Genomic DNA, 112,501 nt, shown 5'->3' with positions numbered 1-112,501 from the left:
TCGTGCATGGCCAGCAGCGCGTCGGCCAGCCCCGAGGCCAGGGGGCCCAGCTCGGCGACGGGCACCGGCACGGCGCTGAGCGGGCGGCCCTGGACGTAACGGGTCACCAGGTACGGTCTGGGGCCCTCCAGCGAGGCGTCGAGCACCTCGGCGACGTGCGGCCCGCCGACCCGGCGCATCGTCTCCACCTCGCGGTCGAGCCTGCCCAGCGCGAGGGCGTCGGCCGCGACGTGCGGATGCAGCACCTTGACCGCGACCGTGCGCCCCTGGACGTCGAGCGCCAGATGGACCTCGCCGAAGCCGCCCGCGCCGAGCCTGGAGAGAAGCTCATAAGGGCCGAGGCGCTCGCTCATACCTCATCTCTCCCCCGCCGGGCCGAGGGGGACACTCACGACCACGGAGTCAGGAAGCCCAACCCCAGCCCGTCGAGCAGACTTTCGATCAGGCCGGTGATCAGCCCGATGGTGCTCTGCCTGGCGTCGCTCGCCAGGTCGTCGATCACGCTCTGCGGGGCCCGCCAGGGCGTCCAGACCGGGTCCTGGCCGAGCGCGAACATCGCCGCGAACAGCGCCGCCGTGCCCACCGCGACGACCGCGACCAGCGCGGCTCCGGGGCTGCGCAGCACGCCGGTGAGCGTCCGGGTCACGGCCTTGCGCGGCGCGCCGCCGCCCGGCAGCACGAACAGGCCCCCGGCGAACGCGCCGGCCGCGAAGGCGGCGGCCTGGTTGGTGCCCATGCCGCCGGCCCAGTGGAGCGCCCCCCACACGCACGCGCCGAACAGCAGCGCGAGCGGCACGTGCACCAGCGTCACCAGCGCGGCCTTGACCAGCGCCCACGGCGTGCCGACCAGCGCGAGCAGCGGGTCGGCCGAGCTGCTGCCGCGGATCTGGCGCCGCTTGACCATGTCGCCGAAGAGGTACTCGCCCACGCGCAGCACCACCGCGAGCGCGACGGCCACCGCCCCCATGACGACGGGCATCATGACGGTCAGCGCCACCAGCGTGACCAGCAGCAGCAACCCGGTCACCTGGGCGCCGAACAGGTACCTCTTCCGCTCCGCCGGCGGCACGTGGCCGCGCGGCTGGGGCGGCGGCGTGTAGGGGCGCGGTTGCGGCGGCGGCGCCGGGTAGCCGGCCACCCGCTGGTCGGTGCGCGGCACCGGGCGCGCCGAGGTCGGCGCGGGCACGTAGGGCGGCGGCCGCTCCTCCCGCCGCGCGGGCGGCGGCGGGGGCGGCGGCGCGGCCTTGCGGTACTCGACCGGCGGCAGCAGGTCGGAGAACGTGTCCATGGCGCGCGTGCCGCTGCCGATGCGCTTGGTGCCGGTCGGGCCCTCGATCTCGTTGAACGTCGTCACCGACGGGTCGAGCTCCCTGGCCATCCGCAGCAGCTCCTGCGCGCCCGGCCGGGCGGCGGGATCGACCCGCAGCGCGCGCGACAACCAGCCGCGCAGCCACGCGGGCGCCCGGTCGAGCTGGGCCCGCCCCTCCATGATGTTGAAGCAGACCGCCTCGAACGTCCCGGTGCCGAACGGCGGCGCGCCCGTGGCGGCGAAGAACACCGTCGAGGCCAGCGCGTGCACGTCGGCCGCCTGGGTGATGTCGGAGTCGCGGATGATCTCGGGCGCCAGGTAGCCGGGCGTGCCGACGAACATGCCGGTCTGGGTCAGCCGGGTCGCGTTCACCAGGTGGGCGATGCCGAAGTCGATGACCAGCGGCTCGCCGTCGACCAGCATGACGTTGGACGGCTTGAAGTCGCGGTGGATCACGTCGGCCGCGTGGATGGCGACCAGCGCCTGGCACAGCCCCTGGGCCAGCCTGATGACCTGCCGCGCCTCCAGGGCGCCCTCGGTCAGCACGGTCTCCTCCAGCGTGCGTCCCGGGGCGAAGCGGGTCACGACGTAGGGCTGGCCCCCCACCAGCTCGGCGTCGATGACCTCGGCGACGTACGGGCTGCGCACCCGGCGCATGGTCTCGACCTCGCGGGTGAGCCGGTCGCGGGCCTTGAGGTCGGCGGCCACGTGCGGGTGGAGCACCTTGATGGCGACCTCGCGGCCCTCGCCGTCGAGACCCAGGTGGACGACCCCCATGCCGCCCTCGCCGATCTTCCTGACGATGCGGTAGGGGCCGAGGCGTTCCGGCGCTTGGATGCTCATCGCCACCTTCCTCGGCTCAGCCGCCGCCCTTCAGGCTGCTGAGTTGCTCTGTCACGGGTGTGACGTCCAGTGGACTCCATACACTCCCCCTTGGCGTGTCCCCGAACGTGCCGTAGGCGAGGATCAGCGAGAGCGCGGCGCCCGCCGCCAGGACTCCCGCCATCGCCATGGCCGCTGTTCTAGAGGGTACGAGCGATGAGAGCGTTCTGCGCATCTGCCGCCCCGGGCCCTCGACGCCCGGCCCCGCGCAGAGGGTCCAGAGCGCGACCGCGGCCCCCCACGCGAGGGCGTTGGCCGAGTTCATCCTGACCACCACGCTGAGCAGCAGCGTCACCGGCAGGCCGAGGATCAGGGCGTACAGGACGAGCGCGACCGTGATGCCCACGGACTTGGCCAGCGCCTGCGGCTGGGCGAAGACCCTGAGCACGTCGAGGGCGGCGGACCCGGCGGGCCTGCGCCCGCTGAGCGCCGGCTGGGCGAGGTCGGCGGCGCGCAGCAGCACGGCGATCGGGATCGCCACCACCGCCACCAGGACGGGGGCCGTCACCGCCGCCACGATCATGAGGATGAGCAGCATGGCGCTCGCCACCCCGTACGCCTTCGAGCGCTGCAGCGGCTGCGCCGGACGCCCGCCCTGGTGGTACGGCTCGCGAGCGGCCTGCGGGTCTTGCGGCGGGTACTGCTGCTGCGCCGGGATGTAGGGCGGCGGCTGCACGGGCACCGGGCCGTAGTTGGCCGCTTCCTGGCCGGAGGCGAACCGGCCGTGGTCGACCGGCTGCGCGCCGGACCCGAGCCGGCCGTGGTCGACCGGCTGGGGGCCGGAGCTGAGCCGGCCGAACTCCGCCGAGTCCGGGCGCACCCGCCGGGTGGGCACGTCGGCCTCGTGCGGGTTGACCTGCGGCAGCGACTGCGACTGGGGCAGCGGCTGGGGCTGTGACTGCGGCTGGGGGTGGAGCGGGGGCTGCTGCTGCGGCCAGGGCTGGCTGGGCCCGGCCTCCCGCTGGATCTGGCGCAGCTCCTCCGGCGAGACCCGGCGGGTCGGCCACGGGTCGCCCGCGCCCTGGTCCGCCGGCGCCGCGCCCTGGTCGGGCAGCACGGCGCCAGGCAGCCCGGCGCCGGGCAGCGGAGCCGCCTGGTTGGGCAGCCCGGCCGCCTGGTTGGGCAGCAGCGAGACGAAGTGCGGGTCGGCGGGCGGCGCGACCGGCTGCTCCTGGCCGTCGATCAGCCGGCGCGGCGTCATCGGCGGCGTGGAGACGTCGTAGGACGGCTTCTCCCCCACGAACGGCGGCCGCCTGGTCGGGTAGTCGTCGGGCGCGTCGGGCCGGGGGACGGTGGAGATCTCGTCGGGCACGCCGTGCGGCGGCCTCGGCAACATCCGGGCCGTCTGCTCGGCCAGGTCGGCGGCCTTGGGACGCTTGGCCGGGTTGCGCTGGAAGCCCGCCTTGAGCAGCGGCTGCAGCTCGGCCGGCACGCCGCTGATGTCGGCCTTGCCGGCGGTGATGTTGTAGAAGATCATCTCCAGCGTGCCCTTGCCGAAGGGCGGCTGGCCGGTGGCGGCGTAGAGCAGCGTGCCCGCCCAGGCGTGGATGTCGACCTCGGGGCCGGCCTCCTGGCCCTCGATGATCTCGGGCGCGAGGTAGCCGGGCGTGCCGATGAACATGCCGGTCTGGGTCAGCCTGGTCGCGTCGACCGCCTGGGCGATGCCGAAGTCGATCAGGACGGGCTCGCCGTCGAGGATCAGCACGTTGCCCGGCTTGAGGTCGCGGTGGATCACGCCGACGGAGTGGACGACGGCCAGCGCGGAGGCCACCCCATGGGCGAGCCGGACCAGCGCGGGCAGGTCGAGCGGCCCGTCGTCCTTGACGATCTCGTCGAGAGGACGGCCGGGCACGTAACGCGTGACGATGTAGGGACGATGACCGGTTACATCCGCATCGACCACTTCTGCGATGAATTTGCTGCGGACCCGGCGCATGGTCTCGACCTCACGCGAAAGCCGTCGCCTGGCGACCTCGTCACCGGCGACCTCTCCGCGCAGGACCTTGACCGCCACCTGTCGCCCCTGGGGGTCGACAGCGAGGTGGACAACGCCCATCCCGCCTTCACCGAGCCGCCTGAGCAGCCGGTAAGGGCCTAGTCGGTCATCGTTCATGGCATGAAGCACCATACCGGCTTAATCCCCGCCCACGAGATGAACCATGAGGCCACATTCCCACTCGTACAACGTCCGATACGGCCTCATCGGTTTCCCATCCAACGGTCTCGAATTGGCTTCAGTTCGGCTTCGGGGCCTTCAGGTCGTCAGGGACAGGACCTCGGCGCCCTTCAGCCCGGCCAGCGCGGCGCCCGGCACGGCGAGCTTCGACCTGCGCAGGCCGCTGCCGATCACCACTCTGGGATGTTCGGCGACGTGCATGTCGACCAGGACGGGCCAGTCGCCGGGCAGCCCGAGCGGGGTGATGCCGCCGTACTCCATGCCGGTCAGCTCGACCGCGTCGGCCATCGGCGCGAAGCTCGCCTTGCGGGCGTCGAGGTGTCTGCGCACCACGCCGTTGACGTCGACGCGCATCGTCGCGAGCACCATGCAGGCGGCGTAACGCGTCTCGCCGCCGCGCCTGGCGGCCACGACCACGCAGTTGGCCGACTCGTCGAGCCGTACGCCGTAGCGCTCGCAGAACGCGGCCGTGTCGGCCAGGTCGGGGTCGATCTCCGCCACCTCGGCGCCCTCGACGCCCGGCACGGCGAACGCCACCGGATCGGCCAGCAGGTCGGCGCGGCCGGTCGCGGGCACCCAGTGCAACGTCATCCTCGTCTCCTCGATCGCTCTTCCTTGACCGACCCTATGCCGGTCGAGGAAGTGGCGTGCGACGTCACGTGGACTGCAGCACCCGCCGGTGCAGCAGGGTGACGGCGCTGCGGGCCGACTCCATGGCGCCTGCCTGCCAGGCGATCAAGTGGGTGAGCCAGTCACCCGCGAAGTAGACCCTTCCGGCGGGGCGTTGCAGAAGAGTGAAGGACGAATCAAAGGACGGCCAGTACATCCAGCCTCCCTGGATGTGCTCCTGGCGGTGCCAGGCGATCGAGACGCTGGACAGCAGGTTCTGGCGGTACTTGTCGCCGTGGATCTTCCTGCCCTGGGTGAGGGCCTTCCGCCTTCTGTCCTCGGGGGTCAGGGAGCCGTACAGCTCGGCGTTCTGCTCGGTGTTGTAGTAGCCGACGATCAGGCCGCGTTCGGAGTGGTAGCCGTGGGAGGGGTACCAGATGTGGGTGATGTCCAGGTCGGTCTCGGTGACGCCGCCGTAGATGCGGTCCTCCAGCTCCCACCAGCGCCTGCCGTACTCCAGGCCGATCTTGCCGGCGGCGACCGGGATGGGGGTGGCCAGGGCGCTGGTGACCTGCGCTCCGAGGTTGTGCGGGATCTTGGCGAGGAGGTGCGGGGGGAGGGTGGCGATGCAGTAGTCGGCCTTGACGCTGCCGCCGTCGTACGCCACCTCGACGCCGTCGTCCAGGGTGGTGATCCTGGTGACCTTGGCGCCGGTCCTGATCCGGTCGGCCCCTACGGCCTCGGTCAGCTTGGTGACGATCGCGTCCATGCCGCCGACCGGCTGGAACATGGGGGTGGCCATGTCGTAGCCGAAGTCGTTGGTGATGGCGCGGCCGGTGGCGGCGGCCAGCACGTCGTGCAGGGTGCCGGGGGGCGGGACGGGGGTGCCGCCGTCGAGCGCCGGGTACTTGGTGAAGCCGCGCCGGGGGGAGCCCTCGTAGTCGAGCTTGGGGCCCAGGTCGCCGAACCGGCGGAGGAACTCCAGCAGGCGCTGCCGGTCGTCGGCGGTGATCGCCTTGTCGAGCGCGCCGATATTTGTGGCCTTGGCCAGCAATTCCGCGACATATCCGTACATGTCGGCTCGGGCGGTGCGGGCCCGCACGGTCTTACCGTTGGTGTGGACGTACGCCGCGGCGTTGTTGTTGACGAACGTCTCGATCGGGACGCCCAGCTCCCTGCAGTAGTCGAGGGTGACCATCCAGGGGGCGATGCGGCCGGGCCCGGCGTTGAAGTAGACGCCCTCGCCCAGCCTGACGTCCTGGGCCGGGCCGTTCAGCTCGGTCAGGCGGTCGCCGCCGCGCAGCGTCAGGTTCCGGCCGCCGGCCCTGCCCCTGGCTTCGAGCAGGGTGCAGTCGTAGCCGGCCTTGCCCAGCTCGTACGCGGCGGTCAGCCCCGCCACGCCCGCGCCGAGGATCACCACCTTGGCCGCGCCCTTGCCGCGCAGGGAGAAGTCGCCGGGGCGCGGCGCGGCGAACTCCTTGTCCTGCTCCGAGGGGGCGAGCCCGAGCGCGCCCATGGCGGCGTACATGGCGCCCGCGCCACCCACCGCTCCGATCCCGACGAGCAGCCCCCGCCGGGTCAGCGCCGCGCCTTCCACCGTCACCCGCTCCCTGAGTCAGCAGTTACCGACATCTCAGCCGTACGGCCCGCTGCCGCAGGCCACCTGGCCGCCGATGGTGGCGAAGATTCCGAGCAGCGCCATGATCTGGCGGAAGTCGTCGGTGGTGAACTCGGTGTGCCGCGAGCCGGCCGTCTTCACGCCGGGCACCAGCGCCACCGCCGCCGCGATGGCGGTCGAGTTCCACTCCACCCCCAGCGTGTACGGCGCCTCCACCTGATAAGGCGTGAAGTCGCTCAACCGGGACAGCGCGCGAGCGGCGGCCTCACGGATCTTCGCCTGGGCGACGCTCGGCGGCAGCAACTCGGCCGAGAACTTGTCGATGCCCTTCTTCACCGCGACCGTCTCGACGTCGCCGAGCAGCTCGCGCGCCTCCTCGCCGACGGCCTCGTCCCCGGTCACCAGCACGACCGGCACGCCGTGGAAGCCCGCGCACGCCGCGACCAGCCGGGTCTCGCCGCACAGCTCGCCGTTGAGGTAGACGTTCTGGATCTCCTTGCCCATCCACGTGTGGTTGAGCACGCCGTGCTGGACGCCGGCCCTCGCGTGGTAACCCACGAAGCACGCGGCCTGGAACGTGCCGTCGAGCCCCTGGGCCATGCGCTGGGCCTTGCCCGGCCCCCGGATCAGGGTCGCCCGCGGGTCCAGGAGGTCGATCCGCAGGTTCTTGGTAGACCCGTGGGCGTCGTTGACCAGCACCGAGCCGGCCCCCGCGGCGAACGCGCCCTCGACGGCGGCGTTGGCGTCGGCGGTCATCAGCTCGCAGCCGCGGTCGTAGCCGCGTTTGCCGGCGTGCATCTCCTCGGGGTCGGTCAGCCCCGTCACGCCCTCCATGTCCACCGACAGGTAAACCTTCACGCAGTCAACTCCTCGCACTTCGCCGGATCCGTCCCGCGGACGGTCACGTGCCCCACGTCTCCACCCGCCGTACCTCGGCCTCGGTCATGAGGCCGACCTGGGAGGTCAGGAAGGCGGCCGCCTCCGCCCGCCACGGCTGGGGGATCTCCTCGATCGCCGGCGGGTAGCAGTGGTCGAGCCAGCTCGTGGACTCCTCGGTGGCCTCGAAGTGGTCGAGGGCCTTGGCGAACAGGGACCGTTCGACGCCGGGGATCCGGGCGAGGCCGTACTCGATCATCTCCTGGCCCCCGAAGGGGGGCGGCCGCAGCCACTTGCGGGCCACGGGACGGTCGGCGGTGAGGGGCGTGTCCAGGGGACGGCGCTCGACGGCGGCCTGGATGAGCTCCTTGTACAGGCACTTGCCGCAGGTCCGGCAGGGGCCGTCGGTGCCGCGCAGGCACCAGCGCACCTGGTCCTTGAGCTCGGAGTTCAGGGCCAGCCGCATGGTGACGGCCTCGCTCACCCCGCCGACCGGGAGCACGATGTGCACGCCCGCGGCGGCGAACAACCGGCCCCACGCGCCGTGCGGCGCCCACATGGGGTTGTCAGGCGTGAACCGCAACAAGTAACGGTCACCGCCGAGCCAGCGTGAACCGAGTTCATAGCCGAAGCCCAGGCCACCGAGGTTCATCCGGTCGGCCAGCAGGAGCGCCCCCACCGCGACGGCGTGGTGCTCCGGATAACCGGGACGCGGCTCGGCGAGCGTGAACTCCAGGTCGGAGGTGACGGTGGTGAGCTCGCGGCCGGTCCGCTCGGCCAGCTTGGCCAGCACGTCGGAGCGGTAGTGCGGCCACCGGTTGGGCACCCGCGGATGCGGCACCCGCCGGAAGTGCACGAACGGCGCCGACGGATGGATGGCCGCTGCGGCCACGGAGTCCGCGCCGCCGCTGTAGGAGAGGGCGAGCCGGTCCCCGGCCCGGCGCGGCTCGGCCCCGACCGGCCCGGCCTCGATGCCCCACCCGTCGTGCAGGGCCGCGGCCACCTCGGCGGAGACGGCCCGGTCGAACGTGATCCGCCGCCTGGTCCAGGGCGCCACGATCGTCCAGGCGGCCACGGCGAACAGGTCGGGGTGGGCGTCGGCGGGCACGCCGCCGATCGAGCAGGAGTTGGTGGCCAGCTTGACGGGATGGTCGTCGGCCGCCCTGCCGGTGATCTCGTCCTCGGGGTCGAGACGGAAGGTCAGCTCGGTGCCGGACCAGGTCACGCGCACGGCCGGCCCCCCTCGGGGACGCGGGCCCGCAGGTCGTCGATGGCCTGCCAGACGAGCACCTCGTTCTGGAGCACGCCGTCGAGGGCCTGCGCGGTCTCCTGCGCCAGCCGGTACGTGTCGTCGACCCTGGCCTTGTCGATCACCGGCCCGGCCGGCGGGCGGGCGTTCCGCAGCCGCTCGACCTCGCCCTGCAAAGTGGCCATCTCCCTGCGCAGGGTCTGGACCTCCCAGAGCGCGTCCCGGATGTCCTGACGGTGGTCGGCGACGGAGATGTAACGGGAGTCGAACCACGTACGCACGGCTTTACGCAGCCGGGCGGGGACCGGGACGCGCATCATGAAACGCCACCATACTGGCAAACCCGCTTCCCCTTGGACGGCCTACTCCAAAGGGTCGCATTCGTATGGCGGCCGGGCGGTCACCGTCCGGTGAACTTGGCCTTGGCCTTCTCCGCGAAGGCCCGCATGCCGATCCTGGCGTCGTCGGTGGCGAACAGGCCGGAGAAGTGCAGGCGCTCGATCTCCAGGCCGGAGTCGAGGTCGACCTCGGCGCCCTGGTCGACGGCCTGCTTGGCGGCGCGCAGCGCCACGGCCGGGCCGCCGACGAACGTGGCCGCCCACTCCAGGGCCGCCGTGTAGACCTGCTCGTCCGGCACCACCCGGTCGACCAGCCCGATGGCCAGGGCCTCGGCGGCGGGGACGTGCCGGCCGGTGAAGATCAGATCCTTGGCGCGGGACGGGCCGACGAGCCGGGGCAGGCGCTGCGTGCCGCCCGCGCCCGGGATGAGCCCGAGCAGGATCTCCGGCTGGCCGAGCCGGGCCGACTCGCCGGCCACCCGGAAGTCGGCGCACAGGGCCAGCTCGCAGCCGCCGCCCAGGGCGTAGCCGGTGACGGCGGCGATGACCGGCTTGCCGATGCGGGCCACCGTGGTGAAGCACGCCTGGAGCGTGCGGGAGTGGGTGGACATGTCGGCATAGGACATGTCGGCCATCTCCTTGACGTCCACGCCGGCGGCGAAGACCCGCTCGCCGCCGTAGAGGATCACCGCCTGCACCTGGTCGTCGGCATCGACCTGAAGCGCCGCCTCGACGAGCTCCCGCTGCGTCTGAACGTCGATCGCGTTCATCTTCGGACGGTCAAGACGGATCGTGGCGATCTGGTCGGCCACCTCGACGCTTACAAACTCACCCATGAGCCGAACCTAACAGAGCGTCCCCGCTCACCCCGCTGCGGCCGACCTCACCTCGTCGGCGGCCTTCTTGCTGGTCGACACGCGGACCAGCGCCGCCGACAGGCGGGCCAGCTCGTCGCCGGAGCCGGCCAGGCGGGCCAGGCCGCGTTCCTGGCGGGGCAGGCCGAGCCGGGCCGCGCCGTCCAGGACCCGTCCGTCCAGGTGCGGCGCGACCTGCGGCCACACGCCCTGGACCTCGCGCAGGAAGATGTCGGCGCCGGTCGGGCCGATGCCGGGGAACTCCCGCAACAGCTCGCCGATGCGCCCGGGGTCGCCCCCGGCCTCGTCGCGCAACCTGCGCAGGTCGCCCTTCCAGCGGTCGAGCAGCAGCTCGGCGCCCCTGCCGAGCATGGTCGAGGTGCGTTCGTCGTAACGCCGGTAGTGGCCGCGGCCGAGGGCGTCCACGCGGTCCTGCCAGCTCGCCCGCGCCATGTCCCGCGGCGTGCGGTACCCGGCGGCGAACAGCTCGCGCGCCGCCGCCACCGCCACCCCGGACGAGATGCGCGCGCTGAGCAGCGTGGCCAGCACGAGGAGCTGGTACAGCGGCCGCGGCCGGTCGGCGAGCCGGATGCCCGCCTCCGCGGCGAACGTCTGGCCGCACTGTTCGAGCAGGGCGTCCAGCACGCCCTTGTCCTTGTCGGCGTCCTTGTCGGCGTCCTTGTCAGCCATGACGCTCCGCTACCCCCATGGCGGGCGCTCATCCCGGCCCGGCGCGTTTGCCGCCCTGGTCGCGGGGGAGGCGGGGGGTCTCCAGCGAGAAGGAGCGCATCGTGCTGACTTTGACTGACAACGCCGTGGTCGCGATCCGTGACCTGATGGTCGGCGAGGACGTGCCCGCGCACGCCGGCCTGCGGATCGCCGCCAAGCCGGACGAGGCGGGCGCCTTGGAGGTGTCGCTGGCGAGCACGCCGTACGCCGGGGACCAGGTCATCGAGCAGGGGGACGTGCGCGTCTTCGTGGCCGAGGACGCCGCGCCCATCCTCGACGACAAGTCGCTGGACGCCCAGCCGGGCACGCCGGGGCATCCGACGTTCCGGCTGGACCGCCGCACCTGACCGGCCCTGCCGGGCCCCCGGCGGCCCGCCCGTCACCTCGGGGCCGCCGGGAGGCCGTCAGCCGGCGGCGCGGCCGGCGCGCACGGCGTCGGCCAGCTCGGCCAGCAGGCGCTCGGTCTCCTCCCAGCCCACGCAGGCGTCGGTGATGCTCTGCCCGTACGTCAGGCCCTCGGCCGGGCCGGGCTCCTGCCGTCCCGGCACCAGGAAGCTCTCCACCATCAGCCCCGCGATGCCCTTCTCGCCCGCCGCCAGGCGTCCGGCCACCTCGCGCACCACGGCCGCCTGCCGTACGTGGTCCTTGCCGCTGTTGCCGTGGCTGGCGTCGATGATCAGCCGCTCCGGCAGCCCGGCCTTGGCCAGCAGCGCGAGCGCGTCGCCGATGGACTGGGGGTCGTAGTTGGGGCCGGTGCGCCCGCCGCGCAGGATGACGTGGCAGTCGGGGTTGCCGGTGGTCGAGACGACCGCGGCCCGGCCCTCGTCGTCGATGCCGAAGAACACCTGCGGGTGCGCGGCGGCCTTCACGCCGTCGATGGCCACCTGCACGTCGCCGTCGGTGGCGTTCTTGAAGCCGACCGGCATGGACAGGCCGGAGGTGAGCTGGCGGTGCACCTGGCTCTCGGGCGTGCGGGCGCCGATCGCGCCCCAGGTGACGGCGTCGGCGATGTACTGCGGGCTGGTGGGCTCAAGGAACTCGCAGCCCACCGGCAGCCCGGTGTCGAGCACGTCGAGCAGCACCGTCCTGGCCAGGCGCAGCCCGCGCTGGACGTCGTGGCCGCCGTCGATGTCCGGGTCGTTGATCAGGCCCTTCCAGCCGATGGTGGTACGCGGCTTCTCGAAGTACACCCGCATGACCACGCACAGGGCGTCGCCGAGGTCGCGGGTGGCGGCGGCCAGGCGGCGGGCGTAGTCGAGCGCGGCCTCCGGGTCGTGCACCGAGCACGGGCCGACGATGAGCAGCAGGCGGTCGTCGTCGCCGGCGAGCACGTCGCGCACGGCGTTCCTGCTCGCCGCCACCAGCGCCTCGCGCTCCGGGCCGAGCGGCTGTTCACCGATGAGCTCGCGGGGCGTGGGCAGGGGTTCGAACGAGGTGATGCGCAGGTCGCTGGTCGTGGTCATGGGCTGGTCCTCCGCTTTCGATGGAAGTTCGAAGGCGGTACGGCCCACATCCGTGGCCCCCGGAGCCGTCCGCCTGAACGACGAAAGGCAGAGACGAGACGTCTCTGCCTTTGGGCTCCGGGTGATCAGTAAGTCAGCGCATGTGACCTTCGGCTCCACCCGGAGCCGCCACATAGCGCCAAAATCGGCTGATCACTGACATGCTGTTGACGCTAGCAGACGCCGGGTGACCGCTCCAAATCCCGTCCGCTATCCGAGATCGGATTCCCAGCCGGGTTCGCGCAGGTCGCCGAGCCCGTAGAGGCCGACCAGGGTGCCGTCGGCACGGGTGACGACGACGTGGTCGACGTTCGCGCCCTCCATGCGGGTGGCCAGGGCGTCGAGCTGCTCGCTGGGCCGTACGGTGGTGACGCCGGTGTTCATGGCGGCCTCGGCGGTGCCGGTCAGGTCGGCGCCCTTGAGCTCGCGCGACCCGATGACGCCCTGCACCACCTCGTCCCGGTCCACCACGACCGCGAGCCCGGCCGGGTCGGCGACGATGCGCTCGCTGAGCTCCTCCAGCGGGTCCTCCAGGTCGGCCGTGACCGGGTCGCGCCGGGCGCCGGAGCCCACCAGGACGGCCTCCCCCTCGTACGGCAGGTCGGCCGACAACCAGTCCATCTTGCCCAGGCCGTAGTCGTGCACGTCGGCGAAGCCCAGCCGGGCCAGCCGGTGGGCGGCGCGCGGGCTCAGGTCGCAGAGCCAGTCGTGGCAGTAGACGACGACCGGACGCGACCGGTCCAGCAGGTCGTCGGCCAGCCGGTCGAGCGAGCCGAGCGGCAGGTGCGCGGCGCCGGGCAGGTGCGCCCAGGCGTACTCGCGCTCGGGCAGCACCTCGGCGAGCTGGGCGTCGCGCGTCGCGAGCAGGTCCTGGACGCCGACGCGGTCGATGATGCCGATCATCAGGGCCTCAGCGCTCCCCCCGGCGAGGCCGTTCGGACTTGGGTCCTTCGGCGCGGTCGCCGCCCACCTTGCGCGGGCTCTTGTCCGGGTCCGACTGGAGTTTCCTGGCCACGCGCTTCTTGAGCTCCTGCTCGCTCATCCCCTGCCGGTCCAGTTGCTTGCGCAGCCGGCGGCGCTCGTTGTCGTAGGAGTGACTTCCGGGTCGAGGCATGACAACTCCCCCTCTCCTCCGAGGCCCGCCTACCCAGCCCGTCACCTGCTAGTCCTCGGGAACGGGCCGCCGGAGCCGGCCCGGCGGTCCGTTAAGGGATGAAAAATATCTTCGCAAAGTTCTCGCCAGAGAAGGAAAATGTTGAGACGCTGAACGCGCACCACGCCCCCCAGTCAAGGAGCGGTTCATGCGCAGAGCGCTGGCGATCGCCGTCGTCGCCTTGTTGCCCTTAACCCAAGTGCCCTCGGCCAACGCCGAAGAGCCCGCCGACCGGCAGCAGGCGTTCGCCGCGGCGGCCGACGAGTTCAAGGTCCCCCAGAGCGTGCTGCTCGGCGTCTCGTACCTGGAGTCGCGCTGGGACGCCCACGCGGGCCAGCCGTCGAGCGACGCCGGGTTCGGCCCGATGCACCTGACCGACGCGGCCGCGTACACCGGCTCGAACCACCACGGAGAAGGCGAGGAGGACGCCCGCGGCGACGAGAGCAGGCCGCTCGCGCCCACGGCGACGCCCGCCCCGGCGGAGATCCCCGCCTCGCTGCGCACGATGGAACGCGCCGCGCAGCTCACCGGCGAGAGCCACGAGCGGCTGCGCACCGACGACGCGGCCAACATCCGCGGCGGCGCGGCGCTGCTCGCCGACTACCAGAAGAGCCTCGGCGCACCCCTGAGCGCCAACCCCGGCGAATGGTACGGCGCCGTCGCCAAGTACTCCGGCGCCGACGAGGCCGACGCGGCCAAGTTCTTCGCCGACGAGGTCTACGCCACCATCCAGGAGGGCGCCGAGCGCACCACGGACGACGGGCAGAAGGTCACCCTGCCCAAGGTCCCGGACCTGGAGAAGATCGAGAAGTGGCTGGAGAAGCTCGGCCTGCGGCCCGCGCGGCGCGACGGCGTCGAGTGCCCGGCCTCGATCTCCTGCGAGTGGATCCCCTCGGCCTACCAGGAGCTCCCGCCGGACGACTACGGCCACTACGACCTGGCCAACCGGCCGGTCAGCCAGAAGGTCGACTACATCATCATCCACGACATGGAGGGCTACTTCCTCCCGTCGATCAAGCTCAACCAGGACCCGAACTACGGCGCGAGCTGGCACTACTCGGTCCGTTCCAGTGACGGGCACATCGCCCAGCACATCAAGACCAAGGACGTCGGCTGGCAGGCCGGCAACTGGTACATCAACGCCAAGTCCATCGGCATCGAGCACGAAGGCTTCCTGGCCGAGGGCAGCACCTGGTACACCGAGGCGATGTACCGCTCGTCGGCCCGGCTCGTCCGCTACCTGGCGCTCAAGCACGGCGTGCCGCTCGACCGCGCCCACATCCTGGGCCACGACAACGTCCCGGGCACGATCCCGAGCACGGTCCGCGGCATGCACGAGGACCCGGGGCCGTTCTGGGACTGGGCGCACTACTTCCAGCTCATGGGCGCGCCGCTGCACCAGTTCGGCGGGCCGCAGGCCGGCTCGGTCATGATCAAGCCGGACTTCGCCACCAACAAGCCCTACTTCTACGGCTGCGACCGCAAGAACCCCGAGGCGGCCTGCCCGCCGCTCAGCGCCGGCACCGTGTGGCTGCGCACCGAGCCGCGCGACGACGCCCCGCTGATCAAGGACATCGGCAAGCACCCGACCGGCGGCTCGCTCTACAGCGTGTACGACCACAGCGCCAGGGCCAGCACCGGCCAGCGCTTCGCCGTCGCCGACCGCCAGGGCGACTGGACGGCGATCTGGTACCTCGGCCAGAAGGCGTGGTTCCACAACCCGGCGAGCGCCCCGACCGCGATCCCGTCGATGGGGCTCGTCGTCACGCCGAAGCCGGGCAGGGCGACCGTGCCGGTGTTCGGGCGGGCGTACCCGGAGCAGGAGGCGTACCCGGCCGGCATTCCGTACCAGGCGGTGACGCCGCTGCAGTACACGTTCTCGGCGGGCGAGAAGTACACGCTGGCCGGGCCGGCCGCCGCCGAGTACTACCGGGCGGTCACGTTCGACCTGGCCGACCACACGGTGGTCAAGGGCAAGACGAAGTACCTGGAGATCCAGTTCGGGCACCGCGTGATGTACGTCAAGGCTGACGACGTGCAGGTGTCGTTCTCCGGGTGAACTCCTTGACGGCGCGCCTGGTGCTCGCGAGCGCCTCCTGAGAGGAGTCGAACGTGCGCTGGGCGACGCCGACGAACACGCAGTCGACGACGAGGAGCTGGCTGATCCTGCTGGCCAGGGCGCCGGGACGGAACTCCGTCTCGCGCCCGGCCGAGATCAGCACGTGCTCGGCCAGCTCCGCGATCGTCGAGCGCGGGTTGTTGGTGACGGCCACCGTGGTGGCCCCCGCCTCGCCCGCCCGGCGCAGCGGCTCGATCACGTCGGGGGTCTCCCCCGAGGTGCTGATGCCGATCGCCACGTCGCCCGCCTTCAGCAGGACGGCGCTGGTCAGGGCCAGGTGGGCGTCCTGGAAGGCGTGGCTGGACAGGCCGATGCGCAGCAGCTTCTGGGCGACGTCCTCGGCGACTAATCCCGAGGCGCCCACGCCGTAGGCGTCGATGCGCCTGGCCCCCACGATCGCGTCGACGACCAGGCCCAGGCGCTCGCTGGTGAGCTGGGCGACGGTGTCGTTGATGGCCTCCGACTCGGCCCTGGCCACCTTCTGGATGACCTCCGACAGCGGGTCGTCGGGCGCCAGGTCGCCGGGCACGAGCCGGTCGGGCTGCGCGGCCGCCGCCGCCAGAGCCAGCCTGAGCTGGGGGTATCCGGCGAAGCCGAGCAGCCGCGCGGTGCGCACGATGGTGGCCTCGCTGGTGCCGGAGGCAGCCGACAGCTCCGTGATGGTGCTGCGCGCGACCGTCGCCGGATCCTCCAGGATGAGCCGGGCGACGGTCTGCGCGGCAGGCGTCAGGGACGGCAGGACACCGCGGACCGTGGCCACCAGATTGTCGGCCCGCAGGCCGTTCCCGCTGTCGTCCACGGTCCTGATTATGCACCGCCCGACCACCGGGCCGACCTCGTCCGGATATATCAGCGCAAGGTACCGTTCGTCATTCCCACCGGCTCCTCCGGGACGGCGATCAGCCCCAGTTCCGCCGGAGTGGCAGCGAACGGGTGATGCGGGACAACCCGGACGGTGTATCCGAAGGCCCCCGTACGGTCGAGCGGCACCCGGCCCGTGAAGTGGGCGTGGCCGTCGTCCTCCAGCGACTCCAGGGCCAGCCGCGCGTACCGCGGCCGGACCAGCTCGTCGTGCGGCCCGACCTTGCCGTACGCGGCCTCGACCAGCACGTCCCCCGGCTCCAGGTCGCCGAGCGCGATCGTGGCCCGCAGCTCGACCGAGGCGCCCACCTCCGGGGCGTCGCCCACGCCGGACGCCTCGACGTGCTCGACCCGCACGCCCGGCCAGGCCCGCGTGACGCGCACCCGCCAGGCCGCGAACGCCCTGGCCGCGGCGTAGGAGTCGGCCGACAGCGCGCGGGCCGACTTGGCGGCCGGGGTGTAGAGGTCGACGACGTAGTCGCGGAGCATGCGTCCGGCCAGCACCTTGGGCCCGAGCGAGGCCAGGGTGTGCTTGACCATCTCCATCCACCTGCGCGGCAGCTCGTCGAACGGCCGGTCGTAGAAGCGGTCGGACACCTCGTGCTCGATCAGGTCGTACAGGGCGCCGGCCTCCAGCTCGTCGCGCCGGTCGGGGTCGCTGACGCCGTCGGCGGTGGGGATGGCCCAGCCGTTGGTGCCGTCGTACCACTCGTCCCACCAGCCGTCGCGGATCGACAGGTTGAGCCCGCCGTTCAGCGCCGACTTCATGCCCGAGGTGCCGGACGCCTCCAGCGGCCGCAGCGGGTTGTTCAGCCACACGTCGCAGCCCTGGACCATGAGCTGGCCGAGCGTCATGTCGTAGTCGGGCAGGAAGACGATGCGGTGGCGCACGTTGTGCTGGTCGGCGAACTTGACGATCTGCTGGATCAGCTTCTTGCCGCCCTCGTCGGCTGGATGCGCCTTGCCGGCGATCACGATCTGCACCGGCTTGTCCGGGTCGAGCAGCAACCGGGCCAGCCGCCTGGGATCGCGCAGCATGAGCGTGAGCCGCTTGTACGACGGCACCCGCCGGGCGAAGCCGATCGTCAGCACGTCGGGGTCGAGCGCCTCGTCGATCCAGCCCAGCTCGGCGACCGAGGCGCCGCGCTCGCGCCACGACCTGCGCAGCCGCTCGCGCGCGCCCTCGACCAGCCGCCTGCGCAGCTTGCCGCGGATCTCCCAGATCTCCCGGTCGGAGATCTTCTGGATGCCCTCCCAGCCGCGGGCTCGCTCGATCAGCGAGGGCAGCTCGCGGCCCGCCAGCTCCATGAACTCGCGCCCGACCCACGTGGGCGCGTGCACGCCGTTGGTGATCGAGCCGATCGGCACCTCGTCGAGGTCGAAGCCGGGCCACAGGTCCTTGAACATCTCCCGGCTGACCGCGCCGTGCAGCTCGGAGACGCCGTTGACGCGCTGGGCCAGGCGCATGCCCATGACGGCCATGTTGAAGCGGCCGGGCTCGGCCTCGGCGCCCAGGGCCAGGATGCGCTCGACGGGCACGGTCGGCCAGGCGGAGTCGCCGCCGAAGTGGCGTTCGATCAGGTCGCAGGGGAACCGGTCGATGCCGGCGGGCACCGGCGTGTGCGTGGTGAACACCGTGCCGGCGCGGACGGCCTCCAGGGCCTCGTCGAACGACATGCGCGACTCGGTCAGCTCGCGGATGCGCTCCAGGCCGAGGAAGCCGGCGTGGCCCTCGTTGGTGTGGAAGACCTCGGGCTCGGCGTGGCCGGTGATGCGGCAGTAGGCCCTGATGGCGCGTACGCCGCCCACGCCCAGCAGCAGCTCCTGCATGAGCCGGTGGTCGGTGCCGCCGCCGTAGAGGCGGTCGGTGACGTCGCGGGCGGCGGTGTCGTTGTCGGCCACGTCGGAGTCGAGCAGCAGCAGCGGCACCCGGCCCACCTGCGCCACCCAGACCTGGGCGTGCAGGACGCGGCCCTCGGGCAGGCCGAGACGGATCTTGACGGGTTCGTCGCCGTCCTTCAGCAGGGTCAGCGGCAGCCCGCCGGCGTCGAGCGCCGGATAGTGCTCAAGCTGCCAGCCCTCGGGCGACAGGGACTGGGTGAAGTAGCCGTGGCGATAGAGCAGGCCGACCGCGAGGATCGGCACGCCCAGGTCGCTGGCCGCCTTGAGGTGGTCGCCGGCGAGGATGCCGAGACCGCCCGAGTACTGGGGCATCGCGGCGGCGATGCCGTACTCGGGGGAGAAGTAGGCGATGGCGCGTGCGACGTCGGGCAGCGTCTGGTACCAGCGCGGCGACGTCATGTATTCGCGCAGGTCGTCAGCTGCGTCGGCGAGGCGGCGGAGGAAACGGCGGTCGGCGGCCAGCTCGTTGAGCCGGGCCGGTGTGACGGCGCCGAGCAGGGCCACGGGATCGTGCCCGACCTGTTCCCACAGGGCCGCGTCGACCTCGGCGAAGAGGTCGAGCGTCTCCGGGTGCCAGGACCAGCGGAGATTGTGCACGAGCTCGCCCAGGGCGACCAGCTCCGTGGGCAGGACGGTGCGGACGGTAAACCGGCGGATAGCTCTCACGTTTCTGCACCCTACGGGCTAGGAGGGACCTCTCAGTCCTTCACCCCCAAGAAGCCCCTTCAAACCCCAGCCCGGAACAAGCATGAAGCCGGACGATTGGGGCAACTTTCCTCTTTGTTGGCTCTCCCGGGAACACACTCGGGAGGTCTATCCGCTGCTGTCCAGTATTTACGTGCAAGGATCGTTACTGCCGGGGTAGGCCGTATCCAGCGGTCCCACGCGGTTGCGGAATCTTGCACATACGGAAAGCCTCCGGCGGCGCCGAGCGCGCCGTCGCAAACCCTGCGAATGCGATGATCGGACGAATTCCCATCACGGACATCTCCCCCGTCGTCGACTGCGGGCAGTGGCCCGCCAAGGCGGTCGCCGGCGAGACCTTCCAGGTCTCGGCGACCGTCTTCCGAGAGGGCCACGACGCCGTGGCCGCGGGCGTGGTGCTCACCTCGCCCGACGGACAGCGTGGCCGCCTGAAACCCATGCGCGAGCTGGCCCCCGGCACCGACCGCTGGGGCGTCGACGTGTGCCTGCCGGCCGAGGGCGACTGGATGTTCCGCGTGGAGGCGTGGAGCGATCCGATCGCGACCTGGCTGCACGACGCCGAGATCAAGATCCCGCGTGGGCTCGACACCGACCTCATGTGCGAGGAGGGGGCCCGGCTGTTCGAGCGGGCCGCCAAGGCCGTCCGCACGGCCGAGTGCCCCGCGCCCGGCGGCCAGGGCGGCCCCGGCAACGGGCACTCCAGGAACGGCATGGGCAACAGCAAGGGCAACGGCAACGGCGACAGCGCGTGCGGGCACCGGGCGGCGCTGCTGTCGGTGTCGGCCACGCTGCGGGACGAGGATCTCGACCCGCGCGCCCGGCTGTCCATCGCCCAGCTCCCCGAGACGGCCGCGCTGCTGGCGGCGCATCCGTTCCGCGAGCTGGTGACCAGGGCCAAGCCGTACAAGGTCAGGGTCGACCGGCGCAGGGCGCTCTACGGCTCCTGGTACGAGTTCTTCCCCAGGTCCGAGGGCGCGGTCGTCACCGAGTCCGGCGTCTCCAGGTCGGGCACCTTCGAGACCGCGGCCAAGCGGCTGCCCGCCATCGCCAAGATGGGCTTCGACGTCGTCTACCTGCCGCCGATCCATCCCATCGGCCAGACCTTCCGCAAGGGCCGCAACAACACGCTGAGCCCCGAACCCGACGAGCCCGGCTCGCCGTGGGCCATCGGCTCGGAGGACGGCGGCCACGACGCCGTCCATCCCGATCTGGGCACCCTTGAGGACTTCGACGAGTTCGTCAGCCGCACCCGCGCCCTGGGCATGGAGGTCGCGCTCGACTTCGCCCTGCAGTGCTCCCCCGACCACCCGTGGGTCAAGGAGCACCCGGAGTGGTTCACCATCCGGGCGGACGGCACGATCGCCTACGCCGAGAACCCGCCGAAGAAGTACCAGGACATCTATCCGATCAACTTCGACAGGGACCCCGAGGGCATCTTCGCCGAGGTCCGGCGGGTGCTGCGGCACTGGATGGACCACGGTGTGCGGATCTTCCGGGTGGACAACCCGCACACCAAGCCGGTGGCGTTCTGGGAGCGCCTGCTGGCCGACATCCACGCGACCGACCCGGACGTGGTGTTCCTGGCCGAGGCGTTCACCCGGCCCGCGATGCTCCAGACGCTCGCCAAGGCCGGGTTCCACCAGTCGTACACGTATTACACGTGGAAGAACTCCAAGTTCGACGTGGAGACCTACCTCTCCGAGCTCGCGCACGAGACGTCCGCGTTCCTGCGGCCGAACCTGTTCGTCAACACCCCGGACATCCTGCACGAGTACCTGCAGCACGGCGGCGTGCCGGCGTTCCGGATCAGGGCCGTGCTGGCCGCTCTCACGTCGCCGACCTGGGGGGTGTACTCCGGGTACGAGCTCGCCGAGAACGTTCCGGTGCGCCCAGGTAGTGAGGAATACCTTGATAGTGAGAAATATCAGTACAAGCCACGCGACTGGGCGGCAGCCGAACGCGAAGGAAGGACCCTCGCCCCGCTCATCACCCATCTGAATTTGTTCCGAAGAGCGCATCCGGCGCTGCAGGAATTGCGTAACCTACGGTTCCACAGGGTCGACCATCCGGACATCGTCTGCTTCTCCAAACGGCTTCCGGGCGCCTATGACACGGCCACACGAAGGCACGGGCTGGGCGACGTCGTTCTGGCGGTTGTCAATCTGGATCCTCACCACACCCACGAGGCGACGGTAGATCTCGACCTGCCCGCCATCGGTCTCGACTGGAACGCCGAGTTCGTCGTGGACGACGAGCTGTCGGGCGAGTCCTACCGCTGGAGGCAGAGCAACTATGTGCGTCTCGACCCTCACATCCAGCCTGCCCACATTCTCACCGTACGAGCCGCGCCACGGTAGAACAGAATTCAGCGGGGAGTCTTCAACGTGTGTGAAAGCGCCCTCCTCATGAGCCCCCTCTGGGGGAGTCCATGAGCTCCACACCCATTCCCAACACCTTCGACGAGGAGAAGCCGCGCGATCCTTACTGGTACAAGCGCGCCGTCTTCTACGAGGTTCTGATCAGGGGATTCGCCGACTCCAACGGCGACGGGACCGGGGACATCAAAGGCCTGATCAGCAAGCTCGACTACCTGCAGTGGCTGGGCGTCGACTGCCTCTGGCTGCTGCCCCTGTACGAGTCGCCGCTGCGTGACGGCGGCTACGACATCGCCGACTTCATGAAGATCCTGCCCGAGTTCGGGGATCTGGGAGACTTCGTGAAGCTGGTCGACGAGGCGCACAAACGCGGCATGCGGGTGATCGCCGACCTCGTCATGAACCACACCAGCGACGCCCATCCCTGGTTCCAGGCCTCCAGGCACGACCCGGAAGGCCCGTTCGGCGACTTCTACGTCTGGTCGGACACCGATGAGAAGTACCAGGACGCCCGGATCATCTTCATCGACACCGAGACGTCCAACTGGACCTACGACCCGGTGCGTGGCCAGTACTACTGGCACCGCTTCTTCCACCACCAGCCCGACCTCAACTACGAGAACCCGGACGTGCAGGAGGCCATGCTGGAGGTGCTGCGGTTCTGGCTGGACCTCGGCATCGACGGCTTCCGCCTGGACGCGGTGCCCTACCTCTTCGAGGAGGAGGGCACGAACTGCGAGAACCTGCCCAGGACGCACGAATACCTCAAGAGCATCAGGCGCGAGGTCGACCGGCTCTTCCCGGACCGGGTGCTGCTCGCCGAGGCGAATCAGTGGCCTTCGGACGTGGTGGAATATTTCGGCGATCCGGTAGGCGGCGGGGACGAATGCCACATGGCCTTCCATTTCCCGCTCATGCCCCGCATTTTCATGGCGGTCCGCCGAGAGTCCCGCTACCCAATTTCCGAAATTTTGGCACAAACGCCGAAAATTCCGGAACATTGCCAATGGGGGATTTTCCTGCGGAACCATGATGAGCTGACGCTCGAAATGGTGACCGACGAAGAACGCGACTACATGTACACGGAGTACGCCAAAGATCCGCGTATGCGGGCGAATGTCGGCATCCGCCGGCGGCTGGCTCCCCTGCTGGAGAACGACCGCAACCAGATCGAGCTGTTCACCGCGCTGCTCCTGTCGCTGCCGGGCTCTCCCGTGCTCTACTACGGCGACGAGATCGGCATGGGCGACAACATCTGGCTCGGCGACCGCGACGGCGTCCGTACCCCGATGCAGTGGGACCCCGACCGCAACGCCGGGTTCTCCGACTGCGACCCCGGGCGGCTCTACCTGCCCGTGATCATGGACCCGATCTACGGCTACCAGGCGATCAACGTCGAGGCCCACCAGAAGAACGCGGGCTCGCTGCTCCACTGGACCAAGCGGATGATCGAGATCCGCAAACGTCACCCCGTCTTCGGGCTCGGCGAGTTCGCCGAGCTCAACTCCTCCAACCCCAGCGTGCTCGCGTTCGTCCGGGAGCTGGGCGACGACCGGATGTTGTGCGTCAACAACCTGTCGCGCTTCCCGCAACCGGTCGAGCTTGACCTGCGCAGATTCGTCGGCGTCTCCCCCGTGGAAACCATGGGAGGGGTCCCATTCCCGGCAATTGGCGAACTACCGTATCTTTTGACGCTTCCCGGGCATGGGTTCTATTGGTTCACACTCCCACCGGCACACACCCAGGAGGAGTAGGGCGTGATAGAGGAGCTCCTTGCCGCATGGATCGGCCGCCAACGATGGTTCGGCGGCAAGGGGCGCCCGATCGACGATCTGTCGATCGAGTCGGACGTCCTGCTGAGGCCAGGGCTCCGGCACGTGATCGTGGCCGTCTGGCAGGAGGGCGCGCGGGACCGGTACCAGATCTTCCTGGGCGAGCGGCACGACCTGCCCGACCGGCTCAACCACGCCCTCGTCGGCAGCCTCGGCGACGCCTACTTCTATGACGCCGTCCATGACGCCGACGCCATGAGCTGGCTGCTGGAGGGCATGGCGGGCGACGAGACCCGCAGCGGGCTGCGCATGCGGCACGCGCCCGGCGTCGTCATCGACACCTCCCAGCGCAGCCTGGTGCTGGGGGCCGAGCAGTCGAACACCTCGCTCGTGTACGGCGACTCCTACATCTGCAAGCTGTTCCGCCGGCTCGTCCCTGGCGTCAATCCGGAGCTGGAGATCATCAGCGCCCTGGCCGTCCGGAGCGCGCCGAACATCGCCCAGCCGTACGGCTGGATCGAGGCCGACGTGGACGGCACGGACACCACGCTCGCCTTCATGCAGGAGTACCTGTCCAACGCCAACGACGGCTGGGACCTCGCGCTGACCAGCGTCCGCGACCTGTACGCCTCGCTGCCGGGGGTCACCGCCGCCGAGGCGGGCGGCGACTTCGCCGCCGAGTCCGTACGGCTGGGCATCGCCACCGCCCGCGTCCACCACGAGCTGGCCGCGGCGTTCCCCACGGACCTGGTCGAGATTCCCGAGGTCAAACGCATGGCCGAGGGGTTCCGGCGACAGCTCGGGCGGGCCATGGCCGAGGTGCCCGAGCTGCGGCGGCACATGGCGGCCCTGGAGGACGCCTACCACCAGGTGGAACTGCTCACCAGAGAAGTGCCCGTGCAGCGTGTTCACGGGGATTACCACCTGGGCCAGGTGATGCGCACGCCCACCGACTGGGTGGTGCTCGACTTCGAGGGCGAGCCGGGGCAACCGCTGGCCGAGCGCCGGGCGTTGTCGTCGCCGCTGCGCGACGTGGCCGGGATGCTGCGCTCGTTCGACTACGCGGCCAGGCACCTGCTGGCCGACCACCCGCAGGCCGCCGAACTCCAGCCCCGGGCCGAGGCCTGGGCCGACCGCAACCGCACCGCCTTCCTGGACGGCTACCGCGAGGGCGGCGGCATGATCACGGTCGGGGACGCGGCGCTGCTGCGGGCGTTCGAGCTGTCCAAGGCGGTGTACGAGGTGGTCTACGAGGCCCGCAACCGCCCGTCGTGGGTCTCCATCCCGCTGGCCGCCTTCCACCCCCGCCCCGCCTGACCGGCGGACCCCGCCGCGGGCGGCCCGGGGGTCAGCGCAGCTCTTCGACCAGGCCGGGCAGGCCCTCGGCGCCGTGGCCGCGGGCGGTGCGCTGGTCGATGATCGCCTTCAGCGGCAGCAGGAGGTCGGGCTTGACCTGCTGCTCACGGAAGGCGCGCACCAGGTTCTCCAGGCCGGACCTGTTGATCTCCAGGTTCGACACCGAGGTCGTGTAGTCGCGCGACTCGACGGACTTTACCCACTCCGGTTGCAGGGCGGCCATCGCGTTGAGCCACGGGACCAGGAGGGTGCTGGTGAAGTCGGTCAACGGGTAGCCGGCCGAGTCGACGAGCGCGGCCGCCTCCAGGAAGCCGGCGATCTGGCCGTACATGCCGGTGAGCATGGCCAGGTCGAGGAGCGGGGCCATCCCGGGGTCGGAGCCGACGAAACGCGGCTCGGCCATCGCGCGGAACGCGTCCTCGAAGCGGTCGAAGGCCGGCTGCGAACCGCTGTAGAGCACGAGCGCGCCGGGCCGGCCGATCATCTGGGGCACGGCCATGATGCCGCCGTCCACGTAGTCGCCGCCGCGTGCGGCCACCCATTCGGCCGCCTGCCTGGCCTCGACGGGCCGGCCGGTGGTCAGGTTCGCCACGACGCGGCCCGTCAGCGGGACGTCGGCCAGCAGCTCGTACACGGCCGGGTAGTCGAGCACGCAGACGATCACCAGCGGGCTGGCCGCGACCGCCTCCGCCACCGTCCCGGCGCGGGTGGCGCCCCTGGCGACCAATGGCTCGGCCTTGTCCGCCGAACGGTTCCACACGGTGACGCGGTGACCGGCGTCCAGCAGGCTGCCGGCGAGCGCCGCGCCCATGAGGCCGAGACCGATGATGGAAATTTCTTCTGACATTTCGGGATTCCTTAGGTTCTGACGGATGTCTTCACCCTGCCCGCAGGGGGTTATGGTCTGATTCGGAGTTGCTTATGGGGGGTGGAGTGCGGTTCGGGGTGCTGGGGGCGCTCGCCGTGTGGGGGCCCGGCGGCGAGCCCGTCCAGGTGCTGGAGGTCAAGGTCCGGGCGCTGCTGGCCGACCTGCTGATCCACGCCGGGCGGCCGGTCTCCGCCGACCGGCTGATCGAGGACCTGTGGGGCGGCAGGCCGCCGGCGAACGCCCTGGCCGCGCTCCGGGTGAAGGTGTCGCAGCTGCGCCGGGTGCTGGGCGACCGCGAGCTGGTGGCGTACCGGGCGCCCGGGTACGTGCTGCGGGTCGAGCCCGAGGACGTGGACGCCGGACGGTTCGCCGCCCTCGTCGGGCAGGCGCAGCGCAGCGCCGACCCGCGGACCCGCGCGGGGCTGCTGCGGCAGGCCCTCGACCTGTGGCGGGGGGCCGCCTTCGCGGAGTTCGCCGACGAGGAGTTCGCCAGGGCGGCCGTGGCCAGGCTCGACGAGCAGCGGCTGGTGGCCGTGGAGGAGCTGGCCGAGGCGCGGCTCGGGCTGGGCGAGCACGGGCTGCTGGCGGCCGAGCTGGCCGACCTGGTGGCCGAGCATCCGTTCCGCGAGCGGCTGCGGGCCGCGCACGTACGGGCCCTGTACCGGGCCGGACGGCAGGGCGAGGCGCTGGCCAGCTACGCCGACCTGCGGACGCGGCTGGCCGACGAGCTCGGGCTCGACCCCGGTCCCGAGCTGGTCGCGCTGCACCAGGCGATCCTTGAGCAGGACCCGGCGCTCGACGGACCGGAGCGACGGCGAACGAACCTGCCGGCGCCGCTCACCGGGCTCGTGGGCCGGGAGGAGGCGGTGGCGGAGGTGCGCGCCCTGCTGCGCGCGAACCGGCTGGTCACGCTGACGGGCCCTGGCGGCGTCGGCAAGACCCGCCTCGCGCTCGCCGCGGCCGACTCCCCCGGCCCGCCCGGCTTCGGCGGCGGGGTGTGGCTGGTGGAGCTGGCGGGACTGCGCGCCGGGGCGCCGGCGGTCGAGGTGGCCGAGGCGGTCGCGGCGGTGCTCGGCCTGCGCGACGACGTGGGCGGCGCGGCGCAGGACCTGACCGCCCGGCTGGCCGACGTTCTGGAAGGCACCCGGACGCTGCTCGTCCTGGACAACTGCGAACACGTCGTCGAGCAGGTCGCCGCGCTGGCCGGACGGCTGCTGCGGGCCGCTCCCGGGCTGCGCGTCCTGGCCACCAGCCAGGAGTCGCTGCGCGTCGAGGGCGAGGCGCTGTGGAGCGTGCCGCCGCTGGGACCGCAGGCGGCGGCGGAGCTGTTCGCCGCGCGCGCGGGCATCGAGCCGGACGCCGACGTCGCCGAGATCTGCGCCCGCCTGGACGGCATCCCGCTGGCCCTGGAGCTGGCCGCGACGCGGATGCGCACGCTCACCCCGCGCCAGCTCGCCGAACGGCTGGACGACCGGTTCCGGGTGCTCGCCTCCGGCCGCCGCGGCGCGCCCGCCCGGCAGCAGACGTTGCGCGCGGTGATCGACTGGAGCTGGGAGCTGCTGGGCGAGGACGAGCGCGTCGTGCTGCGGCGGCTGGCCGTGCACGCCGACGGATGCACGCTGGAGGCGGCCGAGGAGGTCTGCGCCGAGCCGGGCGTGGACGTCCTGGACGCGGTGGCCAGGCTGGTGGACCGCTCGCTGGTGGTGCGGGCGTGGGGTGACGGGGAGCCGCGGTTCCGGCTGCTGGAGTCGGTGGCGGCGTACTGCGTGGAGCGGCTGGAGGCGGCCGGCGAGCCGGCGGAGGTGCGGCTCCGGCACGTGCGCCACTACACGGACCTGGCCGAGCGGGCGGAGCCGTACCTGCGGGGGCACGGGCAGCGGCGCGCGCTCGCCCGGCTCGACGCCGAGGGCGGCAACCTGCGCGCGGCGCTGGAGACGGCGGTGCGGCTCGGCGCGGCGGCCGAGGCGCTGCGGCTGGTGAACGCCCTGGCCTGGTACTGGGTGCTGCGCGGCCGGCTGGGCGAGGGCAAGCGGGCGCTGGAGGCGGCGCTGTCGATCGCGGCGGACGACGATCCGGGCGCCCCCCAGGCCAGGGCGTGGCTGGCGGGCATGCGGCTGCTGGTGGGGCAGCCGCCGGGCCCTGACGTGACGGAACTGTTCACGGCGGTCGAGGACGCCAGGGAGCGGGCCAGGGCGCGATGGTTCGTCGGCTTCGCCCTGTTCGGGTACGACGATCTGTCGATCAGCGCCGGAATGATCGAGACGGCGTTGTCGGAGTTCGCCGAACTGGACGACGAGTGGGGCATGGCCGCCACCCTGACCGTCCGGGCCAGATGGGCGGGGATGCGCGGCGACCTGGCGGGCATGCGGCGCGACGGCGAGCGCGGCCTGGCGCTGTTCCGGCGGACCGGCGACCGCTGGGGCGAGCTGCGGGCGGCGGAGTGCCTGGGCAGCCACGCCGAGATCATCGGCGACTACGACCGCGCCGCGGAGCTGCGCGCGGAGGGCCTGCGCATGGCCGAGGAGCTGGGCCTGTGGAGCTCGGTCTCCGACGCGCTGTCCCGCCTGGGCCGGATCGCCATGCTGCGGGGCGACCACGCGGCCGCCGACGACCACCACGAGCGGGCCAGGCGGCTGGCGGTGTCGCAGTCGAACCGTCCGGCCGAGGAGTTCGCCGAGATCGGGCTGGCGCTCGGCGCGCGCCGCCAGGGACGGCTCGACGAGGCCGAGCGGCTGCTGCTGAGCTGGCTGGACTGGGTGCTGGACGTCTCCGGCGAGCCGGGCGCGGCGCTGATCCTGGCGGAGCTGGGGTTCGTGGCCGAGCTGCGCGGGGACGCGGCGGGCGCGCTGGAGTTCCAGCTTCGCGGGCTGGCCGCCGCCCGCAACGTGGGCGACCCGCGCGCGACCGCCCTCGGGCTGGAGGGGCTGGCGGGGGCGCGGGCGCTCGGCGGCCGATACGCGGAGGCGGCGCGGCTGCTCGGCAAGGCCGCCGCGCTCAGGGCGTCCGTCGGCGCGCCGCTGCCGGCGGGCGAGCGGGGCGACGTGGACCGGATCACGGCGGCCGTGACGGCGGGGCTGGGGGCGGCGGCGCTGGCGGCCGGTCTGGCCGAAGGGGCCGGCATGCCGGTGGACGACCTGCTGCCGGACACATCGGGCGCCTGATCGCCTTGTACAGGGCGGATCCGGCCACGACACGGCCAAGGATCATCCATGACGATCCCGCATACTTCTGCGATCATCCCGGGATTTTGCACATTCGGTGATTGTCGCCGTGAAAGCGGGCAGTGCCTGAGATGGACGGTCATCATAAGGCAGGGTTGGGAGCATGCCCATGAGGACAGAGCTCGACCGCCTCGCTGGCGGGGCGCACCACGATCCGCACTCCGTGCTCGGAGCACACCCGGTCCCGGGCGGCGTGGTGTTCCGCGCGCTGCGCCCGCTGGCCGAGCGGGTGCAGGTGGTGCTCGACGACGGCACGGCCCACGACATGAGACACCAGGCCCACGGCGTGTTCGAGGCCACGGTCGCCGGGCTGGACAAGGTGCCCGACTACACCCTGCGCGTCCGGTACGCCGGTGGGGAGCCGTACGAGGTCAAGGACCCGTACCGGCATTGGCCCACGCTGGGCGAGGTGGACCTGCACCTCATCGGCGAGGGGCGGCACGAGCGGCTGTGGGAGGTCCTGGGCGCCCGCGTGATGGAGCACCAGGACGTGCGGGGCACCGCGTTCGCCGTCTGGGCGCCGAACGCGCGCGGCATCAGGGTCGTCGGCGACTTCAACCACTGGGACGGCACCGCCTACCCGATGCGCTCGCTCGGCCGGTCGGGCGTGTGGGAGCTGTTCGTCCCGGGGCTGGAGGCCGGTGAGCGGTACAAGTTCCAGATCCTCGGCGCCGACGGGCTCTGGCGCGACAAGGCCGACCCCATGGCCCGGCGCACCGAGGTGCCCCCGATGACCGCGTCCGTGGTCGACGAGTCCGCCTACACCTGGGCCGACGACGACTGGATGGCCGCGCGGCGCGAGCGGCCGGCGCAGCTCGGGCCGATGAGCGTCTACGAGGTGCACCTGGGCTCGTGGCGGCCGGGGCTGTCCTACCTGGAGCTGGCCGACCAGCTCTCCGAGTACGCGGCCGACATGGGGTTCACGCACGTCGAGCTGCTGCCGGTTGCCGAGCACCCGTTCGGCGGCTCGTGGGGCTACCAGGTGACGTCCTACTACGCGCCGACGGCCCGGTTCGGCACGCCCGACGAGTTCCGGCACTTCGTGGACCGCATGCACCAGCGCGACATCGGCGTGCTGCTGGACTGGGTGCCGGCGCACTTCCCCATGGACGAGTGGGCCCTGGCCCGCTTCGACGGCACCCCGCTGTACGAGCACGCCGACCCGGCCAGGGGCGAGCACCCCGACTGGGGCACCTACGTCTTCGACTTCGGCCGCAGGGAGGTCAAGAACTTCCTGGTCGCGAACGCCCTCTACTGGCTGAAGGAGTTCCACGTCGACGGCCTGCGCGTGGACGCGGTCGCCTCGATGCTCTACCTCGACTACTCGCGCCGCGAGGGCGAGTGGACCCCCAACGTCTACGGCGGCCGGGAGAACCTCGACGCGGTCGAGTTCCTCAAGGAGATGAACTCCGTCTGCTACCGGGAGGCTCCGGGCATCTCGACCGTCGCCGAGGAGTCGACGGCCTGGCCGGGCGTCTCGCGGCCGGTGCACCTGGGCGGGCTCGGCTTCGGGTTCAAGTGGAACATGGGCTGGATGCACGACACGCTCGAATACCTGCGCCGCGAGCCGATCTTCCGCCAGTACCACCACCATCAGATGACGTTCTCCCTCATCTACGCCTATTCCGAGAACTACGTGCTGCCGCTGTCCCATGACGAGGTGGTGCACGGCAAGGGCTCGCTGCTCGGCAAGATGCCGGGGGACGAATGGCAGCGGTTCGCCCAGCTCAGGGCGTTGCTGGCGTTCATGTGGGCGCATCCGGGCAAGCAGCTGCTGTTCATGGGCGGCGAGTTCGGCCAGGGCTCGGAATGGTCGGAGGAGCGCGGGCTCGACTGGTGGGTGCTGGAGTTCGACGGGCACAAGGGCGTGCAGCGGCTCGTCCGCGACCTCAACAGGCTCTACAAGGAGACCCCGGCGCTGTGGGAGCAGGACGCCAGGCCGGAGGGGTTCCGCTGGATCGACGCCGACGACGCGTCGGGGAACACGTTCTCGTTCGTCCGGTACGCGGCCGACGGGTCGGCGGCGGCCTGCGTGGTCAACTTCAGCGGCGGGGCGCACGAGAGCTACCGGCTCGGACTGCCCTACGGCGGCCACTGGGCGGAGGTCGTCAACACCGACGCCTACGACTACTGGGGCAGCGGCGTGGGCAACATGGGCGGGGTCGAGGCGGAGGCCGAGCCGTGGCACGGGCTGCCGTTCTCCACGACGTTGCGGGTGCCGCCGCTCGGCGCGGTGTGGCTGACCAAGGAGGCGCCGACGGAGTCTTCGGAGTCTGCGGGGCCGTCGGGGTCGTTGAACGTTTGAGGTGAGTGCGCTGAAAGTTCGGTGAGAAACAGGGCCAGGCTCTGTGCTGGCGGGATAAATCGCCCTAAACTCCGAGATCATCCCCCTCGGAGGACGCGTGCGATTTCGCCCCCTGATCGTGTGCTCGATCGTGCTGGCCCTGTCATCGGCCTCCGTCCCGGCGTTCGCCGACGACCCCGCGGCGACGCCGACGCCGACGCCCTCCCAGAGCAAGCTGGAGGAGGGCCTGGCGCTCGACGGCGACACCACCCGCGCCATCGTGGAGCTGACCGACGCCGCGCAGCACGAGCCGGTGGCCGGCGTGGCGGCGGCCCAGAGCGTCGACGTGCTGCTGCAGCCGCAGAGCCAGTCGTTCATGGTGGTGGAGGGCACCGCCGAGGAGCTGGCGAAGCTGGCCGAGGACCCGCGCGTCACGTCCATCCACCGCGACCGGACGTACGCGCCGGCCGAGGTGGGGTCCAACATCACCCAGATCGGCGCGGACAAGGCCCACGAGAAGAACCTCACCGGGGCGGGCCAGAACATCGTCGTCCTGGACACCGGGATCGACCGCGACCACCCGTACTTCGGGGGCAGGCTCGTGGGCGAGGCGTGCTTCTCGGCCGTGGAGAGCGGCGTGGAGTCGCTGTGCCCGAACGGGCAGCCCCAGCAGACCGGCGAGGGCGCGGCCGACGCCACCACCGCCAAGTGCCTGTCCGGCGGCGTGAACCTGTGCGAGCACGGCACGCACGTCGCCGGCATCGCGGCGGGCAGCGGCGGCGTGGCCCCGGGCGCCGGGATCATCGCGGTGCAGGTGTTCAGCCGGGTGAACGACGAGGACATCTGCACGGGCGAGTCGTCGTGCCTGCTGGCCTTCGAGTCGTCGCTGCGGCTGGCCATGGACTACGTGGCCACGCTCACCCAGCCCGTCGCGGCGGTGAACCTGAGCCTGGGCGGCGCGTTGTCGGAGACCGACTGCGACGCCACCGAGGAGGGCGCGGTCTTCAAGCCGAAGATCGACGCCCTGCTGGCCAAGGGCATCGCGACCGTGGTCGCCGCCGGGAACGAGTTCTTCGAGGGCGCCTCCTACCCCGCATGCGTCTCCTCGGCGGTCGCGGTCGGCGCGAACGACGGCGCCGACGCCATCGCCGACTTCTCCAACCGGGGCTCGCTGGTCGACTTCTTCGCCCCCGGCGTGGACATCCAGTCCTCGGTGCCGGACAACCAGATGGCCACGCACAGCGGCACGTCGATGGCGACGCCGCACGTCGCCGGCGCGCTGGCGCTGATGAAGGCCGCCTCGCCGCAGACGCCCGTCGCCGACCTGATCAACACGCTGAAGACCACGGGCCGGCCCTACCAGTACGAGGCCAACGGCGCCCAGGTCACCACCCCCCGCCTGGACGTGGGCGCCGCCCTGGCCGGCACCGGCACCCAGCCGCCGATCACGCAGTCGCCGACGACCGGCCCCACGGACGACCCCGAGCCCGACCCCACGGACGGCAGCGGCCCGACGCCCCAGCCCGACCCCGACGACGGGCAGCCCGCGCCGGCCCCGACGTCCTCGGTCACGCCGGTCCCGCTGCCCACGGTCACGGTGACGGTGACCGTCACGCCGACCCCCGCCCCGTCGGCCGCCGCCGTCTGCACGCGCGGCACGGCCGGCGCCAGGATGACGGCCGGCAAGTGGGCCGTGGAGATCCACCGCAGCAGCGGGACGATCCCCGACAACACGCTGAACTGCTACCTGAAGCTGATCGGCAAGGCCAGCAAGGTGTTCCCCGAGCTGACCAAGGCGTCGTCGCTGGGCAAGGCGTACCGGGTGCTGAAGGGCACGAAGACGTCCCGCGACAAGCTGGACAGCGCGCTGCTGACGGCCTGGCTCAACTGGGCGCACGGCAGGAACGGCACCACCGTGCTGACCGCCGCCGAGAAGGTGCGGCTGAGCGGCGCGGCGTCGAAGGCGGCGCTGAGGAAGGCGACGAAGAACGTGCTCAAGTCGCTCTGAGTCAGCTTCACCGACGGAAGGGCCCGACCGGCCCTTCCGTCTTCCCCGCCGCATGGCAAAAACCCGCTCAGCTTTCACTGCTTTCACATAGGTCACCGACATCACACTTGTCACACCAGGGGATGGACACCTCACACCGGACGGTCTGACCCTCGGAGGACTAAGTGAGGCTACGGTCCCTGCTCGCCTGCGCTGCCGCGCTGGCCACGACATCAGCCGTGCTCTGCGCGGCGCCACCGCTGAGCGCCGACGCGCGTGACACCGGCGACCCGGTCATCAGCCCCGCCCTCGTCGCGGAGGTCCAGGCCAAGAGCAAGGTCCGGTCGATCATTCAGCTCAAGCCGGGGCAGAACGTGCAGGCCGTGGCGAAGGATCTCGAACAGGCCTCCGAGGGCAGCCGGGTGCTGGAGGCGGCGCAGTCGCCCCACTTCTTCGTCGCCGAGCTGGACGGCAAGACGCTGGCCCAGCTCAGGACGGACGACCGCGTCCAGGCCGTCTACAAGGACGAGCTGCGCCCGGCCGTCCTGGACAGGAGCACCCGGATCATCGGCTCCGACCGGGCCAACGCGGCCGGCTGGACGGGCCGGGGCTTCACGGTGGCCGTCCTGGACACGGGCATCGACCGCGACCACCCGTTCTTCGCCGGCCGGATCGTGGACGAGGCGTGCTTCTCCTCCTCCGACGCCAGTGACGGCTCGGTCTCGCTCTGCCCGAACAACCAGCCGAGCCAGACCGGCCCGGGGTCCGCGGACGCCGAGACCGCCCAGTGCGTCGTGAACGGCGTCAACGCCTGCTCGCACGGCACGCACGTCGCGGGCATCGCCGCGGGCCGGATGACGACCGGCGCGCCCTCCGACGGCGTCGCGCCCGCCGCGGGCATCCTGCCGATCCAGGTGTTCAGCCGCATCGACAGCGCGATGACGTGCGCGGTCATCGGCACCCAGGCGCCCTGTTTCCTCAGCTACACCTCCGACCAGAAGCTGGCGCTGGAGTACGTCGCGCGGGTGGCCGCGGCCCGGCGCGTCGCCGCGGCGAACCTGAGTCTGGGCGGCGGCGGGCCGTACCGCGAGAACTGCGACTCCGACCCGAGCGCGGCGAGCCTCAAGCCGGACTTCGACACGCTGATCTCTCTCGGGGTCGCGCCCGTGGTGGCGGCCGGCAACAACGGCTTCCCCGACGGCGTCTCGGCGCCCGCCTGCATCTCCACCGCCGTCGCGGTGGGGGCCACCGACGACCGGGACGCCCTGGCCGACTTCTCCAACCGGGGCCCGCTGCTCGACCTGCTCGCGCCGGGCGTGGGCATCAGGTCGTCGGTGCCGGACGACAGCTACGCCGACAAGAGCGGCACGTCGATGGCCGCGCCGCACGTGGCGGGGGCGTTCGCGCTGATGCGGCAGGCGTACCCGAACTTCACGGTGGCGCAGAGCCTGCAGCGGCTGCAGGCCACCGGCCGCAGCATCGGCTACGCCGCCGGCGGCGTCCAGGCGCGCACGGCCCGCATCGACGTGTTCAGCGCCACGGCCCCGAGCACTCCCAAAGCCTGACACCAGCACCCAGGACAGGGCCGGATCCGACGATCCGGCCCTTTCGCTTACCAGGACAAGAAGCGATAACAGAACACAAGCGCCTCTCTGACATCTCTTGTCCAATATCTACACTTCTTTACACAAACGCCCCCTGACCCCCGGAGGATCAGTTGAGACTCATGTCTCTGCTGGCCGGTGCGATCACCCTCGCCGCCACCGCTGCGTCGCTGGTCGCCACCCCCGCCCTGGCCGACCCCGAGTCCAAGATCGACCCGGCCGTCACCTCGACGGGCGAGCACCGCGTCATCGTCCGCGTCCGCCAGCCCGCCCAGGTGCAGTCGGCCCTGGCCGGTGCGGAAGGGGTCAGGCAGGACAAGCGCAACGTCGTGGCCACGCCGCCCGCCGAGCTGGCCGGCAAGCTCGACTTCTTCGTCTACCGCGGCACCCGCGCCGAGCTGGAGAAGGTCGCCGAGCAGGCGGACGTCGTCTCGATCCGCAAGGACCGGCTCAACGAGCCCTCGCTGGCGCAGAGCGTGCCGCTGATCGGCGCCGACCGGGCGCATCGGCAGGGCTTCACCGGCAAGGGCACCGCCGTCGCGATCATCGACTCCGGCATCGACAACGACCACCCGGCCTTCGGCCGCCGCATCGCGGCGCAGGCGTGCTTCTCCGCCACCGACCCGGCCGACGGCTCGACGCCGCTGTGCCCCAACGGCAGCCAGTTCCAGATCGGCGACGGCGCGGCCAGCTCCGAGACCGAGGCGTGCCTGCGCAACGCCCCCCGGCCCGAGTACGGCCTGTGCTACCACGGCACCCACGTCGCGGGCATCACCGCGGGCCAGGCCACCAAGGAGTTCCCGAACCCCGGGGTCGCCCCCAAGGCCAAGATCATCGCGATCCAGGTCTTCAGCCGCTTCGACAACTCCCCCTACTGCGGCGCCGCGGCGTCCTGCGTGCTCGCCTACGACTCCTCGGTCCTGACCGGCATGGCGTACGCGAACGTGCTGGCCGACCAGTACGACATCGCCGCGGTCAACCTGAGCCTGGGCGGCGGCAAGTACGACGCCTACTGCGACGAGGGCGACGGCGCCGACTTCAAGGCCGAGGTGGACCAGCTCCAGGCCAAGGGCGTGGCCACCGTCGTGGCCGCGGGCAACAACGGCTTCGACGCCTCCGTCTCCTGGCCCGCCTGCGTCTCCAACGTCGTGACCGTGGGCGCCACCGACAAGCAGGACGCCGTGGCCTCCTTCTCCAACCGGGGCGCCATGCTCGACCTGTTCGCGCCCGGCGTCTCGATCACGGCCGCCATCAGCGGCAACGCCTACGCCACGCTGAACGGCACCTCGATGGCCGCCCCGCACGTCGCCGGCTCGTTCGCGCTGCTGCGGCAGAAGCGCGCGCACGCCACCTCCGACCAGCTCCTCGACGCGTTGCGGCGCACCGGCAAGCCGATCACGTACGCCAGCGCGGGAACCCAGCTCACCACCCCCCGCATCAACGTCTACGCCGCCCTGCACAACCACCGCTGACCCGGCATAGGCCCAGGTTCCAGGCGGACGCCCCCACCCGGGCGGCCGCCTGGCCCTCTTCCGGGCCCGACACGAAATGTGTCGCTTAGGGTGGCTATATGGACGCAGGCAGGGCGATCTTCGAAACCGTCGACAAGCTTCGCCAGCGGCGCACCGGCCCGCTGGTCCTGGAGCTCGATCTCACCGAGGGCCTCACGGAAGGACCGCCGTCCGACCCGGTCGCCGCGGTGTTGTCCATGCGCAAGACCCGTCTGTCGGACGTGCTGTCCGGCCTCCGGCGGGCCGGCCGGGACTCCAGGGTCAAGGCGCTGGTGGTCAAGGTCGGCGGCAACCCCATGGGCCTGGCCATGGTCCAGGAGCTGCGCGAGGCCGTCACCCGCTTCCGCGCCTCCGGCAAGCTGACGGTGGCCTACGCCGAGACGTTCGGGGAGTTCAGCGGCGGCACGGTGCCCTACTACCTGGCCACCGCGTTCGAGCGGGTCTACCTCCAGCCCAGCGGCGACGTCGGGCTCACAGGGGTGGCGATGGAGCAGCGTTTCCTCAAGGGCGCGCTGACCAAGGTGGGCGTGGCGGTCGAGGCCGGGCAGCGGCACGAGTACAAGACCGCGGTCAACACCTTCACCCAGGACCACATGACCGAGCCCCACCGCGAGTCGATGACCCGCATCGTGGAGTCGGTCGCCGAGCAGCTCGTCCACGGCATCGCCGAGGGCCGCAGGCTCGACCCGGCCAAGGTGCGCGAACTGATCGACCGCGGCCCCTTCACCGCGTCCGAGGCGCAGGAGAGCGGCCTGGTGGACGCCCTCGCCTACCGCGACGAGGTGTACGACGAGGTCCGACGGGCCACGGGCGGCGAGGCCCACCTGCTGTTCGTCTCCCGGTACGCCAGGAGCGCGGCGGTGCGGAAGCTGCCGCACCCCATGGCCGACGGCATCGCGCTCGTGCACGGCAGCGGGCAGATCAGGAGCGGCCGCAGCGGACGCAGCCCGCTCGGCGGGGGCGGCGCGATGGGCTCCGACACGATCAGCGCGGCGCTGCGCGCGGCCCGCCGGGACGAGCACGTCAAGGCCGTGGTCTTCCGCGTGGACAGCCCCGGCGGCTCGTACGTGGCCTCCGACACGGTGTGGCGGGAGGTGACGCTGACCCGCCGGGTGAAGCCGGTGATCGTCTCCATGGGCGACCTGGCCGCGTCCGGCGGATACTTCGTGTCCATGGGCGCCGACGTGATCGTGGCCCAGCCCGGCACCCTGACCGGCTCGATCGGCGTTTATGGCGGCAAGCCCGTCATGACTGACTTGCTCCAAAAAATCGGGATAAATACTGAACTGGTCGCCGACGGGGTCAACGCCGGCATGTTCTCCACCGCCCGCGGCTTCTCCCCCGAGCAGTGGGACCGGGTGAACGGGTGGCTCGACCGCATCTACGACGACTTCGTGGGCAAGGTCGCCGAGAGCCGCGGCCTGACCCGCGAGCGCGCCCACGAGCTGGCCAGAGGCCGGGTCTGGACCGGCGCGGACGCCCACGCCAACGGCCTGGTGGACGAGCTGGGCGGCCTTGAGCACGCCCTCGGCCTGGCCCGCGAGCGCGCCGGGCTCGCCGACGACGCCCCCGTGCGCGTCTATCCCAGGATCAACCCGCTGGAGCGGCTGCGGGGGCCGGAGTCCAGCGAGGACAAGTCCGCCGCCCTGGCCAGGATGCGGCTCGACGCCTGGGGGCCGCTGGCCCGCCTGTCGGCCGAGCTGGGCCTGCCCGCCACCGGTCCGCTCTCTTTGCCCGGCTGGTACGTCATCAGATAATTTGATCTTGTATGCTCCCTGCCCACGGGGGCATGATCGTCAGCGTCTCCCCGGACGAGCGCTGGCAGGTGAAGCTGGCCCACCACGCGGGCGGCGCGCCGAAGGTGACCTTCCTGGACCGCCGGTCGGGCAAGGAGAGCGAGGTCGAGCTGCCCGTGCCGGAGGACCCCGAGCGGGCGGGCCAGTACCTGCAGACGCGCTGGCCCACCTGGTCGCCGGACGGCCGCCGCCTGCTGCTCAACGTGTTCGAGCCGGGCGGCGAGCCGCGTTCGGCGGGGATCGTGCTGATCGACGTGCCCTCGCTGGAGGCCCGGTTCGTCCGGATCGAGAAGGCGCTCATCACCATGGGCGGCTTCCAGTGGACGCACGACGGCAAGGGCGTGGTCGTGCGCTGGGGCAAGAACGGCTCCTCCGCGGTCCGCCGCTACGACCTCACCGGCGCCGTCACCCGGACCTGGCACGTGCGGGGACGTCCGGCCGCCTCCGGGCTCGGCGCGTTCAGCCCGTCGGGCCGCCGCTTCGTCACCGCCTGCACCTCGCTGGAGAAGGCCGCCTGCGTCTGGGACACCCGGACCGGCAAGGCCGTCACCCGGATCAAGCTGGCCTTCAGCCCGGTGTGGGGCCCGACGCTCGGCTGGTACGACGAGCGGCACCTGCTCGCCCCGGTCAAGGACGGCGTGGGCGTCGTCGACCTCACGGGCCGGGTCGTCGAGACGCTGGTCAAGGCCGGGACGAAGACGACCCTGTATCCGCACTTCGAGCGCCGGGGCTGAAGAAGGCCGCGGCCCGTTCCAGGGCGCCGGTGTCGCGCAGGATGTCGCCGGGGCGGTTGGCGTAGCCGATGAGCGCGCCGCCCCACGACCCGAAGTACTCCGCCGACAGGCGCAGCGTGCCGATCAGCGGATCGGCCACCGACTCGTCCTCCTCGCTGATCGTGGTGACCGCCCAGACGGTCTTGCCCGCCATGCGGGCCTTGAAGTCGTAGCCGGGGACGCGCATCCAGGCCGACCAGTGGTCGAGGTAGAGCTTGGTGGTGGCCGAGACGCTGTACCAGTAGAGCGGGGAGACGATCACCAGGTCGGTGGCGTCGAGCGTGGCCTCGGCGAGCAGCTTCTCCGCGCCCTCGGGGACGGGGTAGAGGCCGTCGCCGGAGTGGCGGATGTCCCGGAAGGGCGGCAGCGGGTGGTCGTCGAGGCGCAGCCAGCGTTGCCCGACGTCCGGCGGCAGCGCGGCGGCGGCGTGCCTGGCCAGGGTCTCGGTGTTGCCGTCACGGCGGTTGCCGCCCAGGAGGAAGAGGAAACTGCGCATTCAGCATCCCATCGGCCGGTAGCGGGCGCGCAGCCGTACCAGCGGCTGGAGCGCGGGGGTGACATAGGGGACGGCGAGCACCTGGGCGACGAAGAGCGTGTGGTCGCCGGCCGGGACGACCTGGGTCGTCTCGGCCTCCAGGGCCGCCACACCGCCCTCGACCACCAGCGCCTCGGTGTGCGCCCCCCGGTGGTGGGGGGTGCCCGCCAGCAGGAGGCGGGCGCTGGGACGGCCGGCGGTGGCGAAGCGGCTGGCGATCGCGGCCTGGCCGGAGGACAGCAGCGAGGCCGCCCACCGGTCCTGCCGGAGCAGCACCTCGCAGAGGTAGCCGCGGGAGGCCAGGCTGATCAGCACGAGCGGCGGCTCGGCCGAGACCGACATCAGCGCCGACACGGTCACGCCCAGGTCGTCACGCCCGTCCCGGACGGTGATCACCGCGACGCCCGCGGCCAGTTGCGCCATCGCCTCCGTGAACTCGCTCACAGCGGAGACCTCCGGCCGGAGGCCCCCGCCGCGGGCGTCAGGCGAGGCCGTTGGAGGTCAGCCATTCCTTGGCCACCGTGGCGGGCTCGTCCTTGTTGACGGAGATCTTCTGCATCATGTCGAGCAGGGACTGGGTGCTCAGCTTGGCCGAGATGCCGTTGAGCGTGGTGCGGATCGTGTCGTTCGCGCCGGACTTGAACAGCAGCGGCGTGACGTTCTGGGCGGGGAAGATGTTCTTGGTGTCCTGGAGCGGCACCAGGTTGTTGGCCAGCATCTTGGGGTCCGTGGTGAACACGTTGCCGACCTGGATCGAGCCGTCCTTCAGGGCGTCGGCCGTGGCCGGGCCCTTCGGCTCCCACTGCTTGAACTCCAGCCCGTAGACCTCCTTGAAGCGCGCCTCCCACCGCTTCTTGAACTCGGGCGGGCCGCCGACGACCATGTTCTTGGAGACCTTGGCCAGGTCCTCGATGGTGTTCAGCGACTGCTTGGTCTGGGTGTCCTTGGTGACCGAGAGGCTGTCCTTGTCCTCGGCCGGGGAGGAGTCGAGCACTTCGAGCTCGGCCGGGAGCTTCTCCTTCAGCGCCGCGTTGACCTCGTCGGTCGTCGAGGCGGTGTTCTTCAGGTCGACGAAGGCCAGCAGGTTGCCGTTGTACTCCGGAACGATGGTCAGGCCGCCGTTCTTGACCTGGTCGTAGACGGCCTCGCGGCTGCCGATGCGCGGCTTCTCCTCGACCTGCACGCCCTTGGCCTCAAGGGCCTGGGCGTAGATCGACGCGAGCAGCACGCTCTCGTCGAAGTCGAAGGAGCCGATGACGGCCTTGCCCCCGGCCGCCGAGGCCGAGCCGCTGGGCGCCGCGCTCGTGGTGTCGAGCGGGTTGCCCCCACCGCCGCTCCCGCCGCCGCAGGCGGCCAGCGCCAGCGTCGCCGACACGAGCACCGCCGCGGTGCCGATCATGCGTCTCATGTGTGAATTTCCCTTCTAAAGCGGCAGGTAATACCGGAGACTATCGAACCTTCAGTCTCTGGCTCACCCCCGGCGAAACGGTCACCCTCTGGATGAGGGCGAACACGATCTGCACGACAAGCGCGAACAGCACAATCAGTACTGAACCCCCCACAACGCTCGCATAATCCTTGGTCGCGAAACCGTCGATCACGAACCGGCCGAGCCCGCCGAGCCCCGTGTACGCCGCGACCGTCGTGGTGGAGACCACCTGGATCGCCGACAGCCTGAGCCCGAGCAGGATCAGCGGCAGCGCCACCGGGACCAGCACCCGGCCGAGCACCTGCCCGCCGCGCAGCCCCATCCCGTACGCCGCGTCGCGCAGCTCCGGATCGACGCCCTTGATGCCCTCGTAGGTGTTGACCAGGATCGGCGGCACCGACAGCAGCACCAGCGGGATGATCACCGGCCAGATCGAGGACGTGCCGAGCAGCAGCACGAACAGCACCAGCAGGCCGAGCGTCGGCAGTGCCCTGGCCAGGTTCGCCGAGATGACGACCACGACCTCGCCTCTGCCGGTGTGGCCGATGGCCAGCCCCAGCGGCACCGCGATCAGCATCGCCAGCACCAGCGCCAGGGCCGAGAACTCCAGGTGCTCCAGCAGCCGCGCCGGGATGCCGTCGGGGCCGGCCCAGTTCGCCCCGGTGCCGAAGAAGTCGGCCAGCCAGCCGAAGAACGAGCCCAACCAGCTCACGACGTCCCCTTCCGCGCGCGCACCCAGGGGGTGAGCAGGCGCTGGGCCAGGACCAGCAGGCCGTCGGCGACCAGCGCCAGCGCGACGATCAGCACGATGCCGGTGACCACCGGCGGCATGAACGGGTTCTGGTAGGCCCGGGTGAACAGCCCGCCGAGCCCGCCCTGGCCGATCAGCGCGCCAACGCTGACCAGGCTGATGCTGGAGACCGCGACCACGCGCAGCCCGGCCAGCACCACCGGTGTGGCGATGGGCAGCTCGACCTGCAGCAGGCGGCGCATGGGCGTGAACCCCATCGCGACGGCCGACTGGCGCACGTGGTCGGGCACCGAGTTCAGCCCGTCGACCACGGCCGGGATGAGCACGGCCATGCCGTAGAAGGTCAGCGGGATGATCACGGTGGTCTGCGACAGCCCGGTCACCGAGATCAGCAGCATGAACACCGGCAGCGACGGCAGCGCGTAGACGACGTTCATCAGGCCCGAGGTGGGCTGGTAGAGCCAGCGCCAGCGCACGCAGGCCAGCCCGAGCGGCAACGCCAGCACCAGCGCGGCCAGGATCGGCACCAGGGACATGGTCAGGTGGTCGGTCAGCAGGTTCCTGATGCTGTCGGCGCGGCCGGTGTCCCAGTTGCGGGCGATCCACTCCCAGATGCTGGGCGGACCCTCACGCATCGGCGGCCTCCGCCAGCGCCTCGTCCAGGGCCTCCCTGGTGGCCACGCCGACGACCCTGCCGTCCTCGTCCACGGCGACCGAGCAGCCGGAGGGCGACAGCAGCGCCGCGTCCAGGGCCGAGCGCATCGAGTCGCGGCCGAGCACGAACGTCCCGTACGGCTCCAGCTCCTCGGGCCGCGACCCGGCGAACCAGCCCACGGGCCGGTCGTCGTCGGTCACGACCAGCAGCCACGGCTCGTCGCTGGCCGCCCGTTCGCGCACGGTCAGGTCGGTACGCAGCCGCAGCCCCTTCGTGGAGATGAACTGCAGCCGCCGGATCCCCCGGTCATGGCCCAGGAACTCGCGGACGAAGTCGTCGGCCGGCTCCGACAGCAGCGTCTTGGGGTCGGCGAGCTGGGCCAGCCGCCCGCCGACGCGCAGCACGGCCACCCGGTCGCCGAGCTTGATCGCCTCGTCGATGTCGTGGGTGACGAACACGATGGTCTTGTTCAGCTCGGCCTGCAGGCGCAGCAGCTCGTCCTGGAGGCTGGTGCGGACGATCGGGTCGACCGCGCTGAACGGCTCGTCCATGAGCAGCACGGGCGGGTCGGCGGCCAGCGCCCTGGCCACGCCCACGCGCTGCTGCTGCCCGCCGGAGAGCTGGAAGGGATAGCGGCCGGCGAAGGCCGGGTCGAGGCCGACGCGTTCGAGCAGCTCCATCGCCCGCGCGCGGGCCTTCTTCTTGTCCCAGCCCAGCAGGTACGGGACCGTCGCGATGTTGTCGACGATCTTCCGGTGCGGGAAGAGGCCGGCCTGCTGGATGACGTACCCGATGCCGCGGCGCAGCGTGGGCGGGTCGATGCCGCTCACGGGCACCCCGTCGAGGAGGATCTGTCCCTCGGAAGCGTCGATCATGCGATTGATCATCCGGAGGGACGTCGTCTTCCCGCAGCCCGAGGGGCCCACCAGCACGGTGATCTCGCCGGTGGGCGCCTCAAGGGAGAGGGCGTCCACGGCGGTGGTGCCGTCTGGATAGCGTTTGGTGACAGCGTCGAATGTGATCACGCGTGACCTCTCGCTCGATGGCAGGGCCGCGGCCCCCCTGCCACGACCGCCGCATGATCTCGGTGGCCCACAAGACTACGGCGACCCTCACCCCTGTGTCCCCACGGGGGACGGCTTAAACGTTTCACTGACCAGGGAGATTTACCGGAATTTCCGATCAAGTGGTGCGCCGGGCCTGGGTGAGTTGGCATGATTACCTCCACAAACTCCAGACGCGTACCCCTCACCTCAGCGTCCGCACATTTAGCAAGAGGATCGGCCCCGTGTCCCAGCCGCTCACCGGTCAGCGCCCCCGCACAGAACTGATCGCAGAGCTCTACGACCGCCATGCCGCCGGGCTGTTCGCGTACTGCGCCGACCAGCTCGGCGATCCGGGCACCGCGTCCGACGTCCTGGCGTCCGTGTTGTCCGGCGTCCCCGACGTCGCCCCGCCCCGTGCCGCCCTGTACGCCTACGCCCGCCGCCAGATCCGCCGGCGGGACGTCGTCTACGCCCCGCCCGTCGTGGACCCGCTCATCGACCCGGCCTCGGCGCTGGTCGAGCGCGTGCTTCGCGAGCTTCGCCCGCAGCAGCGCGAGGTGCTGGTGCTGTGCGCGGTGTGCGGGCTGAGCCGGGCCGAGCTGGCCTGGGTGCTCGACGTCGCCCCCGACACCGCCGACGAGCTCGCCTTCGGGGCGGGCCACCGCTTCCGCGAGGTCCTGGACATGGCCCTGACCGCGCTGGCCGGCGGGCGGGCGCCGAAGCCGGTCGCCGACGTGTACGGCGCGCTCGCGGTCGCGCCGCTGCGGGACGTCCTGGGACGTCTGCCCTGGCCGGAGCCGCCCGCGATCCTGCGGGTGCACTTCGCCGGATCGGTGCCGGCCGAGCCGGGGCCGCTGTTCGTCAAGCCGCTCTGGCCCGCGCCGCCGCAGTGGCCGCTGCCGCTCGCCGAGGCCGACCCGGCGACCAGCACCGGGATCTTCCCGGCGGACCTGCTCGCGCCGCCGCCCGCCGGACGGCCGTCCGTGCACGAGGCGACGACCGCGCCGATGCCCAAGCTGCGCGACCCGCTCGGGGCGCTGGACTCGATGGGCCCGCTGCGGGACCCGGCCGCGCGGGCGGCGGCCGTACGACCGTTCCTGCCCAAGCCTCCGCAGCCCCCACAGCCTGCGCAGTCCCCGCAGCCGCTGCCCGAGTCCGTACGGCCGTTCAGCACGGGTGACTTCACCGCGCCGCCCGCCGCTCCGGCCGAGGGCCGGGTGGCGGGGGCCGCCGTTCCCCCGCCCGGGGAGCGGCCCTTCTTCCTGGCCGCGCCCATCCCCGCGGACGTGCTGGACGACGAGCCCATCACCCAGGAGATGCCCGCGATCAGGGACGTCCCGGCGCATCAGGACCCGGGTCGCGCTGCCCGGCGTCCCCTGGCTGCGGAGCAGCCGGTCAAGGAGGCGGCGCCGCTGTTCACCCCCAGGTCCAGGGCCGCCGCCGAACCGGTCTACCGCATGCCCGCCCCCGAGCCGGCCCGCGCTCCGGGCCTGTCCGACCCGGCCCTGTCCGACCCGGCCCTGTCCGGCCCGGGCCGGTCCGCCTCCGCCTTGTCCGACCCTGCTGTGTCCGACCCTGCTGTGTCCGACCCTGCTGTGTCCGACCCTGCTGTGTCCGATGCGGCGCCGTCCGGGCGCAGCCGCGCGGCCGACTTCGCCGTCGAGCTCGCCCGCGAGCTGGAAGCCGACCGCGCGCGCTACCCGGACCCCGCGCGCGACCTCCAGGGCCCGTCCCGCCGCAAGCCCGGCGCCGAACCGGCCCGCTCGCCGGGGAGAGGCGGCGCCAAGCCCGGCGCCCGCAAGCAGCCGGCGGGCAAGAAGAAGGCCGCGGCCAGGAAGAAGGCGCTCAAGCGGCGCCGGGAACGGCACTACGACTGGGCCTGGGAGTTGATCGGGTTCCTGATCTGCGTGGCCATCGCGATGATCGTGTTCTTCTCCGTGCCGATGTTCATGGGCCCGTGAGCGCCTACATGGTGTTGACGATCAGCCCGATGTGGGTGAAGTAGTTCAGGGCGCCGAACAGCAGGAACGCCGCCCCGGCGATCCCCCAGCACACCCCGGTCACGGTCGTGACCGGGCCGCCCCTGGCCCGCAGCGCGAACGGGAACAGCACCGCGCCCACCCCGACCAGCACGTACAGGCCGGAGATGAAGGTGGCCTCCAGCAGCGGCAGGCCGGCGAAGGCCCCCGAGATCGGCTCCTGCGGCGGCGCGGCGAACAGCGTGTACGTCCACCCCGCCGCCGCGATGCCGAAGCAGGCCAGCCCCATGCCGAAGACGAACAGCGAGATCGGCCCGGCCGTGCGCGCCACGAGCTTGCGCCGGTCGGGCGCCACGGTGATCAGGCCCCAGCGTTTCCACAGGTAGAGCGCGGCGGCCAGCAGCAGCACGCCGAACGCCAGCGAGGGCTCCCCGAAGATGATGTTGTCGAACGGGAAGCCCTGCCCGGCCAGCGGCCAGGTGAGCGTCATGTGCAGCCCGGTGACCGCCAGGACGGCCCCGACCGCGCCGAACGCCAGCGCCCAGCCGTCCACGTGCTCCAGCGGGTCGCCCCTGAGCAGCCGGCGGCCGAAGGAGACCACGAGCAGCAACCCGACGCCGGCGGCGACCGCCATGATCGTGTTGTAGGTGGGCATCCTGGCCCAGTCGATCTTCAACTCCGGCTGCGCCAGGATCCCCCAGAATCCACTCATGCAGGGATGATTACCCTGAGTTGCTTCTCTTAACTGATCGTCACGACGCCGACAGGATAAGGCCGCTCGTCGGTACGCCGGTCCCCGCCGTGACCAGGACGTTCCGCGCCCCGGCCACCTGGTTGGCGGCCGTCCCCCTGATCTGCCGGACGGCCTCGGCGATGCCGTTCATGCCGTGGATGTACGCCTCGCCCAGCTGGCCGCCGTGCGGGTTGACGGGCAGGCGGCCGTCCAGCTCGATGCCGCCGTCCCGCAGGTAGTCAGGAGCCTCGCCGCGTCCGCAGAAGCCCAGTTCCTCAAGCTGGGCCAGGACGAACGGGGTGAAGTGGTCGTACAGGATGGCCGTCTGGATGTCCGCCGGGGACAGCCCGGACATCTTCCACAGTTGCCGGCCGACGACGGACATCTCCGGAAGGCCGCTCATGTCGTCCCGGTAGTAGCTCGTCATCATCATCTGGCCCGCGCCCGCGCCCTGCGCCGCCGCCGTGATCACCGCGGGCGACCTGCGCAGGTCGTGGGCGCGTTCGGCGGACGTCACGACCAGGGCCACCGCGCCGTCGCTCTCCTGGCAGCAGTCGAGCAGGTGCAGCGGCTCCACGATCCACCGGGACGCCTGGTGCTCCGCCAGCGTGATCGGCCGTCCGTGGAACCAGGCGGCCGGGTTGGTGGCGGCGTGCCGGCGCATGGCCACCGCCACCCGCCCGAAGTCCTCCGACGTCGCCCCGAACTCGTGCATGTACCGCCGCGCGAACATGGCGACCCACGCGGCCGGGGTCATCAGCCCGTACGGCACGTGCCAGCTCATCTCCAGGCCCTGGGAGGTGGGCTCCCCGGTCAGCCGGGCGTTCGGCTGGCCGAAGCGGCGGCCCGAGCGCTCGTTGAAGGCCCGGTAGCAGACCACCGTCCTGGCCATGCCGGTGGCCACGGCCATCGCCGCGTGCGCGACCGTGCCGCAGGCCGCGCCGCCGCCGTACTCGACGCGGGAGAAGAAGGTCAGGTCGCCGACGCCGGTCTCCCGGGCGACGGCGATCTCCTGGTTGGCATCCTGGGTGTAGGTGACCATGCCGTCCACGTCGGACGGCGGCACTCCGGCGTCGTCCAGGGCGGCGAGCACGGCCTCGGCCGCCAGCCGCAGCTCCGACCGGCCGGAGTCCTTGCTGAACTCGGTGGCCCCGATGCCCGCGATCGCGGCCCGCCCGCCCGGCATCACGCGCTCCCGGGCAGGACGAAGGTGACGGTTCCGGTGGCGTGGTCGCCCAGGCTCACCCTGCCGCGCACCTGCGCGGTGTACCGGTCGCCGTCGCGCTCGACGATCACGCCGCTGAAGCTCAGCCGGTCCCCCGCGTACGCCGGGACGCCCAGTTTGACGTTGATGCTGGTGATGACCGCCTCTGGGCCCGTCCAGTCGGTGACGTAGCGTTCCACCAGGCCCATGGTGGTGAGGATGTTGAGGAAGATGTCCTTCGAGCCCTGGGCGCGGGCCTTGGCGGTGTCGTGGTGCACGGGGGTGAAGTCCCTGGTGGCCAGGGCGGTGGCGATCACCGTCGTGGGCGTCAGGTCCACCTCCAGCTCGGGCAGGGCCGTTCCGGCGGCGGGGGTCACGGCTCCTCCGGCGTCCACATCGGCAGGACGAGCTCGTCGTCCATCGACCGGTACGTCACCCTCAGGGCCATCCCGACCTCCACCTTCTCGACCGGGCAGTCCACGACGTTGCCCACGATCCGTACTCCTTCCGGCAGTTCCACCACGCCCACCACGAACGGGACCTCGCGCCCCGGCACCGGCGGATGGTGGTGGACGACGTAGCTGTAGAGGGTGCCGCGGCCGCTCACCACGACGTGCGACCGGTTCCCCGAGCGGCAGTTCGGGCACATCGGACCGGGCGGATGGCGCAGCTCCCCGCAGTCCGCGCAGCTCTGGACGCGCAGCTCGCCGTTCCGCGCCCCCTCCCAGAAGAACGCGGTGTCCGCGTTGACCGCCGGCCGCAGCGGGTACGGCTCCCGCGCGCGCGGGGCGGGCGCCTTCGGCCGGAACTTCAGCACCCGGAAGAGCATCTCGGCGACCGGCTGGTCGTCGTCGCCGTACCAGGTGACGTTCCAGGTGGCGAAGTAGCCCTCGCCCAGGGCGGTGCGCTTCGGCCCGGCCAGCGACGTGAAGCGGGTCGCGGGGGTCAGCAGCTCGCCGATCCTGGCGTACCGGTGGTAGGTCTGCTCGCAGTTGGTCGCCACGACCCCGGTGAAGCCCGCGGCGTCGAGCGCGGCCAGCAGGTCGTCCACCGGCGAGCGGTCCTTGGCCTGCGAGCCCGGCCCCTGCATGGTCCACACCTGGGCCATCGCGGGCGGCGCCACGCCTTCCTCCAGGTAGCGCGGGTTGGCGTCGCCCATGGCCGCCAGCCAGTGGCGGATCATGGGCGCGTTCACCGGGTCGGCGGCCGGGGCGCCGCGCAGCTCCCCCATCGCCATCTGCTTGCCGGCCAGCTCGTGCAGCTCCGCGTCGGTCATCGCGGTGGTCATCGCGGTGGTCATCGCGGTGGTCATCGCGGTGGTCATCGCGTCAGTCGTGCCGGACGTCGCGGCGGTCGGGTCGGTCATCGCGGCGGCCTCGGCAGGTTCAGGCCGAGCATCGCGATCAGCTCGCGCTGCACTTCATTGACCCCGCCGCCGAACGTCAGCACCACCGCGCCCTTGACGCCGTGGTCCATGCGCTCGGCCAGCTCGGCCGTCTCCGGGTCGGAGGGGTCGCCGTATCGGGAGACGACGTCGCAGACCAGCCGGCCGATCTCCTGCATGCGCTCGGAGCCGTAGATCTTGGTGGCCGAGGCGTCGGGCGCGCCCAGCCAGCCGAGGTCCATGTTCGCCGCCACCTGCCAGTTGAGCAGCTCGTTCGTACGGAAGGCGGCCCACACCCGGGCGAGAGCTCGGCGTACGTCCGGATTGTCGGTCAGCCCGGCGTGCCTGGCCCAGGCGAGGAAGCGGTCGTAGGTCTGGCCGAGGTTGCCGGCCGGGCCCAGGGTGACGCGTTCGTGGTTGAGCTGGTTGACGATCAGGTCCCAGCCCCGGTCCACCTCGCCCACCACCATGTCCACCGGGACGCGCACGTCGGAGTAGTAGGTGGAGTTCGTGTGGTGGCGGCCGTCCATGGTGACGATCGGCGTCCAGGAGAAGCCGGGGTCGTCGGTGGCGGCGATCATCATCGTGATGCCCTTGTGCTTCTTGGCCTCGGGGTTCGTCCGGGCGGCCAGCCAGATGTACTGGGCGTAGTGCGCGCCGCTGGTGAAGATCTTCTGGCCGTTGACGACGTAGTGGTCGCCGTCCAGGACCGCCGTGGTGCGCAGGGAGGCCAGGTCGGTGCCGGCCTCGGGCTCGCTGTAGCCGATCGCGAAGTGGCACTCGCCGGCCAGGATGCGCGGCAGGAACCGGTCCTTCTGCTCCTGGGTGCCGTACTGCATCAGCGTCGGGCCCACCGTCTGCACGGTGATGATCGGGTACGGCACCCCGGCGCGGGCGATCTCGTTGGCGAAGATCTGCTGCTCCAGGGGGCCGTAGCCGCCCCCGCCGTACTCCTTGGGCCAGCCCAGCCCGAGCTTGCCGTCGCGGCCGAGCCGGCGGCAGTGCTCCATGTACGCCTCGCCGAACGGGTCGTCGGCGATCTTCGCGCGGTCCTCGGCGGTCAGGCAGCCGCGGAAGTACTCGCGCAGCTCGTCGCGGAGCGCGCGCTGCTCCCGGGTCAGGTCGATCAGCATCAGACGAGGGCTCCGATCAGGTCGAGCTGGGCGTCGGCGCCGCCGAGCAGGTGGGACAGGTGCTTGGCCTGCGCGAAGTGGCGGTGCAGCGGGTAGGTGACGTCGAGCCCGAGGCCGCCGTGCAGGTGCTGGCAGGTGTAGAGCGCCTTGACGGCCTCGCAGACGTGGAACGCGGCCAGCGCCACGTCCTCGTCGGCGGGCAGGCCCTCGGCCAGCCGCCAGGCCGCCGACCACATGGCCACGTCGAGGGCCCGTCCGGCGATGTAGACGTCGGCGATCTGCATGGTCACGGCCTGGAACTCGGCCAGCGCCCGGCCGAACTGCCGTCTCGTCCTGATGTAGGCGGTGGTCAGGTCGAGCGCCCCGGCCAGGACGCCGCTCGCCTGCGCGGCGACGGCCACGGTGAACAGGCGTCCGGCGTCGGCGGCCGCCTCGGGCCCGGCCACCGCCTCGGCGGGCGTGCCGTCCAGCGGGATCGTGGCGGCCGGCTCGCCGGTCGAGGTGAACTCGGGGCTCGCGGGCGGCGACGCCACCAGGAACAGCCCCTCGTCCGCGGTGACCAGGACGTCGTCCGCCGGGTAGGGCACCGCGACCTTGCGCCCGGTCAGCGACCAGCCGTCGCCCTCGCGGCGGGCGGCCGTCGTCGGCGGATCGGCCGGGGCCCGGCCGGGCTCGCGCCGGGCCAGGGTGCCGCGCGTGACGCACCGTCGCTGGTCGGGGCTGCCGTGCCGGGCCAGGGCCAGCGTGCTCACCAGGACGGGCAACGCCGGCACGGCCACCGCCCGCGCACCCACCTCGCGCAGCACGACGGCCATCTCGACGGGGCCGAGCCCGGCGCCGCCCGCCTCCTCGGACGCGCACACGCCCATGAGCCCGGCCTGCCACAGCCCGTCCTCGGCCGCCGAGCCGCCCTCCCCTTGCTTGGCCAGCACTTCGGCGGTCAGCTTCTTCAGGTCCTGCTGGGTCTCGTCCAGGTTGAAATCCATCAGCTCTCCAAGAGGTGGTGCCTGCCGTGCTCGACGAACTCGTCCTCGATCGCCTTGACGTCCACGCCGGTCAGGGGGCGCAATCCGGACGGGGAGCGCCACCAGACGGGGTCGCCGGTCCGCCACGTCTCCTTGGCCAGGATCCGCTTGATGACCTTGTGGGAGGGGGTCTGCGGAAATTCCGGACAAATCCGGATATAGCGGGGTAAGGACTTGGGGCCCAGGTCGGTGCGCCCGGCCAGGAACGCCGCGAACGCCTCGGCGTCGAAGGGGACGTCCATGACCAGCGCCGCCATCACCTGGTCGCCCGCCGCCGCGTCCGGCACCGGATAGACGGCCGCCTCCACCACGCCGCCGAACTCCCGCAGGGCGGCCTCCACGGGGGCGACGGCCAGGTTCTCGCCGTCCACGCGCAGGCGTTCGGTGCCGCGTCCGGCGAAGAAGACGTGGCCGGCGGGGTCGGCGTAGGCCAGGTCGCCGGACCAGAACGCGCCGTTCCTGACGCGTTCGGCGTCCGCGTCCGGGTCGTTGTAGTAGCCCTCGAACAGGCCGGGGCCGGCGGTGTTGACCAGCTCGCCGACGGCCTCGTCCGGGTTGAGCAGGCGGCCGCCCTCGATGCGGGCGGGCGGGCACGGGCGTCCGGTGGCGGGGTCGAGGATCTGCACGCCCGCCCCCAGCCTGCCCAGGCTGCCGGGCGGGGCGCCGGGGTCGGGGCTGAAGGAGATGGCCGTCTCGGTGGAGCCGAACGCGTCGATCACCCGGCAGCCGAACCGCTCGCCGAACCGTCTGGTCGCGACCGCGCTGCCCTCGTTGCCGAAGGCGATCCTGAGGGGGTTGTCGGCGTCGTCCGGGCGTTCGGGGGTGGCCAGGACGTAGGAGAGCGCCTTGCCGACGTAGTGCAGGTAGGTGCAGCCGTGCCGCCGCACGTCCGGCAGCAGGCCGGAGGCCGAGAACCGCCTGCGCACGGCCAGCGCCGCCCCCGAGGCCACGGCCGGGGCGTAGGCGGCCATCAGGGCTCCGGAGTGGAACAGCGGCATCGAGCAGTAGACGACGTCCTCGGGCGTGAGCAGCGCGGCCAGGCTCAGCCCCGGCAGTGCCAGCTTGCGCTGCGTGATCCGGACGGCCCTGGGCCGCCCCGAGGTCCCCGACGTGAAGATCAGCATCACCAGGTCGCCGGGCGCGGCCGCGCCGGCCCGTCCGCCGCCCTCCCCCAGGGACGACACCGTGGACAGCGGCATGCTCTCCACGCCCAGCTCCTCGGCGACCGACGCGGCGAGGGCGGCGAAGGGGGCGTCCCAGAGCAGGAGGTCCACGTCGGTGGCGCGGGCGTCGCGGACCAGCTCCGCGGCCGGGCGCGTCGGGTTCAGCGCGACCAGCACGTGCCCGTCGAGCGCCGCCCCGCCGAGCACGAGGAGCAGCTCCGGGACGTTCTCCGCCAGCACGCCCACGTGCAGACCCGCGCCGCGCCCGCTCAGCCAGGCCCCCGCCGCCCGGCAGCGGGCGACGTGCTCGCGCCACGACCACACCGCGCCCTCGAACATCAGCCCAGGTCGGTCGTCCTGCGCCCGGTCGAGGAGCAGGGCCGCCAGCGTCTGCGCGATCATCGAGCCTCCAGCAAGCGCTAGGTAAGCCGAATGGCAAACTAGAACAGATTCTAATATCTGTCCAGTACCGGCCCTCCGCACAATGTTCCGACATAGTCCTGTAACGCCGTAGACATGCGCCGATACGGCCTGTTTGTGACTCGCGAGTAACAAGCCGCGTTGCCGAGAAATCAGATAACGTGTTCTTATGCGTACCTCGCCCGGGTCATTCTCCGCGCCCCCCAGCGACACCGAGGGGGCCGCCGAGGGCCGCGCGGCGGCGGGCGGTCGCAGCGTCCGCACCCGCAGCCAGCACCAACGCCGCAAGCGCATCGTCCAGGCCGCCGCCGCGCTGGCCTCGCGCGGCGGCGTCGAGGCGATGCAGATGCGCACGGTCGCCGAGCGCGCCGGCGTGGCGCTGGGCACGCTCTACCGCTACTTCCCGTCCAAGATGGACCTGGTCGTGGCGGTCGTGGGCGAGGAGATCGACCTGCTGGAGAGCAGCATCGAGCGCCGCCCGCCCGGGGCGTCCACGCCGGCCAGCCGGGCCGTCGACGTGCTCATGCGGGCCACGCGGGGGCTGATGCGCGAGCCGGAGCTGGCCGACGCGCTGATCCGGTCGTTGATCATGGCCGAGGTCCAGACACCGTTCGGCGACCGCATGACGGGGCTGCTGCTGCGGGTGTCCGCCGACGGGCTGACCGTCGACCAGGCCGGCGAGGAGCAGCTCGACCTCGCGGGCTCGCTGGCCAGCGTGTGGGTGCAGGAGCTGCTGGAGATGTTGCGCGGGCGGCGCACGTACGACCAGATCCAGCGGCGCATCGAGACCGCCGCGACCCGCCTCCTGGCCGACATCTAACCCCTTCCGGACATGTCCGTCATGCCCTAATCGGCTTTTTGTCGGTGGCGGAAGCTATACAGGGGGCATGAGCGACAAGCCGACGAGCGAAGACTTCCTCCGGCTGGCCGATCCGATGCGGCGCGAGCTGTTCGCACACTGCTACCGCATGCTGGGGTCGGTGCACGACGCCGAGGATCTCGTGCAGGAGACCTATCTGCGGGCCTGGCGCGGCTACGACGGGTTCGAGGGGCGGTCGTCGCTGCGCACGTGGCTCTACCGCATCGCCACCACCGCCTGCCTGACCGCGCTCGACAGCCGCACGCGGCGCCCCCTGCCGACCGGTCTCGGCGCCCCGAGCACCGAGGCGGCCGCGCCGCTGGTCCAGGACGGCGAGGTGCCCTGGCTGGAGCCGGTGCCCGACACGCTGGCCGGGGTCGAGGCGGCCGGCGACCCGGCCTCGATCGTGACCTCGCGCGAGAGCATCCGGCTCGCGCTCGTCGCCGCCCTCCAGCACCTGCCGCCCCGGCAGCGCGCCGTGCTGATCCTGCGCGACGTGCTCAGGTGGCGGGCGGCCGAGGTCGCCGAGGCGGTCGGCCTGTCCACGGCGGCCGTCAACAGCATCCTGCAGCGGGCCCGCGCGCAGCTCAGCGAGGTCTCGCCGAGCCTCGACGACCAGGTCGAGCCGCTCTCCGCCGAGCAGCGCCACCTGCTCGACCGCTACGTCGCCGCCTTCGAGAACTACGACGTCGACGAGCTGGTCTCGCTGTTCACCAAAGACGCGATCTGGGAGATGCCCCCCTACGTGGGCTGGTACGAAGGTCCCGACGCGATCGGCGAGCTCGTCTCCACGCAATGCCCCGCCAGCCGGCCGCACGACCTCAGGCTGCTCCCCGTGGCCGCCAACGGCCAGCCCGCGTTCGCCGTCTACTTCCGCGAGCACGACGTCTACCGCCGCTTCGCCATCATGGTGCTGGCGTTGCGCGAAGAAGGCGTCAACCATGTCGCCATGTTCTTTGACCTGCGGCTTTTCGACACTTTCGGGCTGCGTGCCGAGTTCCCCGCCGGAAGCGAGGCTTCCACCACAAAGTAGAACGCGTTACAGTCGCGGCCAGAGCAACGTTCTGGAGGCGACTGTGGGCACACCTGTGATCGTCGAGGCCGTTCGCACGCCCATCGGCAAGCGGGCGGGATGGTTGTCGGAGCTCAAGCCGCAGCAGGTGCTGGCCGCGGCGCTGAACGGCCTGGTCCAGCGCGCCGGCGTCGATCCGGCCACGATCGGCCAGATGTTCGCCGGGTGCGTCACGCAGGCCGGCGAGCAGGGCGGCCACGTCGGCCGCTACTCGTGGCTCTACGCCGGGCTCCCCTACCAGACGGGCGTCACCACGCTCGACGCCCAGTGCGGCTCCTCGCAGCAGGCCGTGCACCTGGCGGCGGCGATGATCAGGGCGGGCGTCATCGAGGCCGGCGTCGGATGCGGGGTCGAGATGATGAGCAGGGCGCCGCTCGGCAGCAACGTGCGCCCCGCGCGGCCGCGTCCCGACGACTGGAGCATCGACCTGCCCGACCAGTTCACCGCGGCCGAACGCATCGCCCGGCGGCGCGGGCTGACCAGGGAGCGGCTCGACTGGTTCGGCGCGCGGTCGCAGCGCCTGGCGGCCAAGGCGTGGGCCGACGGGCGGTTCGAGCGGGAGATCGTGCCCGTCGGATCCGTCCGCAGGGACCAGGGGTTACGCGAGACCACGGTCGAGAGCCTGGCCGGGCTCAAGCCGGTCGCCGAGGGCGCCCTGCACACCGCCGGCACGTCCTCGCAGATCTCCGACGGCGCGGCCGCCGTGCTGGTGACGAGCGAGCAGGAGGCCCGCCGGCAGGGGCTGCGGCCCAGGGCGCGCATCCTGGCACAGGCGCTCGTCGGCGCCGAGCCCTACTATCATCTCGACGGTCCCGTGGAGGCGACCGCGAAGGTGCTGACGGCGGCCGGGATGACCATGGGCGACATCGACAGGTTCGAGGTGAACGAGGCGTTCGCGTCCGTGGTGCTCTCGTGGGCCGCGGTGCACGAGCCCGACCTCGACCGGGTCAACGTCAACGGGGGGGCCATCGCGCTCGGCCATCCCGTCGGGGCCACCGGCGCCCGGCTCATCACCACCGCCCTGCACGAGCTCGAACGCTCCGACACCACCACCGCGCTGGTCACGATGTGCGCGGGCGGCGCTCTGGCCACGGCGACGATCCTCGAACGCCTGACCTGATCCACCATTCACACGCACGTGCTCGATCGGGGGAACCGGTGGGGAAGACCAGGCGCAGACCGTACTCGGAACAGCGGCCGCAGGAGCTCGGCGGCGGGGTGTGGAGCGTGCCGGTGCCCATCCCGGGCAACCCGCTCGGCTACACGCTGGTCTACGCCGTCGAGTCGCCGCGCGGGCCGGTGCTGGTGGACGCCGGGTGGAACCATCCCGACGCCTGGCAGGCGCTCAGCGGCGGCCTGGCCGCGCTCGGGCTCGACGTCGCGACCGTGAGCGGCGTGGTCGTCACCCACTTCCATCCCGACCACGCCGGGCTGGCCGGGCAGGTCAAGGAGGCGTCCGGGGCCTGGATCGCCATGCACGAGGAGGACGCCGCGCTGGTCCGGCTCATGCACCGGTTCGCCGCGGAGGAGCACGCGAGCTTCCAGTCCGACATGCTCAGGCGGGCCGGCGCCGACCCCGGCGAGGTGCGCGAGGCGATGGGCACCCGGCCGACGCCGCCCGCGCTGCCCGACCGCGAGCTGCGCGACGGCGACCTGGTGGAGCTGCCCGGCCGCAAGCTGCGCGCCGTGCACACCCCCGGCCACACGCCGGGCCACATCTGCCTGCACCTGGAGGACGCCGACCGGCTGTTCACCGGCGATCACGTTCTTCCCGACATCACCCCGCACATCGGGATCTATCCCTACGACCGCGACGACATCGATCCGCTGGGCGACTTCCTGGACTCGCTCGACCGGGTCAGCGAGCTGGGCCCCCTGGACGCCCTGCCGGCACACGAGTGGATATTTCCCGATGTTGCCGCGCGCGCCGCCGAGATCCGCCACCATCACGAGGAGAAGCTGATCCGGTTGCGCACCCTCATGGCCGAGCGGTCGCGACCGCTGACCATCTGGGAGGTCGCCTCGATGATGACCTGGAACCGGCCCTGGGACGACCTGGCCCCCGTGCTGCGCAGCATGGCGGCCGGCGAGGCCGCGGCCCATCTGCGCACCCTGGAGACCCGGGGCATGGTCCGCCGCGTCCCGGACGTCGATCCCGTACGCTTTCAGGCTCTAGACTCCTAGACATCCGATGTCTAGGGAGAAGAGTGTGGCGGTCACCGACGCGGCCATCGACAAGATCAAGCAGATGATCCTCTCCGGGGAGCTGACCCCGGGCGACCGTCTGCCGAAGGAGGCCGACCTCGCCGAGCGGCTCGGCCTGTCGCGCAACTCGCTGCGCGAGGCCGTGCGCGCGCTCGCCCTGATCAACGTCCTCGACGTGCGCCAGGGCGACGGCACGTACGTCACCAGCCTGGAGCCGCACCTGCTGCTCGACACCATGTCGTTCGTGCTCGACCTGCACCGCGACGACACGGTGATCCAGTTCTTCGAGGTGCGGCGCATCCTCGAACCGGCCGCGACGGCCCTGGCCACCGAGCTGATGCGCGACGAGGACATCGAGGAGCTGCGGCGCATCCTCGACTCGCTGCCCGCGCAGCCGACGGTCGAGGAGCTGGTCGCCAACGACCTGGAGTTCCATCAGCGCATCGCGCGCGGGTCGGGCAACAGTGTGCTCTGCTCGTTCATCGAGAGCCTGTCAGGTCCGACCACTCGGGCCCGGGTGTGGCGCGGCCTCACCCAGGAGGGCGCGATGGAGAAGACCCGCGAGCAGCACACCGCGATCTACGAGGCCATCGCCGCCCGCCAGCCGGACGTGGCGCGGTCGTGGGCCACCGTGCACGTGGCGGGCGTGGAGGCGTGGCTGCGCAAGGCCCTTGACTGATCGGCGCGCGCGCCCGTTCCCTCGGCCCGGCTCCGCCCGCACACCGCGCACAGCACCGGCACGCACGACCGTTCCCCGGGTAGTAACCGTGTCGTGGCCGACAAACTGGAGCGATACCGCAGCAAACGCGACCCCAGCCGGACCCCCGAGCCCGTGCCCGCCACCCCACCCGAGGACGGTGGCGGCGCCGCGTTCGTCATCCAGGAGCACCACGCCCGGTCCCTGCACTGGGACCTGCGGCTGGAACGCGACGGCGTGCTGGCCTCCTGGGCGGTCCCCAAGGGCCTGCCCGCCGACCCCGGCACCAACCACCTGGCGGTGCACACCGAGGACCATCCTATGGAGTACCTCACCTTCCACGGCGAGATCCCCAAGGGCGAGTACGGCGGCGGCACCATGACCGTCTGGGACACCGGCACGTACGAGACCGAGAAGTGGTCCGAGCGCGAGGTCAAGTTCGTCCTGCACGGCCGGCGGGCCTCCGGGCGGTTCGTGCTGTTCCGGACGCGGGGCAAGAACTGGATGATCCACCGCATGGACGCCCCCGTCCGCGACCCGTTCCCCGACGTGGCGCCCATGCTGCCCACCGAGCGCGCCCGGCCGCCCAGGGACGCCGCCGCCTACGCCTTCGAGTTCGCCTGGGGCGGACGCCGGCTCCTGGTCCCCGTCGACGGCGGGCGCACGACGGCCGCCCGCGAGCATCCCTGGCTGCGCCCGTTGGCCGAGTCGTTCGGCAGCCGGACGGCGGTGCTGGACGGCGAGGTGGTCACCCTGGCCGGGACCGAGATCCTGGTCGTCCAGGACCTGCTGTACGACGAGGGCCGCTCCCTGGTGGACGAGCCGTTCGCCGACCGGCGGGCCGCCCTGGAGTCGCTGGGGCTGGCCGGCCCCCGCTGGCAGACCGCGCCCTCGTGGCCCGGCGAGGCAGGCGCGGTCCGGCAGGCGGCGCGCGAGCAGGGCCTGCCCGGCGTGGTGGCCAAACGCCTGGACTCCCGCTACGAGTCCGGCACGTCCGCGTTCTGGCTGTTCATCCCCTCCTGAGGCCGCAAGCCCGCAAAGCACAGCGCGGAGCGGTACTTGGACGCGGTAGGCGTGCCGGATCGCCTGCTGTGCTGGCCCCTCATCCAGACATGGGGGGATCCATGCAGAACATCCGCTTACGCCGTACGGTGCTGATCTTGGCGTGCGCCGTCGTGCCCTTCCTGGGCGCCGGAGCCGCCTCGGCGATCACCGTCTCCGGCCCCGACCTCACCCGGCAGTCCGCCGACGCCGGGGGCAAGCCGCCGGCCAGGGACTCGACCGGCCCGCGCGGCCGGGTCCCCGGCGGCTTCGCGAGCTGGGACGCGCTCTTCACCGAGCAGACCCGGCTGAACGCCGTCGCCGACCGCGTCACGGCCGTGGCCGAGACCTCCGACGGGTACGGCGGCGTGGTCGTCGCGCCCGAGAACCACGAGGTGCGCCTGTACTGGAAGGGCCAGGTGCCCGCGCCCGTGCGGGCCGTGGTCGACGAGGGACGGCTGACCGCCCCGGTCTCCGTGCTTCCCTCGGCCTTCTCCTACGCCGACCTCCTCGCCGAGGCCGACGAGTGGAGCGAGTCCGGACAGGTGACGGGCGCCGCCCCGCAGGCCGACGGGAGCGGCGTGCGGCTCTCGGTCCCGGACGAGGACACCGCCCCCGACCAGCTCCAGCGGCCGAGCGGCGCCACCGCGCCGATCACGCTGGAGCGCGGCGAGCGCTTCGACCCGGCCTACAGCAGGCAGGACGACGTCCCGAGCTACTACGCGGGCGGCCGGACCTGGAACGCCAGGACCGGCTCCGGCTGCACCTCGGGGTTCGCCGTCTACGACAAGAACGGCAATCCCGGCTTCCTGACCGCCGCGCACTGCGGCGAGTTCTGGGACTCCTTCTACGACGGCGGCGGCTCGGGCAGCCCGGCGAACCGCATGGGCGACCTGCGGTGGCGGCTGCCCAAGCGGGACGCCGCGATCGTCCTGGCCGACGCCACGGCCGACGTCTTCGACGGCGGTCCGGCGGCCGCCACCAGCAACCGGGTGGTCGCGTTGTGGAAGGCGTACGTCGGCAACTTCGTGTGCAACTCGGGGGCGTCGCTGGGCGAGTACTGCCTGATCAAGGTGACCGAGACCGGGTGGAGCGGCACGTACACGAACGGGCAGTACGTCAAGCACATGGTCAGGGCCAAGAGCGTCGTCGGCGGCTGCGCCGTGGCCCACGGCGACAGCGGCGGCCCGGTCTACTCCTACACCAACTGGTTCGACGACGTCGCGGCACAGGGCATCACGTCGGCCGTCAGCAAGCCGGTCGCCTGCGGCGGGCTGGACGGCGGCCGGGTGATCGTCTTCTCCCGGGTGTGGGACGTGGCACTGGCCTTCGGCGCGTCCGTACAGGTGCACTGAACGAGGACGGCGGCCGGGCGGGGGCCCGGCCGCGGTCAGCCCAGCAGGCCCTCGCCGGCCAGTTCCAGCCACAGCTCCTCGGGAACCGGGCGGGCCCACAGGGCGGCGTTGGCCAGGACCTCCTCGGGCGCGCGGGCGCCCAGCACGATCGAGGCGACCGCCGGATGGCGCAGCGGGAAGGCCATGGCCGCCTGCGGCAGCGAGACGCCGTGGCGCTCGCAGACGGCGGCGATCCGGGTGGCCCGGTCCAGCAGCGGCGCCGGCGCGGGCGCGTAGTCGAAGGTGCCCGACGGGGCCGGCGTGGCCAGCAGGCCGCTGTTGAAGACCCCCGCGGCCAGCACCCGGACGCCGCGTTCGGCGCATTCGTCCAGCAGCGGCAGCCCCGACTGGTCGAGCAGCGTGTAGCGCCCGGCGAGCATGACGACGTCGACGCCGGTCTCCCGGACAAAGCGCAGCGGCGCCTGCCACTGGTTCATCCCGACGCCGATCGCCTTGACCACGCCCTGCTCCCGCAGCTCGGCCAGCGCCGGGTACGCCTCGGCCAGCGCCTGCTCCAGGTGATCGTCGGGGTCGTGGATGAGCGCGATGTCGATCTCCGGCAGGCCGAGCCGGGCCAGGGAGTCCTCCAGGGAGTCGCGCACGCCGTCGGCCGAGAAGTCCCATTCGCGGCCCAGCCCGACCGGGACGTCGAACATCTCGTCGTCGTCGCGCACCCGCGAGGGCACCACCAGCCGGCCCACCTTCGTGGACAGGACGTAGCCCGACCGCTCCGCGAGCGCGGCGCCCAGGCGGCGCTCGGACAGCCCCAGCCCGTAGTGGGGCGCGGTGTCGAAGAGCCGCACGCCGCTGTCCCAGGCCGCGTCGACCGTGGCCCGCGCCTGCTCGCCGGAGACCGCCTGATAGAGGTTGCCGAGCGGGGCGCCGCCGAGGCCGACGCGGGGCAGGTCGATCACGTCAGCTCCCAGACCTGGCGCAGGCCGCCCGCCGACTGGTCGAAGTCGCCGTCGAGCAGGCGGTTCATCTGGCGCTGCCAGGCCTGGTCGGCGGGGTCGTCCTTGAGCGCGGCCTGCAGCGCGGCGTAGTCCTCGACCTCCACGAAGTGGAACAGGTCGAGGCCGTCGCGGAAGATGCGCCACGAGATCACGCCGTGGGCGCGCAGCGCGGACTCCAGGGCGGCCGGGATCGTGGCGTGCTCCCGTTCGTAGGTCTCCTCGCACCCGGGCCGGAGCCTGGTGCGCAGGGCGAGGCGTTCCATCAGTCCTGCGCCTTTCCGCCGGCGATCCTGCTGATGATCAGTGCGATGAGAATGATGCCACCGTAGATGACCGGTTGCCAGAAACCGGAGACCCCGATGAGGGTGAGGATGTTCTGGACCAGGCCGATCACCAGCACACCGGTCAGCGCGCCGAGGACGGTGCCCTTGCCGCCGTCCATGCTGACGCCGCCGATGACGGCCGCGGCGAAGACCATGAAGATCCAGCCGTCGCCCATCTCGTTGCCGATCGCGCCGAGGCGTCCGGTCTCCAGGATGCCGGCCGTGGCGGCCAGGATGCCGCCGAGGACGAACACGCCGAACAGCACGCGGTCCACCCGGATGCCGGCGGCGCGGGCGGCGTCGGCGTTGCCGCCGATGGCGTACAGGGAGCGGCCGAGCCTGAGATAGGTCAGGCCGAAGACGCCGGCGGCGAACAGCAGCGCGGCGATCCAGATGGCGGCGGGCAGGCCGAGCCAGGTGGCGCTGCCGAGGTAGAGCATCGAGTCGGGGAGCTGGAACAGCGTCTTGCCCTGGGTGAGCCCCTGCTGGAGGCCGTCCACGATGATCAGCATGGCCAGCGTGACGATGAACGCCGAGAGCTGGAACCTGATGATCAGGAACCCGTTGAACGCGCCGATGGCCGCGCCCACGAGCAGGGCCAGCGGGATCACCAGCCAGCCGGGCAGCCCGAGGCCGAACCCGCCCGCCGAGGCCGGGACGACCAGCATCACGGCGATGCCGGGCGCGGTGCCGACCGTCGACTCCAGCGACAGGTCGAACTTCCCGGCGATCAGGATCATCGCCTCGGCCAGCACGAGCAGCGAGATCGCCGCCTGCTGCTGCAGGACGTTCGTCAGGTTGCCCGCCGTCAGGAAGGTCGGGTCGAGGAACGCGCCCACGACCAGCAGGAGCAGGATCACCGGCACCAGGGTCAGGTCGCGGAACCTGGCCAGCCTCAGCCGGGGGGCCGGAGCAGTCAAAGTGGTCACTCTTGTATGCCTTCCATCACGGCCACGAGCTCGTGGTCGGTCCAGCCACGCGGCACGTCCTTGACGACCCTGCCGTGGAACATCACCAGCACCCGGTCGCAGATGCGCAGGTCGTCGAGCTCGTCGGAGACCACGACGGCCCCCGCGCCCCGGCCGACCGCGTCCTCGACCGCGCCGAGCAGGGCCTGCTTGGCCTTGACGTCGACGCCCGCGGTCGGGTTGATCACGACCAGCGCCCTCGGGTCGTCCACGAGCGCCCGCGCGAACACGACCTTCTGCGCGTTCCCGCCGGACAGGTCGCCGACGGGCTGGTCGGGCCCCTCGGTCTTGATGTCCAGGCTCTCGATCATCTGGACGGCCCTGGCCCGGCGCCGCGCGGGCGAGACGATGCCGTAGGCGCCCAGCTTGTGGGCGATCGGCAGGGTCGCGTTCTCCCCCACCGACAACATCGGCACGAAACCCTCGTGGTGCCGGTCCTCGGGCACGAACCCGAGCCCGGCGCGCATGGCGGCGGGCACGTCGCCCGGTCTGACCCGGGTGCCGTCGATCGTGACCACGCCCGTGTCCGGCCTGCGCAGCCCGACCAGGGTCTCGGCCAGGCCGACCTTGCCGCTGCTCGCCGAGCCCGCCAGGCCCACGACCTCGCCGGACCTGACCGAGATGTCCACGTCCTGGTAGCGGCCGGTCAGCGACAGGCCCGCGCCCGACAGCACGACCGCCTCGCCGGGCACGCGCTGCCGGGACTCGTAGGCGGCCGTGGCCTCGCCGGTCATCGCGTCCACCAGCTCGTCCTGGGGGAACCCGGCGACCGGCCGGGTCACGATGTGCCGGGCGTCGCGGAAGACCGTGACGCTCTGGCAGATCTCGTACACCTCGTCCAGGTGGTGGGAGATGTACATCATCGTGACGCCCTGCTCGCGCAGCGAGCGCATGCGGGTGAACAGCCGCTCGATGGCCGGGCCGTCGAGCCGGGCGGTGGGCTCGTCGAGGATGATGAACCGGGCGCCGAACGACAGCGCCCGCGCGATCTCCACGAGCTGCCGCTGCTCGACGCCCAGCTCGCCGGCCAGCGCCTGCGGGTCGACGTCCACCTCGTAGGTGTCCAGCAGCTCGCGCGCCTTGGCCCGCAGCGCCCGCCAGTTGATCATCCGGCCGCGGCCGGTCTGGCGGTTGACGAACAGGTTCTCCGCGACCGTCAGCGCCGGGATGATCGTGGACTTCTGGTACACGCAGGCGACGCGCTGCCGCCAGGCGTCGCGGTCGGCCAGGGCGGGCGCCGCCTCTCCCGAGAACAGCACCTCGCCCTCGTCCGGTCGCTGGAGCCCGGTGAGGATCGACACGAGGGTGGACTTCCCCGCGCCGTTCCGGCCGACGAGGGCGTGGGTCTGGCCCTCGGCGATGGCGATCTCCGCGCCGTTCAGCGCGGTGGTCGGGCCGAAACGCTTGACGACATTTCGGGCTTCAACGTGATATTTCATCACTTGACCTGGTTACCCCAGAGGTTCTGGTCGTCCACGTTGTCCTTCGTCACCAGCGGCGCCGGGAGCTGGTCCTCGAAGCCGTTGGGCAGCTGGATGATGTTGCTGCCGTGGTCGGTCGGGCCCGGCTGGAACGTCTTTCCGTCGACCGCCGCCTTGGCGTAGAAGATCGCGTACCGGGCGTAGAGGTCGGCCGGCTGCGACACCGTGGCGTCGATGTTGCCCTTGCGGATCTCCTCGAACTCCTGCGGGATGCCGTCGTTGGAGACCACGAAGACGTGCTTGGGGTCGGTCGGCGGGACCAGCAGGTTCTTCTGCTTGAGCACCTGCAGCGTCGGAGCCAGGTGCACGCCGCCGGCGTGCATGTAGATGCCCTTGATGTCCGGGTTCTGCTCCAGGCGGGTCTGGAGCATGGACGCCGCCTTGCTGCCCTCCCACTCGGTCGGCTCGCTGAACACCGTGATGCCGGGGAACTTGCTCTTCATGCACTCGTTGAACGCCTCGGACCGGTCGCGGCCGTTGATCGAGCTGAGCGCGCCCTCAAGCTGCACGACCTTGCCCTTGCCGCCGAGCTTCTCGCCGAGGAACTCGCACGCCTTGGTGCCGTACGCGCGGTTGTCGGCGCGTACGACCATGTAGACCTTGCCCTTGTCGGGCCGGGTGTCCACGGTGACCACGGGGATCTTCTTGTTCTCCAGCTGCTGGAGCGTGTTGGCGATGGCGCCGGTGTCCTGGGGGGCCATGACGATCGCCTTGGCGCCCTGGCCGACCAGCGCCTGCACGTTGTTGACCAGCTTGGAGACGTCGTTCTGGGAGTTCGTGGCGGGCATCAGGTCGGCCTTGAGCTCGGTCGCCATCTGCGGGACGTACTTCATGTAGGAGTTCCAGAAGTCGGAGTCGGCGCGCGGGTGGTCGATGCCCACCTTGCCGCCGCCTCCCCCTTCCGCCGTGGAGCCGCTGGAGCCGTTCGTGCCGCTGGAGCCGCAGGCGGCGACGACCGCCAGCAGGGCCGCGCTCGCGACCACCGGACCGATCTTCATGGGGGGTTACCTTCCTTAATTGGTTGGCCGGAGCCGTAGCCCCTGCATGCCGCCGTCGACCGCGAGCGCGGTGCCGGTGGTCGCGGCGGACTCGGGACCTGCCAGATAGGCGATCGCGGCGGCGACCTCCTCGGCGCTGACCAGGCGGCCCATGGGCTGCCTGGCGTTCAGCGCCGCTCGTTCGGCCTCGGGATCGTCGGCCGAGTCGAGCAGCCGCCCCACCCACGGGGTGTCGGCGGTGCCCGGGTTGACGCAGTTGACGCGGATGCCCTCGCGGACGTGGTCGGCGGCCATGGCCAGGGTCAGCGACAACACCGCGCCCTTGGTCGCGCTGTAGAGCGCCCGGTGCGGCAGCCCCGCGGTAGCCGCGATCGAGCAGGTGTTGACGATGGCCGGGTGCTCCGACCTGCGCAGGTACGGCAGCGCCGCCCGGCTCACCCGGACGATGCCGAACACGTTGACCTCGAAGACCTTCCGCCACTCCTCGTCCGGGTTGTCCTCGACCGTGCCCTGGGCGCCGACGCCCGCATTGTTGATCACGATGTCGATGCCGCCGAGCCGTTCCGCGGCCTCGGCCACCGCCGCGCGCACGGACGCGTCGTCGGCCACGTCCGCCTTGATCCCCACGAAGGGGTCGCCGGGCGGGGCGAGGTCGAGGCAGGCGACCTGCATGCCGCGCGCCGCGAGCAGGGTGGCGGTGGCCAGGCCGATGCCTGAACCGCCGCCGGTCACGATGGCCTTGAGCGTCATGACGTGGCCCTCCATACCTGGCCGTCGGGGAAGCTGTGGGCGGCGATCGACGCCGCGTGCATCTCGGCGCTGAAGCCGGGGGCCATGGGGGCGGTGTAGCGGCCGTGGTCGATGACGACCGGGTGCACGAAGTGCTCGTGCAGGTGGTCGACGTACTCGATCACGCGGCCGTCCATCGTGCCGGTGATCGCCACGTAGTCGAACATCGACAGGTGCTGCACCAGCTCGCACAGCCCGACGCCGCCCGCGTGCGGGCAGACCGGCACACCGAACTTGGCCGCGAGCAGCAGGATCGCCAGGTTCTCGTTGACCCCGCCGACCCTGGCCGCGTCGATCTGCAGGTAGGAGATCGCGCCGGCCTGGAGAAGCTGCTTGAAGACGATGCGGTTCTGGACGTGCTCGCCGGTGGCGACCGGGACCGGCCTGATGCCCTCGGCGATGGCGGCGTGGCCGAGCACGTCGTCGGGGCTGGTCGGCTCCTCCACCCAGTGCGGCCGGTACGGGCTCAGCGCGCTCACCCATTCGATGGCCGAGGCGACGTCCCAGCGCTGGTTGGCGTCGATCGCGATCGGGTAGTCGGGGCCGCAGACCTCGCGGGCCACGCGGAAGCGGCGCAGGTCGTCGTCGAGGTCGGCGCCGACCTTGAGTTTGATCTGGCCGAAGCCCTGGTCGAGGGCCTCCTTGCAGAGGCGTCGCAGCTTGTCGTCGTCGTAGCCGAGCCAGCCGGGAGAGGTGGTGTAGGCGGGGTAGCCGGTCTCGATGAGCCGCTGGATCCGCTCTTCCTTCCCCTCTTCCGCATTTTTCAGGATCTGGAGGGCTTCGTCCTGGGTGAGCGCGTCGCTCAGGTAGCGGAAGTCGATCAGCCCGACGATCTCCTCGGGCGACATCTCCGACAACAGCCGCCACACCGGCTTGCCCACCCGCCTGGCCTTCAGGTCCCACAGGGCGTTGACCACGGCGGAGATCGCCATGTGCATGACGCCCTTCTCCGGGCCCAGCCAGCGCAGCTGCGAGTCGTTGACCAGCTCCTTGTACAGCGCGCCGAGGTCTTCGACGTCCCGGCCGAGCACATAGGGCTCTAGCGCCCGGATCGCTCCGGTCTGCACGTCGTTGCCGCGTCCGATGGTGAACGCGAACCCGTGCCCCTCGACCCCGTCGTCGGTCTTCAGCACCACGTAGGCGGCGGAGTAGTCGGGGTCGGGGTTCATCGCGTCCGAGCCGTCCAGCTCTCGCGACGTGGGGAAACGCACGTCGTGCGTCTCCAGCGCGACGATTCTGTACGCCATCAGGCCTGCCCCACCGTCTGCCGCTGGCGGCCGAGCCCGTCGATCTCCAGCTCCATCACGTCGCCCGCCCGCAGGTACGGCTGGCCGGGCATGCCCATCGCGACCCCGGCCGGGGTGCCGGTGTTGATCACGTCACCGGGTTCGAGCACCATGAACCGGCTCAGGTACCGCACGATCTCGGCCACGTCGAAGATCATGTCCTTGGTGCCGCCGTCCTGGCGCGGCTCGCCGTTCACCCAGAGGCGCAGCCCCAGGCTCTGCGGGTCGCCGACCTCGTCCGCCGTCACCAGCCAGGGACCCAGCGGGTTGAACGTCTCGCACGACTTGCCCTTGTCCCACTGGCCGCCGCGTTCGAGCTGGAACTCCCGCTCGGAGACGTCGTTGGAGATCGCGTACCCGGCGATCACGTCGAGGGCCTCGTCCCGGCTGTCGAGGTAGCGGGCCCGCCGGCCGATCACGACCGCCAGCTCCACCTCCCAGTCGGTCTTCACGCTGCCACGCGGCACCAGCACCTCGTCGTACGGGCCGATCACGGTGTTGGCGGCCTTCATGAACACCACGGGCTCGGCGGGCGGCTCCGCGCCGGACTCGGCGGCGTGGTCGCGGTAGTTCAGCCCGATGCAGACCACCTTGCCCGGCCGGGCGATCGGCGCGCCCACCCGCAGCCCGGCGGCGTCGACGACGGGCAGGTCGCCGCGCTCCAGCGCGTCACGCACGCGCGCCACTCCCCCGGAGGCGAGAAAAGCCCCGTCGATCTCGGGCTCCCCGATGTCGCGCAGGGTGCCGGAGGCGTCCATCACCACCGGCCGCTCCTGTCCGACAGGTCCCACTCGCAGCAGCTTCACACCGCACCCTTCACTTATTCATCGGATGTCTGTGCCTCAGATGCTGCTGCGACATAGCGGCGCATGTCAAGGGCGTCCAGCGGGATACATCCGATCCGTGACCCGGAACGACACCTCGAACCCCAACCAACCACCTCCCTCAGCCCCCATGGCTCCGAAGATTCCCCTCCATTGCTGATCCGCACCACCTCCAAAAACATCGGAGGTACCTCACCCTTCTCCCTCTCCACTCGCCCACCCCTGACGGCTCCGCCCGTTCGGCGTGACGTCCTTGGCGCCGACCCAGACGATCCTCGCCAATCTGGGCGTCGGCACGGTCGCCGCCAAGAGCCGCGCTGATGCCGGACTCGGGGGCCGGGCTCGGAGGCCGGGCTCGGGGGCCGGGCTCGGGGGCCGGGCTCGGGGCCGGGCTCGGGGCCGGGCTTGGGGGTGAGGGGTGGTGGGCGTGGGGCGAAGCCGGTTAGCGGTGGTGAGCACGGGGGAGGCGGCACCGCTGTGGTGCTGGGCTGGGGCATGGGTGAGGAAGCGTCGACGGGGAGGGGGTTGGCTGCTGTCGGGTTATGGCGGGTGGGGAGGGGGTTGTCTGCTCCGGGGTTATGGCGGGGGCGCCTGGAGGGTGGGGAGGGTGACAGGGTGGGGCTACTTGACGGGCGTACAGTGGCGTAATAGAACACGTTTCAGTACGAATAAACCAAGCGCTTGATCAAGAGGTGACCGCGCGTGCATATCGACCTCGTAGACAGGGACCGTTACGCGACTTCCGGCCCACCCCACGAACAGCTCGCCTGGCTCCGCGCCAACTCCCCCGTCCACTGGCACGACGGCGAGCCCGGGTTCTGGGCGGTCACCCGCTACGAGGACGTCGTGCACGTGTCCCGCCACTCCGACCTGTTCTCCTCGGCCAAGAAGCTCGCCCTCTTCGACGAGATGCCCGAGGACCAGATCGCCCTCCAGCGGCTGATGATGCTCAACCAGGACCCGCCCGAGCACACCAGGCGGCGTTCCCTGGTCAACCGCGGCTTCACCCCCCGGACGATCGGCGCCCTCGAACAGCACATCCGCGACATCTGCGACGACCTGCTCGACAAGTGCTCCGGCGAGGTGGACTTCGTCACCGAGGTCTCCGCCCCCCTCCCCCTGTACGTGATCTGCGAGCTGCTCGGCGCTCCCGCGACCGACCGCGACAAGCTGTTCTCCTGGTCGAACCGCATGATCGGCGCCCAGGACCCCGACTACGCGGCGACCCCCGAGGAGGGCTCCGGCGCCGCCATGGAGGTGTACGCCTACGCCAACGAGCTCGCGGCGCAGCGCAGAGCCGCCCCCAAGGACGACATCATCACCAAGCTCCTCCAGCCCGACGACAAGGGCGAAACCCTCGGCGAGGACGAGTTCGACCTGTTCGTCCTGCTGCTGATCGTCGCGGGCAACGAGACCACCCGCAACGCGGCCTCCGGCGGCATGCTGGCCCTCTTCGAGCATCCCGACCAGTGGGACCGCCTGGTGGCCGACCCCACGCTGGCCAGGACGGCGGCCGACGAGATCGTCCGGTGGGTCTCGCCGGTCAACCTGTTCCGGCGCACGTCGATGGCGGACCAGGTGCTCGGCGGGCAGCCCATCAAGGACGGCGACAAGGTCGTGGTCTTCTACTCCTCCGCCAACCGGGACGCCTCCGTGTTCCCGGACCCCGAGGTCTTCGACATCGGACGCACCCCCAACACGCACATCGGGTTCGGCGGCGGCGGCGCGCACTTCTGCCTCGGCAACCACCTCGCCAAGCTGGAACTGCGTGTCCTGTTCGAGCAGCTGGCCAGGCGCCGGCCGCGCATCCGCCAGGCCGGCCCGGCCCGCCGCCTGCGCTCGAACTTCATCAACGGCATCAAGGAGCTCCCGGTCACGATCGCCTGATCTTGCCGACGCCCTCCGAGCCACCGGGGACGCTCTCACGAGGACCGCCGGCGCCGGGGATGGCGAGCGGTTCCGCGGCGGGCCGCGCGGATCTGGCGGAGGACGCGGACGGTGCCCTCCGGGCCGGGTTGCCAGCCGCGCTCGATCAACGCGTCGGCGACGTGCCGGAGAAGGCCGGCGATCTGGCCGGGGAGGACGTCGCGGCGTACGGCGATCACCCGCCAGCCCAGCCGCCGCAGCTCCTCGCGGCGGGCCGCGTCACGCCGCCGGTCCGCCGGGGAGGTGTGGTGCTCCTGGCCGTCGTACTCGACCCCCACCCGGTACGGCTCCCACCCCAGGTCGAGGTAGGCGTGCCGGCCGCCGGCCAGGGGCACGGCGAGCTGCGTGATGGGTCTCGGGAGGCCGCCGTCGACGAGGACGACCCGCAGCCAGCTCTCCCGGGGCGAGGCGGCGCCGCCGTCGGCCAGGCTCAGCGTGTCGCGCAGCCGCCAGGAGTTGAGCGGACGACGCCACAACGCCTCCATGTCGACGCCCCGCCGCGCGAACTGGTCGAGCGCCGCCACCGCCTCCGGACGCGGCAACGACCGGGCGCAGTCGAGGGCCGTGCGCGCCATGGTGGTGAGCCGGACGCCCCGGTGGTCGGTGACGTCGTCGGCGGGCGGTTCGCCCACGTACGTGACGCAGCCGGGGATCGCCAGGTGAGCGGGGGCGATCACCTCCACCGGCCAGTCGGCCTCGGGGACGGAGAGCACGCTCAGGCCCCAGACGTGTGCGGCCGTCTGCCGGCAGACGACGGCCTGCCGGCAGGACCGGGTGATGCGCTCGGCGCGGCCGAGCAACGAGAGTGCGGCGTTCACGGGGTCCAGGCTGACGCCCTCACCCCGGCCCCCGCAGAGCCGAACCCCGTTCTGTGGACAACCGTTCGGCTACCCACTCAGCGGCTTCGCCGCGTCACCGCAGAGGCCGACCACTCCAGCCGACGGCCCGCGTCATCGCGGAGGCCGATCACTCCAGTCGGGGATTCCCCGGCTCATCGCGGTGGCTGGTCGGTCCAGGTGGCGGTCACCCAAACGAAGTCCCTGCCCCACGACAGGCCCCCGTCGCCGCCGTAGAGGTAGTTCGTCCGGATCACCCGTGCGCTCTCGGGATCGACCACCATCCTGATCTCCGGCCCGCCGTCGGGGTTGGGGAAGCGCAGCTCCTGCCCGTCCTCGACCTCGCCGGCGTTCTCGACCCCGGGTGTCGCGGCGAGCGCCCGGAACGCCGCCGACCGGACCTCCGGCGGCGCGGGCAGCTCCGAGATGAGCGCGACCAGGGAGAACAGCGGATCGCCGCGCTGCTCGGAGGAGGTCATGGCACTGGCGAGCCCGGGCAGCGCGGCGATCCGGGACGTCAGCGCCGCCGGCTCCGTCGGCAGCTCTTCGAGGTCCTCGATGCTCACCTCGGCCCCCTTGAGCCTGAGGGGGTTCGGGTCGGGCACGACGACCCCGGCGGGCGCGTCCGGCCGGCCCCTGGACCAGCGCCGGCCGTCCCGCGTGGTCCAGCTCTCACGGGTGGGGATGTCCACGCTCCGGTATTCGCGGGTGACGTGCCAGTAGCGTCCGGCGCCCTCGGGCGTGCGCTCGGCGCTCGCCGCGGCCATGAGCAGCACCTCCTTGCCCGAGGCCGGCGTGCCGTCGGGCGCGATCGCGCCCGTCGCGAGCACGGTGACGGCCGCCGCGGCGGCGGCCAGGGCGAGCGCGGGCGCGAGCCATCCGGTCCGCCGGCGGTGGGTACGGCCGCGCGCCCTGTCCTGGAGGCGGCTCCTGCTGCGCGCCATCGCCCCGGCGGCCGGTTCCGGCTTGGCCAGCAGGGTGGCGAGCTCCTTCAGGTCATCCACGAGCTGTCTCCTTGTCGACGAGGGCCTGGATCTTCGCGCGCGCCCGGCTGAGCCTGGAGCCGACCGTGCCGGGGGCGATGCCGAGCGCCTGGGCCACCTCGTCGTAGCCGAGCTGGCCGAGGGCCACGAGCAGCAGGACGTCGCGCTCGCCCGGCGACAGCGCGGCGAGCGCCCTGGCCAGGTACGGCTGCATGCCCTGGGCCGTGACGGAGGCCACGACCCGGTTCTCATGGCCTTCCATGACGGGTTCGGGGCCCAGCCGAGCCAGCGCCCGGTAGTGGCGGATCTCCTTGCGCCGGTGCCTGGCGATCAGGTTGGTGGCCAGGCCGAACAGCCAGGGCCGCAATCCGCCGCGCTCCGGGTCGAACCGGTCGCGGTGGTCGAAGGCCAGCAGGAACGTCTCGGCCGTGATGTCCTCGGCGATCTGCGTGTCCAGCCGGCCGGCCACGTACAGGTAGATGTCGCGGAAATGGCGATCGTGCACGAGGGTGAACAGCTCGGGGTCCCGCCGGTACCGGGCGGCCAGCTCGGCGTCGGTCAGCTGTTCGCCCGCTTCGGCGATCACGTTGTCGTCTCCGTCATCAGGCTGCCTTCACGAAGTGGTGGACGGTCACCCATGCTTCGCCGATGGCCCGGATCGCCTTCCCGGCAGGCCGCCGCCGGTCAGGAGGCCGCCGCGCGCAGCGCGGGCAGGACGTCCTCGGCCAGGCGTTCGGCCTGGGCGCGCGGGCCGGGGCCGAGGGGCGTGAAGTTCATCGACGTGAACCCCAGCTCCACGAACGCCGCCAGACGGTCGGTCACCTCCGCCGCCGAGCCGGCGACCACGCCGTCGGCCTCGGCGGGGGCGCCGATGCGGAAGGTGACGTTGTAGACGCACTCGACGGCGCGACCGGCCGACAGGATCCGGTCGCGCATGGCCGCCGCCCGCTCCGGCGGCGCGAACCCCAGGGAGGGGATCCAGCCGTCCGCCAGCCGGCCGGTGGCGTCGAGGGCGCGCGGCCCGTACGTGCCCAGCCAGATCGGGATGGGGCTGAGAGGCTTGGGCTCGATGGTGGCCCGATCGGTGCGGTAGCGGGAGCCTTCGTAGGTGAAGTCCGACTCGGACCACAGGCCGCGGATGATGTGGACGGCCTCCACCATGCCGTCCACCTTCTCGCGGGGCGTCGGCACCCCGAGCCCGAACGCGCGGAACTCCTCGTCGGAGTAGCCGCCGCCGAGGCCGAGGATCAGCCGGCCGCCGGAGAGCCGGTGCAGCGTCTCGGCCATCTTGGCGACCATCGCGGGCGGCCGGTACGGCACCCCCAGCACCCGCGTCGCCACCCTGATCCGCGAGGTGGCGGCGGCCACCCAGGTCAGCATCGTCCACAGCTCGTACGTGGGCTCGACGCCGCACGGGTGGTCCGACGCCGAGACGAAGTCGAAGCCCAGCTCCTCGGCCGCGCGGGCGTCGCCCACGGGATCGGCCCCCGACGCCGCCGACGTCGATATGCCCAGTCCGAACACGACCCGCCTCCTCCACTTTGGTTTACATGTAAACCTAGAGCGGAGGTCGGTTACACGTCAACTAAACTGCCGGGTCATGGAGCCCAACTGGCTGGACGACGCCGAGTTCCGGGCCTGGATCGGCTACCGCAGGATGCGCCTGCTGCTGGACGCCCAGGTCAGCCGCGACCTCGCGAGCGACTCGGGGCTGTCGGCCCCCGACTACGACGTCCTGTCGGCGCTGTCCTCCACGCCCGGCCACCGGTGGCGGCTCACCGCGCTGGCCGACCGCATGCTCTGGTCGAAGAGCCGCCTCTCCCGGCACATCTCGCGGATGGAGCAGCGGGGGCTGGTCACCCGCGAGGGGTTCGAGGGGGACGCGCGCGGGGCCGTGGTCGTGCTGACCGACGGAGGGTTGCGGGCCATCCAGGCGGCGGCGCCCGCCCATGTGGCGTCGGTGCGCAGGCACTTCATCGACCTGCTCTCGCGGGAGCAGATCGAGGTGCTCGCCACGATCGCCGAGACCGTCCTCGACCACCTGCCGGACGGCCGGCAGGACACACCAGGCTGAACCAGAGCGGGCAGGACGAACCAGTACGAACCAGGCTGACCCGGCGCGGTCAGGCGACCCACATCGGACGCCAGTCCGGCACCTCGTGGTAACGCCGCAGCTCCGCCACCCCGGACAGCATCCCGCCCCAGGCCGCGTACGGCGGCCGCTCGGCGTCGAAGCCGCTCTGCACGAGCGTCAGCCGCGTCCGGCCGGCGGACCCGGCCAGCTCCCAGGAGCTCACCCCGGCGCCGCCCCAGTCGACGGAGAACCGCCGCTCCGGCTCCAGCTCCAGCACCTTGGCCGGCGACGGGTCGTTCGCGAACCCGCCCATGGCGAACCGGCCGCCGACGTACGGCTCGATCTCGATCGGCATCCCGAACCACTCGCTCACCGCCTCCGAGTCGACCAGCGACTCGAAGACCTGGGCGGGCGTGGCGTCGATGGTGACCTCGGCGCGCAGCTCGCGCGCGGTGAAGTCGGCGCGCGGCGTGAGCGGGCGGCCCTCGACGTGCTCGGCCAGGCTGGCCAGCACCTGGAACCAGTAGGTCTGCAGCACGCCCCGGATGCTGGCGCCGGTGACGACGTCCTGGAAGTCGAAGTGCGACTGCGTCACCGAGACGATCGTCGCCGAGTCGCCGTCCTCCTCGACCGCGAGTTCGGCGGTCGTCTCGACGCCGTCCAGGAGCCAGGCGAACCGCACGCCGCGCTCGTCGGCCGACAGGACCCGCTGGTGCGGCGCGTCGCCCTCCGGCGTCGTACGGCCCCAGAACTCGAACCGGTCCGGCAGGTCCACCTCGACGTGCTCGGCCAGCCAGACCCGCGCCTCGGCCGGATCGGTGATCGCGTGCCACACCTCCTTGACCGGCGCCTGGACGCGGACCTTCGCGATCATCGGCTCACTCATGCTCTTCTCCCTTGGGGTAACAGGCGACGGCGAGCTTGAAGGCGTCCCCCTCAGCGCCGCCGTAACGAGTGAAAAGCTCCTGCAGCATGCCCTGCAGGTCGTTCAGGAACTGCTGGCGGCTCTCCGGACGCACGTGGATCTCTCCGGACAGTCCGATGGACGGCAGCTCGGGCGCGTCCCGGTCGAGCGCGGCGATGTCGGCCTGGACCTCCTCCATGAGGTCGAGCAGGTAGCCCAGGCTCAGCTCGTCGCGCGCCTTGCGCAGCCCGATCCGGCCGACCAGCCGCGGCGACAACCAGTACGACCGCGCGCCGGCCTGGTAGATGCCCTCGTGGACGCCGCGCACCTTGCGCTCGGACACCAGCTCCACGAGACCGGCCTCGACCAGCCGCTTGACGTGGTAGTAGACCCGCTGCGGCGTCTGCCCGAGGCGTTCGGCGACCTCCGAGCACGTACGCGGCTCGGCCAGCTGCCTGAGCACCTCGACCCGTTGCGGCTTGAGCAGCGCCTCGGCCTGCTCGATCTGTTCCAGATACAGGACATCTCTCATCGCAAAAACAATCTTTTACGTAAAAATCCTCTTTGTCAATGGGTCAGGCCAAGAGCAGCCGTAAGCAGCAAAAAGGCCCGCACCGGACCGGGCGGGCCAAGGGGTGCGGAACCGGCTCTAGGGCCAGGAGCTGTCCTGGTCGGGGTCGCCGCCGGCGGACAGCAGGCGCAGGTCGCTCTCGACCATCATCGCGACCAGCTCGTCGAACGACACCCGCGGCTCCCACCCGAGCTGCGCCCGCGCCTTCTTCGGGTCGGCGCACAGCAGGTCCACCTCCGCCGGGCGGTGCAGCCCCTGGTCGACCACCACGTGCCGCTCCCAGTCCAGCCCGGCGGCCGTGAAGGCGGCCTCCACCAGCTCCCGCACCGACTTCATCCGCCCGGTGCCGATCACGTAGTCCTCGGGATTGGCGGCCTGGAGCATCAGGTGCATCGCCTTGACGTAGTCGCCCGCGTAGCCCCAGTCGCGGCGCGCCTCCAGGTTGCCCAGCCGCAGCTCCGTGGCCAGGCCGAGCTTGATCCGGGCCACCCCGAGGGTGACCTTCCTGGTCACGAACTCCGCGCCGCGCCGCGGCGACTCGTGGTTGAACAGGATGCCCGACACCGCGAACATCCCGTACGACTCGCGGTAGTTCTGCGTGAGGAAGTGCCCGTACGCCTTGGCCACCCCGTACGGCGAGCGCGGATGGAAGGCGGTGCGCTCGTTCTGCGGGGTCTCGGTGACCTGCCCGAACATCTCCGAGGACGAGGCCTGGTAGAAGCGGATCTGTCCCGGGGACGACGATCCCCCGCCCCGCGACACGCCCGAACACACCCGGATGGCCTCAAGCATCCGCAGGACGCCCATACCGGTCACCTCGGCGGTCAGCTCGGCCTGCTCCCACGACATGGGCACGAACGAGATCGCCCCCAGGTTGTACACCTCGTCGGGCTGAACGCGTTCCACCGCGGAGATCAAGGACCCCTGGTCCAGCAGGTCGCCCCGCACCACCTGGACGTCGGCCAGCAGCTTGCGCATGCGCGAGACGCGCGGGTTCGCCTGCCCGCGGGCCAGCCCCCACACCTCGTAACCCTGGTCGAGCAGGTGCTCGGCCAAGTAGGAACCGTCCTGGCCGGTGATGCCGGTGATCAGAGCGCGCCTGGCCAAGGGGTCCTCCAACTATCACGTAGGTACGGTGGCCCGCACCGCGTCCCTTTGGGACGGGAATGTACAGCTAAGCGCCTGGACGCAGCACCAAAGCCCACTAGAACCTGTTCCACCGAACCACGCTCGGTTACCTTAATGTCGCAGTTCGCACGGCCTGTGGAGACTGTTGTGAACAATTCCAGGTGACCTACCGAATGGTAGCCTTCTCGGACTAAGGTCATCTTTCACGGTACACGCCCGCCTCTTGGGGCCTTACCGCAGAAAACATGGGCCTACCGGCGGAGAAAGGGGTGTCCGTGAGCGAGGCGCTGCGGATCGCGCTGCTGTCCTATCGCAGCAAGCCCACCTGCGGCGGGCAGGGCGTCTATCTCCGGCACCTGAGCCGTGAGCTGGTCGCGCTCGGCCACCACGTCGAGGTGTTCTCCGGACCGCCCTACCCCGAGCTGGACGAGGGCGTCGTCCTGCGCGAGGTGCCCAGCCTCGACCTCTACCGGGACGAGGACCCGTTCAGGACCCCGAAGCTGGCCGAGTACCGCGACTGGATCGACCTCCTGGAGGTCGGCACCATGTGGACGGCCGGCTTCCCCGAGCCGCTCACCTTCACCCTGCGCGCCTACCGCGAGCTGAAGAAGCGCGTCGGCGACTTCGACGTCGTCCAGGACAACCAGACCCTCGGCTACGGCCTGCTCGGCATCCAGAAGCTGTTCCCCGTGGTCGGGACGATCCACCACCCGATCAGCGTCGACCGGCGGATCGAGCTGGAGGCCGCCACGGGCTACAAGAAGCTCACCATGCGCCGCTGGTACGGGTTCGTGAAGATGCAGTCGCGCGTCGCCCCCAGGCTGAGCCCGATCCTCACCGTCAGCGAGTCGTCGCTGGCCGACATCCACCGGGACTTCAACGTCCCGCAGGCCAACATGCGGCTGATCCCGCTCGGCGTGGACACCCGCTACTTCCACCCGCGCCCGGACAAGCCCCGCCGCAAGGGCTCGATCGTCGCGGTGGCCAGCGCGGACTCGCCGATGAAGGGCGTGGCCACGCTGCTGCGCGCGGTCGCCAAACTCGCCACCGAACGCGACGTGAACCTGACCGTGGTCAGCAAGCCCACCCCCGGCGGCCCGACCGAGCGGCTGGTCCGGGAGCTGTCGCTGCAGGACCGGGTGCGCTTCGTGCACGGCATCTCCGACGACGAGCTGGGCGAGCTGATCGCCACCTCGGAGATCTCCGTGGTCCCCTCGCTGTACGAGGGCTTCTCGCTGCCCGCCGTCGAGCACATGGCCTGCGGCACGCCCCTGGTGGCCAGCCGTACGGGCGCGCTGCCCGAGGTCGTGGGCGACGCGGCCGTCCAGGTCCCGCCGGGCGACGCCGAGGAGCTGGCGGCCGTGCTGCGCCGCCTGCACGACTCCCCCGAGGAGCGCGAGCGGGTGGGCAAGGCCGGCTACGACCGGGTCATGGAGCGCTACACCTGGCACGTCGTCGCCAAGCGGACGGTCGAGGCGTACCGCGAGGCGATGGCGGCGCACAAGGCCCGCCGCTGACCCCCGAACGAAAAGCCCCCAAGAGCTGATCAAGGAGAAGCGACAAAGTGCTGACCGTGGACTTCGACCGGCTCCCCGTGGGCCCCGGCGTGCGCGTGCTCGACCTGGGCTGCGGCGGCGGCAGGCACGCCTTCGAGGTGCTGCGCCAGGGCGCCGACGTCGTCGCCTTCGACATGGACCAGGCCGAGCTGGACAACGTGGCGGCCATGTTCGTGGCGATGGACAAGGCGGGCGAGGTGCCGCTGGGCGCGACCGGCGAGACCGTCCAGGGCACGGCGCTGGACATGCCGTTCGAGGACGGCGGCTTCGACCGGGTCATCGCGGCCGAGGTGCTGGAGCACATCCCCGACGACATGACCGCCATGCGGGAGATCTTCCGCGTGCTCAAGCCGGGCGGCACCGCGGCGATCACCGTGCCGAGCTTCCTGCCCGAGCGCATCTGCTGGGCCCTGGACGAGGACTACCACACCGCCCCCGGCGGCCACGTGCGGATCTACACGCTGGCCGAGCTGTCGGCCAAGCTCAAGTCCGTCGGCTTCGAGATCGGCCCGCACCACCACGCCCACGGCCTGCACGCGCCGTACTGGTGGATCAAGTGCGCGGTGGGCGTCAACAACGACGACCACCCGGTCGCCAAGGCGTACCACGAGCTGCTGGTGTGGGACATCATGAAGCGCCCGGCCGCCACCAGGATCGCCGAGGCGCTGCTCAACCCGCTCATCGGCAAGAGCGTGGTCCTCTACGTCAAGAAGCCATGATCTCCCGCGAGGAGGTCGTCCGCACGGCCCTCAGCATCGCGGCCATCCAGCAGGACGACGGCGGCGTGCCCTGGCCCGAGGGGCACGTGGACGCGTGGAACCACGTCGAGTGCCTGATGGGCATGTCCGTGGCCGGGCTGACCGAGCCGGTGCGGCGCGGCTGGGAGTGGCTGGCCCGCCACCAGCGCCCCGACGGCTCCTGGCCGATGAAGCTGCTGGACGGCGTGGCCACCGAGGCGGGCGGCGAGTCCAACCACGCCGCCTACGTCGCCGCCGGCGTCTGGCACCACCTTCTCGTCACCGGCGACCGCGAGCACGCCGAGCGCCACTGGCCCATGGTCAAGGCCGCGCTCGACTACGTGGTGGGCCTGCAGACCGAGCGGGGCGAGATCGTCTGGGAGCGGGACGCCCACGGCCGGGCGGCGGCGTACGCGCTGCTGACCGGGTGCTCCTCGATCCACCAGGGCCTGCGCTGCGGCGTGCTGCTCGCCGACCATCTGGGCGACCCGCAGCCGCACTGGGAGCTGGCCGCCGACCGGCTGGCCCACGTGTTGTCGGCGCACCCGGAGGCGTTCGCCGACAAGAGCCGGTTCTCGATGGACTGGTACTACCCGGTGCTGGGCGGCGCGGTGCGCGGGCGGCAGGCGGTCGAGCTGCTGGAGCGCGAGTGGTCCACGTTCGTGGTGCCGGGGCTCGGCATCCGGTGCGTGTCCGACCAGCCGTGGGTGACCGGGGCCGAGACGTGCGAGCTGGTGCTGGCCCTGGACGCCATGGGCGACCGTACGCGGGCCGCCGCGCTCTTCGCCGACGTGCAGCACCTGCGCCACGAGGACGGCTCGTACTGGACCGGCTGGCAGTTCGTCAACCGCAAGCACTTCCCGCACGAGCGCTCCGGCTACACCGCGGCCGCGGCCATCCTCGCCGCGGACGCGCTGCAGCGCCTGTCCCCCGGTTCCGGGCTGTTCCGCGACATCGCGGGCACGTCGGTGTCGGATCCGGAGGCGTGCGGGTGCGTGGAGCGTCAGTCGTTCAGGTCGGCGCCTCCCGGCTGATCCCGCGCATCGTCGGCGCAAGGGCTTTTGCGGGTTCTTTGCCGGGGACATCCGGTGCGCCGCCGGTGAACGGCGCAATGGGGTTACTAGCTTCGTGTCTGGCCGTAGGAGGCGTCTTCGGGGGAAGCGTGGGCGACACGGGCACAACAGCGTTCTTGGACCAGGTCAGGATCGAGCCGACACTGTCCCCGGCGAGGGGGCTGCGGAGGTTTCTGACCAAGGATCCTTCGGAGTCCGATCTGGGCCGGCGCAGGTTCCGGCTGCGCCCCGGCGCTCCCCGGACGGTCTTCACGGATTCCGAGCAGTCGTACGTGTTCGGCTTCAACGCGGTCATGTCGCGGGAAGTCGAGAAGATCGAAGACCTCTCACCCGAGCAGCGGCCGTTCGGCCACGAGGGCGCGGCGGCCGCCTGCACCGTGCTCGACCTGCTCACTTTGACCCGGGGCCGGCGCCTTCACGAGCTACTGGCCGGCCCCGCCCAGCATCACCGCCACGCCGCGTACGTCGGCGCCGGACGCGGCTACGCGCTGCTGCGGCTGCGTCCGGTCTGGGGCGCGCGGCGGGCGCACCCGCTGATGCGCTGGCTGGCCGTGGACGGGTTCGGCTTCCAGTGGAGCCTGTCGCGCGCGGACCGCATGGTGGGCCGCAGGAGCATGCCCGACCTGCTCACCCGCGCCCACTGCGCGGTCTTCGACCAGGGCCTCGGCCGGCTGCTGTGGTACCACGACTGCGCCTCGCCGGACGACGTCGGCGCGCGCATCGCGGGCTTTCCGGCGAGCCGGCGGGCCGACCTGTGGAGCGGCGTGGGGTTCGCGGCCACGTACACGGGCGGCGCCGACAGCGACGAGCTGTGGTGGCTGACCGAGCACGCCGGCGCCGACGGCTTCCGCGCCCACCTGGCCCAGGGCTGCGCCTTCGCGGTCACGGCGCGGCTGCGGTCGGGGGCGCTGCCGGACCACGCGCGGCTGGCCGTGCCGATCCTGGCCGACGCCGCGCCCGACGAGGCGGCCGCCTGGACCGACCAGGCGCTGCTGGCCCTCGGCCACGACGCCCACACCCACGAGGACTTCCAGCACTGGCAGGCCCACACCCGCCGGTCGTGGAACCGCCGCCACCGGCGCTAGACGCCCCGCCCGACGCGTTCGAGCACGCGCAGCGAGCCCTCGGCCGACACCTCGCGGAAGGCGCCCGACTCAAGGGCCCGCAGGTAGACCCGGTAGGGGGCCTGCCCGCCGTCGGCCGGGTCGGGATAGATGTCGTGGAAGACCAGCGCGCCGCCCTCCATGACGTGCGGCGCCCAGCCCTCGTAGTCGCGGGTCACCGGCTCCTCGGAGTGGCCGCCGTCGATGAAGAGCAGGCCGAGCGGCGTGTTCCACAACGCGGCCACCCGGTCGGACCGCCCGACGACGGCGATCACCTCCTCCTCCAGCCCGGCGGCGGCGATGGCGGCGCGGAAGAAGGGCAGGGAGTCCATCCGCCCGAAGCGCGGGTCCATCAGGGCCGGGTCGTGGTGGGCCCAGCCGGGCTGGATCTCCTCCGAGCCCCGGTGGTGGTCGACGGTGACGACCACCGAGCCGGTGTGCCGGGCCGCCGCGCCGAGGTAGATCGCCGACTTGCCGCAGTAGGTGCCGATCTCGCAGAGCGGCCCCAGGCCGCCGTACCGGCAGGCCGCCTCGAACAGGGCCAGACCCTCCTTCGGCGGCATGAATCCCTTGGCGTGCTCCGCTGCCTGCAGCAGCTCCGGCGGCATCGTCATAGGCATGCACCCTAGCCGAACCGAACAACATTCCAGGGACCTCTTGCCGTGCTTCTTTGGAACCTGTTCTACTTGGCACGTGAATCAGCGCGCTCGCATCGCGATGTCCGACGACGAGGTCACGGCGTTCCTGGAGGGTTCGCGCAAGGTCCAGCTCGCGACCATCAATCCCGACGGGACACCGCACCTGGTGACCATGTTCTACGGGCTGGACGAGGGCCGCATCGCCTTCTGGACGTACGGCAAGGCGCAGAAGGCCCGCAACCTGGCCCGCGACCCGCGGGTGAGCTGCCTGGTCGAGGCGGGCGACGACTACGACCAGCTCCGCGGCGTCCTGGTGTACGGCGTGGCCGAGCAGGTGGACGACCGGGACCGGGTGCTCGCCATCGGCATGATGATCGCGCGCAGGATGACGCCGGGCGTGCCGGACGACCTGCTCACCCCCTACGTCGAGCAGACCGGCGGAAAACGCATCGCCTACGTCGTCGAGCGCACCAAAGTGGTCTCATGGGATCACAGGAGGCTCACATGAAGGTCAAGGTCGATGAACTGGTCTGCGAGGCCAACGCCGTGTGCATGGGGCTCGCCCCCGAGGTCTTCGAGGTGGACGACGACGACCAGCTGCACATCCTGCTCCCCGAACCACCCCCCGAGATGCAGGACCGCGTCCGCAGCGCGGTCAGGTCCTGCCCGAAAGCCGCCCTGTCGCTAGAGGACTAGCCGTAGCCGGAGGAGAAACCCCATGCGCGCCGCGATCCTGCACGCCGTAGGCAACGACAAGCTGGACATCCGCGACGACATCACCCTGGCCCCCGTCGGGCCGACCGATGTCCGCGTACGGATCAGAGCCACGGGCGTGTGCCACTCGGACCTGTCGGCCATGTCCGGCGTGCTTCCGCAGCCGGTGCCGCTGATCCCGGGCCACGAGGGCGCGGGCGAGGTGGTCGAGGTGGGCGAGCACGTCACCTCGGTCGCGCCGGGCGACCACGTCGTGATCAGCTGGCGGCCGGCCTGCCAGTCCTGCGACCTGTGCGTGGGCGGGCAGCCGTACATGTGCATGAAGTACGTCATCGAGTCCTTCAGCAAGGGCAACTTCCGCTTCGGCGGCGACAACGCGACGGCGTTCGGCATGGCGGGCTGCGGCACCTGGGCCGAGGAGGTCATCGTGCCCTGGCAGGGCGCGATCAAGATCGACGACGACGTGTCGTGGGAGGCGGCGGCGCTGATCGGCTGCGGCATCACGACCGGCGTGGGCGCCGCGATCAACACCGCCAAGGTGCGTCCCGGCTCCACGGTCGTGGTGATCGGCTGCGGCGGCGTGGGCCTGTCGGTCATCCAGGGCGCCCGCGTCTCCGGCGCCAGGACGATCCTCGCCGTCGACCCGCTGGAGTCCAAGCACGCCCTGGCCAAGAAGGTCGGCGCGACGCACGCGATCACGCCCGAGCAGGTCCCCGAGGCCCTGAACGAGCTGACCGGCGGCAGCGGCTTCGACTACGGCTTCGAGGTCGTCGGCAAGTCGGCGACCATCCAGAGCGCCTGGCAGCTCACCCGGGCGGGCGGCGACGTCATCGTGGTGGGCGCCGGCGCGGTGGACGACATGGTCTCCATCTCCGCCTTCAGCCTGCTGTTCGAGGGCAAGAGACTGCTGTCCAGCCTGTACGGCGAGGCCGACGTGCGGCATGACTTCCCCTACTTCGCCAAGCTCCACAAGGCCGGACAGCTCGACCTGGAATCGCTGATCAGCGCCCGCATCCGGCTCGGCGACCTGAACGACGCCGTCGCGGCCCTGCGCGGCGGCGAGGTGCTCCGCCAGATCGTCATCATGGACTGACCCCGGCCCGGGGCCGGAGAACGGGCTTCCGCTCTCCGGCCCCGGGCACGTCGGGCCGCGATCGGCCGGACCGGTCGCACACCCGCCGCCAAGGCATTGCTAAGGAAAGTTTCCTAACGGATACTCCGGGTTGAGTGCCCACCACCCCCCAAGGAGTATCCATGCTTCGTCGCGGCCTCGCCCTGCTCTCCCTCGCCGCCGCCGGCCTGCTCGCCCTCGCCGCGCCCGCCCAGGCGGCCGTCGTGGACGTGACCTTCGGGCCGGTCTCGATCGGCGACTACTGTCACGCCAAGGTCAGCTCGTCCTCGTGGATCGGCTTCTACGAGTCCGGCGGCCTGCGCTGCTACACCGGCGGCCCCGGTCCGATGACGTACGCGGGCTCCGGCGACCCGTACCTGGCCTGCAAGTTCCTCACCACGGACGTGGTGATGTCCGCGCTGCGCGGCACCTCCGACGCCCTGGTCTGCCGCGTCGTGCGCTGACCCTCCTCCGGTGCGGCACGGGACGGACCGTCCCGTGCCGCATCCGGCGTCAGGAGGGCAGGAGCTGGTCGAGAGGGGTGCCGGGGTCGGCGAGCGCGGCCCGGTCCACGGGCTTGCGGGACCGGATGAGCGCCTGGGTGTGGTCGGTGACGTCCCAGATGTTGACGTTCATCGCGGCCAGCACCCTGTCCTGCTCGTCCAGCCAGAAGGCGATGAACTCGCGGGCGTCCAGGTCGCCGCGGACCACGACGTCGGGCGTGCGGCCGGGCGGGACGTGGCCGACGTACTCCATGCCCAGGTCGTACTGGTCGGTAAAGAAATAAGGCAGGTTGTCGTAGTCGCCGGGCCGCCCGAGCATCGCGCGAGCGGCGGTGGCGGGCTGGTTGAGCGCGTTCGCCCAGTGCTCGACCCGGACGTGGCGGCCCAGCAGCGGATGGTAGGCGTTGGCGATGTCGCCGGCCGCGAAGATGTCGGGGTCGGACGTGCGCAGGTCGGCCCCCACCTTGACGCCGTCCTCGACGGTCAGCCCGGCGGCCCGCGCGAGGTCGGTGTCCGGTTCGGCGCCGACGCCGGCCACGACGACGTCCGCCTCGACGTGGGCGCCGTCGGCGAGCAGGACCCCGGAGCCGGTGATCTCGGCGGGACGGGCGTCGAAGAGGAAGTTCACGCCGTGCTCGCGGTGCAGCGCGGTGAACACCTGGGCGACGTGCGGCCCCAGCACGCGCAGCAGCGGCGCGGACGCCGTCTCGATCACGGTGACCTCGGCCCCCGCGGCGCGGGCGGCGGCGGCCACCTCCAGGCCGATCCAGCCGGCCCCGAGGATCGCGACGCGGCCGGCGCCGGCCAGGGTGGCGCGCAGGCGTTCGCTGTCGTCGACGGTACGCAGGTACAGCACCTCGGGCCGGTCGGCCCCGGGGAGGTCCGGGCGGCGCGGCCGGGAGCCGGTGGCCAGCAGCAGCCGGTCGTAGCCGAGCTGCTCGCCGTCGCTCAGGGTGACCCGGTGGCCGGCCGGGTCGATGCCGGTGACCTCGACGCCCAGCCGCAGCTCGACGTCGTGCTCGTCGTACCAGGAACGGTCGTGGACGAAGATCTTGTCGCGTTCGCCGGCGCCCTGGAGGTAGTCCTTGGACAGCGGCGGCCGCTCGTACGGCAGGTGCGTCTCCCTGCCGACCAGCACGAGCCGGCCGTCGAAGCCCTCGCCGCGCAGGGCCTCTGCGGCCTTGGCGGCGGCGAGGCCGCCGCCGGCGATCACGATGGTCGCGGGTGCAGGCATGGTCGGATCTCCTCTTTCTGTCCTGTTCCTGGGCGAAGGGCGTGGTGATCGCGGCGCACGTCAGCTCCCGCCCACGCCGAGCGCGGTGAGCAGCACCAGGACGACGGTCACGACCGCGAACAGCCCATGACCCGCCACCACCGCGACGGGGAAGTGCCGTTCGGCCGGAACCGGCGAGCCGGCCGCCGCCGCGCCGGAGCCGAGCCGGGCGACGCGCGCCCGATGGACCGGGATCCACCGCGCCAGCATGACGAACCCGAGCAGCGCGACCGGCACGAGCAGCCCGAACGCGAGCCAGGCCAGTCCATGGGCGTCGGCGGACAGGTGGATGATCCACACGACCAGGCCCGCCGCGGCGAGCAGGAAGTGCCCGAAGAGCACCGGCGCGGGCAGCCGGGACTCGCCGGCCTTCTGCTGGGCCACGCCGCCGCGGGCGATCCAGGTGCCGAGCATGTAGAAGCCGCCGACGGCGGTGACGAGCCAGGTGATCAGTGCCGCGATCTCCACGATCTTCCTTCTTTCCAGGATGAGCCGTTCGTATGTCAGATGGCGGGTGTCCGAAGGCGGCGCCTCACCGTGGCGGGCCGGTGGTGAACCCCTCGGCCTGGGTGTCCTCGCCGGCGACCCGGACGCCGTAGCGGAAGGCGAGCTTGCCGCCCAGGTAGCCCGACACCGCGAGCACGGCCAGGCACACCGCCGACAGCACGATCTGCCCCACCGGCACGGCCCCCGGCGGCCCGTCGCCCAGCCGCCAGGCGAACCCGGCCGCGTACCCGGCGGTGACCGCCAGGTTGAACCGCGCCGGGCGGGCCGTCACCCGCGACGAGGCGGCCCAGAGCGTCGGGATCTCCCGCAAGCTCGCCGCCTTCCACCTGGACAAACTGGTGGACGCCGGGCTGCTCGCCACCCGCTACGAACAGCCGGGCGGGCTGCGCCGCGTCGGCCGCGCCCCCAAGGTGTACGAACCCTCCGACCTCGACGTCCAGGTCAGCATCCCCCCGCGCGAACCCGTCCTGCTCGCCGACATCCTGCTCGACGCCGTGCTGGCCGAGACGCCCGGCGAGAGCGCCGGGCTGCGCGGCGCCCGGCTCGGCCCCGAGCGCGCGCTGACCTGCGCCCAGCAGGTCCTGGAACGTCACGGTTTCGAGCCCAGCCGCGACACGCCGACCCTGGTCCGGCTGCGCAACTGCCCCTTCCATCCCCTGGCCGCCAAGGCCCCCGAGCTGGTCTGCGGCATCAACCACGCGTTCCTGGCCGGGTTCCTCGACGGCCTCGGCGCCCCGGCCGTCCAGGCCACCCTGATCCCGCGGCCGGGTCACTGCTGCGTCGAGCTGGGCGTCCCGCAGGACCCCGGCGGCGCGGCGGCGGACGCGCCGGCGTGCGCCAAGGACGGTGACGGCCCGTCACCCGCTCCGCCAGGGTCCTGACCGGTTCCGGCAAGGGTTTCCCATGGGCCCGGCCACGGCCCGCCGGGCGCTCTACCGTGGGACCGCCGGAGCGGTGACGTGGCAGGGGAAGGCGTCCGATGATCGCAGCCATCGCCAGGGTCCAGAAACTGTCGGCGGCGTTCGCGTACGCCGCCGCGGTGCTGACGCTGACCTGGCTGACCCAGGACGGCCGCCTGGGCGACGGCCTGTACGGCGACCTGGCCATGGCCGTCATGGCCTTCCCGCTCTACCTCGCCGCCGGCCCGCTGAACGGCGCGCTCCGCGCCCACGCGCCGGGGCCCGCCCACCTCTGGGACTTCGTCCTCATGGCCTGGCCGGGGATCGTCCTGGCGATCCTGCTGGCGTGGCTGCGCGCCCGCGTGGCCGGGCGGGCACTCGGATGGCTCGCGGCGGCGGCCGTCACGCTGGTGGGGGTGGCGACCACCTTCGACGGCTGGGCGCCACGACGGCCCTACGGCTGGCCGTTCCTCGTCTGCGGGTTGATCATGATCGTCGGGCTGATGACCGCCCGCCGGCCCGCCCCGGACGTCCGGCACGGGCCGGACGCGCGGTCGCCCGGCCCGTGACCAGCAGGCCCTACGTGGTCCTACGTGGTCCTACGTGGTGGAGAAGGCCGCGTCGAAGGCCGTGGCGGGCGGCGTGATGGAGTTCAGCCGCCGGATGTACCCCAGCGCCTCGCGGGCGCCGTCCAGCCGGTCCATCCCCGCGTCCTCCCACTCGATCGAGATCGGCCCGTCGTACCCGATCGAGTTGAGCGCCCGGAAGCAGTCCTCCCAGGGCACGTCACCGCGCCCGGTGGAGACGAAGTCCCATCCCCGCCGCATGTCCGCCCACGGCAGGTGCGACGACAGCCGCCCCTTGCGTCCGTCGCCGATCCGGACCCGGGTGTCCTTGCAGTCGACGTGGTAGATCCGGTCCTTGAAGTCGAGGATGAACGCCACCGGGTCGAGGTCCTGCCACACCATGTGCGACGGGTCCCAGTTCAGCCCGAACGCCGGACGATGCCCGATCGCCTCCAGCGTCCGCTGCGTCGTGTAGTAGTCGTAGGCGATCTCGCTCGGGTGGATCTCGTGCGCGAAGCGCACCCCGACCTCGTCGAACACGTCGAGGATCGGGTTCCAGCGGTCGGCGAAGTCCTGGTAGCCGGCCTCCACCATCGACGCCGGCACCGGCGGGAACATGGCCACGGTGTGCCAGATCGACGACCCGGTGAACCCCACCACCGTGTCCACGCCGAGCGCCGCCGCCGCCCGCGCGGTGTCCTTCATGTCCTCGGCCGCGGCCCGCCGCACCGACTCCGGGTCGCCCGAGCCCCAGATGCGCGCCGGCAGGATCGCCTTGTGCCGCTCGTCGATCGGATGGTCGCAGACGGCCTGGCCGACGAGGTGGTTGGAGATCGTCCACACCTTCAGGCCGTGCTTGTCGAGCTGGGCGCGCTTCTGCTCCACGTACGACGGGTCCGCCACCGCCTGCGCCACGTCGAAGTGGTCGCCCGAGCAGGCGATCTCCAGGCCGTCGTAGCCCCATTCGGCCGCCAGCCTGCACACCTCCTCGAACGGCAGGTCCGCCCACTGCCCGGTGAACAGCGTTACTGGTCTCATCAGTCCTCCACAGGGGTGTACCGGCCGCCGTCGGCCGCGCTCGCCTCCACCGCCGCCAGCACGCGCTGCACCCGCAGCCCGTCGGCGAACGACGGCGAAGGGTCGGTGCCGGTCGCGACGGCCTCCAGGAAGTCCTTGATCTCGTGGGTGAAGGTGTGCTCGTAGCCGAGCCCGTGCCCCGGCGGCCACCACGCCCCCACGTAGGGATGGTCGGGCTCGGTCACCAGGATCCGCTCGAACCCGCCCCCGCCCTCGCTGAACCACAGCTCGTTCATGGACTCGAAGTCGAACGCCAGGCTGCCGAGCTGCCCGTTGACCTCGATGCGCATCGCGTTCTTGCGCCCGGTCGCGAACCTGGTGGCCTCGAAGGAGGCCAGCGCGCCGCCCGACATCCGGCCGATGAACAGCGCGGCGTCGTCGACGGTGACCGTCCCCCGCTCCTCCGTGCGGGACCCGCCCAGCCCCGCCGACTCCCCCGCCAGCGGACGCTCCTTGACGAACGTCTCCGTCAGCCCCGACACGCCCGCCACGCGCTGGCCGGTGACGAACTCGGCGGCGTCCACGATGTGCGAGCCGATGTCGCCGAGCGCCCCCGCGCCCGCCTTGTCCTTCTGCAACCGCCACACCAGCGGGAACTCCGGGTCCACGATCCAGTCCTGGAGGTACTGGGCGCGTACGTGCCGGATCTCGCCGAGCCTGCCCTCCTCGACGTACCGGCGGGCCAGGGCGACCGCCGGGACCCGCCGGTAGTTGAAGGCCACCATGCTCCTGCCCGGCGCCGCGGCCGCCGCCGCGACCATGGCCTCGGCCTCGGCGACGGTGTTGGCCAGCGGTTTCTCACAGATCACGTGCTTGCCGGCGCGCAACGCGGCGATCGCGATCTCGGCGTGCGAGTCGCCCGGCGTGCAGATGTCGACGATCTGCACGTCGTCCCGCCGGACCAGCTCCCGCCAGTCCGTCTCGACGTCGGCCCAGCCGAGCCGGGCGGCCGCGGCGGCGGTCTGCTCCTTCGACCGGCCCGCCAGCACCGCCATGCGCGGCGCGAGCGGCAGGTCGAAGAACGCGCCGACGCTCCGCCAGGCCTGGGAGTGGACGCGGCCCATGAACGCGTAGCCGATCATGCCCACGCCGATGGTGGTCTTGTCTGACATGCAACCCCCGATCAGGATTCGAATCCGAGCGCCAGATACTTGTCGACGTTCTCCTTGGTGATCGTCTCCGACGCGAGGGTGATCGACTGGGGAACCTGATTCTCCACGAGGTCACTCATGCCCTTGCCCTGCGCGATCAACCTGGCGAGCCTGATCGCCGAGGAGGCCATCGTCGGGCTGTAGGTGACGGTGGCCTTGAGCACCGACGTGCCGGCCTGGATCTCCTTCATGGCGTTCAGCGAGCCCGCGCCGCCCACCATGACGAACTCGTCGCGGTTGGCCTCCTTGATGGCGGCCAGCACGCCGACGCCCTGGTCGTCGTCGTGGTTCCACAGGGCGTCGATCTTCTTGTGCGCCTGCAGCAGCGAGGTCGCCACCTGGTTGCCGGTCTCGACGGTGAACTTGGCGTCCTGCTTGGCCGTGACGCTGAACCCGTACGTCTTCAGCGCGTCGGCGAAGCCCTTGCTGCGGTCCTGGGTCAGCGGCAGCGTGGCGATGCCCTGGATCTCGACGATCACCGGGTTCGCGACGCCCTTGTCCTTGAGCTGCTTGCCGATGTAGTGCCCGGCCGCGACGCCCATGCCGTAGTTGTCGCCGCCGATCCACGTCCGGTAGGCCAGCTTGTCGGGGAACACCCGGTCGAGGTTGATGACCGGGATGCCCGCCTGCGTCGCCTGCAGCGCGACCTGGTTCAGCTGCTGGCCGTCGTTCGGCAGGATGACCAGGGCGTTCACCTTGGCCGCGATCAGCGACTCGACGGCGGAGATCTGCTGGTTGATGTCGTTGGTCGGCTCGACGGCCTTGAAGTCGACGTCGCCGTACTGCTTGGCCGCGCTCTCGGCGTTCTTGGCGATGGCCGCGATCCAGCCGTGGTCGGCGGCCGGCGCGGAGAAGCCGATCGTCACCTTCTGGCCGGGTTCGTCGTTGCCGCTCGCGGCGGGGGCGGGCGCGGGCGCCGCCGACGAGGGAGCGGCCGCCGGCTCGTTGCTGGTGCAACCCGCCGCTAACAGCACAGCCCCGCCGACGAGGAATCCCCTGCGCGCGACGTTCTCACTCATGATGCTCTCGCTTTCAGGTTCCGCCGCTGGAGAAGGACGGCGACGACGATGATCAGGCCCTTGGCGATCAGCTGGTCGCTGGTGTTGAGCCCGTTGAGGATGAACAGGTTCGTGATGAGGGTGAAGATCAGCAGGCCCAGGATCGAGCCGATGATCGTGCCCCGGCCTCCGGTGAGCAGGGTGCCGCCGATGATGACGGCGGCGATGGCGTCGAGCTCGTACAGGTCGCCGTGGGTGGACGAGCCTGTCGTCGTACGGGCCATGATGAGGATCGCGGCGACGCCGCAGCAGAAGCCGGACAGGGCGTACAGGAGCATCGTGTGCCTGCGTACGTCGATGCCGGCCAGCCTGGCCGCCTCGGGGTTGCCCCCGACCGCGTACGTGCGGCGGCCGAACGTGGTGCGGTTCAGGACGATCCACCCCAGCACCACGACCAGGGCGAACACGTAGACCAGCAGCGGGATGCCGAGCAGCCGCGTGGTGGACAGCTGCACGATGCCCTCGACCTGGATGAGCTGCGTCTTCCTGTCGGACATGCGCTGGGCCAGGCCGCGGGCGGCCACCAGCATGGCCAGGGTGGCGATGAACGGCACCATCCGCCCGTAGGCGATCAGCAGCCCGTTGACCAGCCCGGCCCCGGTGCCGACGAGGATCGCGCAGACGGCCATCACCACCGGCCCGTACGACTGGGTGGCCAGCGTGGTCGCCCAGACCGAGGCGAGGGCCATGACGGCGCCGACGGACAGGTCGATGCCGCCGCCGATGATCACGAAGGTGGCCCCGACGGTGATCACGCCGATCGTGGCGGCCAGGGCCAGGATGCTGACCAGGTTGGAGGTGGTGGCGAAGTTGTCGAACCGGGTGACCAGGCCGACGACCACGAGCAGCGCCAGCGCGCCCAGCAGGCCGAGGTGGCGGATCTCGGCGACCCCGTTCAGCAGGGACGGTCTCGGCCGGGCGACCCCGGCGGCGGGTCGTTCGGGCGCCTCTATGGGCTCGCTCATCACGCGGCCCTCCCATCCATGATCATGTCCAGTACGCGGTGCTCGTCCAGGCCGGCCGCCTCGCCCTCGTGGATGACGGCGCCCTCGCGCAGCACGAGCACCCGGTCGGCCAGCCCCAGCACCTCGGGCACCTCGCTGGAGACCAGCAGCACGCCGATGCCCTGGTCGGCCAGGTCGCGGATGACGGCGTACAACTCGGCGCGGGCGCCGACGTCGACGCCGCGGGTGGGCTCGTCGAGCAGCAGCAGTCTGCGTCCGCCGAGCAGCCAGCGGGCGAGCACGGCCTTCTGCTGGTTGCCGCCCGACAGGGTCCTGATCGGGCGTTCGGGGTCGGGCGGGCGGATGTCGAGGAGCTGGGCCAGGCGGGCGGCCTCGGCCCGTTCGCGGCCGCGGTCGATCCAGCCGAACCTGGCGAACTGCGGCAGGGTGCCGAGCGTGATGTTGGCGGTGACGCTCTGGTCGAGCAGCAAGGCCTGGGCCTTGCGTTCCTCGGGGGCCAGGCCCATGCCCTGCCGGACGGCGCCGGTCACGCGGCGGCGGGCCGGGCGGCCGGCGAGCGTGACGCGGCCGGAGGCGGGCCGGGCTCCGTAGACGGCCTCCAGGATCTCGGAGCGTCCGCTGCCGACGAGCCCGGCCAGTCCGACGATCTCCCCGGCGCGCACGGAGAAGGAGACGTCGGCGAAGACGCCGGGCGCGGTCAGGTTCTCCACGCGCAGCACCTCCTCGCCGGGCGGCCGGGTGGGGCGGGGCGGGAAGACGTACTCGACGTTGCGGCCGGTCATGAGGGAGACGATGCGGGCGGTGGGCGTGTCGCGGGCGGGCAGGCCGACGGCGACGGTGCGCCCGTCCTTGAGCACGGTGACGCGGTCGCCGATCTCGCGGATCTCCTCCAGCCGGTGGGAGATGTAGACGACGGCCACGCCCTGGGCGGTGAGCTCGCGGATGATGCGGAACAGGTTGGCGACCTCGTCGTGGGCCAGGGCGGCCGACGGCTCGTCCATGATGATCAGGCGGGCGTCGTGGGAGAGGGCGCGGGCCATCGAGACGACCTGTTTGGCGGCCGGTGAGAGCCGTCCGACCTCGGTGGAGGGGCGGATCTCGCCGTGGCCGAGGCGTTCCAGCACCTCGCGGGCGGCCCGGCGGCCGGCCTGGCGGTTGACGAACCCGAAGCGGGCGTGCTCGTGGCCGAGGAAGATGTTCTCGGCGACGCTGAGGCCGTCGACCAGGTCGAGTTCCTGGTAGATGGTGGCGAAGCCGAGCCGGATGGCGTCGTTGGGGCTGGTGGGCCGGACGGGCGCGTCGTTGAAGACGATCGTGCCCTCGTCGGGCTGGTGGACGCCGGCCAGCACCTTGATCAGGGTGGATTTGCCCGCGCCGTTCTGGCCGAGCAGGCAGTGGACCTCGCCCGCCCGTACGTCGAGATCGACCCCGTCGAGCGCGCGCACGCCGGGGAACTGCTTGACGATGCCCTTCATGACCAGCATCGGGGGTCCCCTTCAGGCGTTGACGATGCGGTTGATGTTGTCCGGTGACAGGTAGTGCTCGATGGCGAGCAGGCCCGCCCCGAGAGCGGCGGCGTTGATCCCGGTGCGGCTCGGGGTGATGGACAGGTGGTGGGTGGCCAGCGGCAGCGACCGGCGGTAGATGGTCTCCCTGACGCCGGCCAGGAGGTGCTCGTGGACGCGGGACAGCGCGCCGCCGATGACGATGACCTCGGGGTTGAAGAAGTTGACCAGGCCGGCCAGCACCTCGCCGATGAGCCGGCCGGCCTCCCTGACCAGCCGCAGCGCCTGGGTGTTGCCCGCCTGGACGAGCGCGACGACGTCGGCGCCGGTCTCGGCGGCCAGCCCCAGCTCGGCGAGCCGGCGGGCGATGGCGGCGCCGCCGGCCACGGCCTCCAGGCAGGCGCTGTTGCCGCAGCGGCAGCCGGCGTCGTCGTGGCCGCTGACGCGGATGTGCCCGATGTCGCCGGCCGAGCCCTGGGCTCCTCTGTGGAGCTTGCCGTCGGCCACGATGCCGCAGCCGATGCCGGTGCCGACCTTGACGAACAGCAGGTGGCTGGTGCCGGCGAAGGCGTTGCGGTGCTCGCCGAGCGCCATGACGTTGACGTCGTTGTCGACCAGCACCTGGATGCCGTCGAAGTACTCGGGGACGGGGTAGTCGTTCCAGCCGGGCATGATCGGCGGGTTGTTGGGGCGGCCGGTGGCGAACTCCACCGGGCCGGGCACGCCGATGCCCATGGCGCGCAGCGCGGCGCGGGGCCGTCCGGCCTCGCCGAGCAGCCGGTCGAGCCGCTGGTCGACGTGGGCGAGCACCTTGTCAGGGCCCTCGCCGATCTCCAGGGGGTCTTCGCACTCGGCCAGCAGCCCGCCGGTCAGGTCCATGAGCGCGACCCGGCAGTGGGTGGCGCCGAGGTCGACGCCGGCGAAGGCGTGCTCCTCGGTGTGCAGGCGGAGCTGGCGCGGGGGACGGCCGCCGGTGGACTCGCCGCTCTCGGTCTCCTCGACGAGGCCGCGCTCGATGAGCGCGTCGACCCGCTGGGAGATCGTGGATCTGGCCAGTCCGGTGAGGCGCGCGAGATCGGATCGGGTGGTCGCCGATCCGGCGCTGATGAGCGTCAGGACGTCGGCAGCCGAGCCCGGCTGGGGGGTCATGCGGGAACAATAAGATCACTCATGCGGCAAATCAAGAGTCTGGTTCGACCGAACCTCGCGGACTTATGCCGAAGATCGAACAAAGCCTGGCATGAGACGTTCGCCGGAACCCTCCCGAACGCGCGGAAGCCGGCCACCGCCCCGGCGGGCGATGACCGGCTTCCGGCAGGCTCCGGCGCTAGAGCATGGCCTTCATCGAGTCGCCGGCCGTCAGCACGTACGGCTGCTCGGCCATCACCGAGCCCCAGTTGTCGGCGATCGCCTCGGGGGTGAGGTCGTCGGCCTTCCAGCCGGGCCCCTCAGCCACGAACACGCGGGCCACCCGCCCGCCGCCGACGGTGAACACCTCCCCGCTCGACTCGCACGAGTCGTGCACGAGGTAGGCGACCAGCGCGCTCACCCGCTCGGGCGTGAACTTGGCCTCGAACTCGGCCGGCAGCAGCGCCTCGGTCATCCTGGTCCAGGCGATGGGGGCGATGGCGTTGGCCTTGATGCCGTTGCGCGCGCCCTCGATGGCCAGCGTCTTGGTCAGCCCGACCAGGCCCATCTTGGCGGTGGAGTAGTTGGCCTGGCCGAAGTTGCCGAACAGGCCGGCCGGGCTGGAGGTGTTGACGACGCGGCCGTACCCGGCCTCCTTCATCAGCGGGTAGGCGGCCTGGCTGACCAGGTACGACCCGCGCACGTGCACGGCCAGCACGCCGTCGAAGTCCTCGACGGTCATCTTCCCGAACGACTTGTCCCGCAGGATGCCCGCGTTGTTGACGACGATGTCGACCCCGCCGAACGCGTCGACGGCCGTCTGCACGAGCGCCCTGGCGCCCTCGGGGGTGGCGACGTTGTCGGCGTTGGCGACGGCCTGGCCGCCGTTCTTGGTGATGAGCTCGACCACCTCGGCGGCGGGGCCGGTGGAGGCGCCGGTGCCGTCGAGCGCGCCGCCGAGGTCGTTGACCACGACCTTGGCGCCCCGCTCGGCGAGCAGGAGCGCGTGCGCCCTGCCGAGGCCGTGTCCGGCGCCCGTGATGATCGCGACCCTGTCATCGAACCGAAGCATCGAACCTCCAGAGCAAGAGAACAACATTCTGGTAGGAGTACGATAACCGACCGGCTCAGGCGCGTCTCCAGAGCTCGGGCTCGCCCTCCTCCCGGCGTACCCTGCCCCGTCCGGCCAGCCATACCAGGTGGGCCAGCGTCTCGTTGTTGGCCGCCCGGCGCATGAACGGCGGGATCGTCTCCCAGGGGCGCGACCAGCTCAGCCGAGTGGCGACGTCCCAGCAGGTCACGCCGTCGTCCTCGCCGACGACCCGTTCGATCTCGGCCAGCCGCTCGTCGTGGTGCGCCAGCACGTGGTCGACGCGTCCGGCCAGCTCCAGGAAGCGGTACTCGTGGCCGGGCAGCACCTCGTCCACCTCCAGCTCGCGGACGGCGGCCAGCGAGCCGAGGTAGTCGGCCAGCGGGTCGGGGCCCGACTGGGGGTGCACGGCCACGATCGGGGTGATCTTCGCCAGCACGTGGTCGCCGGAGAGCAGCAGCCTGCGCTCCGGCGAGACGAAGCACAGGTGGCCGGGCGTGTGGCCGGGGGTCCAGACGGCCCGCAGGTCCCAGCCGGGCAGGTCGAGCTTCTCGCCGTCCTCGATCAGCCGGTCGGGACGGGCCATCGTGACCATGTGCCTGATCATCATGGAGGCCCCGGCCAGCTCGTCCAGGCTCAGGTCGGGCACGCCGGAGCGCCGGAGCAGGGCCCGCTCCCGCTGGACGAGCGAGTCGATGGCGGCGTCGTCGTACCGCTCGCGCACGAGGTTCGCGTCGGCCGGGTGCAGCCCGATCCAGGCGCCCGACGCCTCGCGGACGCGTCCGGCCAGGCCGTAGTGGTCGGGGTGCAGGTGGGTGACCAGGACGGCCCTGACGTCGGCGATCCCGTAGCCGGCCACGGCCAGCCCGGCGGCCAGGGCGTCGTAGGCCTCGTCGGTGTTCCATCCGGCGTCCACGATGGCCACGCCGTCGGGCAGTTCGAGGGCGTAGACCAGCACGTACCGCAGCGGGTTGACCGGGATGGGCACCGGGATCGACCACAGCCCCGGCCGGACCCGCTCGACCTCGGGAACCGCCCCGCTCATCCACGCCTCACGCTGGGCCACGCTGGAAGGAGTCACCACGAACTTAGCCATGGCCCCGAATATAGTTCTGGTCCCGAATCATGTTCTACTAGGGGTCATGAAGCTGAGCCGCGAGATCTCAGACGATGGCCGCTTCGTCCGGCAGCCGAACCGCTTCACCGAACGGCTCGGGCCGCCCGAGCCCGGCCGCTACCGGCTCTACGCCTCCTACGCCTGCCCGTGGGCACAGCGCGTGCTGATCGTCCGCGCCCTGCTCCGCCTGGAGGACCTGCTGGACGTCACGATCGTCGACCCCATCCGCGACGAGAAGGGCTGGCGGATCCCCGACGGCGACCCGCCGTACCTGTCGGAGCTCTACCACGCGACCGAACCGGGCTACACGGGCCGCTACACCGTGCCGTGCATCTGGGACAGCCGGGAGGAACGCCTGGTCACCAACGACTTCCCGCAGATCACCCTCGATCTGGAGACGTCGTGGGGCAGCGCGCCCGACCTGTACCCCGAACGCCTGCGCCCGGACATCGACATCATGAACGACCGCCTCTACCACGGTCTCAACAACGCGGTCTACGAGGCCGGCTTCGCCCGCGGGCAGCAGGCGTACGAGGAGGCGGTCGCCCGCGTGTTCACCACGCTCGACCTGCTGGAGGTGCGCCTGGCCGAGTCGGAGTTCCTCTTCGGCACGCTCACCGACAGCGATGTGCGGCTGTTCACCACGCTGGTCAGGTTCGACACGGTCTACCACGGCCACTTCAAGTGCTCGATCAGGCGGCTGACCGACTATCCGGCGTTGTGGGCGTACACCCGCCGGCTCTACGCGATCCCCGCATTCCGCGACACCACGGACTTCGACCACATCAGACGCCACTACTACATGACCCAGACGAACATCAACCCGAGCAGGATCGTTCCGGTAGGACCGGAACTCGACTGGAGCCTGTGACCCCCGGCCTCGGCATCGCGACGAACAGCAGCGCCGAGGCCAGCACCACCCCGGAGGCCACCCACCAGGCGGCCGACGCGCCCGCCTGCCCGGCCAGGACGCCGAGCGTGGAGTTGGCCAGCACCCCGCCCGCCTGGAGCGAGAGCGAGGACGTCGAGGTGACCGTGGTGCGCTCGGCGGCGGAGACCGCGTTGTGCTGCATCTCCAGGCAGAGCAGCCCGGTCACCGACAGCCCGGCGAACATGACGAGGTAGGCCAGCCCGGCCGTCACCAGGCCGGGCACGCCGTCCAGCCCGGCGGTGGCGGCCAGCGAGCCGACCGACAGCGCGCAGAACACCGCGCCCATGGCCGCGCCGCGGGCCGAGCCGCCCGCCACGCGCGCCACGCGGGGCGCGATCGCGCTGCCCGTGGCGCTGGCGGCGTATCCCAGGGCCGCCACGACGGCGTAGGCCAGGCTGCCGCGCTCGGACGTGCCGGCCAGCTCGGCCAGGCGGCCGGGGGTCAGCAGCTCGATCGTCATCAGCAGCACGCCGGACGCGGCGGCGGCGAGCATCAGGCGGCGCAGCACCGCTCCCCCGGCGGCCAGCCGGATCCCGCCGACCACCGTCGAGGGCACCTCGCGCAGCACGCTCCCCAGCGACCGCCGCGCGTGGGCCGGCTCGGGCAGCGCGAACACCACCACGACCAGCAGGACGACGGCCGCGACGGCCCCCAGCAGCGGCGGCACGGCCAGCGGCGTGATCGTCCCAGGCGGCACCAGCAGCGGCACGGCGCCGCCGACCAGCACCCCGGCGCACAGGGCCACCGACTCCAGCGCGCCGCCGCGCGCCAGGCCCGGCTTGAGGTCGGCGTCCTCGCCTTCGAGCTCGTGCAGGGTGTCGACGTACCAGGAGGTGGCCGGGCCGCTGGACAGCGCCCTGGCCACGCCCTTGATCACGCAGGTGACGAGGAACATCCCGAACGTCGTCGAGACGCTCATCAGCGCGAGCGCCGCCGCGGTGAACACCGCCGAGGCGGCCAGCACCATCCGCCGTCCGATGACGTCGGCCAGGCCGCCCGTGGGCAGCTCCAGGCTGACGGTGACGACCGAGAACACGGTCACCGCCAGGCCGATCTGGGTCAGGCTGAGCCCTCTGTCGGTCATCAGCAGCACCATGACGGCGGCCATCAGGCCCAGCGGCAGCCAGGTCAGGAAGCTGACGAGCATGTAGCGCCGTAACGCGGAACGAGCGGTCATCGGTCCTGCTCCTCGTCGCTGGGGGAATCGTCGCGGGGGGAATCGTCGCGGGGGAAACCGCCCATCCAGATGTTGACCTGGCGGGCGTCGGGGTCGCCCGAGTAGCGGGCGGCGAGGTCGCGCAGCAGCTCCATGGCCCGGTCGTTGAACTCCCTCAGCCCGGCCGCGGTCAGCTCGACGATGTCGTCGCTCAGCCCGGCCGCCCGCACCCACTCGGGGGCCCACTCGCGCTCGTCGTAGTCCCGGTTGACGCGGGCGAGCACCTCGACCTGGCGCATGCGCATGATCCGGACCGCCTCCCGGCCCTCGGGGGTGCCGGACAGCTCCTGGTTGTCCCAGGAGGTGTAGCGGTGGCGGGCCCGCCAGCGGCGCTCGCGGCCGTCGCGCCGGTCGGGGTCCTCCTCGATGAATCCGTACTTGAACAGCTCGCGCAGGTGGTAGCTGGTCGAGCCGGAGCTCTCGCCGACCTTGCGGCCCAGCTCGCTGGCGGTGGCCGGGCCGTCGCTGCGCAGCAGCCCGAGCAGCCGCACCCGCAAGGGGTGGGCGACCACTTTGAGCACCTGCGGGTCACTGATCCTGTACTGCTCCTCCATGAGCACGACCCTAGACCGCAAAGGCTTTTTTGCAAAGTGATTTTTGCGAATTCCCCGACCTTCTAAACTGGGCGGATGCTCGACGACATCCGCGTGGACGACGCCGTCCTCGCCCTGCGCCCCGACTTCGCCGTACTGGTGATGCTGGCCCACGGCCTGCGGAACGGCCCCACCGACGACCGCACCCGCGCCTGGCTGGCCGAGGCGTCGGCGTGCGAGGTCCAGGCCGACAAGATCGACGCCTGGAAGGACGCCTACCGCGCCTTCGGCGCCAAGCCGCAGCGCACCAGGCCCTCGGTCGACGCCCTGACCCGGCGCATGCCGCTGCCGGAGATCAACCGGGTGGTCGACGCGTACAACACGATCAGCGTCAAGCACGCGCTGCCCATCGGCGGCGAGGACCTCGACCGCTACCAGGGCCCGGCCCGGCTGGTGCGGGCGACCGGCGACGAGCACTCCGAGGAGGCGCTCGGGCAGCCCGAGCCCGGCGAGGTGATCTGGCGCGACGACGCCGGCGTGACCTGCCGCCGGTGGAACTGGCGTCAGGTGGCGCGCACCCGGCTCACCGAGGAGACGACCAACGCGATCTTCCTCCTCGAACGGCTGGAGCCCGTGTCGATGGAGGAGCTCCAGCAGGCCGGCAAGGAGCTGGCGGAGCTGCTGGAGGAGCTGTCACCCGGGGTGCGGATCACCAGCAGAATCGTGCCCGGAGGGAAATAAACCTGCCGGCCATACGTTGATACCAAACAGTAACAATGGCGGCTCTCCCTGGATTGACTAGGCGGGCGTGACCTCTTCGGCGTGTCCTGAGAGGATCGTTCGAGGCGGCGCGTGCTCTTCGGCGCGCGCTGCCGGTCCGGGCGAGTAGCCTTGGACAGGTTCTCTAACATCAACGCCGATCTGCGGAAGAGGGCGATTTCCGCCGTGTCGTCTGAGTCGTCGCGGACAAACCCGCTGGCAAGCTTTGGTCAGAACGAGTGGCTTGTCGACGAGCTGTACCAGAAGTACCTTCAAGATCCAGAGTCTGTCGACAAGGCCTGGTGGAACTTCTTCGCTGACTACAACCCTGATTACGGACCGGGCCGGACCCCGGTCAGGGAGGCGGCGAACGGCACTGCGACCGCGCCCGCACCTCCCAAGGCGCCCCCGAAGGCGCCTCCGGCAGCCGAGAAGCCGAAGCAGCCGGCCACCCCGGTGCCCAAGGGCGCCGAGGAGGTGAAGCTGCGCGGCGCCGCCGCACGCACGGCCGCCAACATGGACCTGTCCCTGACGGTCCCGACGGCGACCAGCGTCCGGGCCATCCCGGCCAAGCTGCTCATCGACAACCGCATCGTGATCAACAATCACCTCAAGCGGGGGCGTGGCGGCAAGATCTCCTTCACCCACCTGATCGGCTTCGCGATCGTCAAGGCGCTGAAGGCGATGCCGGAGATGAACTACTCCTACACGGAGGTCGACGGCAAGCCCACGCTGGTCAAGCCCGAGCATGTCGGGTTCGGCCTGGCGATCGACGTCCAGAAGAGCAACGGTGAGCGCCAGCTCCTCGTGCCCTCGATCAAGGGCGCCGAGGAGATGGACTTCCGCCAGTTCTGGGTGGCCTACGAAGAGGTCGTCCGCAAGGCCCGCGCGGGCAAGCTGGGCGTCGACGACTTCTCCGGCACCACGATCTCGCTGACCAACCCCGGCACGATCGGCACCGTCCACTCCGTTCCGCGCCTGATGCCCGGCCAGGGCACGATCATCGGCGTCGGCGCGATGGAATACCCGGCCGAGTACCAGGGCGCCTCGCCCGACACGCTGTCGCGCCTGGCCGTCTCCAAGGTCATGACGCTGACCAGCACCTACGACCACCGGATCATCCAGGGCGCCCAGTCGGGCGACTTCCTGCGCCAGATCCACCGGCTGCTGCTCGGCGAGGACGGCTTCTACGACGAGATCTTCGAGGCGCTGCGCATCCCGTACGAGCCGGTGCGCTGGGTCCAGGACATCTCGGCCTCGCACGACGACGACGTGGCCAAGTCGGCCCGGGTCATCGAGCTGATCCACGCCTACCGCGTGCGCGGCCACCTGATGGCCGAGACCGACCCGCTGGAGTACAAGCAGCGCAAGCACCCCGACCTCGACATCCAGTCCCACGGGCTGACCCTGTGGGACCTCGAGCGCGAGTTCGCCACGGGCGGTTTCGGCGGCCGTCCGCTGATGAAGCTCCGCGAGATCCTGGGCGTGCTGCGCGACTCCTACTGCCGCACGGTCGGCATCGAGTACATGCACATCCAGAACCCCGAGGAGCGGGCCTGGATCCAGGCGCGGGTGGAGAAGCCGCACGCCTCGCCCGAGCGCGACGAGCAGCTCAACATCCTGTCCCGGCTCAACACCGCCGAGGCGTTCGAGACGTTCCTGCAGACGAAGTTCGTCGGCCAGAAGCGCTTCTCGCTGGAGGGCGGCGAGTCCCTGATCCCGCTGCTCGACTCGGTGATCAGCGACGCCGCCGACGAGGGCCTCGACGAGGTCGTCATCGGCATGGCCCACCGCGGCCGGCTCAACGTGCTGGCCAACATCGTGGGCAAGTCCTACGCGCAGATCTTCGGCGAGTTCGAGGGCAACATCGACCCGCGCACCGCCCACGGCTCCGGCGACGTCAAGTACCACCTGGGCGCGAGCGGCGAGTTCACCGCCCCGAGCGGCAAGATGATCACGGCGTCCGTGGTGGCCAACCCCTCCCACCTGGAGGCGGTCGACCCGGTGCTGGAGGGCGTCGTCCGCGCCAAGCAGGACCTCCTGGAGCGCGGCGAGGAGGGCTTCACCGTCCTTCCCGTCCTCGTCCACGGCGACGCGGCCTTCGCCGGCCAGGGCGTGGTGGCCGAGACGCTCAACCTGTCGCAGCTGCGCGGCTACCGCACCGGCGGCACCGTGCACGTGGTGGTCAACAACCAGGTGGGCTTCACCACCTCGCCGGCCTCGTCCCGCTCGTCGGTCTACGCGACCGACGTCGCGCGGATGATCCAGGCGCCGATCTTCCACGTCAACGGCGACGACCCCGAGGCCGTGGTGCGCGTGGGCCAGCTGGCCTACGAATACCGCCAGGCGTTCCGCAAGGACGTCGTCATCGACCTCATCTGCTACCGCCGCCGCGGCCACAACGAGGGCGACAACCCCGCCTTCACCCAGCCGCTGATGTACGACCTGATCGACGCCAAGCGCTCCACCCGCAAGCTCTACACCGAGGCGCTGATCGGCCGGGGCGACATCACGGTGGAGGAGGCCGAGTCGGCGCTGCGCGACTACCAGGCCAAGCTGGAGCAGGCGTTCACCGAGACGCGCGAGGCGGCCAAGAAGCCCAAGGAGGCGGCCGCCATGCGGGTGCCCCCGGCCGAGGTCGTCAAGTGGTCCCACGCCGACACGCCGACGGCGATCAGCGACGAGACGCTCAAGCGCATCGTCGACACCCAGCTCAACCTGCCCGAGGGCTTCACGCCGCACCCGCGCCTGGCGCCGGTGCTGCAGCGCCGCGGCCAGATGGTCGAGACCGACTCGATCGACTGGGCGATGGGCGAGACGCTGGCGTTCGGCTCGCTGCTGATCGACGGCCACCCGGTGCGCCTGGTCGGCCAGGACTCCCGGCGCGGCACGTTCACCCAGCGGCACGCGGTGCTGGTCGACCGGATGACCGGTGCCGACCACACGCCGCTGAAGCAGTTCAACGAGGGCACCACGAAGTTCTACGTCTACGACTCGCTGCTCAGCGAGTTCGCGGCGCTGGGCTTCGAGTACGGCTACAGCGTCGTGCGTCCCGATGCCCTGGTGGCCTGGGAGGCGCAGTTCGGCGACTTCGTCAACGGCGCCCAGACGATCATCGACGAGTTCATCTCGTCCGGTGAGCAGAAGTGGGGCCAGCGCTCCTCCGTCGTGCTGCTGCTGCCGCACGGCTACGAGGGCCAGGGCCCTGACCACTCCTCGGCCAGGATCGAACGGTTCCTGCAGGTCTGCGCGCTCGACAACATGACGGTCGCGCAGCCGTCCACGCCGGCCAACTACTTCCACCTGCTGCGCTGGCAGGTGGAGTCCAACCGGCGCAAGCCGATGGTGGTCTTCACGCCCAAGTCGCTGCTGCGGCACAAGGCGGCCACGTCGAAGGCGTCCGACTTCACCACCGGCACCTTCCAGCCGGTCATCGGCGACACCACGGTCGACCCGGCCAAGGTCACCCGGATCGTCCTGGTCTCGGGCAAGCTCTACTACGACCTGGCCGCGCAGCGCGACAAGACGGGCCGCGACGACGTCGCGATCGTCCGTCTTGAGCGGCTCTACCCGTTCCCCACCGAGGAGCTCACCGCCGAGCTGGCCCGCTACGGGCAGCAGGCCGAGCTGGTGTGGGCCCAGGACGAGCCGGTGAACATGGGCCCGTGGCCCTACCTGACGCTGAAGCTGGCCGAAGACCCGCAGGCGCTCGGCGGCCGGTCGCTGCGCCGCGTCTCGCGGACCCCGAACAGCTCGCCCGCGACGGGTTCGCACAACTCGCACGACACCGAGCTGGAGGAGATCCTCCACCAGCTCTTCGGCTGAGCAGGCCGCCAGTGAGCCCCCGGCCGTCCGGCCGGGGGCTTCTGCGTTGACCGGCAGGGTGAGGCCCCTGCCTGCACGAAGGAGAGAACCCATGTACTTCACCGATCGAGGGATCGAGGAGCTGGTCGATCGGCGGGGCGAGGAAGAGGTCAGCGTGCTCTGGCTGGGCGAGCGGCTGCGCGAGTTCGTCGATCTCAACCCCGAGTTCGAGACCCCGATCGAGCGGCTGGCCACCTGGCTGGCCCGCCTCGACGACGAGGACGACGACTGACGGGATTCCGCCGCCGAGACGCGATACATCTTGAGTTTTCGAGTAACGCGACATATCGTGTTCTCGTAGGAGACGTACTCGTCAAGGAGGCATACGTTCATGGAGAAGTGGACGCTGGACGCTCCCGAGCAGCTCACGTTCGGGCCGGTTGAGTCACTTGACGTGCGGATCGTCGCCGGCAGGCTGGCCGTCCTGGCCAGCGAGGGGCCGCCCACGCTGGAGCTGACGGAGATCGAGTCGGCCGCGCCGCTGCTGGTCAGCTACGACCCGCTGACCAAGGAGCTGGTCGTCACCTACGAGGGCCTGACCCTGGACGGGCTGCTCGGCTGGCTGCGGCGCGACAAGCGCAGGACCAACCTCACGCTCACCGTGCCCAAGGGCTGCCGGGTGAACACGGAGGTGGTCTCGGCGTCCACGGTGCTGGCCGGGTTCGAGCGGTCCACCCGGGTCAAGAGCGTGTCCTCCGAGGTCGTCCTCGACGGCGTGAGCGGCGAGGTGAGCGCCACCACGGTCTCCGGCTCGATCGAGAGCCGGGCCATGGAGGGCGACCTGGCGCTGAAGACCGTCTCGGGCGAGCTGACCCTCGCCGACGGCAGCCCGCGCCGGCTCAAGGCCAGCACGGTGTCCGGCCGCATCACCGCCGACCTGACGCTCCGGCCCACGAGTCATGTGACGCTCAACAGCGTCTCGGGTGCCATCCTGGTGCGGGTGCCGGAGAACGTCGAGTCCGACGTCAGCATGAGGTCCACCTCCGGCAGGCTGAGCTCGACGTTCGACGGACTGTCGGCGAACAACAGCCCCGGTTCCAAGGCGCTGTCCGGACGGCTGGGGGGCGGCATGGCCTCACTGTCGGCGTACACCGTCTCGGGCGAGGTCGCGCTGCTCAAGGGAGAGAAGGAATGAGCCCTGTCTTCGGTCACGGCCGGCTCCGGCTGTACCTGCTCAAGCTGCTGGAGGAGAGCCCGCGGCACGGATACGAGGTCATCCGGCTGCTCCAGGACCGCTTCCTCGGCGTCTACTCGCCCTCGCCCGGCACGATCTACCCGCGGCTGGCCCGCCTGGAGGAGGAGGGCCTGGTCACGCACGAGGTGATCGAGGGCAAGAAGGTGTTCTCCATCACCGACAAGGGCCGCGAGGAGCTCAACGCCCGGCTCGACGAGCTCGACGACCTGGAGCAGGAGATCTCCGCCTCCGTGCGCGACATCGCCCGCGAGGTCAAGGAGGACGTCCGCGACACGGTGAAGTCGCTGCGCGACGAGCTCACCCGGATGGCCAAGGACGTGCGCACCGGCGCCCGCGACGACGCCAAGGCGCGGGCCGAGGAGCTCAAACGGCTCAAGGAGCAGCAGAAGCGGCAGTGGATGGCGCACGCCAACCAGTGGCAGGTGGAGAGCGACCGGCTGGCCGGCGAGTGGCGGCGGATCTGGTCGGACATCTGGACCACGCTCGGCGGCGACACCGTGCGCCGGACCGAGCTCGACAGCGAGCTGGGCGAACTGCTGGCCGACTTCGTGGCCCAGGCCCGCACGGAGGCCGCCGACGCCGCCCTGACCACGCAGAAGCTGCACGAGCTGCACACCGTGCTCGACGAGGCGTCCGCCCGCATCCGCGACATCCTCCGCCGCTGAGCCAGCGCTGGGCCGTCGCTGAGCCAGCGCTGGGCCGTCGCTGGGCCGTCGTCAGGCCGAGCGCAATGAGCGTTGCGGGCGTCCGTGGCCGCGGGCCGCTCTGCGGGCGTGGTAGGCGACCGGCATGTAGCGCAAGCGCTCGGGCAGGCGTGCGGTCAGCATCGCCACGGCGTGCCCGAGGTGCCGCAGCCGCCGCTCGTCCCGGGCCGTCCAGCGCAGGCCGAGCTTCCTGCGCGCGGCCGGCGGCAGGGTCCCGACGGTGACGAAGTGGTTGAACTCCCCCGACCCCAGCCCCACCGGCGTCCACAGCCGGCGCAGCGGCCTCGGCAGGCCGGGCGGGGCGGGCGTGCCGCGCATGACGGCGAGCACCTCCAGCGCCGTCGGGTGCGGCTCCAGCCGTTCGGCGATCATCGTGTCGAAGTAGCGCCAGAACGCCTCCAGGTCCGCCGGCATCTCCCGCTCCGGCACCCGCAGGATCGCGCCGAGCTGCCGCGACTCGGCGTACATGCGGCGCTGTTGCTCCTCGGTGTACGGGGTGCCGAAGTAGCGGTTGAGCGTGATGAACCGCTCGAACAGCGACAGGTGCACCCAGGCCCACGCCTCGCCGTTCAGGGCGTGGTAGGCGCGGCCGTGCTCGTCCACGCCGCTGATGGAGCGGTGCAGCTCGCGCAGCCGCCGCCCCTCGGCCAGACCGCCCTCACCGCCGTAGACCCACTTCTGGACGGAGGCGAGCGTGCGGTTGAGCCGCCCCCACGGGTCGTCCTTGTACGTCGAGTGCTCCGCCACGGCCGCGCCGACCGCCGGATGCATGGTCTGGAGGACCAGCGCGCTGCCGGCCACGAGCAGGTTGCGGTATTCGCCCGCGGTGTCCCAGTGCATCGAACCCGGGCCGAACGGCTCAACGTTCATGGTGAACGCCTCCAGGGTGATACGACGTCATTCTTCCTGTATCACCCAGAAGGCGGACAAGTAACCCTTCACTTATTCAGCTGGTAAAGACGATTTTCCCGAAGATCTCCCCTTGGGCCATGGCCGCGAAGCCGTCCCGGGCCTCGGTCATCGGCAGCGTCCGGTCGATCACCGGCCGCACGCCCGTCTGCTCCAGGAACACCGCCAGCCGCTGAAGCTGGTCGCGAGTGCCCATGGTGGTGCCGACCACGGACAGCTGCAGGAAGAAGACGCGGTTGAGGTCGGCGGACGGGACCGCGCCGCTGGTGGCCCCGGAGACCACGATGCGACCGCCCGGCCTGAGCGACTTGAGCGAATGGTCCCAGGTGGCCTGGCCGACCGTCTCCATGACCGCGTCCACCCGCTCGGGCAGCCGCGCGCCCGTCTCGAAGACCTGGTCGGCGCCCAGCTCGCGGGCCCGCTCGCGCTTGTCCTCCGACCGGCTGGTCGCCCAGACCCGGAAGCCGCCCGCGCGGCCGAGCGCGATCAGCGCGGTCGCGACGCCGCCGCCGGCGCCCTGCACCAGCACGGTCGAGCCCGGTTCGAGCCCGGCCTTGTCGAACAGCATGCGGTACGCGGTCAGCCACGCCGTGGGCAGGCAGGCGGCCTCCTCGAAGCTGAGCGCGGCCGGCTTGGGCACGAGGTTGCGCCGCGGCACGGCCACCCGCTCGGCGAACGTCCCGTCGTGCACCTCCGACAGCAGGGAGCGCCTGGGGTCGAGCGTCTCGTCCGCGCCCGTGCCGATGACGGCGTGCACGATGACGTCGTTGCCGTCCTCGTCCACGCCGGAGGCGTCGCAGCCGAGCACGATCGGCAGGCGGTCCTGCCTGATGCCCACGCCCTTGAGCGTCCACAGGTCGTGGTGGTTGAGGGCGGCGGCGCGTACCGAGACGGTCGTCCAGCCGTCGGGCGCCTTCGGGTCGGGGTGCTCACCGAGCGTCAGCCCGGCGAGCGGATTGTCGGGATCGGTCTGTGTGGCGGTTACGGCGAACATGGCCGCACCCTACTAACCGGCCCGCCGCCACCCACGACACCGCCCCGCCCGAGCGAGCCACCGGCCGGGACTCAGTGCCTGACCGTCACCCGGATTCCGGCGAGGGCGCGGCGCCGGAACTCCTCGGGGCCGGCGACGGCGACCTCCACGTCCCCCCGGCACGTCCACTCCCCCGGACGCCCGCGTCCGTCGATCACCTTCGGCAGCCGGGCCTTCCTGACGCAGTCGGGCGTGGGCGCCAGCACGACCATCTCCCGCACTCCCCCGCCGAACCAGAGCTGCGGCCCGGCCGGCCCCTCCTGGGTCACGGCCCCCGGACGGGCCAGCCGCACCGATCCCTCGCCCGACAGCACCAGGTAGCCGTCCCGGGTCACCTTGCCGTGCAGATCCCGCGCCAGGGCCGCGCGCTGGTCGAAGGTCAGCCCCTCACCCCGGTCCTGCATCGCCAGCCGCCAGCGTCCGAACGCGAAGAGCAGCACCTGCCCGCTGCCCCCGCCCGGCTGGCGCGGCCACAGGGTGACGCCGGGGCCGTAGCTCCTGATCGGCCGGCCGCCGCCGGTCACCTCGGCGACCCCGTTGTACGGCACGCTGAACTGCCGGAACCGCCCGTCGATCCACGCGCCCTGGAACGGCCGCACCCCCAGCTCGTTGAGGTCGAGGTCGGCCGGGTAGCGCACCTCGGCCTTCAGCCCGTCGGGGAAGACGACGTCGATGATCTCGTCGTGGCCCCTGGTCCTGGCCGGGATCCGCAGGGCGTTGGGACCGTTCTCGATCGTGGTGAGCGAGCGGATGGGCGCGGTGGCGGACGGCGGGGGCGGCTCCTGCCGCGGGTCGCGGCTGAGCAGCAGGCTGACGGCCGGGATCACCAGCAGAGCCAGCACCACCGCGAGCCCGATCCACCGGCGGCGGCCTCGCCCCCCTGCCTCGATGACGTCGAACTGGTCGGACACGACGTGCCTCGCCGGGTTAGTGCGGGTTGCGCCCTTCACCCCCAGTTCAGTTGAGCGACATCCGCCCGCGCAAGCCCTCGAACCCGGCGAAGTCGCCGTAGCAGGTCACAACTTCACAACCTCGGCGGGATCACCAGGTGGCCACGTTGGGTCCGTCGCCCGCGACCAGGCTGACCCGCTGCCCCACGAGCTCTCGGGACATGGCGTCGGCCAGCAGCTCCGGCTCCAGCACGTGCGCGTGCGCCCGCCCGCCGGCCGGCAGGTCGACGACGAGGATGCCCTTGTCCGGCTCGCCGTCCGGGCCGTGCGCGACCGTGTAGCCGGCCACGGTGGCGGCCCCGGCGTACGAGCCCACGACGGGCACCCCGGCCGCCGTGAACACCGGGACGGCGTCCCCGGGCGGCCCGCCGGGCTCGCTGGACCACACCGCGTACGTGTGCTTCGTCAGGTGCATCCCCACGCCGGTCACCAGCCCGTGGCCCGACTGCGTGCGCAGCAGCCCGGCCATCGTGGCCGTCGAGTGCAGCACGTAGTCGCTGGCCGGGCCGCCGGCGTACGGCAGGCCGCCGGTGACCGTCAGGCCGCGCCGGTCGTACGGGTCGAGCCCGATCGCGTCGCACGCCTGCCGCAACGCGACGGCGAAGCAGCTGTACAGGTCGAGCGCGTCCATGTCGGCGAGGCCGAGCCCGGCGCGCCGGAAGGCGGCCTCGGCGGCGGCCCCGATCGCCTGCGACGAGCCGAGCGCGGGCCGCGCCGCCACCTCCCAGGTGTCCTCGGCGTACGCCCAGCCGCGCAGGTAGACCCGCCGCTCGTCCGGCACCCCCAGCCGGTCGGCCAGCTCCGCGCAGGCCAGGACGACGGCCGCCGCCTGGTCGACCTCCATGACCGCCACGGTGTTCCTGGTGTACGGCCAGCCGACGAACCGGTTGCCCTTCACCAGCTCCTCGGGCGTGCGCACGGCCCGCCGCCACGCGTACGGGTTGGCCGCGGCCACCTCCGTCATCGGCGCCATCATCCGGCCCCGGTCGAGCATCTCCTCCTCGACCGTCATCCCGGCCGCCGCCCGCCGCGCGGTCTCCATGATCGCGTACGTGTGCACGGGCAGGAACAGGTCGTGCGCCAGCTCGGCGGGGTGCGGGGGCCGTTCCCAGCCGTAGGGCGGCTTGGGATCGGCGGCGTGGCTCCACGGCACGCGCTCGCCCGCCCGCCGGTAGGCCCGCCGGGTGGCCAGCGCCTCGGCCCCGGTGATCAGCGCGCAGTCCAGGTCGCCCGCCGCGATCCGGGCCGCGGCCGCGCCGATGAGGAGCTGCGGAGCCGTGCCGCTGACCTTGGAGTAGGCGGTGTGACGCGGCGTGGCGCCCAGGCGCTCGGCCAGCCGCCCGGTGGGCGAGTCGTACTGCCAGGAGTCGGTGTGGACGATCTGGATCGAGTCGAGCCGCCCGGCGGGCAGCCGGGCGTCTTCGGCCGCCTCGCGGGCGACCGATTCCCACAGATCGAGCGGTTCCGGGCCGGGCTGTTCGCGCACGGTGCGTTGTGCGATGCCGATGAGACAGGGGGTGCGTGGATCCATGCCGACATCTAACCAGAACAACATTCGGTTGATAAGTAGTGGCGTTTGATAATCAGCGTTACCGCTGGTGCCGCAGACTCTTCACTGGGTGTCTGACCTGCGAAGATGCTTTTTCTGAATACATGTGATTTCGCTATTTCCATAACAAAACGGAGGCGGAGCCGACCTTTTCGCACCGCTTTCTGGCTGACGGGTTGCGCCATTCATTAGCGTGCTCAACGTTTTCCTGGCCCACCGGGGCGCAGCACCCCGCTCTGGGCCGCCGAGAACCGAGAGGAGTTCCATGTATTCCCGAGCAAGGCGCATCGCGATCCCCCTCGCCGCGCTGGTGGCCGCCGCCCTGGCCGCCGGCACGACCACCGGCGCCACGGCGGAGGCGACCTCGGCCCCCGACGTCGTGTCCAGGAACGCGGCGACCCCCGCCGAGCAGGCCGTGCAGTTCTGGACGCCGGACCGCATCAAGCTCGCCACCGACCACGACGGCGCGCTCGACGTGTCGTCCAGGGGTGTCAGGGGCGGCAGGGGCGGCGACCAGACCCCCGACGGGCCGCCCGGATCGGTCCCGCCGATCGGCGGGGAGAAGGCGAAGGCGGGCAAGAGCCGGCAGGTCAACCTGCCCAACACGGTCGGCCGCGTGTTCTTCACGCTGCCCCGGACCGACCCGCGCAACCCGAAGAACTGGCGGTACTGCTCGGCCAGCTCCGTACAGGGCAAGTACCGCAATCTGGTGGCGACCTCCGCCCACTGTGTCTACGACACCCAGCGGAACGCCTTCTACGACAACTGGATCTTCATCCCGTCGTACTGGGACGGCGACAACGTATGGGAGGGCAAGGCGCCGTACGGCATCTACGCCGCCAAGACGTTCAACGCGCACGACGACTTCGTGGTGAAGGAGGACTACGACTTCGACTACGCGTTCGTCAACGTCTACAACGGTATCAAGGTGAGCTGGGAGAAGACCGGCAACCGGTGGCACTGGACCGTCAAGAACGCCGGCCGCCTCGGCGACAACGTCGGCGGCCAGGGCTTCACCTGGAACCGCAGCACGAAGCTGAACGTGTTCTCCTTCGGCTACCCGGCCGGCGGGCACCCCGACGGCGACAAGCCGTACACCGGCCGCACCATGAAGTGGTGCTACGGCAGGACGGCCCCGATGCCCGAGGCCAAGAAGTACGACCTGCAGGAGCAGATCGGCTTCAGGTGCTCGTTCACCGCCGGCGCCAGCGGCGGCCCGTTCATCTACGACTACCGGAACTCCACACGCACCGGCTACCTGGTGGGCGTGAACAGCGTCGCGTGGGACACCGACGGCAACGACCGCTACGACCACATCTCGTCGCCGTACTTCAACACCGACACCTACGACGTCTACAAGGCCGCCGCCAACCGCTGGACCGGCGACATGCCGTGATCCGGCCCGACAGTCGAGGCCCCGGATCCTCCTCGGCGGGATCCGGGGCCTTCCCCGGTCGTCGATCTCCCGGGCGTACGCCTCAGACCCGCGCCTCAGACGCGGAAGACCGGGCCCGTGGCGACGGCGAGGGCGCAGGCGTTGGGGAAGGTCTGTGAGTAGCGGTAGCGGTCGCCGTCCCAGACGCCCTCCGCCCGTACGTCCACCGGCTCGTAGTCGGCGGTGCAGGAGACCCCCGTACGACCGCTCAAACGGGCCGGGTTCCCGCCCACCTGTTCGAGAGCGGAACAGGCCGCGACCTGCCCCGGCGCGACCCGGCCGGGGGTGCACTCCAGCACGCCCTGCCGATCTCCGACGCTGATCCGGAAAAGCCTTTGGTCCTTGTGCGACGTCCGGACATCGGGCGGTCCGGTCGTGGCGTTCGCCACTGGAGCGGCGGCGAATGCGGCGCAGGAAAGCGCGATGATGCAGAGAATTCGGTGCATAGGCGCAGCCTCTATCAGCCCTCTGACCTGGGGCAACGACCGACACGCGTGATCATTTACGCGTATCGGGAGGGATCGGCTGATGGTGTCCTTATCGCACACGGTGCACTCTTGATCAGGTAACGAATCTCTATCCGGGCTGCAATACAGGCAGTTGATCTGGAAAAATCCACCCTTACGACCCTAAGAAAGGCATTTCATGATCTCCCGGGCCAGGCAACTGGCAGCGGCCGCCCTGGGCGGCGCGCTGCTGTTGCTGCCTGCCTTCACGGGGATCGCGAACGCCGCGCCGGCGAGCCGGGTCTTCGGCGTCACGCTGGCCAAGACCGCCGCCGACATGAGGAAGGTCGCCGACTACTGGCGTCCCGACCAGCTCAAGCAGGCCGACAGCTACAGCCCCGCCACGCCGGGCGCGCAGGCCGCCCCGACGTCCTCGGCCGGCGCCGCCTCCGGGCCCGCCTCGCCCGTGACGGCGGTGCGGCGGACGTCCGCGACGCAGGGCATCGCGCCCGTGCCGCCCAAGCAGGGGGGCGCCGGCAAGACCATGGGCAAGGTCTTCTTCAAGTTCGGCGCCAAGCAGTACTGGTGCTCGGCCAGCGCGGTCGCCGCCCGCAACCGCAGCGTCGTGGCCACGGCCGGCCACTGCGCGTACGACTCCCGCCAGGCCAAGGCCGCCGAATACTGGATCTTCGTCCCCAACCCCGGGCCCAACGGCGAGACGCCCGACGGGATCTACGTGGGGGCCGCGCTCAGCATGCACGAGGACTGGTCCGGCAAGGGCGACTACGACTTCGACTACGCGTTCGTGACCGTGCACCGCGGGTTCGTCTGGGAGCAGGCCAAGGACGGCACGTACACGATGAAGGACGTCGGCCGCCTCCAGGACAACGTGGGCGGCCAGGGGCTGGAGATCAACAGGAAGCCGGCGGCCGCCACCATGACGGCGTTCGGCTTCCCGGCCGGCGTGCAGCCCGACGGCAGCCGTCCGTTCGACGGCAAGACGCTGCGGACGTGCCAGGGCAGCGTCACGTACTGGACCGTGGCTCCCGCGCTCGACCTGCAGAAGGGCGTCCGGCTCCAGCCGTGCGCCTTCAGCCCCGGCGCCAGCGGCGGCCCCTGGCTGGTCGAGTACGACGCGGCCCGCGGACTCGGCAACCTGAACGGCGTCAACAGCCTGACCTGGAACAGGGATGCCAAGGGCGCCTACGACGCGGTGTCGTCGCCGTACTTCGACACGACCACCGCGGAGGTCTACCGACGCGCCGCCGCACTCACCACGCCGGGAAATGTGACGTAAGTCACATGCAACCGGGTGATCACGGGACGTGATCAGCCGATCCTTTGATCTCGGTACGGTAACGGCGCTGGCTGGGAGCGCTGACTTGATCTACCGAAAATTTCCATTCGCCCTGTCAGCGTTATAGGTTCCGGGTCGTCCGTTTGCTGAATTTCGGGGTGCAAGAGGCGCCTCCTGTCAGCGCAACCTGGAGTTACCTTGAAGCGAATCCTCCTCCCCGTCGGCGGCGCGGTCGTGGCGACCGGCCTTCTGGCCGCCGGGCTCTCCGCCACCGCACAGGCCGACGGCGGTGTCTCCAACGACCCGATGGCCGGCAGCAACTCCCAGGCCGCCTCGATCGCCTCCTTCTGGATCGCCTCCAACGGCGCCGCCCTCCGCCAGGCCACGCAGTACACCTGGGACTCCAAGGAAGTGCGGAAGGTCGTCTCCAAGGGCGGCTACGACCCCGACGGCCGTCCCGGCATGACCGCGCCGACCGGCGCTCAGAAGGGCGGCGCGTCCCAGAACGTGAACCTGCCCAAGAGCATCGGCAAGGTCTTCTTCGTCGACGGCTCCGGCAAGTTCCGCTGGTGCTCGGCCACCTCCATCCAGTCGGGCAACCGCAACCTGGTCGCCACCGCCGGCCACTGCGTGTACGACACGGACAGCAACAGCGACACGCTGTCCAACTGGGTCTTCGTCCCGGGCTACTACCAGGGCAAGGCCCCCTGG

General features: G+C 71.4%; 104 protein-coding genes (2 of these 104 cut by a window edge). 41 read left to right on the top strand and 63 right to left on the bottom strand.

Annotation, left to right across the window (positions count from 1 at the left end):
• The 10 genes from ACIBK9_RS42180 to ACIBK9_RS42135 all read right to left on the bottom strand — a co-directional run.
• A protein-coding gene (locus ACIBK9_RS42180; RefSeq protein WP_397164529.1) for a serine/threonine-protein kinase crosses the window boundary here: on the bottom strand, positions 1-353 show its start. It extends 868 nt beyond the left edge of the window; the window shows 353 of its 1,221 coding nt (coding positions 1-353); the start codon lies at positions 351-353; its stop codon lies beyond the left edge, outside the window.
• Between the two features lie 35 nt (positions 354-388).
• The gene (locus ACIBK9_RS42175; protein WP_397164527.1) at positions 389-2,152 is read right to left on the bottom strand and encodes a serine/threonine-protein kinase; all 1,764 of its coding nucleotides are present in this window, start codon (positions 2,150-2,152) and stop codon (positions 389-391) included.
• Between the two features lie 16 nt (positions 2,153-2,168).
• Complete coding sequence (locus ACIBK9_RS42170) at positions 2,169-4,247, bottom strand: serine/threonine-protein kinase (protein WP_397164712.1); 2,079 nt, start codon at positions 4,245-4,247, stop codon at positions 2,169-2,171.
• 198 nt (positions 4,248-4,445) lie between these two features.
• Complete coding sequence (locus ACIBK9_RS42165; protein WP_397164526.1) at positions 4,446-4,958, bottom strand: YbaK/EbsC family protein; 513 nt, start codon at positions 4,956-4,958, stop codon at positions 4,446-4,448.
• A 64-nt stretch (positions 4,959-5,022) separates the two neighbouring features.
• Positions 5,023-6,579: a flavin monoamine oxidase family protein gene (locus tag ACIBK9_RS42160; protein WP_397164524.1), complete on the bottom strand. Its 1,557-nt coding sequence runs from the start codon at positions 6,577-6,579 to the stop codon at positions 5,023-5,025.
• A gap of 30 nt (positions 6,580-6,609) precedes the next feature.
• Complete coding sequence (locus ACIBK9_RS42155) at positions 6,610-7,452, bottom strand: M55 family metallopeptidase (RefSeq protein WP_397164522.1); 843 nt, start codon at positions 7,450-7,452, stop codon at positions 6,610-6,612.
• Between the two features lie 43 nt (positions 7,453-7,495).
• Complete coding sequence (locus ACIBK9_RS42150) at positions 7,496-8,701, bottom strand: DUF6395 domain-containing protein (RefSeq protein WP_397164521.1); 1,206 nt, start codon at positions 8,699-8,701, stop codon at positions 7,496-7,498.
• A complete protein-coding gene (locus ACIBK9_RS42145; protein WP_352328819.1) occupies positions 8,692-9,039 on the bottom strand; it encodes a hypothetical protein in 348 nt (115 codons plus the stop codon). The genes ACIBK9_RS42150 and ACIBK9_RS42145 overlap by 10 nt, the downstream gene beginning before the upstream one ends.
• Before the next feature lie 80 nt (positions 9,040-9,119).
• Entirely contained in the window at positions 9,120-9,893 is a 774-nt protein-coding gene (locus ACIBK9_RS42140; RefSeq protein WP_352352246.1) for an enoyl-CoA hydratase-related protein, read from the bottom strand.
• A gap of 27 nt (positions 9,894-9,920) precedes the next feature.
• Complete coding sequence (locus ACIBK9_RS42135; protein WP_397164519.1) at positions 9,921-10,601, bottom strand: endonuclease; 681 nt, start codon at positions 10,599-10,601, stop codon at positions 9,921-9,923.
• Positions 10,602-10,702: 101 nt separating this feature from the next.
• Here ACIBK9_RS42135 and ACIBK9_RS42130 point away from each other — a divergent pair, with 101 nt between their 5' ends.
• Positions 10,703-10,987 carry a Fe-S cluster assembly protein HesB gene (locus ACIBK9_RS42130; RefSeq protein ID WP_352328823.1) on the top strand — a complete coding sequence of 95 codons (285 nt, stop codon included), beginning with the start codon at positions 10,703-10,705 and terminating at the stop codon, positions 10,985-10,987.
• A 57-nt stretch (positions 10,988-11,044) separates the two neighbouring features.
• Here ACIBK9_RS42130 and ACIBK9_RS42125 read toward each other — a convergent pair whose 3' ends face one another.
• From ACIBK9_RS42125 to ACIBK9_RS42115, 3 genes are all read right to left on the bottom strand, one after another.
• Positions 11,045-12,103 (bottom strand): 3-deoxy-7-phosphoheptulonate synthase, encoded by a 1,059-nt coding sequence (locus ACIBK9_RS42125; protein ID WP_387671125.1) that lies wholly within the window; start codon positions 12,101-12,103, stop codon positions 11,045-11,047.
• 249 nt (positions 12,104-12,352) lie between these two features.
• Positions 12,353-13,045 carry a CBS domain-containing protein gene (locus ACIBK9_RS42120; protein WP_387671127.1) on the bottom strand — a complete coding sequence of 231 codons (693 nt, stop codon included), beginning with the start codon at positions 13,043-13,045 and terminating at the stop codon, positions 12,353-12,355.
• Positions 13,046-13,052: 7 nt separating this feature from the next.
• Complete coding sequence (locus tag ACIBK9_RS42115) at positions 13,053-13,256, bottom strand: hypothetical protein (RefSeq protein WP_352322071.1); 204 nt, start codon at positions 13,254-13,256, stop codon at positions 13,053-13,055.
• Between the two features lie 187 nt (positions 13,257-13,443).
• On the opposite strand from ACIBK9_RS42115, the gene ACIBK9_RS42110 reads away from it, so the two are divergent.
• Positions 13,444-15,354, top strand: a complete 1,911-nt coding sequence (locus ACIBK9_RS42110; protein ID WP_397164516.1) for an N-acetylmuramoyl-L-alanine amidase — start codon at positions 13,444-13,446, stop codon at positions 15,352-15,354.
• On the opposite strand, the gene ACIBK9_RS42105 is transcribed toward ACIBK9_RS42110, so the two are convergent.
• Together ACIBK9_RS42105 and glgP are read right to left on the bottom strand one after the other, a co-directional pair.
• Positions 15,317-16,213, bottom strand: coding sequence for a MurR/RpiR family transcriptional regulator (locus ACIBK9_RS42105; protein ID WP_364330608.1), 897 nt, complete (start codon positions 16,211-16,213; stop codon positions 15,317-15,319). The genes ACIBK9_RS42110 and ACIBK9_RS42105 overlap by 38 nt on opposite strands.
• 50 nt (positions 16,214-16,263) lie before the next feature.
• Positions 16,264-18,843, bottom strand: coding sequence for an alpha-glucan family phosphorylase (gene glgP, locus ACIBK9_RS42100; RefSeq protein WP_397164514.1), 2,580 nt, complete (start codon positions 18,841-18,843; stop codon positions 16,264-16,266).
• Positions 18,844-19,136: 293 nt separating this feature from the next.
• Between glgP and ACIBK9_RS42095 the strand changes: the two genes are divergently transcribed.
• The 3 genes from ACIBK9_RS42095 (at position 19,137) to ACIBK9_RS42085 (ending at position 24,346) form a co-directional block, all read left to right on the top strand.
• A complete protein-coding gene (locus ACIBK9_RS42095) occupies positions 19,137-21,239 on the top strand; it encodes an alpha-1,4-glucan--maltose-1-phosphate maltosyltransferase (RefSeq protein ID WP_397164512.1) in 2,103 nt (700 codons plus the stop codon).
• 71 nt (positions 21,240-21,310) lie between these two features.
• A complete protein-coding gene (treS, locus tag ACIBK9_RS42090) occupies positions 21,311-23,011 on the top strand; it encodes a maltose alpha-D-glucosyltransferase (protein WP_352322061.1) in 1,701 nt (566 codons plus the stop codon).
• Positions 23,012-23,014: 3 nt separating this feature from the next.
• On the top strand, positions 23,015-24,346 hold the full coding sequence (locus tag ACIBK9_RS42085; protein WP_397164511.1) for an aminoglycoside phosphotransferase: 1,332 nt from the start codon (positions 23,015-23,017) through the stop codon (positions 24,344-24,346).
• 31 nt (positions 24,347-24,377) lie between these two features.
• On the opposite strand, the gene ACIBK9_RS42080 is transcribed toward ACIBK9_RS42085, so the two are convergent.
• Complete coding sequence (locus ACIBK9_RS42080) at positions 24,378-25,232, bottom strand: NAD(P)-dependent oxidoreductase (protein WP_397164509.1); 855 nt, start codon at positions 25,230-25,232, stop codon at positions 24,378-24,380.
• A gap of 74 nt (positions 25,233-25,306) precedes the next feature.
• Between ACIBK9_RS42080 and ACIBK9_RS42075 the strand changes: the two genes are divergently transcribed.
• From ACIBK9_RS42075 to ACIBK9_RS42045, 7 genes are all read left to right on the top strand, one after another.
• Positions 25,307-28,414, top strand: coding sequence for a BTAD domain-containing putative transcriptional regulator (locus ACIBK9_RS42075; protein WP_397164507.1), 3,108 nt, complete (start codon positions 25,307-25,309; stop codon positions 28,412-28,414).
• A gap of 169 nt (positions 28,415-28,583) precedes the next feature.
• Positions 28,584-30,779: a 1,4-alpha-glucan branching protein GlgB gene (gene glgB / locus ACIBK9_RS42070; RefSeq protein ID WP_397164505.1), complete on the top strand. Its 2,196-nt coding sequence runs from the start codon at positions 28,584-28,586 to the stop codon at positions 30,777-30,779.
• Between the two features lie 97 nt (positions 30,780-30,876).
• Positions 30,877-32,766, top strand: coding sequence for a S8 family peptidase (locus ACIBK9_RS42065; protein ID WP_397164503.1), 1,890 nt, complete (start codon positions 30,877-30,879; stop codon positions 32,764-32,766).
• 164 nt (positions 32,767-32,930) lie between these two features.
• Positions 32,931-34,310, top strand: coding sequence for a S8 family peptidase (locus tag ACIBK9_RS42060; RefSeq protein ID WP_397164502.1), 1,380 nt, complete (start codon positions 32,931-32,933; stop codon positions 34,308-34,310).
• A 161-nt stretch (positions 34,311-34,471) separates the two neighbouring features.
• Positions 34,472-35,821 carry a S8 family peptidase gene (locus tag ACIBK9_RS42055; protein ID WP_397164710.1) on the top strand — a complete coding sequence of 450 codons (1,350 nt, stop codon included), beginning with the start codon at positions 34,472-34,474 and terminating at the stop codon, positions 35,819-35,821.
• Between the two features lie 98 nt (positions 35,822-35,919).
• Entirely contained in the window at positions 35,920-37,617 is a 1,698-nt protein-coding gene (gene sppA / locus ACIBK9_RS42050) for a signal peptide peptidase SppA (RefSeq protein ID WP_397164501.1), read from the top strand.
• Between the two features lie 11 nt (positions 37,618-37,628).
• Complete coding sequence (locus ACIBK9_RS42045) at positions 37,629-38,390, top strand: TolB family protein (RefSeq protein ID WP_397164499.1); 762 nt, start codon at positions 37,629-37,631, stop codon at positions 38,388-38,390.
• Here ACIBK9_RS42045 and ACIBK9_RS42040 read toward each other — a convergent pair.
• The 6 genes from ACIBK9_RS42040 to ACIBK9_RS42015 are packed head-to-tail and all read right to left on the bottom strand — an operon-like array spanning position 38,338 to position 42,824.
• On the bottom strand, positions 38,338-38,925 hold the full coding sequence (locus tag ACIBK9_RS42040; RefSeq protein WP_397164497.1) for a flavodoxin family protein: 588 nt from the start codon (positions 38,923-38,925) through the stop codon (positions 38,338-38,340). The genes ACIBK9_RS42045 and ACIBK9_RS42040 overlap by 53 nt on opposite strands.
• Positions 38,926-39,408: a flavin reductase family protein gene (locus ACIBK9_RS42035; protein WP_352352263.1), complete on the bottom strand. Its 483-nt coding sequence runs from the start codon at positions 39,406-39,408 to the stop codon at positions 38,926-38,928.
• 37 nt (positions 39,409-39,445) lie between these two features.
• A complete protein-coding gene (locus ACIBK9_RS42030; RefSeq protein ID WP_352352264.1) occupies positions 39,446-40,372 on the bottom strand; it encodes an ABC transporter substrate-binding protein in 927 nt (308 codons plus the stop codon).
• Positions 40,373-40,412: 40 nt separating this feature from the next.
• Positions 40,413-41,105: an ABC transporter permease subunit gene (locus tag ACIBK9_RS42025; protein WP_352352265.1), complete on the bottom strand. Its 693-nt coding sequence runs from the start codon at positions 41,103-41,105 to the stop codon at positions 40,413-40,415.
• Entirely contained in the window at positions 41,102-41,779 is a 678-nt protein-coding gene (locus tag ACIBK9_RS42020) for an ABC transporter permease subunit (RefSeq protein WP_352322038.1), read from the bottom strand. The genes ACIBK9_RS42025 and ACIBK9_RS42020 overlap by 4 nt, the downstream gene beginning before the upstream one ends.
• On the bottom strand, positions 41,772-42,824 hold the full coding sequence (locus ACIBK9_RS42015) for an ABC transporter ATP-binding protein (protein WP_352352266.1): 1,053 nt from the start codon (positions 42,822-42,824) through the stop codon (positions 41,772-41,774). The genes ACIBK9_RS42020 and ACIBK9_RS42015 overlap by 8 nt, the downstream gene beginning before the upstream one ends.
• Before the next feature lie 263 nt (positions 42,825-43,087).
• Between ACIBK9_RS42015 and ACIBK9_RS42010 the strand changes: the two genes are divergently transcribed.
• Positions 43,088-44,806 (top strand): sigma factor-like helix-turn-helix DNA-binding protein, encoded by a 1,719-nt coding sequence (locus ACIBK9_RS42010; protein WP_397164494.1) that lies wholly within the window; start codon positions 43,088-43,090, stop codon positions 44,804-44,806.
• Between the two features lie 4 nt (positions 44,807-44,810).
• On the opposite strand, the gene ACIBK9_RS42005 is transcribed toward ACIBK9_RS42010, so the two are convergent.
• The 7 genes from ACIBK9_RS42005 to ACIBK9_RS41975 are packed head-to-tail and all read right to left on the bottom strand — an operon-like array spanning position 44,811 to position 51,868.
• Entirely contained in the window at positions 44,811-45,536 is a 726-nt protein-coding gene (locus ACIBK9_RS42005) for a DUF981 family protein (protein WP_364330658.1), read from the bottom strand.
• Positions 45,537-45,576: 40 nt separating this feature from the next.
• Entirely contained in the window at positions 45,577-46,743 is a 1,167-nt protein-coding gene (locus tag ACIBK9_RS42000; RefSeq protein ID WP_357973396.1) for a lipid-transfer protein, read from the bottom strand.
• Positions 46,743-47,138 (bottom strand): MaoC/PaaZ C-terminal domain-containing protein, encoded by a 396-nt coding sequence (locus ACIBK9_RS41995; protein WP_358288785.1) that lies wholly within the window; start codon positions 47,136-47,138, stop codon positions 46,743-46,745. Before ACIBK9_RS41995 ends, ACIBK9_RS42000 begins: the two co-directional genes overlap by 1 nt.
• Positions 47,135-48,127 (bottom strand): bifunctional MaoC family dehydratase N-terminal/OB-fold nucleic acid binding domain-containing protein, encoded by a 993-nt coding sequence (locus ACIBK9_RS41990; RefSeq protein WP_397164491.1) that lies wholly within the window; start codon positions 48,125-48,127, stop codon positions 47,135-47,137. The genes ACIBK9_RS41995 and ACIBK9_RS41990 overlap by 4 nt, the downstream gene beginning before the upstream one ends.
• On the bottom strand, positions 48,124-49,278 hold the full coding sequence (locus ACIBK9_RS41985) for an acyl-CoA dehydrogenase family protein (protein WP_397164490.1): 1,155 nt from the start codon (positions 49,276-49,278) through the stop codon (positions 48,124-48,126). Before ACIBK9_RS41985 ends, ACIBK9_RS41990 begins: the two co-directional genes overlap by 4 nt.
• The gene (locus ACIBK9_RS41980) at positions 49,278-50,264 is read right to left on the bottom strand and encodes an acyl-CoA dehydrogenase family protein (RefSeq protein WP_397164488.1); all 987 of its coding nucleotides are present in this window, start codon (positions 50,262-50,264) and stop codon (positions 49,278-49,280) included. Before ACIBK9_RS41980 ends, ACIBK9_RS41985 begins: the two co-directional genes overlap by 1 nt.
• Positions 50,264-51,868, bottom strand: coding sequence for an AMP-binding protein (locus tag ACIBK9_RS41975; RefSeq protein ID WP_397164486.1), 1,605 nt, complete (start codon positions 51,866-51,868; stop codon positions 50,264-50,266). Before ACIBK9_RS41975 ends, ACIBK9_RS41980 begins: the two co-directional genes overlap by 1 nt.
• Before the next feature lie 187 nt (positions 51,869-52,055).
• Here ACIBK9_RS41975 and ACIBK9_RS41970 point away from each other — a divergent pair, with 187 nt between their 5' ends.
• The 7 genes from ACIBK9_RS41970 (at position 52,056) to ACIBK9_RS41940 (ending at position 59,115) form a co-directional block, all read left to right on the top strand.
• On the top strand, positions 52,056-52,706 hold the full coding sequence (locus tag ACIBK9_RS41970; protein ID WP_397164484.1) for a TetR family transcriptional regulator: 651 nt from the start codon (positions 52,056-52,058) through the stop codon (positions 52,704-52,706).
• A gap of 67 nt (positions 52,707-52,773) precedes the next feature.
• A complete protein-coding gene (locus tag ACIBK9_RS41965; RefSeq protein WP_358288801.1) occupies positions 52,774-53,778 on the top strand; it encodes a sigma-70 family RNA polymerase sigma factor in 1,005 nt (334 codons plus the stop codon).
• A gap of 43 nt (positions 53,779-53,821) precedes the next feature.
• Positions 53,822-54,937, top strand: a complete 1,116-nt coding sequence (locus tag ACIBK9_RS41960) for a steroid 3-ketoacyl-CoA thiolase (RefSeq protein WP_397164482.1) — start codon at positions 53,822-53,824, stop codon at positions 54,935-54,937.
• A gap of 38 nt (positions 54,938-54,975) precedes the next feature.
• Complete coding sequence (locus ACIBK9_RS41955; RefSeq protein ID WP_397164481.1) at positions 54,976-56,001, top strand: MBL fold metallo-hydrolase; 1,026 nt, start codon at positions 54,976-54,978, stop codon at positions 55,999-56,001.
• A gap of 25 nt (positions 56,002-56,026) precedes the next feature.
• Positions 56,027-56,701, top strand: coding sequence for a FadR/GntR family transcriptional regulator (locus tag ACIBK9_RS41950; protein WP_352322012.1), 675 nt, complete (start codon positions 56,027-56,029; stop codon positions 56,699-56,701).
• Positions 56,702-56,794: 93 nt separating this feature from the next.
• The gene (locus ACIBK9_RS41945; protein ID WP_397164480.1) at positions 56,795-57,742 is read left to right on the top strand and encodes a DNA polymerase ligase N-terminal domain-containing protein; all 948 of its coding nucleotides are present in this window, start codon (positions 56,795-56,797) and stop codon (positions 57,740-57,742) included.
• Between the two features lie 101 nt (positions 57,743-57,843).
• The gene (locus ACIBK9_RS41940) at positions 57,844-59,115 is read left to right on the top strand and encodes a S1 family peptidase (protein WP_397164478.1); all 1,272 of its coding nucleotides are present in this window, start codon (positions 57,844-57,846) and stop codon (positions 59,113-59,115) included.
• A gap of 35 nt (positions 59,116-59,150) precedes the next feature.
• Here ACIBK9_RS41940 and ACIBK9_RS41935 read toward each other — a convergent pair whose 3' ends face one another.
• The 8 genes from ACIBK9_RS41935 to ACIBK9_RS41900 are packed head-to-tail and all read right to left on the bottom strand — an operon-like array spanning position 59,151 to position 66,758.
• A complete protein-coding gene (locus ACIBK9_RS41935) occupies positions 59,151-60,068 on the bottom strand; it encodes an aldo/keto reductase (protein WP_397164476.1) in 918 nt (305 codons plus the stop codon).
• A complete protein-coding gene (locus ACIBK9_RS41930; protein ID WP_358288817.1) occupies positions 60,065-60,370 on the bottom strand; it encodes an L-rhamnose mutarotase in 306 nt (101 codons plus the stop codon). The genes ACIBK9_RS41935 and ACIBK9_RS41930 overlap by 4 nt, the downstream gene beginning before the upstream one ends.
• On the bottom strand, positions 60,370-61,359 hold the full coding sequence (locus tag ACIBK9_RS41925) for an ABC transporter permease (RefSeq protein ID WP_352352283.1): 990 nt from the start codon (positions 61,357-61,359) through the stop codon (positions 60,370-60,372). Before ACIBK9_RS41925 ends, ACIBK9_RS41930 begins: the two co-directional genes overlap by 1 nt.
• Positions 61,356-62,837 carry a sugar ABC transporter ATP-binding protein gene (locus tag ACIBK9_RS41920; RefSeq protein WP_397164474.1) on the bottom strand — a complete coding sequence of 494 codons (1,482 nt, stop codon included), beginning with the start codon at positions 62,835-62,837 and terminating at the stop codon, positions 61,356-61,358. The genes ACIBK9_RS41925 and ACIBK9_RS41920 overlap by 4 nt, the downstream gene beginning before the upstream one ends.
• Positions 62,837-63,877 carry a sugar ABC transporter substrate-binding protein gene (locus ACIBK9_RS41915; protein ID WP_358288823.1) on the bottom strand — a complete coding sequence of 347 codons (1,041 nt, stop codon included), beginning with the start codon at positions 63,875-63,877 and terminating at the stop codon, positions 62,837-62,839. Before ACIBK9_RS41915 ends, ACIBK9_RS41920 begins: the two co-directional genes overlap by 1 nt.
• Positions 63,878-63,892: 15 nt before the next feature.
• Positions 63,893-64,627: an SDR family NAD(P)-dependent oxidoreductase gene (locus ACIBK9_RS41910; RefSeq protein WP_397164472.1), complete on the bottom strand. Its 735-nt coding sequence runs from the start codon at positions 64,625-64,627 to the stop codon at positions 63,893-63,895.
• Positions 64,624-65,913, bottom strand: coding sequence for an L-fuconate dehydratase (locus ACIBK9_RS41905; RefSeq protein ID WP_397164470.1), 1,290 nt, complete (start codon positions 65,911-65,913; stop codon positions 64,624-64,626). Before ACIBK9_RS41905 ends, ACIBK9_RS41910 begins: the two co-directional genes overlap by 4 nt.
• Positions 65,913-66,758, bottom strand: coding sequence for a fumarylacetoacetate hydrolase family protein (locus ACIBK9_RS41900; protein WP_352324024.1), 846 nt, complete (start codon positions 66,756-66,758; stop codon positions 65,913-65,915). Before ACIBK9_RS41900 ends, ACIBK9_RS41905 begins: the two co-directional genes overlap by 1 nt.
• Before the next feature lie 720 nt (positions 66,759-67,478).
• Here ACIBK9_RS41900 and ACIBK9_RS41895 point away from each other — a divergent pair.
• Complete coding sequence (locus ACIBK9_RS41895) at positions 67,479-68,663, top strand: cytochrome P450 (protein ID WP_358288833.1); 1,185 nt, start codon at positions 67,479-67,481, stop codon at positions 68,661-68,663.
• A gap of 35 nt (positions 68,664-68,698) precedes the next feature.
• On the opposite strand, the gene ACIBK9_RS41890 is transcribed toward ACIBK9_RS41895, so the two are convergent.
• The 4 genes from ACIBK9_RS41890 to ACIBK9_RS41875 all read right to left on the bottom strand — a co-directional run bounded on the left by ACIBK9_RS41890 (position 68,699) and on the right by ACIBK9_RS41875 (position 72,045).
• Complete coding sequence (locus ACIBK9_RS41890; RefSeq protein ID WP_397164468.1) at positions 68,699-69,520, bottom strand: hypothetical protein; 822 nt, start codon at positions 69,518-69,520, stop codon at positions 68,699-68,701.
• Positions 69,521-69,693: 173 nt separating this feature from the next.
• The gene (locus tag ACIBK9_RS41885) at positions 69,694-70,542 is read right to left on the bottom strand and encodes a CU044_5270 family protein (RefSeq protein WP_397164466.1); all 849 of its coding nucleotides are present in this window, start codon (positions 70,540-70,542) and stop codon (positions 69,694-69,696) included.
• Entirely contained in the window at positions 70,535-71,107 is a 573-nt protein-coding gene (locus ACIBK9_RS41880) for an RNA polymerase sigma factor (protein ID WP_397164465.1), read from the bottom strand. Before ACIBK9_RS41880 ends, ACIBK9_RS41885 begins: the two co-directional genes overlap by 8 nt.
• A gap of 98 nt (positions 71,108-71,205) precedes the next feature.
• The gene (locus tag ACIBK9_RS41875) at positions 71,206-72,045 is read right to left on the bottom strand and encodes an LLM class flavin-dependent oxidoreductase (protein WP_397164463.1); all 840 of its coding nucleotides are present in this window, start codon (positions 72,043-72,045) and stop codon (positions 71,206-71,208) included.
• A gap of 76 nt (positions 72,046-72,121) precedes the next feature.
• On the opposite strand from ACIBK9_RS41875, the gene ACIBK9_RS41870 reads away from it, so the two are divergent.
• Positions 72,122-72,595 (top strand): MarR family winged helix-turn-helix transcriptional regulator, encoded by a 474-nt coding sequence (locus ACIBK9_RS41870; RefSeq protein WP_397164461.1) that lies wholly within the window; start codon positions 72,122-72,124, stop codon positions 72,593-72,595.
• A 49-nt stretch (positions 72,596-72,644) separates the two neighbouring features.
• On the opposite strand, the gene ACIBK9_RS41865 is transcribed toward ACIBK9_RS41870, so the two are convergent.
• The 3 genes from ACIBK9_RS41865 to ACIBK9_RS41855 all read right to left on the bottom strand — a co-directional run bounded on the left by ACIBK9_RS41865 (position 72,645) and on the right by ACIBK9_RS41855 (position 75,177).
• Entirely contained in the window at positions 72,645-73,481 is an 837-nt protein-coding gene (locus tag ACIBK9_RS41865) for an SRPBCC family protein (protein WP_397164459.1), read from the bottom strand.
• A complete protein-coding gene (locus ACIBK9_RS41860) occupies positions 73,474-74,031 on the bottom strand; it encodes a helix-turn-helix domain-containing protein (RefSeq protein ID WP_352324016.1) in 558 nt (185 codons plus the stop codon). Before ACIBK9_RS41860 ends, ACIBK9_RS41865 begins: the two co-directional genes overlap by 8 nt.
• A gap of 117 nt (positions 74,032-74,148) precedes the next feature.
• Positions 74,149-75,177 (bottom strand): GDP-mannose 4,6-dehydratase, encoded by a 1,029-nt coding sequence (locus ACIBK9_RS41855; RefSeq protein ID WP_358288852.1) that lies wholly within the window; start codon positions 75,175-75,177, stop codon positions 74,149-74,151.
• A 266-nt stretch (positions 75,178-75,443) separates the two neighbouring features.
• Between ACIBK9_RS41855 and ACIBK9_RS41850 the strand changes: the two genes are divergently transcribed.
• From ACIBK9_RS41850 to ACIBK9_RS41835, 4 genes are all read left to right on the top strand, one after another.
• The gene (locus ACIBK9_RS41850) at positions 75,444-76,715 is read left to right on the top strand and encodes a glycosyltransferase family 4 protein (protein WP_397164456.1); all 1,272 of its coding nucleotides are present in this window, start codon (positions 75,444-75,446) and stop codon (positions 76,713-76,715) included.
• Between the two features lie 47 nt (positions 76,716-76,762).
• Positions 76,763-77,473 (top strand): methyltransferase domain-containing protein, encoded by a 711-nt coding sequence (locus tag ACIBK9_RS41845; protein ID WP_352324013.1) that lies wholly within the window; start codon positions 76,763-76,765, stop codon positions 77,471-77,473.
• Positions 77,470-78,525, top strand: coding sequence for a prenyltransferase (locus ACIBK9_RS41840; protein WP_397164454.1), 1,056 nt, complete (start codon positions 77,470-77,472; stop codon positions 78,523-78,525). Before ACIBK9_RS41845 ends, ACIBK9_RS41840 begins: the two co-directional genes overlap by 4 nt.
• A 155-nt stretch (positions 78,526-78,680) precedes the next feature.
• Positions 78,681-79,649 carry a DUF1702 family protein gene (locus ACIBK9_RS41835; protein WP_397164452.1) on the top strand — a complete coding sequence of 323 codons (969 nt, stop codon included), beginning with the start codon at positions 78,681-78,683 and terminating at the stop codon, positions 79,647-79,649.
• Here the strand turns inward: ACIBK9_RS41835 and ACIBK9_RS41830 are convergent.
• Positions 79,646-80,275, bottom strand: coding sequence for a class I SAM-dependent methyltransferase (locus ACIBK9_RS41830; RefSeq protein ID WP_364330959.1), 630 nt, complete (start codon positions 80,273-80,275; stop codon positions 79,646-79,648). The genes ACIBK9_RS41835 and ACIBK9_RS41830 overlap by 4 nt on opposite strands.
• Before the next feature lie 85 nt (positions 80,276-80,360).
• Here ACIBK9_RS41830 and ACIBK9_RS41825 point away from each other — a divergent pair, with 85 nt between their 5' ends.
• From ACIBK9_RS41825 to ACIBK9_RS41810, 4 genes are all read left to right on the top strand, one after another.
• Positions 80,361-80,813 carry a pyridoxamine 5'-phosphate oxidase family protein gene (locus ACIBK9_RS41825; protein ID WP_397164450.1) on the top strand — a complete coding sequence of 151 codons (453 nt, stop codon included), beginning with the start codon at positions 80,361-80,363 and terminating at the stop codon, positions 80,811-80,813.
• Positions 80,810-81,001 (top strand): ferredoxin, encoded by a 192-nt coding sequence (locus tag ACIBK9_RS41820; RefSeq protein ID WP_352324009.1) that lies wholly within the window; start codon positions 80,810-80,812, stop codon positions 80,999-81,001. Before ACIBK9_RS41825 ends, ACIBK9_RS41820 begins: the two co-directional genes overlap by 4 nt.
• Positions 81,002-81,023: 22 nt before the next feature.
• A complete protein-coding gene (locus tag ACIBK9_RS41815) occupies positions 81,024-82,112 on the top strand; it encodes a Zn-dependent alcohol dehydrogenase (RefSeq protein ID WP_358288864.1) in 1,089 nt (362 codons plus the stop codon).
• Positions 82,113-82,273: 161 nt separating this feature from the next.
• The gene (locus ACIBK9_RS41810; RefSeq protein WP_397164449.1) at positions 82,274-82,594 is read left to right on the top strand and encodes a hypothetical protein; all 321 of its coding nucleotides are present in this window, start codon (positions 82,274-82,276) and stop codon (positions 82,592-82,594) included.
• A gap of 49 nt (positions 82,595-82,643) precedes the next feature.
• On the opposite strand, the gene ACIBK9_RS41805 is transcribed toward ACIBK9_RS41810, so the two are convergent.
• The 3 genes from ACIBK9_RS41805 to ACIBK9_RS41795 all read right to left on the bottom strand — a co-directional run bounded on the left by ACIBK9_RS41805 (position 82,644) and on the right by ACIBK9_RS41795 (position 84,684).
• Positions 82,644-83,867 (bottom strand): NAD(P)/FAD-dependent oxidoreductase, encoded by a 1,224-nt coding sequence (locus ACIBK9_RS41805; protein WP_397164447.1) that lies wholly within the window; start codon positions 83,865-83,867, stop codon positions 82,644-82,646.
• A 60-nt stretch (positions 83,868-83,927) separates the two neighbouring features.
• Positions 83,928-84,374, bottom strand: coding sequence for a hypothetical protein (locus ACIBK9_RS41800; RefSeq protein WP_397164445.1), 447 nt, complete (start codon positions 84,372-84,374; stop codon positions 83,928-83,930).
• Positions 84,375-84,438: 64 nt separating this feature from the next.
• Positions 84,439-84,684, bottom strand: a complete 246-nt coding sequence (locus ACIBK9_RS41795; protein ID WP_397164443.1) for a DUF2231 domain-containing protein — start codon at positions 84,682-84,684, stop codon at positions 84,439-84,441.
• Between ACIBK9_RS41795 and ACIBK9_RS41790 the strand changes: the two genes are divergently transcribed.
• Both ACIBK9_RS41790 and ACIBK9_RS41785 read left to right on the top strand, forming a co-directional pair.
• Entirely contained in the window at positions 84,647-85,294 is a 648-nt protein-coding gene (locus ACIBK9_RS41790) for a helix-turn-helix transcriptional regulator (RefSeq protein WP_397164441.1), read from the top strand. The two genes, ACIBK9_RS41795 and ACIBK9_RS41790, sit on opposite strands and share 38 nt — an antisense overlap.
• 98 nt (positions 85,295-85,392) lie before the next feature.
• Entirely contained in the window at positions 85,393-85,881 is a 489-nt protein-coding gene (locus ACIBK9_RS41785) for a hypothetical protein (RefSeq protein WP_397164439.1), read from the top strand.
• A 30-nt stretch (positions 85,882-85,911) separates the two neighbouring features.
• Here ACIBK9_RS41785 and ACIBK9_RS41780 read toward each other — a convergent pair whose 3' ends face one another.
• The 8 genes from ACIBK9_RS41780 to ACIBK9_RS41745 all read right to left on the bottom strand — a co-directional run bounded on the left by ACIBK9_RS41780 (position 85,912) and on the right by ACIBK9_RS41745 (position 94,948).
• Positions 85,912-86,919 (bottom strand): sugar phosphate isomerase/epimerase family protein, encoded by a 1,008-nt coding sequence (locus tag ACIBK9_RS41780; protein ID WP_352323548.1) that lies wholly within the window; start codon positions 86,917-86,919, stop codon positions 85,912-85,914.
• Positions 86,916-88,067 carry a Gfo/Idh/MocA family oxidoreductase gene (locus ACIBK9_RS41775; protein WP_364330765.1) on the bottom strand — a complete coding sequence of 384 codons (1,152 nt, stop codon included), beginning with the start codon at positions 88,065-88,067 and terminating at the stop codon, positions 86,916-86,918. Before ACIBK9_RS41775 ends, ACIBK9_RS41780 begins: the two co-directional genes overlap by 4 nt.
• Before the next feature lie 11 nt (positions 88,068-88,078).
• Positions 88,079-89,125 (bottom strand): ABC transporter substrate-binding protein, encoded by a 1,047-nt coding sequence (locus tag ACIBK9_RS41770; protein WP_357984925.1) that lies wholly within the window; start codon positions 89,123-89,125, stop codon positions 88,079-88,081.
• On the bottom strand, positions 89,122-90,129 hold the full coding sequence (locus tag ACIBK9_RS41765) for an ABC transporter permease (RefSeq protein ID WP_397164437.1): 1,008 nt from the start codon (positions 90,127-90,129) through the stop codon (positions 89,122-89,124). Before ACIBK9_RS41765 ends, ACIBK9_RS41770 begins: the two co-directional genes overlap by 4 nt.
• Positions 90,129-91,613, bottom strand: coding sequence for a sugar ABC transporter ATP-binding protein (locus ACIBK9_RS41760; RefSeq protein WP_397164435.1), 1,485 nt, complete (start codon positions 91,611-91,613; stop codon positions 90,129-90,131). The genes ACIBK9_RS41765 and ACIBK9_RS41760 overlap by 1 nt, the downstream gene beginning before the upstream one ends.
• A gap of 12 nt (positions 91,614-91,625) precedes the next feature.
• A complete protein-coding gene (locus tag ACIBK9_RS41755; protein WP_358288897.1) occupies positions 91,626-92,783 on the bottom strand; it encodes an ROK family transcriptional regulator in 1,158 nt (385 codons plus the stop codon).
• A gap of 178 nt (positions 92,784-92,961) precedes the next feature.
• On the bottom strand, positions 92,962-93,834 hold the full coding sequence (locus ACIBK9_RS41750; protein WP_397164433.1) for an SDR family oxidoreductase: 873 nt from the start codon (positions 93,832-93,834) through the stop codon (positions 92,962-92,964).
• Positions 93,835-93,889: 55 nt separating this feature from the next.
• Entirely contained in the window at positions 93,890-94,948 is a 1,059-nt protein-coding gene (locus tag ACIBK9_RS41745) for an MBL fold metallo-hydrolase (RefSeq protein WP_397164431.1), read from the bottom strand.
• Positions 94,949-94,994: 46 nt separating this feature from the next.
• On the opposite strand from ACIBK9_RS41745, the gene ACIBK9_RS41740 reads away from it, so the two are divergent.
• Positions 94,995-95,840, top strand: a complete 846-nt coding sequence (locus ACIBK9_RS41740) for a glutathione S-transferase C-terminal domain-containing protein (protein ID WP_358288903.1) — start codon at positions 94,995-94,997, stop codon at positions 95,838-95,840.
• Here ACIBK9_RS41740 and ACIBK9_RS41735 read toward each other — a convergent pair.
• Together ACIBK9_RS41735 and ACIBK9_RS41730 are read right to left on the bottom strand one after the other, a co-directional pair.
• Positions 95,788-97,077 carry an MFS transporter gene (locus ACIBK9_RS41735; protein WP_397164429.1) on the bottom strand — a complete coding sequence of 430 codons (1,290 nt, stop codon included), beginning with the start codon at positions 97,075-97,077 and terminating at the stop codon, positions 95,788-95,790. The genes ACIBK9_RS41740 and ACIBK9_RS41735 overlap by 53 nt on opposite strands.
• Positions 97,074-97,670, bottom strand: coding sequence for a winged helix-turn-helix domain-containing protein (locus tag ACIBK9_RS41730; RefSeq protein WP_397164427.1), 597 nt, complete (start codon positions 97,668-97,670; stop codon positions 97,074-97,076). Before ACIBK9_RS41730 ends, ACIBK9_RS41735 begins: the two co-directional genes overlap by 4 nt.
• Before the next feature lie 75 nt (positions 97,671-97,745).
• On the opposite strand from ACIBK9_RS41730, the gene ACIBK9_RS41725 reads away from it, so the two are divergent.
• From ACIBK9_RS41725 to ACIBK9_RS41705, 5 genes are all read left to right on the top strand, one after another.
• Complete coding sequence (locus ACIBK9_RS41725) at positions 97,746-98,390, top strand: B3/4 domain-containing protein (RefSeq protein ID WP_397164425.1); 645 nt, start codon at positions 97,746-97,748, stop codon at positions 98,388-98,390.
• A 204-nt stretch (positions 98,391-98,594) separates the two neighbouring features.
• The gene (locus ACIBK9_RS41720) at positions 98,595-102,233 is read left to right on the top strand and encodes a multifunctional oxoglutarate decarboxylase/oxoglutarate dehydrogenase thiamine pyrophosphate-binding subunit/dihydrolipoyllysine-residue succinyltransferase subunit (protein WP_397164424.1); all 3,639 of its coding nucleotides are present in this window, start codon (positions 98,595-98,597) and stop codon (positions 102,231-102,233) included.
• Between the two features lie 91 nt (positions 102,234-102,324).
• Positions 102,325-102,504: a DUF6104 family protein gene (locus tag ACIBK9_RS41715; protein WP_352323532.1), complete on the top strand. Its 180-nt coding sequence runs from the start codon at positions 102,325-102,327 to the stop codon at positions 102,502-102,504.
• Positions 102,505-102,603: 99 nt separating this feature from the next.
• The gene (locus ACIBK9_RS41710; protein WP_364330797.1) at positions 102,604-103,407 is read left to right on the top strand and encodes a DUF4097 family beta strand repeat-containing protein; all 804 of its coding nucleotides are present in this window, start codon (positions 102,604-102,606) and stop codon (positions 103,405-103,407) included.
• Positions 103,404-104,132 (top strand): helix-turn-helix transcriptional regulator, encoded by a 729-nt coding sequence (locus ACIBK9_RS41705; RefSeq protein ID WP_358288920.1) that lies wholly within the window; start codon positions 103,404-103,406, stop codon positions 104,130-104,132. The genes ACIBK9_RS41710 and ACIBK9_RS41705 overlap by 4 nt, the downstream gene beginning before the upstream one ends.
• A 51-nt stretch (positions 104,133-104,183) precedes the next feature.
• On the opposite strand, the gene ACIBK9_RS41700 is transcribed toward ACIBK9_RS41705, so the two are convergent.
• The 4 genes from ACIBK9_RS41700 to ACIBK9_RS41685 all read right to left on the bottom strand — a co-directional run bounded on the left by ACIBK9_RS41700 (position 104,184) and on the right by ACIBK9_RS41685 (position 108,594).
• A complete protein-coding gene (locus ACIBK9_RS41700; protein WP_397164421.1) occupies positions 104,184-105,041 on the bottom strand; it encodes an oxygenase MpaB family protein in 858 nt (285 codons plus the stop codon).
• A gap of 76 nt (positions 105,042-105,117) precedes the next feature.
• Positions 105,118-106,074 carry a zinc-binding dehydrogenase gene (locus ACIBK9_RS41695; RefSeq protein WP_397164420.1) on the bottom strand — a complete coding sequence of 319 codons (957 nt, stop codon included), beginning with the start codon at positions 106,072-106,074 and terminating at the stop codon, positions 105,118-105,120.
• Between the two features lie 71 nt (positions 106,075-106,145).
• Complete coding sequence (locus tag ACIBK9_RS41690; protein WP_397164419.1) at positions 106,146-107,024, bottom strand: hypothetical protein; 879 nt, start codon at positions 107,022-107,024, stop codon at positions 106,146-106,148.
• 130 nt (positions 107,025-107,154) lie between these two features.
• The gene (locus tag ACIBK9_RS41685) at positions 107,155-108,594 is read right to left on the bottom strand and encodes an acetyl-CoA synthetase (protein ID WP_397164418.1); all 1,440 of its coding nucleotides are present in this window, start codon (positions 108,592-108,594) and stop codon (positions 107,155-107,157) included.
• Positions 108,595-108,877: 283 nt separating this feature from the next.
• Here ACIBK9_RS41685 and ACIBK9_RS41680 point away from each other — a divergent pair, with 283 nt between their 5' ends.
• Complete coding sequence (locus ACIBK9_RS41680; protein ID WP_397164416.1) at positions 108,878-110,008, top strand: trypsin-like serine peptidase; 1,131 nt, start codon at positions 108,878-108,880, stop codon at positions 110,006-110,008.
• Between the two features lie 95 nt (positions 110,009-110,103).
• Here the strand turns inward: ACIBK9_RS41680 and ACIBK9_RS41675 are convergent, their stop codons facing one another.
• The gene (locus tag ACIBK9_RS41675; RefSeq protein WP_352323540.1) at positions 110,104-110,346 is read right to left on the bottom strand and encodes an SSI family serine proteinase inhibitor; all 243 of its coding nucleotides are present in this window, start codon (positions 110,344-110,346) and stop codon (positions 110,104-110,106) included.
• Positions 110,347-110,692: 346 nt separating this feature from the next.
• Between ACIBK9_RS41675 and ACIBK9_RS41670 the strand changes: the two genes are divergently transcribed.
• A complete protein-coding gene (locus ACIBK9_RS41670; protein WP_397164414.1) occupies positions 110,693-111,790 on the top strand; it encodes a trypsin-like serine peptidase in 1,098 nt (365 codons plus the stop codon).
• A 198-nt stretch (positions 111,791-111,988) separates the two neighbouring features.
• A protein-coding gene (locus ACIBK9_RS41665; protein WP_358288941.1) for a hypothetical protein crosses the window boundary here: on the top strand, positions 111,989-112,501 show its beginning. 648 nt of this gene lie beyond the right edge of the window; only the first 513 of its 1,161 coding nucleotides appear in the window; it begins with the start codon at positions 111,989-111,991; its stop codon lies beyond the right edge, outside the window.

This window comes from Nonomuraea sp. NPDC050227, assembly GCF_044459705.1.
Lineage (GTDB): Bacteria > Actinomycetota > Actinomycetes > Streptosporangiales > Streptosporangiaceae > Nonomuraea.
This window is presented reverse-complemented; position numbering and strand designations above follow the sequence as displayed.

What these genes read in the sequence shown, in the direction of transcription:
- ACIBK9_RS41905 (WP_397164470.1), bottom strand. Translation starts at nt 65,913, where the DNA reads ATGGCGTACAGAATCGTCGCGCTGGAGACGCACGACGTGCGTTTCCCC.
- ACIBK9_RS41815 (WP_358288864.1), top strand. Translation starts at nt 81,024, where the DNA reads ATGCGCGCCGCGATCCTGCACGCCGTAGGCAACGACAAGCTGGACATC.
- ACIBK9_RS41760 (WP_397164435.1), bottom strand. Translation starts at nt 91,613, where the DNA reads ATGCTGGTCATGAAGGGCATCGTCAAGCAGTTCCCCGGCGTGCGCGCG.
- ACIBK9_RS41840 (WP_397164454.1), top strand. Translation starts at nt 77,470, where the DNA reads ATGATCTCCCGCGAGGAGGTCGTCCGCACGGCCCTCAGCATCGCGGCC.
- ACIBK9_RS41990 (WP_397164491.1), bottom strand. Translation starts at nt 48,127, where the DNA reads ATGACCGACCCGACCGCCGCGACGTCCGGCACGACTGACGCGATGACC.
- glgB (WP_397164505.1), top strand. Translation starts at nt 28,584, where the DNA reads ATGAGGACAGAGCTCGACCGCCTCGCTGGCGGGGCGCACCACGATCCG.
- ACIBK9_RS41970 (WP_397164484.1), top strand. Translation starts at nt 52,056, where the DNA reads ATGCGTACCTCGCCCGGGTCATTCTCCGCGCCCCCCAGCGACACCGAG.
- ACIBK9_RS42000 (WP_357973396.1), bottom strand. Translation starts at nt 46,743, where the DNA reads ATGCCGGGCGGGCGGGCCGCGATCGCGGGCATCGGGGCCACCGAGTTC.
- ACIBK9_RS42075 (WP_397164507.1), top strand. Translation starts at nt 25,307, where the DNA reads ATGGGGGGTGGAGTGCGGTTCGGGGTGCTGGGGGCGCTCGCCGTGTGG.
- ACIBK9_RS42115 (WP_352322071.1), bottom strand. Translation starts at nt 13,256, where the DNA reads ATGCCTCGACCCGGAAGTCACTCCTACGACAACGAGCGCCGCCGGCTG.
- ACIBK9_RS41975 (WP_397164486.1), bottom strand. Translation starts at nt 51,868, where the DNA reads ATGATCGCGCAGACGCTGGCGGCCCTGCTCCTCGACCGGGCGCAGGAC.
- ACIBK9_RS41710 (WP_364330797.1), top strand. Translation starts at nt 102,604, where the DNA reads ATGGAGAAGTGGACGCTGGACGCTCCCGAGCAGCTCACGTTCGGGCCG.
- ACIBK9_RS41770 (WP_357984925.1), bottom strand. Translation starts at nt 89,125, where the DNA reads ATGAGTGAGAACGTCGCGCGCAGGGGATTCCTCGTCGGCGGGGCTGTG.
- ACIBK9_RS41725 (WP_397164425.1), top strand. Translation starts at nt 97,746, where the DNA reads ATGCTCGACGACATCCGCGTGGACGACGCCGTCCTCGCCCTGCGCCCC.
- ACIBK9_RS41700 (WP_397164421.1), bottom strand. Translation starts at nt 105,041, where the DNA reads ATGAACGTTGAGCCGTTCGGCCCGGGTTCGATGCACTGGGACACCGCG.
- ACIBK9_RS41745 (WP_397164431.1), bottom strand. Translation starts at nt 94,948, where the DNA reads ATGGCTAAGTTCGTGGTGACTCCTTCCAGCGTGGCCCAGCGTGAGGCG.
- ACIBK9_RS41740 (WP_358288903.1), top strand. Translation starts at nt 94,995, where the DNA reads ATGAAGCTGAGCCGCGAGATCTCAGACGATGGCCGCTTCGTCCGGCAG.
- ACIBK9_RS41810 (WP_397164449.1), top strand. Translation starts at nt 82,274, where the DNA reads ATGCTTCGTCGCGGCCTCGCCCTGCTCTCCCTCGCCGCCGCCGGCCTG.
- ACIBK9_RS41860 (WP_352324016.1), bottom strand. Translation starts at nt 74,031, where the DNA reads ATGAGAGATGTCCTGTATCTGGAACAGATCGAGCAGGCCGAGGCGCTG.
- ACIBK9_RS41705 (WP_358288920.1), top strand. Translation starts at nt 103,404, where the DNA reads ATGAGCCCTGTCTTCGGTCACGGCCGGCTCCGGCTGTACCTGCTCAAG.
- ACIBK9_RS42175 (WP_397164527.1), bottom strand. Translation starts at nt 2,152, where the DNA reads ATGAGCATCCAAGCGCCGGAACGCCTCGGCCCCTACCGCATCGTCAGG.
- ACIBK9_RS41735 (WP_397164429.1), bottom strand. Translation starts at nt 97,077, where the DNA reads ATGACCGCTCGTTCCGCGTTACGGCGCTACATGCTCGTCAGCTTCCTG.
- ACIBK9_RS41870 (WP_397164461.1), top strand. Translation starts at nt 72,122, where the DNA reads ATGGAGCCCAACTGGCTGGACGACGCCGAGTTCCGGGCCTGGATCGGC.
- ACIBK9_RS41940 (WP_397164478.1), top strand. Translation starts at nt 57,844, where the DNA reads ATGCAGAACATCCGCTTACGCCGTACGGTGCTGATCTTGGCGTGCGCC.
- ACIBK9_RS42125 (WP_387671125.1), bottom strand. Translation starts at nt 12,103, where the DNA reads ATGACCACGACCAGCGACCTGCGCATCACCTCGTTCGAACCCCTGCCC.
- treS (WP_352322061.1), top strand. Translation starts at nt 21,311, where the DNA reads ATGAGCTCCACACCCATTCCCAACACCTTCGACGAGGAGAAGCCGCGC.
- ACIBK9_RS42135 (WP_397164519.1), bottom strand. Translation starts at nt 10,601, where the DNA reads ATGGCTGACAAGGACGCCGACAAGGACGCCGACAAGGACAAGGGCGTG.
- ACIBK9_RS42095 (WP_397164512.1), top strand. Translation starts at nt 19,137, where the DNA reads ATGATCGGACGAATTCCCATCACGGACATCTCCCCCGTCGTCGACTGC.
- ACIBK9_RS41730 (WP_397164427.1), bottom strand. Translation starts at nt 97,670, where the DNA reads ATGGAGGAGCAGTACAGGATCAGTGACCCGCAGGTGCTCAAAGTGGTC.
- ACIBK9_RS42140 (WP_352352246.1), bottom strand. Translation starts at nt 9,893, where the DNA reads ATGGGTGAGTTTGTAAGCGTCGAGGTGGCCGACCAGATCGCCACGATC.
- ACIBK9_RS41920 (WP_397164474.1), bottom strand. Translation starts at nt 62,837, where the DNA reads ATGAAATATCACGTTGAAGCCCGAAATGTCGTCAAGCGTTTCGGCCCG.
- ACIBK9_RS41670 (WP_397164414.1), top strand. Translation starts at nt 110,693, where the DNA reads ATGATCTCCCGGGCCAGGCAACTGGCAGCGGCCGCCCTGGGCGGCGCG.
- ACIBK9_RS41820 (WP_352324009.1), top strand. Translation starts at nt 80,810, where the DNA reads ATGAAGGTCAAGGTCGATGAACTGGTCTGCGAGGCCAACGCCGTGTGC.
- sppA (WP_397164501.1), top strand. Translation starts at nt 35,920, where the DNA reads ATGGACGCAGGCAGGGCGATCTTCGAAACCGTCGACAAGCTTCGCCAG.
- ACIBK9_RS41930 (WP_358288817.1), bottom strand. Translation starts at nt 60,370, where the DNA reads ATGGAACGCCTCGCCCTGCGCACCAGGCTCCGGCCCGGGTGCGAGGAG.
- ACIBK9_RS42120 (WP_387671127.1), bottom strand. Translation starts at nt 13,045, where the DNA reads ATGATCGGCATCATCGACCGCGTCGGCGTCCAGGACCTGCTCGCGACG.
- ACIBK9_RS41915 (WP_358288823.1), bottom strand. Translation starts at nt 63,877, where the DNA reads ATGAAGATCGGTCCGGTGGTCGCGAGCGCGGCCCTGCTGGCGGTCGTC.
- ACIBK9_RS42055 (WP_397164710.1), top strand. Translation starts at nt 34,472, where the DNA reads ATGTCTCTGCTGGCCGGTGCGATCACCCTCGCCGCCACCGCTGCGTCG.
- ACIBK9_RS41715 (WP_352323532.1), top strand. Translation starts at nt 102,325, where the DNA reads ATGTACTTCACCGATCGAGGGATCGAGGAGCTGGTCGATCGGCGGGGC.
- ACIBK9_RS42040 (WP_397164497.1), bottom strand. Translation starts at nt 38,925, where the DNA reads ATGCGCAGTTTCCTCTTCCTCCTGGGCGGCAACCGCCGTGACGGCAAC.
- ACIBK9_RS41985 (WP_397164490.1), bottom strand. Translation starts at nt 49,278, where the DNA reads ATGCTGATCGACCTGACCCGGGAGCAGCGCGCGCTCCGCGACGAGCTG.
- ACIBK9_RS42145 (WP_352328819.1), bottom strand. Translation starts at nt 9,039, where the DNA reads ATGATGCGCGTCCCGGTCCCCGCCCGGCTGCGTAAAGCCGTGCGTACG.
- ACIBK9_RS41865 (WP_397164459.1), bottom strand. Translation starts at nt 73,481, where the DNA reads ATGAGTGAGCCGATGATCGCGAAGGTCCGCGTCCAGGCGCCGGTCAAG.
- ACIBK9_RS42030 (WP_352352264.1), bottom strand. Translation starts at nt 40,372, where the DNA reads ATGAGACGCATGATCGGCACCGCGGCGGTGCTCGTGTCGGCGACGCTG.
- ACIBK9_RS41805 (WP_397164447.1), bottom strand. Translation starts at nt 83,867, where the DNA reads ATGCCTGCACCCGCGACCATCGTGATCGCCGGCGGCGGCCTCGCCGCC.
- ACIBK9_RS42165 (WP_397164526.1), bottom strand. Translation starts at nt 4,958, where the DNA reads ATGACGTTGCACTGGGTGCCCGCGACCGGCCGCGCCGACCTGCTGGCC.
- ACIBK9_RS41785 (WP_397164439.1), top strand. Translation starts at nt 85,393, where the DNA reads ATGATCGCAGCCATCGCCAGGGTCCAGAAACTGTCGGCGGCGTTCGCG.
- ACIBK9_RS41765 (WP_397164437.1), bottom strand. Translation starts at nt 90,129, where the DNA reads ATGAGCGAGCCCATAGAGGCGCCCGAACGACCCGCCGCCGGGGTCGCC.
- ACIBK9_RS42020 (WP_352322038.1), bottom strand. Translation starts at nt 41,779, where the DNA reads ATGCGTGAGGGTCCGCCCAGCATCTGGGAGTGGATCGCCCGCAACTGG.
- ACIBK9_RS41965 (WP_358288801.1), top strand. Translation starts at nt 52,774, where the DNA reads ATGAGCGACAAGCCGACGAGCGAAGACTTCCTCCGGCTGGCCGATCCG.
- ACIBK9_RS42110 (WP_397164516.1), top strand. Translation starts at nt 13,444, where the DNA reads ATGCGCAGAGCGCTGGCGATCGCCGTCGTCGCCTTGTTGCCCTTAACC.
- ACIBK9_RS42080 (WP_397164509.1), bottom strand. Translation starts at nt 25,232, where the DNA reads ATGTCAGAAGAAATTTCCATCATCGGTCTCGGCCTCATGGGCGCGGCG.
- ACIBK9_RS41910 (WP_397164472.1), bottom strand. Translation starts at nt 64,627, where the DNA reads ATGACGCTCAAGGCCATCGTGACCGGCGGCGGTTCAGGCATCGGCCTG.
- ACIBK9_RS41750 (WP_397164433.1), bottom strand. Translation starts at nt 93,834, where the DNA reads ATGCTTCGGTTCGATGACAGGGTCGCGATCATCACGGGCGCCGGACAC.
- ACIBK9_RS42005 (WP_364330658.1), bottom strand. Translation starts at nt 45,536, where the DNA reads ATGAGTGGATTCTGGGGGATCCTGGCGCAGCCGGAGTTGAAGATCGAC.
- ACIBK9_RS42170 (WP_397164712.1), bottom strand. Translation starts at nt 4,247, where the DNA reads ATGGGCGTTGTCCACCTCGCTGTCGACCCCCAGGGGCGACAGGTGGCG.
- ACIBK9_RS42045 (WP_397164499.1), top strand. Translation starts at nt 37,629, where the DNA reads ATGCTCCCTGCCCACGGGGGCATGATCGTCAGCGTCTCCCCGGACGAG.
- ACIBK9_RS41680 (WP_397164416.1), top strand. Translation starts at nt 108,878, where the DNA reads ATGTATTCCCGAGCAAGGCGCATCGCGATCCCCCTCGCCGCGCTGGTG.
- ACIBK9_RS41755 (WP_358288897.1), bottom strand. Translation starts at nt 92,783, where the DNA reads ATGACCCCCCAGCCGGGCTCGGCTGCCGACGTCCTGACGCTCATCAGC.
- ACIBK9_RS41695 (WP_397164420.1), bottom strand. Translation starts at nt 106,074, where the DNA reads ATGTTCGCCGTAACCGCCACACAGACCGATCCCGACAATCCGCTCGCC.
- ACIBK9_RS41850 (WP_397164456.1), top strand. Translation starts at nt 75,444, where the DNA reads ATGGGCCTACCGGCGGAGAAAGGGGTGTCCGTGAGCGAGGCGCTGCGG.
- ACIBK9_RS41775 (WP_364330765.1), bottom strand. Translation starts at nt 88,067, where the DNA reads ATGTCAGACAAGACCACCATCGGCGTGGGCATGATCGGCTACGCGTTC.
- ACIBK9_RS41685 (WP_397164418.1), bottom strand. Translation starts at nt 108,594, where the DNA reads ATGGATCCACGCACCCCCTGTCTCATCGGCATCGCACAACGCACCGTG.
- ACIBK9_RS41830 (WP_364330959.1), bottom strand. Translation starts at nt 80,275, where the DNA reads ATGCCGCCGGAGCTGCTGCAGGCAGCGGAGCACGCCAAGGGATTCATG.
- ACIBK9_RS41980 (WP_397164488.1), bottom strand. Translation starts at nt 50,264, where the DNA reads ATGGATTTCAACCTGGACGAGACCCAGCAGGACCTGAAGAAGCTGACC.